The 115,343-nt window shown below is 48.2% G+C and carries 102 protein-coding genes and 4 pseudogenes (2 of these 106 cut by a window edge); 68 read left to right on the top strand and 38 right to left on the bottom strand.

Annotated elements, in window-relative coordinates; genetic code table 11:
• Together AC50X8_RS02035 and AC50X8_RS02030 are read left to right on the top strand one after the other, a co-directional pair.
• A protein-coding gene (locus AC50X8_RS02035; protein ID WP_494878348.1) for an AraC family transcriptional regulator crosses the window boundary here: on the top strand, positions 1–904 show its end. It extends 1,055 nt beyond the left edge of the window; 904 of the gene's 1,959 nt are visible here — the last part of the coding sequence; its start codon lies beyond the left edge, outside the window; it ends in the stop codon at positions 902–904.
• A 146-nt stretch (positions 905–1,050) separates the two neighbouring features.
• On the top strand, positions 1,051–3,117 hold the full coding sequence (locus AC50X8_RS02030) for an AraC family transcriptional regulator (protein WP_494878346.1): 2,067 nt from the start codon (positions 1,051–1,053) through the stop codon (positions 3,115–3,117).
• A gap of 115 nt (positions 3,118–3,232) precedes the next feature.
• Here the strand turns inward: AC50X8_RS02030 and AC50X8_RS02025 are convergent, their stop codons facing one another.
• The gene (locus AC50X8_RS02025; protein ID WP_056030032.1) at positions 3,233–3,898 is read right to left on the bottom strand and encodes a TetR/AcrR family transcriptional regulator; all 666 of its coding nucleotides are present in this window, start codon (positions 3,896–3,898) and stop codon (positions 3,233–3,235) included.
• Positions 3,899–4,252: 354 nt separating this feature from the next.
• Between AC50X8_RS02025 and AC50X8_RS02020 the strand changes: the two genes are divergently transcribed.
• The 3 genes from AC50X8_RS02020 to AC50X8_RS02010 all read left to right on the top strand — a co-directional run bounded on the left by AC50X8_RS02020 (position 4,253) and on the right by AC50X8_RS02010 (position 7,468).
• On the top strand, positions 4,253–5,032 hold the full coding sequence (locus AC50X8_RS02020) for an SDR family NAD(P)-dependent oxidoreductase (RefSeq protein WP_056030029.1): 780 nt from the start codon (positions 4,253–4,255) through the stop codon (positions 5,030–5,032).
• A gap of 42 nt (positions 5,033–5,074) precedes the next feature.
• A complete protein-coding gene (locus tag AC50X8_RS02015) occupies positions 5,075–6,211 on the top strand; it encodes an SMP-30/gluconolactonase/LRE family protein (RefSeq protein ID WP_494878343.1) in 1,137 nt (378 codons plus the stop codon).
• A 192-nt stretch (positions 6,212–6,403) separates the two neighbouring features.
• A complete protein-coding gene (locus AC50X8_RS02010) occupies positions 6,404–7,468 on the top strand; it encodes an LLM class flavin-dependent oxidoreductase (protein WP_056030024.1) in 1,065 nt (354 codons plus the stop codon).
• Positions 7,469–7,584: 116 nt separating this feature from the next.
• Here the strand turns inward: AC50X8_RS02010 and AC50X8_RS02005 are convergent, their stop codons facing one another.
• Positions 7,585–8,658, bottom strand: coding sequence for a GntR family transcriptional regulator (locus tag AC50X8_RS02005; protein ID WP_056030022.1), 1,074 nt, complete (start codon positions 8,656–8,658; stop codon positions 7,585–7,587).
• A gap of 189 nt (positions 8,659–8,847) precedes the next feature.
• On the opposite strand from AC50X8_RS02005, the gene AC50X8_RS02000 reads away from it, so the two are divergent.
• The 12 genes from AC50X8_RS02000 (at position 8,848) to AC50X8_RS01945 (ending at position 22,042) form a co-directional block, all read left to right on the top strand.
• Entirely contained in the window at positions 8,848–10,194 is a 1,347-nt protein-coding gene (locus tag AC50X8_RS02000) for an ABC transporter substrate-binding protein (RefSeq protein ID WP_494858047.1), read from the top strand.
• A gap of 81 nt (positions 10,195–10,275) precedes the next feature.
• A complete protein-coding gene (locus AC50X8_RS01995; protein WP_494878341.1) occupies positions 10,276–11,133 on the top strand; it encodes a carbohydrate ABC transporter permease in 858 nt (285 codons plus the stop codon).
• Positions 11,130–11,975, top strand: coding sequence for a carbohydrate ABC transporter permease (locus tag AC50X8_RS01990; RefSeq protein ID WP_056030015.1), 846 nt, complete (start codon positions 11,130–11,132; stop codon positions 11,973–11,975). Before AC50X8_RS01995 ends, AC50X8_RS01990 begins: the two co-directional genes overlap by 4 nt.
• A gap of 7 nt (positions 11,976–11,982) precedes the next feature.
• Positions 11,983–12,981, top strand: a complete 999-nt coding sequence (locus AC50X8_RS01985; protein ID WP_494878338.1) for a glycoside hydrolase family 43 protein — start codon at positions 11,983–11,985, stop codon at positions 12,979–12,981.
• Positions 12,982–13,353: 372 nt separating this feature from the next.
• Entirely contained in the window at positions 13,354–13,914 is a 561-nt protein-coding gene (locus tag AC50X8_RS01980; protein ID WP_494878336.1) for a nitroreductase family protein, read from the top strand.
• 99 nt (positions 13,915–14,013) lie between these two features.
• Positions 14,014–14,520, top strand: coding sequence for a MarR family transcriptional regulator (locus AC50X8_RS01975; RefSeq protein WP_056030006.1), 507 nt, complete (start codon positions 14,014–14,016; stop codon positions 14,518–14,520).
• Positions 14,521–14,550: 30 nt separating this feature from the next.
• A complete protein-coding gene (locus tag AC50X8_RS01970; protein WP_494858057.1) occupies positions 14,551–16,047 on the top strand; it encodes a monooxygenase in 1,497 nt (498 codons plus the stop codon).
• 216 nt (positions 16,048–16,263) lie between these two features.
• Entirely contained in the window at positions 16,264–17,949 is a 1,686-nt protein-coding gene (locus AC50X8_RS01965) for a peptide ABC transporter substrate-binding protein (protein ID WP_494878334.1), read from the top strand.
• Between the two features lie 132 nt (positions 17,950–18,081).
• On the top strand, positions 18,082–19,023 hold the full coding sequence (locus AC50X8_RS01960) for an ABC transporter permease (protein ID WP_494878689.1): 942 nt from the start codon (positions 18,082–18,084) through the stop codon (positions 19,021–19,023).
• A complete protein-coding gene (gene opp3C, locus AC50X8_RS01955; protein WP_494878332.1) occupies positions 19,016–20,035 on the top strand; it encodes an oligopeptide ABC transporter permease in 1,020 nt (339 codons plus the stop codon). Before AC50X8_RS01960 ends, opp3C begins: the two co-directional genes overlap by 8 nt.
• A 13-nt stretch (positions 20,036–20,048) precedes the next feature.
• On the top strand, positions 20,049–21,152 hold the full coding sequence (locus AC50X8_RS01950) for an ABC transporter ATP-binding protein (protein ID WP_494878330.1): 1,104 nt from the start codon (positions 20,049–20,051) through the stop codon (positions 21,150–21,152).
• On the top strand, positions 21,116–22,042 hold the full coding sequence (locus AC50X8_RS01945; protein ID WP_494878328.1) for an ABC transporter ATP-binding protein: 927 nt from the start codon (positions 21,116–21,118) through the stop codon (positions 22,040–22,042). Before AC50X8_RS01950 ends, AC50X8_RS01945 begins: the two co-directional genes overlap by 37 nt.
• 391 nt (positions 22,043–22,433) lie before the next feature.
• Here AC50X8_RS01945 and AC50X8_RS01940 read toward each other — a convergent pair whose 3' ends face one another.
• The 4 genes and pseudogenes from AC50X8_RS01940 to AC50X8_RS01925 all read right to left on the bottom strand — a co-directional run.
• On the bottom strand, positions 22,434–22,985 hold the full coding sequence (locus AC50X8_RS01940) for an IucA/IucC family C-terminal-domain containing protein (protein ID WP_494878326.1): 552 nt from the start codon (positions 22,983–22,985) through the stop codon (positions 22,434–22,436).
• Positions 22,975–23,736 carry an IucA/IucC family protein gene (locus AC50X8_RS01935; RefSeq protein ID WP_056029984.1) on the bottom strand — a complete coding sequence of 254 codons (762 nt, stop codon included), beginning with the start codon at positions 23,734–23,736 and terminating at the stop codon, positions 22,975–22,977. The genes AC50X8_RS01940 and AC50X8_RS01935 overlap by 11 nt, the downstream gene beginning before the upstream one ends.
• Positions 23,709–24,002 carry a hypothetical protein gene (locus tag AC50X8_RS01930; RefSeq protein WP_494878324.1) on the bottom strand — a complete coding sequence of 98 codons (294 nt, stop codon included), beginning with the start codon at positions 24,000–24,002 and terminating at the stop codon, positions 23,709–23,711. Before AC50X8_RS01930 ends, AC50X8_RS01935 begins: the two co-directional genes overlap by 28 nt.
• 28 nt (positions 24,003–24,030) lie before the next feature.
• Positions 24,031–24,369: pseudogene (locus tag AC50X8_RS01925) on the bottom strand (MFS transporter); the annotation flags it as partial.
• A gap of 133 nt (positions 24,370–24,502) precedes the next feature.
• On the opposite strand from AC50X8_RS01925, the gene AC50X8_RS01920 reads away from it, so the two are divergent.
• Both AC50X8_RS01920 and AC50X8_RS01915 read left to right on the top strand, forming a co-directional pair.
• Positions 24,503–25,360 carry a helix-turn-helix transcriptional regulator gene (locus AC50X8_RS01920; RefSeq protein WP_494878323.1) on the top strand — a complete coding sequence of 286 codons (858 nt, stop codon included), beginning with the start codon at positions 24,503–24,505 and terminating at the stop codon, positions 25,358–25,360.
• Complete coding sequence (locus AC50X8_RS01915; RefSeq protein ID WP_494878318.1) at positions 25,339–26,019, top strand: ABC transporter substrate-binding protein; 681 nt, start codon at positions 25,339–25,341, stop codon at positions 26,017–26,019. Before AC50X8_RS01920 ends, AC50X8_RS01915 begins: the two co-directional genes overlap by 22 nt.
• Positions 26,020–26,049: 30 nt before the next feature.
• Here the strand turns inward: AC50X8_RS01915 and cntE are convergent, their stop codons facing one another.
• Entirely contained in the window at positions 26,050–27,246 is a 1,197-nt protein-coding gene (gene cntE / locus AC50X8_RS01910; RefSeq protein WP_494878312.1) for a staphylopine family metallophore export MFS transporter CntE, read from the bottom strand.
• Between the two features lies 1 nt (position 27,247).
• Entirely contained in the window at positions 27,248–28,885 is a 1,638-nt protein-coding gene (gene nikA, locus AC50X8_RS01905) for a nickel ABC transporter substrate-binding protein (protein WP_494878310.1), read from the bottom strand.
• A 194-nt stretch (positions 28,886–29,079) separates the two neighbouring features.
• On the opposite strand from nikA, the gene AC50X8_RS01900 reads away from it, so the two are divergent.
• Together AC50X8_RS01900 and AC50X8_RS01895 are read left to right on the top strand one after the other, a co-directional pair.
• Entirely contained in the window at positions 29,080–30,741 is a 1,662-nt protein-coding gene (locus tag AC50X8_RS01900; protein WP_494878308.1) for a helix-turn-helix domain-containing protein, read from the top strand.
• Positions 30,742–30,784: 43 nt separating this feature from the next.
• Entirely contained in the window at positions 30,785–31,177 is a 393-nt protein-coding gene (locus AC50X8_RS01895; RefSeq protein ID WP_056029960.1) for a DoxX family protein, read from the top strand.
• 59 nt (positions 31,178–31,236) lie between these two features.
• On the opposite strand, the gene AC50X8_RS01890 is transcribed toward AC50X8_RS01895, so the two are convergent.
• From AC50X8_RS01890 to AC50X8_RS01865, 6 genes are all read right to left on the bottom strand, one after another.
• A complete protein-coding gene (locus AC50X8_RS01890; protein ID WP_494878306.1) occupies positions 31,237–32,412 on the bottom strand; it encodes an HNH endonuclease in 1,176 nt (391 codons plus the stop codon).
• A 4-nt stretch (positions 32,413–32,416) separates the two neighbouring features.
• The gene (locus AC50X8_RS01885) at positions 32,417–34,054 is read right to left on the bottom strand and encodes an AAA family ATPase (RefSeq protein ID WP_494878304.1); all 1,638 of its coding nucleotides are present in this window, start codon (positions 34,052–34,054) and stop codon (positions 32,417–32,419) included.
• A complete protein-coding gene (locus tag AC50X8_RS01880; RefSeq protein ID WP_494878302.1) occupies positions 34,051–36,054 on the bottom strand; it encodes an N-6 DNA methylase in 2,004 nt (667 codons plus the stop codon). Before AC50X8_RS01880 ends, AC50X8_RS01885 begins: the two co-directional genes overlap by 4 nt.
• Positions 36,055–36,125: 71 nt before the next feature.
• The gene (locus tag AC50X8_RS01875) at positions 36,126–36,407 is read right to left on the bottom strand and encodes a PucR family transcriptional regulator (RefSeq protein WP_494878300.1); all 282 of its coding nucleotides are present in this window, start codon (positions 36,405–36,407) and stop codon (positions 36,126–36,128) included.
• A gap of 94 nt (positions 36,408–36,501) precedes the next feature.
• The gene (locus AC50X8_RS01870; protein ID WP_494878298.1) at positions 36,502–36,774 is read right to left on the bottom strand and encodes a hypothetical protein; all 273 of its coding nucleotides are present in this window, start codon (positions 36,772–36,774) and stop codon (positions 36,502–36,504) included.
• A gap of 143 nt (positions 36,775–36,917) precedes the next feature.
• Positions 36,918–37,385 (bottom strand): hypothetical protein, encoded by a 468-nt coding sequence (locus tag AC50X8_RS01865; RefSeq protein WP_494878296.1) that lies wholly within the window; start codon positions 37,383–37,385, stop codon positions 36,918–36,920.
• A gap of 315 nt (positions 37,386–37,700) precedes the next feature.
• On the opposite strand from AC50X8_RS01865, the gene AC50X8_RS01860 reads away from it, so the two are divergent.
• Positions 37,701–38,720, top strand: coding sequence for a Leu/Phe/Val dehydrogenase (locus AC50X8_RS01860; protein WP_494878687.1), 1,020 nt, complete (start codon positions 37,701–37,703; stop codon positions 38,718–38,720).
• A 504-nt stretch (positions 38,721–39,224) separates the two neighbouring features.
• On the opposite strand, the pseudogene AC50X8_RS01855 reads toward AC50X8_RS01860, so the two are convergent.
• Positions 39,225–39,830 (bottom strand): annotated as a pseudogene (locus tag AC50X8_RS01855) (MFS transporter); the annotation flags it as partial.
• Positions 39,831–40,064: 234 nt separating this feature from the next.
• On the opposite strand from AC50X8_RS01855, the pseudogene AC50X8_RS01850 reads away from it, so the two are divergent.
• The 14 genes and pseudogenes from AC50X8_RS01850 to AC50X8_RS01785 form a co-directional block, all read left to right on the top strand.
• A pseudogene (locus AC50X8_RS01850) lies at positions 40,065–40,316 on the top strand (TetR family transcriptional regulator C-terminal domain-containing protein); the annotation flags it as partial.
• Positions 40,317–40,339: 23 nt separating this feature from the next.
• Complete coding sequence (locus AC50X8_RS01845) at positions 40,340–40,762, top strand: ester cyclase (protein ID WP_494878294.1); 423 nt, start codon at positions 40,340–40,342, stop codon at positions 40,760–40,762.
• Between the two features lie 246 nt (positions 40,763–41,008).
• Positions 41,009–41,335: an urease subunit gamma gene (locus AC50X8_RS01840; protein ID WP_056029948.1), complete on the top strand. Its 327-nt coding sequence runs from the start codon at positions 41,009–41,011 to the stop codon at positions 41,333–41,335.
• Positions 41,332–43,380, top strand: coding sequence for an urease subunit alpha (ureC, locus tag AC50X8_RS01835; RefSeq protein WP_081418600.1), 2,049 nt, complete (start codon positions 41,332–41,334; stop codon positions 43,378–43,380). The genes AC50X8_RS01840 and ureC overlap by 4 nt, the downstream gene beginning before the upstream one ends.
• 27 nt (positions 43,381–43,407) lie before the next feature.
• The gene (locus AC50X8_RS01830; protein ID WP_494878292.1) at positions 43,408–44,142 is read left to right on the top strand and encodes an urease accessory protein UreF; all 735 of its coding nucleotides are present in this window, start codon (positions 43,408–43,410) and stop codon (positions 44,140–44,142) included.
• Between the two features lie 59 nt (positions 44,143–44,201).
• A complete protein-coding gene (ureG, locus tag AC50X8_RS01825) occupies positions 44,202–44,918 on the top strand; it encodes an urease accessory protein UreG (RefSeq protein WP_099519519.1) in 717 nt (238 codons plus the stop codon).
• Positions 44,911–45,750, top strand: a complete 840-nt coding sequence (locus AC50X8_RS01820; RefSeq protein WP_494878290.1) for an urease accessory protein UreD — start codon at positions 44,911–44,913, stop codon at positions 45,748–45,750. The genes ureG and AC50X8_RS01820 overlap by 8 nt, the downstream gene beginning before the upstream one ends.
• 33 nt (positions 45,751–45,783) lie before the next feature.
• The gene (locus AC50X8_RS01815; RefSeq protein ID WP_056029939.1) at positions 45,784–46,440 is read left to right on the top strand and encodes an urease accessory protein UreH; all 657 of its coding nucleotides are present in this window, start codon (positions 45,784–45,786) and stop codon (positions 46,438–46,440) included.
• Positions 46,441–46,817: 377 nt separating this feature from the next.
• Positions 46,818–49,088, top strand: a complete 2,271-nt coding sequence (locus AC50X8_RS01810; protein ID WP_494878288.1) for a helix-turn-helix transcriptional regulator — start codon at positions 46,818–46,820, stop codon at positions 49,086–49,088.
• A gap of 286 nt (positions 49,089–49,374) precedes the next feature.
• Positions 49,375–50,973, top strand: a complete 1,599-nt coding sequence (locus AC50X8_RS01805) for an extracellular solute-binding protein (protein WP_494878286.1) — start codon at positions 49,375–49,377, stop codon at positions 50,971–50,973.
• A gap of 166 nt (positions 50,974–51,139) precedes the next feature.
• Entirely contained in the window at positions 51,140–52,042 is a 903-nt protein-coding gene (locus AC50X8_RS01800; RefSeq protein WP_056029930.1) for an ABC transporter permease, read from the top strand.
• A gap of 26 nt (positions 52,043–52,068) precedes the next feature.
• Positions 52,069–52,944, top strand: a complete 876-nt coding sequence (locus AC50X8_RS01795) for a carbohydrate ABC transporter permease (RefSeq protein WP_056029927.1) — start codon at positions 52,069–52,071, stop codon at positions 52,942–52,944.
• Positions 52,945–52,955: 11 nt separating this feature from the next.
• Positions 52,956–54,119, top strand: coding sequence for an MFS transporter (locus tag AC50X8_RS01790; protein WP_494878284.1), 1,164 nt, complete (start codon positions 52,956–52,958; stop codon positions 54,117–54,119).
• 54 nt (positions 54,120–54,173) lie between these two features.
• On the top strand, positions 54,174–55,868 hold the full coding sequence (locus AC50X8_RS01785) for a DUF8769 domain-containing protein (RefSeq protein WP_494878282.1): 1,695 nt from the start codon (positions 54,174–54,176) through the stop codon (positions 55,866–55,868).
• 60 nt (positions 55,869–55,928) lie between these two features.
• On the opposite strand, the gene AC50X8_RS01780 is transcribed toward AC50X8_RS01785, so the two are convergent.
• The 3 genes from AC50X8_RS01780 to AC50X8_RS01770 all read right to left on the bottom strand — a co-directional run bounded on the left by AC50X8_RS01780 (position 55,929) and on the right by AC50X8_RS01770 (position 59,705).
• Entirely contained in the window at positions 55,929–57,083 is a 1,155-nt protein-coding gene (locus AC50X8_RS01780; RefSeq protein ID WP_494878280.1) for a PQQ-dependent sugar dehydrogenase, read from the bottom strand.
• Between the two features lie 170 nt (positions 57,084–57,253).
• Positions 57,254–58,060 carry an alpha/beta fold hydrolase gene (locus AC50X8_RS01775; protein WP_494878278.1) on the bottom strand — a complete coding sequence of 269 codons (807 nt, stop codon included), beginning with the start codon at positions 58,058–58,060 and terminating at the stop codon, positions 57,254–57,256.
• A 244-nt stretch (positions 58,061–58,304) separates the two neighbouring features.
• Positions 58,305–59,705 carry a discoidin domain-containing protein gene (locus AC50X8_RS01770; RefSeq protein WP_494878276.1) on the bottom strand — a complete coding sequence of 467 codons (1,401 nt, stop codon included), beginning with the start codon at positions 59,703–59,705 and terminating at the stop codon, positions 58,305–58,307.
• Between the two features lie 776 nt (positions 59,706–60,481).
• On the opposite strand from AC50X8_RS01770, the gene AC50X8_RS01765 reads away from it, so the two are divergent.
• Together AC50X8_RS01765 and AC50X8_RS01760 are read left to right on the top strand one after the other, a co-directional pair.
• A complete protein-coding gene (locus AC50X8_RS01765; protein ID WP_268795400.1) occupies positions 60,482–60,607 on the top strand; it encodes a hypothetical protein in 126 nt (41 codons plus the stop codon).
• A gap of 143 nt (positions 60,608–60,750) precedes the next feature.
• Positions 60,751–61,041 (top strand): hypothetical protein, encoded by a 291-nt coding sequence (locus AC50X8_RS01760; RefSeq protein WP_056029910.1) that lies wholly within the window; start codon positions 60,751–60,753, stop codon positions 61,039–61,041.
• A 120-nt stretch (positions 61,042–61,161) separates the two neighbouring features.
• On the opposite strand, the gene AC50X8_RS01755 is transcribed toward AC50X8_RS01760, so the two are convergent.
• The 5 genes from AC50X8_RS01755 to AC50X8_RS01735 are packed head-to-tail and all read right to left on the bottom strand — an operon-like array spanning position 61,162 to position 65,808.
• Positions 61,162–62,295, bottom strand: coding sequence for a hypothetical protein (locus AC50X8_RS01755; RefSeq protein WP_494878273.1), 1,134 nt, complete (start codon positions 62,293–62,295; stop codon positions 61,162–61,164).
• Positions 62,296–62,330: 35 nt separating this feature from the next.
• Positions 62,331–63,620 carry a hypothetical protein gene (locus tag AC50X8_RS01750; protein ID WP_056029904.1) on the bottom strand — a complete coding sequence of 430 codons (1,290 nt, stop codon included), beginning with the start codon at positions 63,618–63,620 and terminating at the stop codon, positions 62,331–62,333.
• On the bottom strand, positions 63,617–64,498 hold the full coding sequence (locus tag AC50X8_RS01745; RefSeq protein ID WP_056029902.1) for an ABC transporter ATP-binding protein: 882 nt from the start codon (positions 64,496–64,498) through the stop codon (positions 63,617–63,619). The genes AC50X8_RS01750 and AC50X8_RS01745 overlap by 4 nt, the downstream gene beginning before the upstream one ends.
• Position 64,499: 1 nt before the next feature.
• Complete coding sequence (locus tag AC50X8_RS01740; protein WP_494878270.1) at positions 64,500–65,264, bottom strand: hypothetical protein; 765 nt, start codon at positions 65,262–65,264, stop codon at positions 64,500–64,502.
• The gene (locus tag AC50X8_RS01735; protein ID WP_056029898.1) at positions 65,251–65,808 is read right to left on the bottom strand and encodes an RNA polymerase sigma factor; all 558 of its coding nucleotides are present in this window, start codon (positions 65,806–65,808) and stop codon (positions 65,251–65,253) included. Before AC50X8_RS01735 ends, AC50X8_RS01740 begins: the two co-directional genes overlap by 14 nt.
• A 250-nt stretch (positions 65,809–66,058) precedes the next feature.
• Here AC50X8_RS01735 and AC50X8_RS01730 point away from each other — a divergent pair, with 250 nt between their 5' ends.
• The 3 genes from AC50X8_RS01730 to glpK all read left to right on the top strand — a co-directional run bounded on the left by AC50X8_RS01730 (position 66,059) and on the right by glpK (position 69,002).
• The gene (locus tag AC50X8_RS01730) at positions 66,059–66,706 is read left to right on the top strand and encodes a hypothetical protein (protein ID WP_494858111.1); all 648 of its coding nucleotides are present in this window, start codon (positions 66,059–66,061) and stop codon (positions 66,704–66,706) included.
• A 242-nt stretch (positions 66,707–66,948) separates the two neighbouring features.
• Complete coding sequence (locus tag AC50X8_RS01725; RefSeq protein WP_056029893.1) at positions 66,949–67,491, top strand: glycerol-3-phosphate responsive antiterminator; 543 nt, start codon at positions 66,949–66,951, stop codon at positions 67,489–67,491.
• 20 nt (positions 67,492–67,511) lie between these two features.
• Positions 67,512–69,002: a glycerol kinase GlpK gene (gene glpK, locus AC50X8_RS01720; protein ID WP_494858771.1), complete on the top strand. Its 1,491-nt coding sequence runs from the start codon at positions 67,512–67,514 to the stop codon at positions 69,000–69,002.
• A 101-nt stretch (positions 69,003–69,103) separates the two neighbouring features.
• On the opposite strand, the gene AC50X8_RS01715 is transcribed toward glpK, so the two are convergent.
• Genes AC50X8_RS01715 through AC50X8_RS01690 form a run of 6 tightly spaced genes read right to left on the bottom strand, consistent with a single transcriptional unit; the run spans position 69,104 to position 72,637 of the window.
• Complete coding sequence (locus AC50X8_RS01715) at positions 69,104–70,042, bottom strand: DUF2705 family protein (protein ID WP_494858115.1); 939 nt, start codon at positions 70,040–70,042, stop codon at positions 69,104–69,106.
• Positions 70,011–70,958: an ABC transporter ATP-binding protein gene (locus AC50X8_RS01710; protein ID WP_056029885.1), complete on the bottom strand. Its 948-nt coding sequence runs from the start codon at positions 70,956–70,958 to the stop codon at positions 70,011–70,013. Before AC50X8_RS01710 ends, AC50X8_RS01715 begins: the two co-directional genes overlap by 32 nt.
• The gene (locus tag AC50X8_RS01705; RefSeq protein WP_056029882.1) at positions 70,955–71,305 is read right to left on the bottom strand and encodes a LytTR family DNA-binding domain-containing protein; all 351 of its coding nucleotides are present in this window, start codon (positions 71,303–71,305) and stop codon (positions 70,955–70,957) included. The genes AC50X8_RS01710 and AC50X8_RS01705 overlap by 4 nt, the downstream gene beginning before the upstream one ends.
• A 16-nt stretch (positions 71,306–71,321) precedes the next feature.
• Positions 71,322–71,846 (bottom strand): tubby C-terminal domain-like protein, encoded by a 525-nt coding sequence (locus tag AC50X8_RS01700; protein WP_494858119.1) that lies wholly within the window; start codon positions 71,844–71,846, stop codon positions 71,322–71,324.
• Between the two features lie 12 nt (positions 71,847–71,858).
• Positions 71,859–72,377, bottom strand: a complete 519-nt coding sequence (locus tag AC50X8_RS01695; protein ID WP_056029876.1) for a hypothetical protein — start codon at positions 72,375–72,377, stop codon at positions 71,859–71,861.
• Between the two features lie 38 nt (positions 72,378–72,415).
• Positions 72,416–72,637 carry a TM2 domain-containing protein gene (locus tag AC50X8_RS01690; protein ID WP_056029873.1) on the bottom strand — a complete coding sequence of 74 codons (222 nt, stop codon included), beginning with the start codon at positions 72,635–72,637 and terminating at the stop codon, positions 72,416–72,418.
• Between the two features lie 217 nt (positions 72,638–72,854).
• Here AC50X8_RS01690 and AC50X8_RS01685 point away from each other — a divergent pair, with 217 nt between their 5' ends.
• The 6 genes from AC50X8_RS01685 (at position 72,855) to AC50X8_RS01660 (ending at position 77,848) form a co-directional block, all read left to right on the top strand.
• The gene (locus tag AC50X8_RS01685; RefSeq protein WP_063892464.1) at positions 72,855–73,139 is read left to right on the top strand and encodes a hypothetical protein; all 285 of its coding nucleotides are present in this window, start codon (positions 72,855–72,857) and stop codon (positions 73,137–73,139) included.
• 272 nt (positions 73,140–73,411) lie between these two features.
• The gene (locus tag AC50X8_RS01680; RefSeq protein ID WP_494878685.1) at positions 73,412–73,783 is read left to right on the top strand and encodes an ArsR/SmtB family transcription factor; all 372 of its coding nucleotides are present in this window, start codon (positions 73,412–73,414) and stop codon (positions 73,781–73,783) included.
• Positions 73,776–74,273 carry an SRPBCC family protein gene (locus tag AC50X8_RS01675; RefSeq protein ID WP_494878267.1) on the top strand — a complete coding sequence of 166 codons (498 nt, stop codon included), beginning with the start codon at positions 73,776–73,778 and terminating at the stop codon, positions 74,271–74,273. The genes AC50X8_RS01680 and AC50X8_RS01675 overlap by 8 nt, the downstream gene beginning before the upstream one ends.
• A gap of 282 nt (positions 74,274–74,555) precedes the next feature.
• Positions 74,556–75,554, top strand: a complete 999-nt coding sequence (bioB, locus tag AC50X8_RS01670) for a biotin synthase BioB (protein WP_494878680.1) — start codon at positions 74,556–74,558, stop codon at positions 75,552–75,554.
• 142 nt (positions 75,555–75,696) lie between these two features.
• Entirely contained in the window at positions 75,697–77,097 is a 1,401-nt protein-coding gene (locus AC50X8_RS01665; protein WP_494858124.1) for a hypothetical protein, read from the top strand.
• Positions 77,098–77,110: 13 nt separating this feature from the next.
• A complete protein-coding gene (locus tag AC50X8_RS01660) occupies positions 77,111–77,848 on the top strand; it encodes a spermidine synthase (protein WP_056032794.1) in 738 nt (245 codons plus the stop codon).
• 133 nt (positions 77,849–77,981) lie between these two features.
• Here the strand turns inward: AC50X8_RS01660 and AC50X8_RS01655 are convergent, their stop codons facing one another.
• Positions 77,982–79,814 carry a UbiD family decarboxylase gene (locus AC50X8_RS01655; RefSeq protein ID WP_494858128.1) on the bottom strand — a complete coding sequence of 611 codons (1,833 nt, stop codon included), beginning with the start codon at positions 79,812–79,814 and terminating at the stop codon, positions 77,982–77,984.
• Positions 79,815–80,218: 404 nt separating this feature from the next.
• Here AC50X8_RS01655 and AC50X8_RS01650 point away from each other — a divergent pair, with 404 nt between their 5' ends.
• From AC50X8_RS01650 to AC50X8_RS01625, 6 genes are all read left to right on the top strand, one after another.
• Complete coding sequence (locus tag AC50X8_RS01650) at positions 80,219–81,376, top strand: glycosyltransferase family 2 protein (RefSeq protein WP_099519552.1); 1,158 nt, start codon at positions 80,219–80,221, stop codon at positions 81,374–81,376.
• Positions 81,377–81,400: 24 nt separating this feature from the next.
• A complete protein-coding gene (locus AC50X8_RS01645; protein ID WP_494858131.1) occupies positions 81,401–82,672 on the top strand; it encodes an aminotransferase class III-fold pyridoxal phosphate-dependent enzyme in 1,272 nt (423 codons plus the stop codon).
• A 35-nt stretch (positions 82,673–82,707) separates the two neighbouring features.
• The gene (locus AC50X8_RS01640; protein ID WP_494858133.1) at positions 82,708–83,739 is read left to right on the top strand and encodes a zinc-dependent alcohol dehydrogenase; all 1,032 of its coding nucleotides are present in this window, start codon (positions 82,708–82,710) and stop codon (positions 83,737–83,739) included.
• Between the two features lie 96 nt (positions 83,740–83,835).
• Positions 83,836–85,080, top strand: coding sequence for an MFS transporter (locus AC50X8_RS01635; protein WP_056029847.1), 1,245 nt, complete (start codon positions 83,836–83,838; stop codon positions 85,078–85,080).
• Between the two features lie 280 nt (positions 85,081–85,360).
• The gene (locus AC50X8_RS01630) at positions 85,361–85,954 is read left to right on the top strand and encodes a DUF1349 domain-containing protein (RefSeq protein ID WP_494858135.1); all 594 of its coding nucleotides are present in this window, start codon (positions 85,361–85,363) and stop codon (positions 85,952–85,954) included.
• A 67-nt stretch (positions 85,955–86,021) separates the two neighbouring features.
• Entirely contained in the window at positions 86,022–86,666 is a 645-nt protein-coding gene (locus tag AC50X8_RS01625; protein WP_056029835.1) for an HAD family hydrolase, read from the top strand.
• Here AC50X8_RS01625 and AC50X8_RS01620 read toward each other — a convergent pair.
• Positions 86,621–87,469: a helix-turn-helix transcriptional regulator gene (locus AC50X8_RS01620; protein WP_494858775.1), complete on the bottom strand. Its 849-nt coding sequence runs from the start codon at positions 87,467–87,469 to the stop codon at positions 86,621–86,623. The two genes, AC50X8_RS01625 and AC50X8_RS01620, sit on opposite strands and share 46 nt — an antisense overlap.
• A 342-nt stretch (positions 87,470–87,811) precedes the next feature.
• On the opposite strand from AC50X8_RS01620, the gene AC50X8_RS01615 reads away from it, so the two are divergent.
• Both AC50X8_RS01615 and AC50X8_RS01610 read left to right on the top strand, forming a co-directional pair.
• Positions 87,812–88,633 (top strand): uroporphyrinogen-III synthase, encoded by an 822-nt coding sequence (locus AC50X8_RS01615; protein ID WP_494858137.1) that lies wholly within the window; start codon positions 87,812–87,814, stop codon positions 88,631–88,633.
• Between the two features lie 101 nt (positions 88,634–88,734).
• The gene (locus tag AC50X8_RS01610; RefSeq protein WP_494878265.1) at positions 88,735–89,694 is read left to right on the top strand and encodes a hypothetical protein; all 960 of its coding nucleotides are present in this window, start codon (positions 88,735–88,737) and stop codon (positions 89,692–89,694) included.
• A 50-nt stretch (positions 89,695–89,744) separates the two neighbouring features.
• On the opposite strand, the gene nagZ is transcribed toward AC50X8_RS01610, so the two are convergent.
• Positions 89,745–91,052 (bottom strand): beta-N-acetylhexosaminidase, encoded by a 1,308-nt coding sequence (nagZ, locus tag AC50X8_RS01605; protein WP_056029823.1) that lies wholly within the window; start codon positions 91,050–91,052, stop codon positions 89,745–89,747.
• 253 nt (positions 91,053–91,305) lie between these two features.
• Between nagZ and AC50X8_RS01600 the strand changes: the two genes are divergently transcribed.
• A complete protein-coding gene (locus AC50X8_RS01600) occupies positions 91,306–91,899 on the top strand; it encodes a GntR family transcriptional regulator (RefSeq protein ID WP_494878263.1) in 594 nt (197 codons plus the stop codon).
• A gap of 63 nt (positions 91,900–91,962) precedes the next feature.
• The gene (locus AC50X8_RS01595; RefSeq protein WP_494878261.1) at positions 91,963–93,132 is read left to right on the top strand and encodes a helix-turn-helix domain-containing protein; all 1,170 of its coding nucleotides are present in this window, start codon (positions 91,963–91,965) and stop codon (positions 93,130–93,132) included.
• 129 nt (positions 93,133–93,261) lie between these two features.
• Here the strand turns inward: AC50X8_RS01595 and AC50X8_RS01590 are convergent.
• Positions 93,262–93,860: pseudogene (locus AC50X8_RS01590) on the bottom strand (Rpn family recombination-promoting nuclease/putative transposase); the annotation flags it as partial.
• A gap of 433 nt (positions 93,861–94,293) precedes the next feature.
• Positions 94,294–95,199 carry an RraA family protein gene (locus AC50X8_RS01585; RefSeq protein WP_494827446.1) on the bottom strand — a complete coding sequence of 302 codons (906 nt, stop codon included), beginning with the start codon at positions 95,197–95,199 and terminating at the stop codon, positions 94,294–94,296.
• A gap of 261 nt (positions 95,200–95,460) precedes the next feature.
• Here AC50X8_RS01585 and AC50X8_RS01580 point away from each other — a divergent pair, with 261 nt between their 5' ends.
• From AC50X8_RS01580 to AC50X8_RS01565, 4 genes are all read left to right on the top strand, one after another.
• Entirely contained in the window at positions 95,461–96,363 is a 903-nt protein-coding gene (locus tag AC50X8_RS01580; RefSeq protein WP_056029814.1) for a carbohydrate ABC transporter permease, read from the top strand.
• Positions 96,360–97,190: a carbohydrate ABC transporter permease gene (locus AC50X8_RS01575; protein WP_056029811.1), complete on the top strand. Its 831-nt coding sequence runs from the start codon at positions 96,360–96,362 to the stop codon at positions 97,188–97,190. Before AC50X8_RS01580 ends, AC50X8_RS01575 begins: the two co-directional genes overlap by 4 nt.
• Before the next feature lie 61 nt (positions 97,191–97,251).
• Complete coding sequence (locus AC50X8_RS01570; protein ID WP_494858146.1) at positions 97,252–98,598, top strand: ABC transporter substrate-binding protein; 1,347 nt, start codon at positions 97,252–97,254, stop codon at positions 98,596–98,598.
• Positions 98,599–98,647: 49 nt separating this feature from the next.
• Positions 98,648–99,655 (top strand): mannonate dehydratase, encoded by a 1,008-nt coding sequence (locus AC50X8_RS01565; RefSeq protein ID WP_494878259.1) that lies wholly within the window; start codon positions 98,648–98,650, stop codon positions 99,653–99,655.
• Between the two features lie 144 nt (positions 99,656–99,799).
• On the opposite strand, the gene AC50X8_RS01560 is transcribed toward AC50X8_RS01565, so the two are convergent.
• Positions 99,800–100,675, bottom strand: coding sequence for an aldose epimerase family protein (locus tag AC50X8_RS01560; protein WP_494878257.1), 876 nt, complete (start codon positions 100,673–100,675; stop codon positions 99,800–99,802).
• A 216-nt stretch (positions 100,676–100,891) separates the two neighbouring features.
• On the opposite strand from AC50X8_RS01560, the gene AC50X8_RS01555 reads away from it, so the two are divergent.
• Positions 100,892–102,007 (top strand): phosphodiester glycosidase family protein, encoded by a 1,116-nt coding sequence (locus AC50X8_RS01555; RefSeq protein WP_494878255.1) that lies wholly within the window; start codon positions 100,892–100,894, stop codon positions 102,005–102,007.
• A 136-nt stretch (positions 102,008–102,143) separates the two neighbouring features.
• Here the strand turns inward: AC50X8_RS01555 and AC50X8_RS01550 are convergent, their stop codons facing one another.
• From AC50X8_RS01550 to AC50X8_RS01540, 3 genes are read right to left on the bottom strand one after another with little or no spacing between them, the layout of a single operon-like run.
• Positions 102,144–103,532, bottom strand: a complete 1,389-nt coding sequence (locus tag AC50X8_RS01550) for a mandelate racemase/muconate lactonizing enzyme family protein (protein ID WP_494878253.1) — start codon at positions 103,530–103,532, stop codon at positions 102,144–102,146.
• Positions 103,533–103,577: 45 nt separating this feature from the next.
• Positions 103,578–104,393: an SDR family NAD(P)-dependent oxidoreductase gene (locus AC50X8_RS01545; protein WP_494878251.1), complete on the bottom strand. Its 816-nt coding sequence runs from the start codon at positions 104,391–104,393 to the stop codon at positions 103,578–103,580.
• A gap of 2 nt (positions 104,394–104,395) precedes the next feature.
• Positions 104,396–105,214: an SDR family NAD(P)-dependent oxidoreductase gene (locus tag AC50X8_RS01540; protein WP_494878249.1), complete on the bottom strand. Its 819-nt coding sequence runs from the start codon at positions 105,212–105,214 to the stop codon at positions 104,396–104,398.
• A gap of 296 nt (positions 105,215–105,510) precedes the next feature.
• Here AC50X8_RS01540 and AC50X8_RS01535 point away from each other — a divergent pair, with 296 nt between their 5' ends.
• From AC50X8_RS01535 to AC50X8_RS01510, 6 genes are all read left to right on the top strand, one after another.
• Complete coding sequence (locus AC50X8_RS01535) at positions 105,511–106,539, top strand: AI-2E family transporter (RefSeq protein WP_056029790.1); 1,029 nt, start codon at positions 105,511–105,513, stop codon at positions 106,537–106,539.
• A 164-nt stretch (positions 106,540–106,703) separates the two neighbouring features.
• Positions 106,704–107,738 carry an ABC transporter substrate-binding protein gene (locus AC50X8_RS01530; protein WP_494878247.1) on the top strand — a complete coding sequence of 345 codons (1,035 nt, stop codon included), beginning with the start codon at positions 106,704–106,706 and terminating at the stop codon, positions 107,736–107,738.
• A gap of 136 nt (positions 107,739–107,874) precedes the next feature.
• Entirely contained in the window at positions 107,875–109,497 is a 1,623-nt protein-coding gene (locus AC50X8_RS01525) for a helix-turn-helix domain-containing protein (RefSeq protein WP_494878245.1), read from the top strand.
• Between the two features lie 135 nt (positions 109,498–109,632).
• Positions 109,633–110,286: a stalk domain-containing protein gene (locus tag AC50X8_RS01520; protein ID WP_494878243.1), complete on the top strand. Its 654-nt coding sequence runs from the start codon at positions 109,633–109,635 to the stop codon at positions 110,284–110,286.
• Between the two features lie 475 nt (positions 110,287–110,761).
• A complete protein-coding gene (locus AC50X8_RS01515; protein ID WP_494878241.1) occupies positions 110,762–112,516 on the top strand; it encodes a methyl-accepting chemotaxis protein in 1,755 nt (584 codons plus the stop codon).
• 81 nt (positions 112,517–112,597) lie between these two features.
• Positions 112,598–115,343, top strand: the 5' portion of a protein-coding gene (locus tag AC50X8_RS01510) for a non-ribosomal peptide synthetase family protein (RefSeq protein WP_494878239.1). It continues 935 nt past the right edge of the window; the window shows 2,746 of its 3,681 coding nt (coding positions 1–2,746); its start codon is at positions 112,598–112,600; its stop codon lies off the right edge, out of view.

Raw genomic sequence — 115,343 nt, 5'->3', positions numbered from 1 at the left:
AAACACATCCCAGACTACGACGAACGTAACAGCAACTTCTGCGGCCAATGCCGATACGGCTGGTGAAGCGAGTACAAGGACCATTTCCACTGTAAAAGGAGATGTTGTTGTGCCAGCGGAGCCGAAACGGATCGTTGTGCTGTATATGCTTGGTGATGCGGTTGCTCTTGGCATTAAGCCAATCGGTATTTCTGAGGTTTATGATGGAGCAGCCTTCTCTGAGCAATTGGAAGGTGTGGAATCGCTGGGCCACTGGAATGAAGCGAACCCGGAGGCGGTTATGGCGCTTGATCCGGATCTGATTATTGCCAATTCCGAGGATAATTATAGGATGCTCAAGGATATTGCGCCGACCGTGCTTATTCCAGCTGATCAAATCTCGACAGAGGAGCGGATTAAGAAGCTTGGCGAAGTATTCGGCAAGGAGAAGGAAGCGCAGGCGCTGCTGGACAGCTTCCAGAGCAAAGTAGAAGAAAGCAAAGAAAAGCTTCGCACAGCGGGCTTGCTGGACAAGACGATTACGATTGTCGAAGGCGGCAATAAAGAAATGCTGGTCATTGAAAGCAAGGAGTACGGACGGGGCTCGCAAATCGTCTATGATTATTTAGGCATGAAAGCGCCGGAGATTATTCAGCAGAAGATCGATAAGACGAAAACGGTAGAAAGCGAAATGGTATCCATGGAAGTGCTGCCACAATTTATGGGTGATTACGTGCTGCGCTCCTCATGGGAGGGGATGGACGACCTGTCTGAGCATGCCGTTTGGAGCAGCTTGCCTGCGGTGAAGGCTGGAAAAGTCATCGAAGCTGATTTTGGCTTATTTTATTACACCGATCTTTATTCCTTGAATACGCAGCTGGATGTCATTACGAACGCTTTGCTGGCGACCACAGCGAGCAAGTGACCGTAAGGCGGCTATGTTGAAAATAAAACGTTCTGCTCTTATCATTCAGAGCAGAGCGTTTTTTATTGTGGCAGGTCGCCGCCTGCATACCATTTTTTATACTGGACACTGCTTATTAAATCATCCTGAATTGGTTGCCGCTAAGAATGATTATCAATTATAATGGGGTTAAATATAATCGTTCGGATGGGCTTGCAATAGAGGAGTGGAGCGGCAGTATGCAATTAAATGAACATATACGATTATGGAACCATGTTTTCATTAAAATAATTGATATTCGCTATTCGGCAATGGACAAAGGGGAAGAGCTGTCCTCTTATCGGCTGCCAGCTAGTGTGTTTATGTATACGGTGCGCGGAAGCGCGAAAATCTGGCTGGACCGCCAAATGCATTTGGCCAAGCGATTTCATATTTTTCATGGCGGCAAAGGCATGAATCTGGCTATTTTAGCAGAGGACGAGCTGGAATATTATATGATTTTGTACAAGCCGACACTTGCGCTGCCAAGCGCACAGGATTTGGCGAAGCGGATAGAGAAGGATAACCCTTTCCATTATCAATATGCGTTTGAGCCCAGTGCTCCGCTTGCTTTATTCGATAAAGTCGAGCGTCTGTATGAGGAGTGGAGGCAGGAGACGGGGCTTGGCAGGCTGCAGGTGAAGGCGGGCTTTTACCAGTTCGTGTATGAGCTGCTCTGGCAATGGCATCAGCAGGAAATAGACCCGATTCGGCCGGACTTGGCAGCAATGGCCGTTCGCTATATTCATGAACATTACAATAATCCGCTCACGCTGGAAACGATCGCTGCGGCATTGGAATGCAGTGAAGGGCATCTATCGAGATTGTTCAAAAATAAAACAGGCAGCAGCCCTATGCATTACTTAGGCCTGATTCGCACCCAGCGAACGACGCAGCTGCTGCTGCGGACGGATGCCACCTTGCAGGAAATTGCCGAAAATGTAGGCTTCCCGGATGCCCATTCTTTAAGCCGCAGCTTCAAAAAATATAAGGGGATTTCTCCAGCTCGATATAGAGAGAAGGTTGGCATGGAAGGGAAAGGTCGGGATTTGCCCTTATCGATGCAAGGAATTGTCGTTCTGCAGCCTCCGTTTTATCCTTATAATGATATTGAAAATCATTTTCATTATCGGACAGGGAGAGAATTATTGATGCAAAGAAGAACGAAAATAGCAGTTATGGCTTTAGTGATGTGTTTTACCTTGCTCGTAAGTGCATGCGGGGGAGCAGCAAATACAAGTGTCAGCCCTTCGGGTTCTGCGCCTAACCAGTCGGCTGGTGCTGCAAATGCGGAGACATCGCCTGCGGCTCAGCAAGCGGAGCCACAAGCCGCGACCCGAATCGTAGCTACGCCTAAAGGAGACGTAGAGGTGCCTGCCAATCCGCAGCGAGTTGCCGCTGATCAATATATGGGCCATCTGCTGAAGCTGGGCATTATTCCAGTTGGGGTCAGAAGTTTTATGTTGAATGAGGCCTGGCTTGGGGATTCCGGCATTTCGCAGGATGTACTGGATGGCATAGAGGATTTGGGCGGTTTTCCAATGAATTTGGAGAAGCTGACTTATTTGGAGCCGGATCTCATTATTGGCTCTATTGATGAAAATATTGAGCAATACGAGAAGGTAGGCACGACGGTGTTTCTGCCTTATTGGGAAGAACTGAAGACAGCAGGACCGCTGGAGAAATTCCGGAACGTCAGCAAAATATTCGGGAAGGAGAAGGAAGCCGAACAGTGGATCACAGAGTATGCTACAAAGGTTGAAGAGGCCAAAGCGAAAATAGCCGGAATCGTCAAGGAAGGCGAAACGGTCTCCATCGTTCAATTCGGATACAAAGCCTTGTATGTCATCGCGGCTGAGGGCGGCAATTATGGCAGCTCGACCATTTATCAAATGCTGGAGCTGCCGCCAACCCAGCAGGCGAAAGATATGAAGGATGGTTTTGCAAGTATTTCATTGGAGGTTTTGTCTCAATATACGGGCGATCATATCTTCTTATACGGGGCAGAGGACGAAGGAAGCGCGGAAATATTGAACAGCGAGCTGTGGAAGCAGTTGCCTGCCGTGCAAAAGGGCCAAGTATATAAATACGGCACCTTTGGCGAAAACGGCGATGAGTTCGTTATGGAAGATCCGTATTCTCTGGAGCTTCAACTGGAGAAAGTCGTCAGCGTCATGACGGCGAATCAAAAATAATCGGTAGAAAGCCGCCAGTCCTGTTTAGAGGATTGGCGGCTTTTTCACGCTGGGATAAGGACGTCGGATTAATCATCTAGCAGTTTGACTAACAGCTAAGTGGCAGGGTGCGATTTTAACCTTCCTGTTTAACGAACAAGGTGCTCGCTAATAGGGAGATCGTTTGCTGATAAGTGGCGTGGGCGGAGGGAACATCGCCAAAATGCCCGCCCATTTGCAGATGGATGACACCGTGGAGGGCGCCCCAGACGAGGCGGACAATTTCTATCGTATCCGTCGGTGCCGCCGCTGATAAGAGACCCTGCTGCTGGGCGCTGCCGATGACATGGATTAATTGCCGCATAGCCGTCACGGTGCCCTGCATGCTTTCCTCATCCGGCTTGAAATCGCCGAATGCTCCGCCAAACATCAGCTTGTAGTAGCTGGTGTAGCGCTGTGCAAACTGCCAGTAGGTTTCGCCTAAAGCGAGCAAATGCGCTCTCGGGTCGGCTAGTGCAGGCGTTGCTTCAAACTCGCGAGCCATTATTTTGCAGCCATCGAGGTACAGCTGCTGGGCTAGACCCTCTTTATTCACAAACAAGCTGTAAATGATTTTGGTGGAGCAGCCCATTTTCTGTGAAACTTTACGAACGGTAACCGCCTCAGGGCCTTCCTCCTGCAAAATAGTAGCCGCAGCATCTACGACGAGCTTGCGGAGATTTTCGGTATTTTGCAGCCGTGCTTCCTGGTAGGTTTTCAGCTCGCGTTTATTCGTATTAAGGGAACGATCCTGTTCACTCATTTTTATCACCTTCGTCTCGGTCAATCTGTTTTTAATCAGAAACAGAGTTTCCAAATTGCTTACCCAAATTCTATACAGACGGGGAGGGCTTGTCAATGCGAATAAACAGCAGGCTGGAAGCGGAGTATGGTGGAAGGTCGGCCGAGCAGCTTAGAAACCGGCTGTAGAGGAATTTTATTTATTGATAAAAAAGCATTGACAGTATGTACAGACTGAATTACTATGGTTCTATAAAGAAACACTGTTACCAAACAAAAACTCACTTGGCTAACCCACGGTAATGGTGCTTATTTTTAAAGGTTTGGTAACAGTGTTTCTTTAAAAATACATTGTATATTAATAGGAGGACGTTATATGAATATTCAGGGGAAATGGACACTTGTTACGGGGGCATCATCAGGTATAGGAGAGCAGTTCGCCAGACAATTGGCGGAGAAAGGCAGTCACTTGGTGCTTGTAGCGCGGTCGGAGAGCAAGCTGAAAAGTCTGGCCACCGAGCTTAGCAAGAAGCACGGCATACAAGCAAAGGTCATTGCGCTGGATCTGTCCAAGGAGGGTGCGCCGAGCGAGCTGTATCAGCAATGCCAGCAGCTGAAGCTGGATATTGAGCTGCTTATTAATAATGCAGGCTTTGCTACACATGGTTTGTTCGAGCAAGTATCGGGCGAGCGCCAGCATGAGGAGATTATGCTCAATGTTGCAGCGGTAGTGAACCTGACCCATCTATTTTTGCCGGGCATGCTGCGCAGAAGCTCAGGAACCGTCATTAATGTAGCATCCACCGCTGGCTTTCAGCCGCTTCCTTATATGGCCGTCTACGGGGCGACGAAAGCTTTCGTCTTATCGTTCACGGATGCTCTATCGTGGGAAAATCGCAACCGCGGCGTGAAATTTTTTGCCTTCTGTCCCGGCTCGACCGATACGGATTTCTTTAAGGTCGTAGGTACGGAATCCGCTTCCGTCGGGAAAAAAGATACACCGGAAAGAATCGTCAAGGAGGCGCTGCGCAAGCTGGCGCAAGGCAAGTCGTATTTTGTACCTGGCATGCAAAATTATCTCGGTGCGCAGCTGTCGCGCTTCGTCACCCGCAGGCAGTCGCTTCGTATCGTAGGCGGCATGCTGAAGCCGCGCTAACCATCCCATTCGCAATTACATCAACTTAGAGGAGTTATTTAAATGACAACTACAGTGAAAAAACCGAAAGCTTCCGCCAAAAGAAAAATCATCAGCCGGATGGCCTTATCCCTAGTAGGGCTGCTCGTGGCAGGTGCGCTGGTGTTTGTTGCAATACCATCCCCAGTCGACCCGGTAAAATGGATCGCGCCAACCGCGCCTGATTTCGAGGCGGAAGGGCCTTGGCAGCAGAACGACAAGCTCAGCTCCGCCCAACTGGTTACGGATGCCCCGCATTTTCCAGAGTTTATTACCTTTGATAAGGAGGGACAGCTCTATACAGGCGATTCCGACGGTAAAATCTATAAGGTTCCGTTCGATGCGCAGGGCAATCCTGGGCAGGCAGAAGTATTTGCAGATACGCAAGGAACACCCAATGGCATGATGTTTGATGCTGACGGGAATCTTATTGTGACCGATGTACAGAAAGGCCTGCTGAAGGTATCTCCAGCAGGGGAGGTAGAGCTGCTTGCCGATTCGGTCGATGGCGAGCCGATTTATTTAGCCAATGAGCTCGATATCGCGAAGGATGGCACGGTTTATTTTTCAGATACATCGAATTATGGCAAGGTGAGCTTTAAGGAGATGGCGGAAAACAAGCCGCATGGACGGCTGCTGAAATATGATCCGGCGACGAAGCAAACCTCGGTGCTGCTGGACGGTCTTTATTTTGCCAATGGAATTGCGCTGTCTGCTGATGAGGATTATGTACTGGTGGCGGAGTCGTATCACTATCAGATGACCCGTTATTGGCTTGCGGGCGAGAAGCAGGGGACGGCGGATATTTTTGCTGAAAATATGGCGGGCTTCCCGGACAATGTAACGCGCGATGCACAAGGGAACTTCTGGGTCGGCATTTTCACGACCCGCTTGGCGTTTGCCGATCAAATGCACAGCAGCCCGTGGCTGGCTGGACTGATGGCTAAAGTGCCGCAAGCGCTGCTTAATGGTGCCAGCGCCCCGGTGAAGCATGGGCTTGTCGCCAAATACAGCCCGCAAGGGGAGCTGCTTGAGAGCTGGCATGACCCGGAGGGCACGCTTTATGGCATAACGACAGCGGTCAATCATAACGGTTATTTATATATCGGGACTGCGCCAGGCGGCAGTGAAGGCGTGTATCGCGTGCCTTTGTCCCAGTAACTATCCAAAGAGCCCCGACTTTTCCGCGAGCCCAGTGCCATTCGTTTTCGTATTCATTATTTAAATTGGAAAATCAATAATCTCTATTAGACGGCAGCAGGAAACAGGTGATAAGGTGAATTTAACTTAATTCATATTATAATCATGTGAATAGTGGTATATTGACTTTTTATCCTGAAAGGAGCCACAAGCATGAAATTTGCTTTATTCAGCTTGCTGATGAATATTCCCAATGCCGTCACTGGAGAGGCGCTCACCACGCAGCAAAAATTTCAAAATGTGCTAAATCAGGCGGTGCTGGCAGAAAAGCTTGGCTTTGACGCTTATGGGGTGGGGGAGCGGCATGGCGCGCCGTTTTTGTCCTCGTCGCCTCCGGTCATTCTCACGGCGATTGCCGCCAGAACGTCGCGCATTCGTCTGCTTACGACAGTTACCGTATTGAGCGTGCTTGACCCGGTGCGCGTAGCCGAGGATTATGCAACGCTGGACCATCTGTCCGGCGGGCGGCTGGAGCTCATTATTGGCAAGGGCAATGATCCGCGGCATTATCCGCTGTTTGGCATTACGGAAGAGGAGCAGTGGGAATCGATGGCGGAGCGGTATGCCCTGCTTAATCGGCTATGGACCGAGGAAGAGGTAAGCTGGGAAGGCCGCTACCGCACTCCGCTCGACAAGGTGACGACGCAGCCGCGCCCCTTCCAAGCGCGCATTCCAATCTGGCATGGGAGCGCATCGAGCCCGCTATCGACGGAGCTGGCGGCTAAATACGGAGAGCCGATTTTTTCCTCCAACAGCTTTCATCCACAGGCGAAATATAAGGCGCTGATTGATCATTACCGTGAGCGCTGGGCGTTTTACGGGCATGATCCGAAGGATGCGGTCGTTGGCTCGGGAGCCGGCAGCTTATATTTGGCGGACACGAATGAAGAAGCGATTAGGCGCTACCGCCCCTATTATAACGCTTTTCAGTCAACGGATTCTGCGAAGCATAATCAATCGCCGTTCAAGGATTTGGAGGATAATATTGCGAATGGTCCCGCCCTTGTCGGCAGTGCGGAGCATGTGATTGAGAAGATTTTGGATTATCAACAAGCGTTTGGGCACGAGGTGCTGAGCATAAGCGTGGATGGGCTGACGGAGGCGGAGCAGCGCGAGCAGATGGAGCGTTTTGCCGCTGATGTCATTCCGGTATTGAAGCGGGAAATTCCGAGCAAGGTTTGGGAAGGCAAACCGTTATTCTCGTACCAGAAGGTCTGATAGTCAGGCAATACTGCAACGTTTTGCCGTCAAGCCGAGTAAAGCCAGGAGGAATTTCCTCTTGGCTTTACTTGGTTTGAAACGGTTTTTTTCTCATTCTATGGCAGCTGGTGCAGCTAGTCAAATAAGATCAGCTCTACTTCAATGACGGTTTGCTGCGGCAAATATTCTCCCTCCATTTGCGATTTAAGCAAGGTGACAGCTGCTTGGGCAAGCCGATTTTCGTTTTGGCTGACATAGGAAATGCCCGGAAGGTCGGGATTATCGAAGGAGACGATTTCGGTTTCCCGGCGGTCAAGCTTCCCAAGCGATTGATAGGCAATTTGAGCCGTTTCGGCGGATAAAGCGTAGATGGCGCTCACCTCGGGATGAAGGCTAAGGAAGGCCGTGACGTATGGCTCGGCTTGGTCTGTACGTAAAATATCGAGCGGAACATGGCACCACAGTGTTTTGTCAATGGAGATACGTTTATCGATATATGCCTTCTCAAAGCCCAGCGTGCGGTCTTCAATCGCTGTATTCGTATTGTCGGGCGAGATTAAAGCAATATTTTGATGCCCTTTGCTTAATAAATAATTGATCGTCTCGTAGGACCCGGCTGCGTTATCTGAAATAATTTGATAAGTATCAATGTTTCGCAGGTAACGGTCAATAAATACAAAGGGAAACTTATCGAGCGATAATCGCAGCAGCGATTCGTTGTATTTCTCGTCCTCGGTTGGGAAAACGATAATTCCCTTTACCCCGATTTCGGTCAATTTGTTAATCGCTTTTGACTCTTCCACAGAGGACTCCCTCGTAATATGCAAAATCGTCTGGTACCCGGCTTCCTTCGCATGAAGCTCTACGTAATCGACCAGCTTTTGAATGACCTTCGTCTTCAGAGTAGGAATAATAAACCCAATAATGTCATTCAAACCTTCGGCAGGCGGACGGCTTGGCAGCTCTGTTTTTACGCTGAGGGCCTCATCGTTCACTTGAGCGACGAAGGTGCCCTTTCCTTGTATACGGGTGATCAGTCCTTCTTCCGCCAGCGAGATCAAGGCATTTTTCACCGTAATTTTGCTGACCCGGAATTCCTCCATAATTTCTTGCTCGGAAGGAACTCTGTCCTTGTAGCGCAATTCGCCTGTTAAAATCCGCTCTCTGTAATAGCTTTGTATTTGTTTGTATAAAGGCAATTTGCCCATTGGCGCCACCTCAAAAGGAAAGATAATTATACTATATCATCAAAATAGAGGGAGTTAAAAGAAAAATATAATTAAGTGATTTTTATAACCAATTGGATATATAATATCGCTATTTTTTATTCTATAATCCAAATAGAAAGCGGTTACAATTCGAAATGCCCATCCATAACTAAAGCGGAGGTCAACAAAATGAGAAAAGCGAAAGCGTTATCAATGGCAAGCACCTTGTTTTTGGCAGTAACGATGTTATCTGGTTGCGGAAGTGCAAGCAATGGCAATGAGGATTCCTCCAAGACAGGTGCATCTCCATCGGAGCAGGCGTCCGCTCCTGCTAAAACAGACGCAGGTGAGAAAGTTACGCTGAGCGTCGTTCACTACATGGTTGAGAAGCCGAAGGTAGATACCTTCAAGAAGCTGACAGACAAATTCACTGAGCTGAATCCAAACGTAAGCTTCGATATCTCGGTTATGCCGGTAGATAAATACAACGATAACATTAAGTTGAAAGTCAGCGCAGGAGATACGCCTGACATTATATTTGGACGCCCTGCAGGCATGGTTGACATGACGAAGGCTGGAGCCTTCCTGGACGTCACGAATGAGACTTTTGTTAAAAGGGTCGACCCAGCCTATATTCCAAATGTCACTTATGAAGGCAAGGTATACGGTTTGCCGATTGACTTGATGACGAATGCCGTCATTTACAACAAGGATTTATTTAAAGAGGCAGGCGTTGAGGTGCCGAAAACCTATTCGGAGCTGCTGAAGGCTGCGGAGACGCTGCAATCCAAAGGGATTACGCCATTTGCAGCCTCATGGAAGGATGGAGCTTCCTACATGAGCTTTATGTGGCCGGACATGTGGGGGACGCTGCTCGTGAACAACCCAGATTATGCGAGCAAAATTATAGCTGGCGAAAAAAGCTTCTCGGACGTTGCTGGCTATAAAGACTTCCTGCAGCGCGTAAACCAGCTTAGCGCCTATGCGAACAGCGACGCGAAAGATATTGATTATGACCGTTCCCTGCAATATTTTGCACAAGGCAAAGCAGCGATGGATATTATGGGCAGCTTTGCGATTGGCAGCATTCGCAGTTACAATCCAAGTGGCAATTTCGGAGTGTTTATGTACCCGGCGACTGATAATCCAGAAGACAACTACATGACGTATTCCACGGATGACACATGGATGATCGGGGCCAAGTCGGCGAATGTCGAGCTGGCGAAAAAATTCTTTGATTTTATGGCCTCCGATGAGGGAGCGCAAATTTGGGCGGATGGCGTACAGACCATCAGTACGATATCCAAAGATATTAAACCAGCGCAGCAGGACCCGATCTCGGCTGAGTTCCAAGCCGTTTTCCAATCCGGAAAAATTGTCAACAATCAGGTGAAGCCGCTTTGGTACGGCCAATATGACGATACATGGCAAAAAGTGATGACCTTCTTCCTCGTTACCGACCCTGCCGAGCGCAATGTGGATGAGACGATTAAGAAGCTGGATGATGGCTTTGCAAAAATCAATAAAATGAATTAACAGCTCTAGCTTTTCGGCGCTTGAATCGTATAGGGGCGCCGAAAAGCTCTACATTCTTATTAAAGATTTGGCGGTGAGTGGATGAAGAGACTATACAAAAACAACCTCGTAACCTTTACGTTCCTGATTCCGGCTCTTTTATTTTTTTCTTTAGTTGTCATTTTCCCCTTTTTCCGCGGGCTGAACATTGCGTTTACCAATTGGGATGGCATCAGCCCAACCTATGACTATGTTGGCTTGCGCAACCTCAAGCTGCTGTTCAGCGACACCGATGCTATCGAGCCGATTAAAAATACGTTGTTTTTCGCTTTTTCAACGACAATTCTCGTGAACGTATTGGGTCTTTTGCTAGCCGTGGCGCTCAATACCAAATTCAAAGGGGTCAACCTGTTAAAGACGTTTATTTTTATGCCGATGGTCATCAGCCTTGTGTTGGCCTCCATTATTTGGCGCTATATTTACAGTGATATTTATCCGATTTTATTCCACACCGATAGCGGTCTGCTTGGCAATCCTTCAACTGCCATGCTGGGCATTGTCATCATTGCTGTTTGGAAAGAGGTAGGTCTTGCGATGGTCATCTATTATGCGGGCCTGCAAACCATTCCCAAAGACATGTATGAATCGGCCCGCATTGATGGCGCTGGCATCGTACAGCAGTTCCGCAGCATTACAATCCCATTGCTGATGCCTGCCTTTACGTATTGCATTCCTTTGTGGCTCGGTACGGGGTTGAGGCAATTTGATTATTCGATGGTTGCGACAAAAGGCGGTCCAGGAACGTCTTCCCAGACGATGGCTATGTATGTCTACAATTACGAATTCCCTTATTTCAAGGCAGGCTACGGGCAGATGTCCGCCATTGTGCTTTTCGCGTTCATTCTCTTTATTACCGTTCTCGTTACCGGCTATTTCCGCAGAAGGGAGGTGGAATATTGAACACATCGCGAGCAACCAAGCGCTCTAAGTGGGTGGAACGAATTCGCATTGCTATCCTTTATGCAATCGGCCTGCTGTTCTTGTTCCCCTTCTATATCGCAATCGTCTATTCCATTAAGACGCCGATGGAGACGGCCGAAAGTCCGCTCAGCTTTCCCAAGCACATTTCATGGAGCAATTATGCGGATGCTATTGAAGCCTCCAACTTTTTCCTTGCGCTGCGCAACAGTGTGGTGACAACGTCGGCGACGGTTGCTCTGACGATTCTCGTCTGTTCCATGGGAGCTTACGTCATTGCCCGAAACAATAACCGCTTTTATACGTTTTTCTATTATTTATTTATGTCGAGCATTATGCTGCCGTTTCAGGTGCTGATGTTTCCGCTATACAAAACCTGGGCGGACCTTCATATTTTGAATACGCTGCCGGGGCTCATCACCTCGTTGACGGGCGTGCAAATCGGTTATTTTTGCTTCCTTTATGTCGGCTTTATCAAGACGGTTCCGAGGGAGCTGGAAGAGTCGGCTTTGCTGGACGGAGCTTCACGGTATCGGACGTTTTTTAGTATTATTTTTCCGCTGCTGAAGCCTATTAACATGACGATCATCGTACTTAGCGCCCTGGGGGCGTGGAACGATTTTGTTGTTTCTATGGTGCTTGTGCAGAAAAAAGCGGTTTCCACGCTGCCGCTCGTGCAATTCCAGTTTTTCGGCGAATATACGTCTCAGGTGAATATGGCATTCGCAGCTATTATCCTGTCCATGATTCCTATTATGATCTTCTACGGATTCGCTCAGCGCTATATTATTGGCGGCGTAACGGCGGGCGCGGTAAAAGGCTAACGACGAAATGAGGCTCACAACGATGAAAGATGCAGCTAATCCAGTAAATAAACAGCTTTTTCCTAATCCCTTTATCGAACAAAGAGCGGACCCGTGGATTTACCGGCATTCGGACGGATATTATTATTTTACAGCATCCGTGCCTGAATTCGACCGAATTGAGCTGCGCAGGGCAAAGGGGCTGACGGAGCTTGCCGAAAGTACGCCAGTCGTTGTATGGACGAAGCCAGGCATTGGGCTAATGAGCGCTTTAATCTGGGCACCGGAAATTCATTTTATTGAAGAAAAATGGTATATCTATTTTGCGGCGGCGCCTTCCGAGGAAATCGTTGACGGCTTATTCAACCATCGCATGTTTGTCCTTGAAAATGCTTCGTCCAATCCGCTGGAAGGCAATTGGACGGAGAAGGGAAAAATCCATACCGCCTGGGACACGTTCGCGCTTGATGCGACCAGCTTCTCTCATAAGGGCAAGCAGTATCTGGTATGGGCGCAGAAAGCGCCGCATATTGCAGGCAATTCCAATTTGTATATTTCAGAGCTGGAAAATCCTTGGACGCTGCGCGGCGAGCAGGTGCTTCTGACGAAGCCGGAGCTTTCATGGGAAATGATAGGCTTCAAGGTGAACGAAGGGCCAGCCGTGCTAGCGCGAAACGGCAAGCTGTTTATCACCTATTCCGCAAGCGCAACGGATCATCATTATTGCATGGGACTTCTGACAGCAAATGCGGACTGTGATCCGCTTGATGCGGCTGCTTGGAGCAAATCGCCACAGCCGGTGTTTCAGACGAGCGAGCAGACAGGGCAATACGGACCTGGACATAGCTGCTTCACGGTTGCGGAGGACGGGCTGGAGAATGTACTTGTCTATCATGCGCGGAGCTATAAGGAGATTGTGGGCAATCCACTGTATGACCCCAATCGCCATGCCAGAATAAAAAAAATCGACTGGGATGAGGATGGGAATCCGGTATTCGGTGAACCGGAAGCTGACGATCCTTCCTAATGCCTCTGTCATGATCAAAAAATGAAGTTAGCTAGGGAGTGTCTTCAAACAGGGCGATTCACAAACGATGATAGGGCAAAAGCGGCTTATCCGTCTAGAACGGCTGGAATCACGCTATCAATCCCTCGTTTAGTGGTTTAGCGGTTTGAAGACACTTCTTGTTTTTTTTGATTGCGGAATGGAGCGATAGGTTTTGGCGCGGCGACCAGTTTCAACCCTTTATTGACGAATGGCAGATAGTTGTGATTAAATTGTTTCAAGGGAAACAATTTACACGAGGTTTCGGAATTTAATTCTCTTTCTATAGTTGGATTGTTTCCTTCGAAACAAAATTTCTGGATCGAAAAATAAAAGGAAAGGAGGGGCATGTCAATGAGCATTGCAGTTACGATTCGTGAAAGGCGGAGCATTCGGCAGTTTAACGATAAACCGATTGCGACGGAGCTGCTTCTCCAATTGTTAAATGATGCCGTGTGGGCACCTAATCATGGATTGCGGGAGCCTTGGCGCTTTATTGTAGCCCAGCGTATGGAGGCCAAAGCCAGGATGGTCGATCTCATGATGGAATCGATGTCCCATCTGAAGCGCCTTAAGCTGATGCCAGGAAAGATGAAGCAAATGATGTCGCAGCATTACAGCAAAACCCCGGCCTTTTTAATTGTTGTGATGAAAGCAGACAAAGATGCCCATAAGCAGGAGGAGGATTTTGCGGCTGTCAGCTGCCTTATCCAAAATTTTCAACTGCTCGCTTGGGAGCAAGGGATTGGGATGGTTTGGTCGACGCTTGAATGTATCCATTCTCCGTTGTTTTGTGAAGGCATCGGCGTCAAGCCGGGAGAGCGAATAGTCGGTATACTGCATATGGGCTATTATGATAAAATTCCGAAAGCGAAGACCCGGACACCTGCTGAAAAGAAACTAACCGTTCTGTAATCTGCTGCTGCGGGACATTTTTTATTGGTCAAATTGTTTCCTTTGAAACAATTTATGCGTTATACTGAAAGGAGTGAAGCTAAAAAGGATGGGTTACGCGTGGAAAAACATCAAATGAACAAGCAATATGTTTATGAAATGCTGATAAAGCTGCTGCATCAGCAAGAGCAGTTTGAGCAGGAGGAAGGTAGCTTGTTTTTACAGGAGCTGCGCAAAAGCATTGAATTCGATACGCCGCTTAATATGACGGAGATTCATGTGGTAGCCTGCATCGGGCAGCATGAGCCGCTTAATTTGACGGCAATTGCTGATAAAATGGCACTGAGCAAAGGAAATATCTCCAAGGTGACGAATCGCCTTCTCAAAAACGGCTGGGTACGTAGGACACAATTAAACGACAACAAAAAGGAAGTTTTTTTTCGTCTGACCTCGCCGGGCAAGCAGCTGTATGCCATTCATGAAGAGATACATGATAAGGCGCAAGCGCAATTTATGGGGATTTTGCATGCCTATAGCGAGGCCGAGCTTGAAGTGGTCAAGCGGTTTCTGCTGGATTTGATCGGTTTTTATGAGCAAAGCATTGCAAAGATAACGGAGCAAACCTGATGAATAATCGATGGAAAGGTGTGATGAAAGATGCATTATGGCGTAATTGTGGTAGGAGGTGGACCGGTCGGCTTGATGGTAGCCTCTGAACTGGCATTAGCTAATGTAAAAGTGTGCTTGCTGGAGCGGTTGAAGGAAACAACGCCTTATTCCCGGGCATTAACCATTCATCCTCGCACATTGGAAATTTTAGATATGCGAGGCATGACGCCGGAACTGCTGGAGAGGGGGAGGCCGATTCCAAGAGGGCATTTTGCTGGCCTCCCAACGCCGTTGGATTTTTCGATTTTGGATTCAGCCTCGAACTATACATTATTTCTGGCGCAAAGTGAAACCGAGAAGCTGCTGGAGGAACGGGCAAAAGTGCTAGGGGTAGCTATTTTCCGGGAAACGGAAGTGAAATCGATCCGCCAGCACGACGAAGGTGTTGAAGTGACGGCGATAGGAGCGGAAGGGGAATATAGGCTGACTTCTGAATACGCTGTGGGCGCTGATGGCGGGGGGAGCCTTGTCCGCAAACAACTGGGGATCGCATTTCTAGGAACGGATGCTACTTTTACCTGTATGCTTGGAGACGTCAAACTGCCCGATCTTGAGCCAGGCAAAACCGTATCCCAATTTACGGAGCAGGGCGGCATCATGATTGTACCTGTGACTAAGCACATTTACCGGGTTATTGTGTTTGATACCGAGCGGATGGCGATTCCTAAAGATGAACCAGTAACACTGGATGAACTGAAGTCCAGCATGCTGCGTGTTTATGGACAAGATTTTGGTATTCGAGAAGCGCAGTGGCTCTCGCGATTCGGCAATGCAACTCGCCAGGCTGAGCATTTTAGCAAAAACCGGGTTTTCCTGGCCGGAGATGCGGCGCATATTCATCTCCCAGCAGGAGGGCAGGGGATGAATGTCGGTTTGCAGGAGGCTGTGAATTTGGGCTGGAAGCTGGCTGCCAAGCTGAATGGCTGGGCCCCGGACTGGCTTTTGGATAGCTATCATGAGGAACGTTACCCTGTCAGCACGGCGCTGCTCCGCAATACCGAAGCGCAGGCTCTATTGATTAGACAGCTTCCGGGCGTAATGGATTTAAGAAAGCTAATGTCATCCCTTCTGCAAATTCCCGAAGCCAATGCGTTGCTGTCTGACCAAATTTCAGCCTTTAATGTGGGCTATGCGCCCGACCCGCACTCTCCGCCGCATGCCCTGAATGGACGCCGATTCTCGGAGCTTACGTTGAGGCTGGAGAGCGGCTCTCTTCTGAAATCTTATAAGCTCATGCATGCTGGCTCCTATGTATTGCTACACCTTGCGGGTGATCCCCAATTTGGCGAGCTAGTCGACTGGGAGAAATATGGACATGTGGAAGGCGTGCAAGCTTCTATAGCAGAAGCGGCTACCGATTGGGAAAATGTCCATACGGCATTGATTCGCCCAGATGGCTATATTGCGTGGGCGATTGACCGTACAGAAACGGCGCCGCTGGAGGCGGTCAATGCAGGACTTGCCCGCTGGTGTGAGCCTGGTTAAGTAATCATTGAATGGCTTGTCTAATTCCCCTGTCTCGCTGCCGAGATAGGGGTTATTTGATTTTTCTATCGTTATATCAATTAATTTTATAATTCCGATAAGATTAGTTGACTTTAAAAAAATCGACTTGTATAATGCATAAAAAGGTTGAAACATCCTGAATTTTACATGGAATGAGATTCCTTTTTATTTCTAGCATTTGGGGAGGAAACCTTGTTGAAAAAAGTAAAGATAACAATCGCCCTATTTTCGGTCCTTTTATTATTAGCAGGCTGCACAAGCGCAAAGCAGAGCTCGGGTACGACGCCCGCTTCAGCTGAAAGCTCTAGTGCCCCTTCAGAGAGCCTGGCGCCAGAAGCAAGTCCTTCACCACTGAAGGTGCTTAATTTGGGGAAAGATGTGGAGCTTGCGTCGATGGATTCCGCCATTGCGACAGACGGGCTGTCCTTCGAAGTGATTGCCGCTACAACAGAAGGCTTGTATACGATTGATGAGGATCGCGTGCCCCAACTGGCTTTAGCTGCAAAGGTAGATTTGAGCGAGGACGGCCTCCATTATACGTTTACGCTGCGAGATGCGAAGTGGTCCAATGGCACTCCGGTTACAGCGCATGATTTTGAATATGCATGGAAGCGCCTTGTTAATCCAGAAACGGCTAGTGAATACAGCTTCATCGCAGGAGTAGCCGGTTTGAAAAATGCCGATGCCATCATTGCCGGCGAGAAAAGCTTCGACGAGCTTGGCGTAAAGGCTGTTGATGACAAGACGCTGACGGTGGAGCTTGAACGCCCCATTCCTTTCTTTAACTCTATAATCGCCTTTCCTTCTTTCTTTCCTGTAAATGAAGCCTTCTTGAAGGAGAAAGGCACGGAATATGCATTGACTCCAGAAGCGCTGCTGGCCAATGGCCCGTTCAAGCTGAAGACATGGGAGGTCGGCGGAACAACCTTTTATTTGGAAAAAAATAACGAATACTATGATGCAGCCAGTGTAAAGCTGGATGGCCTGAACTATAAAATTATTAAAGATACACAGCAATCTGTCCTTGCCTACGAAAATGGAGACATCGATTACGTCGCCCTCTCTGGCGAACAAATTGCAAACTATCAGCAAAGTTCGGAATACCATAGCGTGCTGACAGGCTTCTTATGGTATTTGTCACCGAATCAGAAGGTTCCCGGTCTTGAAAATGTCAATTTGCGCAAGGCGCTCTCGCTTGCTTATGACAAAACAGCGGTCGTGGATGAAATATTGAAGGATGGCTCCATCGTAGCTGATTTTGCCGTTCCGCAGTTTTTGGCGACCGGGCCGGATGGGAAGGACTTCCGGGAAACGGCAGGCAGCTATCCATCAGGCAATAAAGAAGAAGCACTGAAATATTGGGAAAAAGCGAAAGCCGAGCTTGGCATTGATGCCATTGAGCTGGAGCTGCTGTTTGAGGATACGGAATCCGCGACGCTGGTGTCGCAGTTCATTCAGTCAGAAATTGAGACAGCGCTGCCTGGCGTAACCTTCGCGCTCAAGTCCCAGCCGAAGAAAAATCGCGTCGAGCTGATGTACAACGGCGAATATGAAGTGGGCCTGACCAGATGGGGGCCAGATTATAACGATCCGATGACCTATTTGGCGATGTGGACGACGGACAATCCGAACAATTTTGGCAAATGGAGCGAGAAAGCCTATGATGAGCTCGCGGATCGGGTGAGCAGAGGCGATCTGGCCAGCAAGCCTGAGGAACGGTGGGAAGCGTTAAAGCAGCTGGAAGCGAAAGTGCTGGAGGAAGCGGTTATTTTCCCTGTGTATCAGAAGGGCAACGCCATTTTAATTAAACCGGAGGTAACCGGTATTAATCTTGGCGCTATAGGTGGCAGTATTTCTTACAAATTAGCTGACAAACAATAACGGGCTGTTTCCTTGAAGGGCCGGATCGCAGAAGCGGAAGTTCAAGCAGCTGTGATCCGGCATTTCATCGCGAAACGATAGCTTTGCCGCCAGAGGACGGCGACAGCCGTTTACGCTTGAGAGGTGAAACGATTGAGAAACTATGTGTTAAAAAGATTAGGCTTAGCCGTTGTGACTTTGCTCGTTATTTTGCTGATGCTCTTCCTTATGCTGGAGCTTATGCCGGGCTCGCCGTTTAACGATGAGAAAATCACCCAGGCGCAGCGGGCCGTGCTGGATGCCAAATATGGCCTGGATCAGCCCGTGTTTAATCGCTTTGTCCATTATATTAAAGCGATGCTGAGCGGTGATTTCGGAGTTTCCTATGTCATTCAGAAAAATATGCCGATTTCCGCCATGCTGGAGGCGCGCCTGCCTGTATCCATACAAATCGGGTTTCAGGCCGTGCTGCTGGGAACGGCGATTGGATTGCTTCTCGGCATTGTAGCCGCTCTTAAGCACAATAGCTTTGCCGACAGCCTGACGACTTTTGTTTCGGTCATTGGTGTCAGCTTTCCCTCTTATGTATTTGCCCTTGCCTTGTCGTATTTTTTGGGATGGAAGCTCAAGTGGTTTCCGCTCTTATATAGCTCTGCATCGCCGTTTGTGTCTACCGTGCTGCCAACGATTGCCCTTTCGATGTTTACGATTGCGACCGTTGCCCGTTTTACTCGCTCTGAAATGATTGAAGTGCTTAGCTCAGAATACATACGGCTATCGGAGAGCAAGGGAGTGGGAAGCGTGAGGCTGATTATTGTTCATGCGCTGCGTAATGCGCTCATTCCCATTATTACGGTGCTGGCGCCGCTCGTTGTCGCTTTAATGACCGGCAGTCTCGTTATTGAGCAGATTTTCGCCATTCCCGGCATCGGCAGTTTGCTCGTGACGGCGATTCAAATCAATGACTACAACGTCATCATCGCCGTATCCTTCCTTTACAGCATGATGTTTATTGCGATTATGCTGGCTGTAGATGTTTTATATGGCGTCATCGATCCGCGCATTCGTTTGGCGAAGGGGGAGAAGCATGGGTAATCCGGTTCAATCTTATACAGGTACAGGTGGCGACTTCGAGCTTGCTGGCAATAGCGAGCGCGCGCAAATCGATCATACCTATACGAGCCAGTCGTATGGGAGGGATGCCTTCCTGCGGTTTAAGGCGAATAAAGGCGCGGTTTTTGGCCTAGTCATTATTATTATCATTTCTTTTTTCGCCGCCTTCGGGCCGATGATGAATGAGCATACGTATAAATCAATCCATATTAAGCATAAAAGCTTGCCTCCGCGCATCGAGGGCTTGGAGCATTTTTTTATTTTTAACGGGGTAGCCAATGGGGTTAATACGTACGAACAGAAAGGGCTGACCGATGTCTATTATATTTTCGGCACCGATACACTGGGGCGCGATTTATGGACCCGTACCTGGGAGGGGACGCGCATTTCCTTGTACATCGCGGTAATTGCCGTTGCAGTAGATATGATGATCGGCATGTGTTATGGCCTTGTTTCCGGTTATTTCGGCCGTTCGGTTGACAATGTCATGCAGCGATTTATTGAAATTTTAAGTGGCATCCCGAATTTGGTCATTGTGACGCTGCTCATTGTCGTGCTAAAGCCGGGGTTTGTAACGATAACGCTCGCCTTAATGATTACAGGCTGGATTGGGATGAGCCGGGTAGCACGGGCGCAAATTTTAAAGCTGAAGGAACAGGAGTTTGTGCTCGCGTCCCGAACGCTCGGGGCGGGTCATTTCCGTATTATTTTCAAAGATATTTTACCGAATATTTTCGGGCAAATCATTATTATGTCGATGTTTTCAGTTCCTAGCGCGATCTTTACCGAAGCTTTTCTGGCGTTTATCGGTCTGGGCATTCCTCAGCCCATGGCGTCATTAGGCTCGCTCATTAGCGAAAGCTTCAAGTCGATGACGATTTATCCGTATATGATTGTCGCCCCGGTCGTTGTACTGGCGCTGCTGATGCTGAGCTTCAATCTGCTCGCAGACGGGCTGCGCGATGCGCTTGATCCGAAAATGAAAGAAAGCTAGGAGGGGGAAGCAGATGAGCGAAACGGTGCTTTCAATCCGTAATTTATCGATCTCGTTTCAAACGGCGAGTGGGCTCGTAAATGCCATACGCGGAGTGGATCTTGAATTGCGCAAAGGGGAAACGGTCGCGATTGTCGGGGAATCTGGCAGCGGAAAGTCCGTTACGGTAAAGGCAATCATGCGAATCTTGAGCAGCAATGGGCAAATTAATGCCGGCTCTATCCTATTTCACTATGAGGATAATGGCAAGCGTGTGACCCAGGATCTGCTTAAGCTGTCACAAAAGGAAATGCGCTCGCAAATCAATGGCAGGCGAATCGCCATGGTGTTTCAAGATCCGATGACGTCGCTGAATCCGACGATGACCGTCGGCAACCAAATTATGGAAAGCATAATCATCCATTTGAAAAAAAACCGCTCCGAAGCGCGCAAGCGGGCGCTGGAACTGCTGCATCTCGTTGGTATAAGCGATCCTGAGAAGCGGATGAAATGCTACCCGCATCAGCTGTCCGGCGGCATGCGTCAGCGTGTCGTCATAGCGATTATGCTCGCCTGCGACCCGGAGGTGCTCATTTGCGATGAGCCAACGACGGCGCTTGATGTGACGATTCAGGCTAAAATTTTAGAGCTGATCAAAACGATTCAAGCGAAAACGGGCATTTCGGTCATCTATATCACGCATGATTTAGGCGTCGTTGCGAAGGTAGCCGACTATGTGACGGTCATGTACGCGGGAAAAATGATTGAGCGGGGGACGGTGGAAGAAATTTTTTACGATCCTCGCCACCCATATACATGGGGGCTGCTTTCCTCAATGCCGGACATGGGCTCGCCGAATGAAAAGCTGTACACGATTCCCGGCAGTCCGCCGAATTTGCTTCATCCCATTACTGGGGATGCGTTCGCACCGCGAAATGTCCATGCGCTAAACATTGATTTTAAGCTGGAGCCGCCCATGTTTAAAGTTACGGACACGCATTATGCGGCGACCTGGCTGCTGCATGAGAATGCGCCGAAGATCGAAATGTCAGAGACGCTGAAAGCAAGATTGGGCAAGGTGGCGAAGGAGGTGGGGAGCGAGTGGGAAGAGAAACCATCTTACGAGTTGCTGATCTGAAGCAGCATTTTAGAGTAAGCAAGCATTATACAGTGAAGGCGGTAAATGGGGTTTCCTTTGACATCCATAAAGGGGAAACCTATGGGCTCGTAGGAGAGTCAGGCAGCGGCAAGTCGACGATTGGGCGAACGATTATTCGGCTGTATGAGCCAACGGCGGGCGCGATTGCTTTTCAAGGTGCGGATATTTCCGGGACGCTGAGGGAGAAGGAGCAGACGCTGCTGCGCACCAAGATGCAGATGATTTTTCAAGATCCGATGGCCTCGCTTAATCCGCGGAAAAAAGTAATCGACATTATTGCGCAGGGGCTGGACATTCATAAGCTGTACCGAACGAAGCAGGAGCGCCAAGAGAAGGTAGAGCGCATACTCGAAAAAGTAGGGCTGTCGCGCGAGCATGCAAACCGTTATCCGCACCAGTTTTCGGGCGGACAGCGGCAGCGCATAGGCATAGCCCGGGCACTTATTATGGAGCCGGGGCTTATTATCGCCGATGAGGCGATCAGCGCCCTCGATGTGTCGATTCAGGCGCAGGTTGTGAATTTGCTTAAGAGCATTCAAGAGGAAACAAACACAGCCTTTTTGTTCATTTCCCATGATTTATCGATGGTCAGATATATTTCTGATCGAATCGGTGTGCTGCATTTAGGCTATTTAGTCGAGACGGGAACGACGGAGGATATTTTCGAGCGCCCCGTACATCCGTATACGAAGTCGCTGTTGTCGGCGATTCCCCATGCCAATCCGTTGAAGGAAAAAACGAGAGTCACCCTCTCCTACGACTATGCAAGCAGCGGGATCGATTATGCGAGAGGGACGGAGCAGGCCGTTTCTGCGACTCACAGCGTGCTTGCTACCGAGGAGGATTTTTCATTGTGGATCGGCAGATAAATGAATGCAAGCGGCATGCGATAAAAGGGGCTGGCAGCATAGTTAGCAATGAGCTGTTTGTTGTTTTTATGGTTTGCTAATGGTTGTATGTTTTTTGTGCTCAATCGGTTAGCGTTTGCTAATTCTCGGTTGCTTACAGCTGTTATCCCCTTAGCTCAGAAGAGCCGCATGTGCAGGTTAACACGTCTTACCCCTCGTAATTAACCTCTTCTTTGTTCATTTTTGTTGTTGGGAGGCAGGCTGTTGGTATCTCCAGCCGCAGCCTTCAAGCTTTCTGAGCTAAGGGGATAATGGCCCAAAGCGCCGCGAAGCATGTATCTATGCTGGAAGGGAGAAAGGGAGTTGTCTATTAAACAACTCCCACATTTAATTACAATTGAAAAGGCGAATTTTATGTTTCATCTATGCGCATTGGATTCGGTATTTCCACGTATAAGGGCGTTTCGCCGCGCTGGTGAAAACGGCTGAGCAGATTTGCCTTTGCCGGGAGCGTAGCGCTGGTTAATAAATCTTGAATAAGATTGTGCAAAAGCGCATGGGAGGATGCTTGCTTGATTTCTTGCAGCACGTCGCTTGCGATCGCCCAGTACACCTGCTCTTCCTGACCGCTATAATACGAAATTCGTGCAATTAGATGGGAGAGATGGTTAACGAAAAAATAATATTTTAAGCGATGGCGCGCCTGCTCCTCGGAATAGAGGACAGGGCTGTCTTCCCGCAGCAAGGTGTTAATCCAGCCCCGCTGCTTGGCCAATTCAACGTTAATGCTAATGCCCTCAAGATCTCTAACATAAAAAGTGCTGGGCATGCCTTGGTGCAAGCGGAGCATCGCATTTTGCACATGCGCTTCCAGGCTTATGCCCGTTTCCGCGTATAAATGCAGCAGCGGCTTCATCGACAAGTGCAAATATTGGCGCAGCCAATTTGTCCAGTCAGGCTGCAAATGACTCCGTCGTATACTCCTCTCGAATAGCATCAATCGCCCTTGAGGCGTCAAGCGTTCGCAGCAGCTGCTCGGGCGTATTCTCACGAATGAAATTCGTAATCCGAATGTGCAGCGACAGCTTGTAAAAGCAAGCTTGCTCCGGGTTCCATACCGTTCGCACAGATGAGGTCGGGTATACGAGTGGCCCGGTATCCCCTAAATCTACAAGCATTCCTTGCTCCAGCAATTTTTGCACAGGCGCAAGGCTGCGTACATATTCTGCCTGCCAAGGATGGCAAGGCAGAAGCCTATAATCGCCGCTCGCCGCGCCAAGCTTCGCTTCGGCTGCCGCTTTCATCGCAGGCGGAATCCACGCGAAGTGCTTCTCATTCGATTGTTCGCCAAGCCAATCCTCTGCAATATATTCAGCTGCCGCAGCAAAGCAGTGAAGCGTGAAGGCGGCGCCGAATTCTGGCGAATAAGCCTGTGAATCGTTATCGGTGAAGCCTTGCAGGCTTTTTGGAGTCGGATGAAAGGGATGTCCGCAAAGTAGCGCCTGCTCCAAATAGCGGAAATCAAGGAGCCGCTCCCCTTGTTCGCGCTCCTGCTCAGCGGCATAAGCCAAATAGTGATTTAAACGCTGCTGGCTGTTATGAATAAGGGCTTTCAGCTCCGCCCGTTTTTGCGATTTAGACGCTGAGTCTGCCTGGGCGAAGCAAATTTCATCCAGCACAAGCTGAATCACTTCGGCGAACGAGTTTTTTTCCACTGCTGTGCTTCTTTTGTATAAAAGTGCTCCCCAAACACATGGTGGCCGCCCGCAGACAAATGCAGAACAGTTCCATAGATTCCAAGCTTCGTGTGCGGGAGCCAAATGACTTTCGTTATTTCAGGATGAAAAAAGGAAACATCGCTAGGCTCGAATTGCCCCGATTCGCGAAGATAGGCATTTAACAAGCGGCTGATGCTTTCTTTTTCCGAGAGCTGAACGGATGGGCTAGATAAAGTAACTTGGTTTATTTGAGCTTGCGGCATGTTGGATTAGTTCCTTTCAAACGCTGATTTATTGGGCGGAAAAATGTTTTTGCTGCCGAATATGGGCAGCGGGAAACCAGACAAGCATAGAGGCGAGCAGCATGAAGCCTCCCATCACCAAAAAGACAGAGGACAGGCCTAGCTGAGCGCCAATAAAGACACCGATGGTTGGCCCGGAAATTTGTCCTGCCATGAGGAGGCTGTTTGTTGCCCCGATTTTAACGCCTCTGTCATGGTCGGATGAGGTTTTGAGGACAGAAAGCATGACGGTTTGCAATAATGCACTGTAAAAAAAGCCTTGCAGAAAACGGACAATAAAAAGCCAGATCAAGCCAAAAGGCAGCGTCTGGGCGATGATGCAAAGGGCGCATAGTAGCCCGGCTGCGGTGAAATTGCGTGCGGGCCGATAGAAGAAATTGTCATGGTTTTACGAAAGGTCGGTGCTAAACCGAATGCCGTTGCGTTCTTCGAAGACGAATCAGCTCTATTTATTTTCATCCTTGCGGAAACGGAAGTTTCCCGTTCATCAAGGAGCAGGCAGCCATCGGATAGGCGTGCATGTGCTGTGTTTTATTTTAGAAGGCGAAGCAAGCCTCTTAATAGATGGCGTATTGTGCAGAATTCGCCCCTTCGAGCTGTATTTATTAGTGCCGGGAATGATCATTGATGTTCCGGACCGCTGCAGCCTGATTACGTATTACGGCCTTTTTTTCCAGCCTGTGATGCTCGTGAAGGAAGGCAAAAAGTTTGAAGGGGTAAAAGCATTATCGCTGTCTGGCGCTTTTTTGCCGGGCCATATTGCTATTCGCCAGCCGCAGCAGGTGCTTCAACGATTGCTGCATAGAGGGGCAGCGAGGGCGGATGCTTTTTCCTTGCGGCTGCTGTTAGAAGAATTTATTAGCTTTATTATTACAAATGCACCAGAGCAGCGTGAAGCGAGCGATGAGCGAATTGAGCGCAGCATTATTTATATGAAAGAAAACTATACGGGAAAAATAAGCATTGACCATTTGGCTGAGGCTGCCGAAATGACGACAACCGCTTACTCCCGCCTTTTTCGCAAAATGAAGGTCGCAAGCCCTATTGAATATTTAAATCAAATCCGGATGGATAAGGCGAAGCAAATACTCGATCAGGAAGATCGGCGCGTGAAGGAAGTGGCTGATTTCGTCGGCTTTCGCAGTGAGTTTTATTTTAGCCGCATGTTTCAGCGTTTAGTCGGCGTATCGCCAACCGTTTATATGAAGCGCGGAACGATGAAAATCGCGGTCGCTTCTTCACTTGGCTTTCACGAGCATTTGCAACCATCGGCATCGAGCCTGTATGCGTCGTCGATTTGTTTCAATATCCAGGGATAGGGGAACAGGCGTATAGCAAACAGTTGATTGAGCAGCATAGCGAGCTAAAGCGTTCCAAGTGCGATTTAATTATTGCAGATCATTACCATTTGCATTTTAAAGACAGCTTTAAGCAAATCGCAACACCGTATTTTCTCGATTTTTCCGTGTGGGATTGGAAACGAAACTTTGTAAAAATTGCCGAGCTTGTAAACCGGGAGCGTGAAGCCGAAGCGGTGCTGACCCGTCTGGATTTAAGCATTGAAGATGCCAAGCGGCTGCTGCACCATTCGATGGGCGAGCAACGGATTACGGTTATGCAGGTCAGTCACCGGGCGGTTGGCATTCAAGGGAAAACAGCCCATCCACTCAATGAACTCATATATAAAGAGCTTGCTCTAAAGCCGGGTGGACAAGTGCCTGAAGAGATGTGGAGGCTGGAAATTCCGCCGGAAGCGTTGCCAGTACTGGACACCGAGCATTTGTTTATTCAGAAGCATCATGTGCTGGCAGGCAGCGAGGAAATATTCAAGCGGATGACACAAACAGCCGCGTGGCAGGAGACAGGTGCCATTCAAGAAGGAAATATACATGCGATTCCTAACTGGTTCGTGATGAGCTGGACACCGTTAGGAAGGCAGCATATTATAAAAAAGCTCATTGATTTGCTGGCTAAATAGCCGATCAATGAGCTTTTTTTCGTGTATATATTAGTGGGAATCCGATTTCAAGCGGCGGCCGCTTATGCTTACAACCGCAGCAGCGGCAAGCAATAATAAGGCGCACATGCTGTACATAACGGAGTAGGATAAATGATCGGCGACTGGCCCCATCGCCATGTTGCCGAGCACAACGCCGAGGTCGGACATGGCAATAAATAAGCCAATGAGCGTATTTCGGGAGGCGGCTGGCAGCACAAAGGTCAAATAGGTCATTAAGGTTGGATAAAGCAGAGCCATGCCAAGCCCGATTAATCCGGCTGCCACATACATATAGGCGGCTCCCCAATGGATGGACAAGGCTAGCAGCTCGGTACCTATCGTCATACACAACAGCAAACTAATCGTTAAGCCCGCAGGCCACTTGCCATCGGAGGGCAGCTTTGTCCGCAGTGCAAAGCGGGAAATGACGATGATGCCAGCCTGAATCATGAGATAAATGCCGGCATCGCCGACCCCACTTTGCTTCGTATACAGGGCAATAAAGGTTACGACAGCACCGAAGCCAATAGAAGCAATGAGCATGGCCGAGCTGCACACGAGAAAAGCCCGATTGCTCCATAATTGGTTAAGCTGCGCCAGTGTAGAGCTTGTCTTCACACCAGTGCTAGAACTGCCCAAGCGGGAAGGAAGGGGGGAACTATACCCCACAAAGCCTGCTGTAACGCCAATAATAAGCAGGACAGCTGCGAAAGAGTACAGTTCGCCCCAATTCCATAAATAAAGGGCAGCCATAGGCAGGACAACGGTTGGCAGCATGCCAGCTAACAAATACAGCGACAGTCCTTGCGAACGCTCCTTTTCAGGCAGCGTATCGACAATACCCATTTGCAGCGCCAAGGAAAAAAAGGCGGTCGTCACGCCCTGCAGCGCACGCAGCAGAAAATACCATTCCAGACCGAGAAGCGCGTACAATGCCAAAATAATAAAGTTTGCGAGCAATAATAAACGCAGCACAAACTGTGGGCCAAAGCGGGCGACCACATTGCCGGCCCAAGGCCGAAGCAGCATGCTGGTAAGCATATAAGCGCCCATCATCATGCCAATTTCGGCATTGCTTGCTCCTTCGGCTTTCCCGCGCAGCGGAACAACGATATTAATAATCGGATTCGCGCTGAAAAATAAAAAGGTAACAATATAAAGCCGCATAAAAGGCGGGGATACGGATACAGCTATGCTTTTGCCCATTTTACGGATTCAGTTCGAGCCCTTCGAAAGGATGATCCCAACGGCTGGCTGGAAATTTGAAGTTTTTCAAGTTTTTCTGGTAAACGACGGTTTGTTTAATATATGAGATTGGCAAAATAACCGACTGTTCATTCAACGTTTTTAAAATGGACGTATACAACTGCTGGCGTTCGGCTTCGTCTGTAGAAGCGAGTGCTGTGACAATTTGCTGATCCAGTTCCGCCTTCATAGGGAGGCTGCTATGTGCTTCCGATATACCGAAGCCCGGCTCCCTGACCGAATTAATAAGCGTATGCGGATCATAAGGCACGCCATAATTGAACCAGAAATGGATGTCGAAGGTGCCTTCCCGCAAGCGCTGAGGAATCATCGCGAGTTCAACAGCATTGAGGTTCAGCTTGACTCCAATTTCGGCCCACCCGGATTGAATCGTTTCGGCCATCGCTTTCTGAATCAGATCGCCCTTATCGTACATTAACTCAAGCTCGAGCTGCTGGCCGTCTTTTTCCCTTACCGTTTTACCAGCTTCGAGCTTCCACCCAGCTTCATCCAAATAGGCATTTGCTTTCGCCACATCGTAACCGATAGGCTCAAAGTCGATATTGGAATAAGGATAGTTTTTGGATAAAATGTTGTTGGCAGCTTCCTCAACGCCACCCGTTACGCCATCTACCATGGTTGCTTTGTCAAAGCCTTGCTGAAGCGCAAGGCGCACCCGGTGGTCAGCCAGCTTGTCGTTTAGCGTATTGAGCAGCAGGCTTCTTGTGCCAACAGGCTCGGATAGCCCAGTCTCATATTTGCCTGAATCCTTTAATTGCTGGAAAGCGTCCATACTGATTGCGCCCTCGCCAAAAATCAGATCCAGCTCACCTTTCTCGAAAGCGAGAACCCGTGTTTCACCATCCGGTATAATTTTGACTGTTATTTTATCAAGCTTCGGCATTTCTCCCCAGTAATTCGGATTTCTGGTGAAAACCGCATATTCATCTTTCTTATAATCAGCGAGCTGCCAAGGCCCGGTGCCGATCGGCTGCTTGATATCTTTCGTCGTATCTCCGTCATCCGGGAACCCAGCTTCAGCAAGAAAACGGAAAGGCCGCACAATCGCCAAATCCTGCAAGGTTGGATAGTAGGGAGCGGTCAGCGTTATTTTAAACGTAAATTCGTCGACAGCTTCCGTTTTTTCAAGCACTTTGACAAGTCCAATCCAGCTGTGGACGCTTTTGTTAAGCATGATCGCATCAAAGTTCTTCTGGACAATGGCTGCGTTAAACGGCGTTCCATCCGCGAATTTGACATCTTGGCGGAGCTTGAACGTATATTCCTTGCCATCGGTTGAAATGATCCATGACTCAGCGAGCAGCGGTTTAAGCTCTCCGCCTTCGTTGTAGCTGACCAATGGCTCATAGAGCATGGACTGGGCAAAGAGTTGCGATGGATAGTAGACATGAGGATTAAGCGGACCTATATCTCTTAGCCAAGCAACGGTAATCGCTTGCTCCTGCGGGGCGGCTGTGCTTGTTCCCGCCTCGTTGCCCGTAGAGGCCGCCTCTTGCTGCGAGCATCCTATTGCGAGCATGACTAATACGAACAGAGCGGAAATCGTCTGCAGGGTGGTATTTCTTTTTATTCTGGACATCTTAGCAGGTACTCCTTTTCATCTATTGAGAATGATTATTACGTTCAATAATACTAAGGATTCTTCACTTGGCTAGCAATAGAGAAATGTCTGTTTTTTTATTGGACAAAATGAAGAACGGGCGCGGATGTTTCTTGATAGCCCAAATATATTCCGATATACTAATACAATTATGATGAGAAGGGGACTCGCCAATGGATGACCATCCCTTGTTAAAACCTGGTGAAACATCAGCTGCCCTATCGCTGCCTTACTTGTATATTCTTACGTCGGTTAACATAGTAGATTATGCGTTTGATCGCTCATTTCATACATTAGAGAGCGAAGGACATCGCATCGTTGCTTTTGCACAAAGCGGGGGCAAGCTCCATCTGGAGGGCCATTCTATTTATGCCGAAAAAGGGGCGTGCTTTCTTCTTGCTCCTGGGGCAAAGGCGCAAGTGGAAGGAAGTGAGCCAGGCGATCATCGGGGAGCGGTATATGTGATTGCTTTCGATGCTTATCGAGTAGGAGAACGGGAACCAGCGCAAGAAATAGGCTTAACCTTGCCCTATGAGACGAGAATTGATGTGACTGCAATGGCGCGGCTCGTTGATTTGCTGGAGCAAGCTGCTGAGGGAGCTGCAAATCATCAAAGCTGCAAGCAAGTGGACCAATTCAAGCAGCAGATTAGGCTGCAGGAGCTTCTTGTGTTGCTGATGGAGCATGTGGCAGCTTCACGTTCTTCATCGGATGCTAAGCTGGCCGTTCAGGAAAGCATCGCTTATATGGTAGAGCATTACCGTGAGGAGATAACCGTGGAGCAGCTGTCGAAAATGTCCGGTGTAGCCCGCTGGCAATATAGCGCATTGTTCCAAACGTTAACTGGCAAAAAGCCGCTCGATTATTTGACGGAGCTTCGTTTGAATCGGGCGAAGGAACTGCTGCTGCTGACCAATGATCCTTTACGTGAAATTGCCCGCCAGGCAGGGTTCAAGGATGAATATTATTTTGCCCGCAGGTTCCGGCATGCCATGGGGCTGACTCCGAAGCAATATGCCAAAACTCGCGGCGTCAGCCATCCGACGATTAAGCAGGACGTTAGCCCTTTTTCACGAATCGTTGTAGTTGGTTATGTACTTGGCGATTTGCTTTCTCTGGGCATTAGGCCAGTAGGAGCAGACATGACGGTTATTGGCCGAAAGGTCGTTTATCGCAATGAGCTGAAAAATATTTCAGATATTGGCTTGCTGGGGGAGCTCGGCAAGGTGAAGGCGCTATGCCCGGATTTGATTCTCTACAGCAGCTTCCGGCAGGATCGAATGGAGGAGCTGTCCAAAATAGCATCTACCGTATCGATTGATCGCTTGCAGCCAACCTATGACCGGCTCATGCAGGTGGCGGAGCTGTTCGGGAAGGAAGAGCAGGCCAAGCAATGGATTGAACATTATGAGCGCAAAGCCGGGGAGATGTGGCGGCATTTGGCTTTATATACGAAGGAAAGGGAAACGGCTGCTATTTTTGTCCTAGTAGATGGTGATTTGTATGTCATGGGCATGAGGGGCATCGCCTTGACGCTTTACCATCCGATGGCATTTGAACCAGCAGACAAAGTAAGGCAATTAATTGAAGCGGGAATTCTTTTCCAAGCGATTGCTCTGGAGCAAATGAGTGAATATCATGCTGACCGCCTATTCTTATTAGTAGGGGAGAGCGAGCGATCTAGAACCGAGGCGGCGCGCATTACAAAAAGCGCGTATTGGCAGTCGTTGGACAGCAGCCGGGTTTATGTAACGGAAGCCAAATGGAATTTCGATGATCCCATTACAAGGGACAGGCTTTTACCCGCGCTGCCGCGAATTTTCCGCTTGCCGTAGCAGATGTGGTACAATATTTTCATAAACGTAGGGGGAACTATCGATGTATGCTCGCACTTCAAAAGGACGGCTTTGGACATCATGGATCATGAGCGGTTTGGTTATTTTGTTTATGCTGTTTGATGGCATTATGAAGCTGATTAAGCCTGCGGTTGTAGTGGAATCAACACTCGAGCTCGGGTTTCAGGAGCATCATATTGTCATTTTGGGCGTGCTTGCGCTCATTTCCACGATTTTATATGCGCTGCCGCGTACGTCGTTCCTCGGCGTTGTGCTGCTGACCGGTTATTTCGGCGGGGTTATCGCGACGCATCTGCGTTTGGATGCCCCATTGCTGAGCAACACATTATTTCCAGTATATCTTGCTGTGCTTGCTTGGGGTGGCATTTGGCTGCGGAACGAGCAGGTGCGTAAATTAATTCCTTTTCAAAAATAAAAGAGGAATAGGATGTAGTCGCTTGTCTAAACAGCCTTATTTGCTCGCGCCCAGAACGATTACGGTTCTGGGTCGCCGAGAAAATAAGGCTGTTTTTGTTTGCGGTTTAGTTTTTTTTCCTCTTCGAGCCTTGTTTGCAACTCATCAATAAGGGTGGTCCATGCATTGGGTTCTCCTAATATCCAAACAGTATAATTAGCCAATACAAAATAATTTTCAATTTTTGAAGACTTATACTCTGCTCCCTGAATGATGGAGTGCTGTAGAAAGTGAGCAATTGCAGCAGAATCAAGCTTCCCATCGGTTTCGAAGGTATGCCGGAAAGCGTCTACCAGTCGGTGAATAAGGGTAGTGTTGGCATTATGTAGGCGGCTTGTCCATACCCTATTCAAATCATATGTTTCTGCGTGGTTAAGCAGGGGCGTTCTATCCGCAGCTTTCATCGTTGTTAGCTGCGCTATTCTTTTGCCTGGAGTTCCACTCACTAGCATCTTTACCCGCCCTAAGCCATAGGACTCATAGGGTAGATACGCATCCTCCAGACACCCGATACGGTTCGCTTGAGTAGCAACTGCTGGATTGGTCGGAATTTTATCTCCTTTGCCGCCGCCAGTTGTAGAATTACAGGAAATACATAATGGAATAAGATTATTTGGATGGATTACAAGCGCAAGATGCGTCGATTTAGGAAAATAATGGTCAAGTTGTGCTTTATCTAAGTTCAGTTCGCCTAGGCACGCGGGACATAAATAAAAATTGTCAGGGTTTTCTAGCTTATATTCTTCTTTAAATTGTCGTCGCAGATTAGTGCCATTTTCCTCATAATTAAAGAAATCGTTATAAAATCGAGTAAATAATTTTTTCAATAAGTCTAAGCTTGGCTGAGTTAAATTTAGTTGGCAGGACTGGAAGGCGAAAGCGGCTATCTGAGTCTGACCTTTGGGGCCCATCATAAAAAAGTTATCGACACATAAGGCCAAGATAACCATCTTCCGTTCTTTTTTAGCTTTGCATGCATCCCAAAAATCATTAATGCGATTTTTAAAAGTAGTGGATGTTCTATTGGCAAAAACGCAAGCTTTCAGTTCAGGATAATCAATGAGAAATTGTTTTTTGCTAAACTGTTTTGGTTTAATGCCCTTTACATCGCAGTAGTCTAGCAATCGAATCATAAAGGAAGAGGCCAATTGCAAGCGGATACCCAACTGTTTAGGAGGATTAATTTTTAGTAGCATAATATTATTCGTCCCTTCTGGCCGATTCTGAATGTCTCAAGGAAACGACCTTATCACGAAGCTGAAAGCGATTATATCCTGGGCCCAATTGGCTAAGCAACTCTTTCAATTGTTGAGGCGTTCCTGATTGTATCATTTGTTTCACATAAGATTCGGCAAATTTTTCTTCCTCGACATTTAATTTATATAAATTTCCATAAAGTTCACTGCGGTCAGCGGCAAATGTGGATATAAAATGCTCTCCAGCAATTTGAACATCATTTTTAGTAATCAGGTATACCTGATGCGGTAGAGCATCAGTTAGCATTAAAGTCGAATGGGTGGACACGACAATTTCATGACTGTACCTTGGAACAGGTTCAAAAGCTAATCCTACTCTATTGTCGCCAATAGTTGTGAAATCATCAATCCATTTGACAAAATGGGAAATCCATTCTTCATTAAGATGCACATCCGGTTCATCCAGCAGAAAAAGAACATTCGGCAGCACGCTGTCGCGGGCAAGCAATAAAAGTCCCATCCGGGCGAGCCACAGAAATTCACCATCACTTAAAGCTGTTTCATAAAGTAAACCATCTACTTCATCCAGATGAAAACCTAGATGGGCAGAGCTCAACCAGCCATTACGCCAAGCAGCCGTTAAAGCTGCAAACAGGGTGAATGGGGAACAGATATCTTTTAGCTTGGGAGCACAGCACGAGTTTTCGTCCGAAGCTTCAAATAAATAATAAAACGTTCGGTTAATAGATGGGAAAAGCTCCTCCTCTTGGTAAGCAGCTGTTCGTTGGCAAGCATCATATAAATCGCCTACTGGATCCTCCATTTCGGAAGTCATGCAGCCTATCAATTGGCAAAATATTCGTAGTGCCTCTTCCGTCGGTTTCAACTCTCCCTGTTCAAGCTTCTGTATAATAACTTCATTCACCGTTAATGTAAACCAAACGGGTTGAAATCCTTTTACAATTTGAAGTAAAGAATTACGCTTGTTAATGTAGGCTCCTTGTTCGCTTTGTTCCTGCGGAAGAATTGCGCAAAGAGCAATCAAGACAAAGGGGGCCGTTTGCGGGCCCATAAATAAAAATTTCGGATCCTGATGATGCTGGCGGATGTTAGTCCTCAACCGCTCAAGCTCCTCTGCATTCGTCGTGGCATTAGAGCGTCTTGAAAGATCATAAATATCACTGATCAGGCTGGACAGGGGGGAGCGAATCAAGGCCTCCTCCATTTGTTGTGCCGGTCCGGAAGAACTAGCGATAATTTTTGAGGGATGATAGTCCGTTAACCTGCTGAATGGCTGCTTTTCTTCTTTGGCGTCAAGCAGGCGCTCTTCGCTATTCGCAATTTGGACACTGAGCCGATACGTTCTGATGGGGGCCTCATTTGGCGTAACACGAATAATCCGTTCTTCTTTACCAATCTGTACAGCGTACTGCAACTCGAAATCAAAGCCGGGGGTTTCGTCATGCATAATCCGAGTGAAAATAAGCGCCAGCGCTTCCAGAACCGTTGACTTCCCTGAACCATTTTTACCAATTAAAAATCGAACGAAAGGGGCATCCAGAAGTTCATTTTGTTTTGAGAAGCGAATTTCAAAATCATGAAGCTGCTTATATCTCGCTATTTTTAAAAAGATGAGTCTCATGTATGCTTGCTCCTTCTTGGGATTTGATAAAGTTCAATTAAATAGGAGTCGGCCACTGTGCTGTCACGACCAACTGTTTCGGATTGGGAAATCGACGCATTCAGTCGCTGGATTAGACCGAATGCCAGTAGAAGCTCCACGGTTTGTTTTGCTAACTGTACATCGATCTTTTTGTCTGACTCAGTGGTATCCGACAGAGAAGACTCAGTTTGATGTTTAGCAGCGATATGAATAGCTTGTGGTGGAACCCTGTCTCTATAATTTTTATACAATCGGTACTGCTCTTCTGAAAGCTCCTTTTTGATGTTCTTCTCCAGCACAGAATCAAGTGGATAAGGCTCGGTATTTTCACTCAAACGGTATGCTGATTCATTCAAGCCTTCAAGCGATAAAAAGACAGTTCCTTCAGACAAAAGCTCCATTAAAGCGGTATGGGCCAGTTTGGAGCGCAGTCGGGCGTGGACCTTATCTTGTGTTCGCCACTTTCCATTCGTTTCTATTTGTCGCAAAATTTCCTGCTTGAATTCCTTAATTTGTGCGGATTCTGTAGCATCAGGTCCAGATTTTAAAAGAGGTTTATATGTTTCTAGTCTTAATGAATAGTTTTGTTTTTTCAATTGATCATAGGAAGCGAACCAGAAGGCACGATGTTGCCACTTAGTTGGAATTTGTAAGTTGTAATCATTAGTTACTTCCCGTTCTTTGTTGACAAGCATCGACCAACTTTTCCAGAAATCGTTTCTCTTTCTCCATTTATTCACAAGATTTTGATGTTCATTGTATTGATTAAGTTGGTAGAATAAGGTCCTTTTATCGATTTGTCGCGAAGCACTACTTGTTCTAGGTTTATGTAATAATAGAAGAGATGATTTTGGCATAAAATCATTTTCGAAAGGCAATGACACGACAGCTTCAAGAATCAGTTTGGTGATAAGCTCTTTGCGACAAGCGACGGATTCAGAATCGTTTGAAAAAAGAAAAGTATCAGGTACGATAACGGCGGCCCGTCCGTCAGCGGCGAGCAATGAAAAAACACGGTACATAAACATAACCGTAGGGTTATTATAATTTTTGAAAGAGTTAGATAGAGTTGCTGTATTAATTTTATGGTGAATTGGTAAATGAGCAATAATTACAGGGAATTTTTGTCTAATAGGGAAACGACCCTCGAATTGCTCAGACAGTACATCATCTTGAAAAATTTCAAAATAAGATAATTCAAAGGCTGTGTTGGTATTTCCATATAATTCAAATTGCATTAAATGGACATTGGCAATTCTTATTCGCAAACTGTCTAAATCATATCCAGTGAAGACCATCCCATCCAAATTTGTTGAGTATGTATGTTGCTTGTTGAAGAATGTATAGGTGTCTGCCAGAAAATTGCCGTTACCGCAACAGAGGTTAAGAATTTGATTTTTAGAATCTGGCTGCAGCATTTCTATAATTGAGTGAGTCATTCTGCGCGGCAGAGCAGTATATTGCTCGTCATTATCATCAAGCTGCTGTACGATATAATTAAATAGCTCCCCCCTCAAAAAACGGGAAGGCATGAGTGCTTGTGAAATTATATTTGAATTCATTTGTTCATTGAACATACCCATTAAAAGCTGCTCAAGCGTCTCAATGTGATTAAACGCCTGCTTAGTCAGCGAAGGAGGGGCCTGAAAATAACGGAAGGTCCCCATTGCTGTTGTTAACGAATCACTACCGGTGACTGGCCGAACACTTTTTAGAGATGGTATTACCGCATCATTGATTCGCTCAACGATGCTACTGCCCTCCAATCGTGTTAGTGAACTCCAGCGCAGAGGGGAATCCTTCGGCCAATTTATCGGATGGGTTTCATTCTCAAGATGTGCATTAAGACTCATAACATCAAGACTGTGCAGAAAAAATAAAAAAGCGATATGATCGAGAGCGGCATCTGTCTTGAAGCCGCGTTTGGTGAAAAGTCTGCAAAGGCGCAGCGCTTCTTTTTTTAGTTCATCTGATAGCATGTGTACTCTCCTTGTGCAAAAAATGTGAAAAGAACAGTTAATTTCTATTTTATAACAAAATGTATGATCTGTTAATAAACTTCGCTCAAATGGCAGGCGAGATATACTTTCATCCAATCTTCGGAATCGCCTAAATTGAGCTGGAGCAGCTCTTCGATTTTGCGAATAAGGACGTAGTGCGTATTCGTGTGGATATGCAGCCGCTCAGCAGTGGCGGCGACGGAACGATTTTCAGCCATAAACGTTCGCAAGGTTTGCTCAAGCTCAGCTGCCTGATGCTTATAGGTGCGAAGCGGCTGCAAAATTGCGGTAATATAAACCTCGATTTCCCGTGGCTCATGGTTAAGGAACAACCGATTAATGCCAATTTCCTCATATTGAGTACTGCCGCCCGCTGCCGCCGCAGCAGAAAAGCGAGCGAACGAGCAGCCTCCTCATTGCTTTTTGCTACATGCTCCAAGCCCGAAAACAGCCCGCCAATGCACCATAGAGTGGGGGGAAGCCTGCTGTAATCCATTTGCTTGCAGCCTCCTTCAGTTTGTGAAACAGCTGGTTTTTCGTTCTTACGCCAGCGACAGCAGCGAGAATGGTCACTTTATCGTGGGATCCAAACAGCGGGTAGATGGCAGGCAGCAGCTCCTTCTCAATGAGAGCAATGAGCTTGCGCATATAGGCTTCCCGTGCCTTCAAATCATGGTTGTCATCGGCAAGCTGGAGCAACTTGACGAATAGTGACGTAAGAGCGGTGAGCTCAAATCGTTGGAGTCGGGAGGCTAGGCTCGCAGGTTCCCGGTATTACACCAAGTCATCAAAGAAATCGTGGCTTCTTCGATGTACCATTTCGGTCATCGAATACGTATTCATCATTTGCAGCATGACGACGGCTCCGCCCTGTTCCAAAATAACATAGTCAAGCTGGGCCAGCGGCTGACGAAGCAGCCTACGAGCAGGGAGGCATTTTGGATCGAATAAATATTAAAGGAAGTATCGTTTGAAGCATCGGTAAATGTTACAGGACTCATCGGAAACCCGAGCGCTTGATCCAGATCGATATCGGTAAATAAGACGGAGCACGGCATATGTGGATACCAATCATTTTTAGCAAAATCAATAAAATAAGCGGGTAGCTCCAGTATCGTTGCGACCGTCTCCAGCATATCCCCAAGCGTCACATTTTCAATGGACAGCTGCGTAAAGCGATTGTGAACTTCATCGCGGTTCACGAGGTATGCATTGGCGTCAACCAGTTCGGAGTACATGGAGGCATTGGATATGGCAATTGCCGCCTTATCGGCGAAGCCTTGCAGTTGGCTTGTGTCGTATTCATTCAAACGTTTGTTATTTTCCAGCTGATAGACGAGCATGATGCCGTATTTCTTTTATTTTATTAGATTTAAAGAGTAAAAACGTTACAGGCGCAGCATGCTGGCATCGAATGCCAACCATCTGCTAAAACTTGCATCGTGGTCTAGGCAAGCTGCTGAGTCAAATCATAGCTTTAAAGAATAGATTATCGAGAGGGATATTCTAAAACGATTAAAGCCTTTATGAACCTCATGGATGATTATAGTGTTATTATATCTGACATTATTTGAATGGAGATAGGAGTGGGTGTTTTGTATTTTGAGCGGTTGGAGCAATATGGGATGGAGCAGCTCGTTTTTGGTTATGATCACAAATCGGGCTTAAAGGCGATTATCGCTATTCATGATACGACGCTTGGACCAGCGCTTGGCGGTACTCGCATGCATCCCTATGCAACGGAGGAGGCCGCCGTCCACGATGTCGTCCGGCTTGCGCGAGGCATGACCTATAAATCGTCCGTTGCAGGGCTTAATCTGGGAGGGGGCAAGGCGGTCATTATCGGCAACCCCATGACGGATAAAAGCGAGGAGCTGTTTCATGCGTTTGGACGATTCATTGGGACATTGAACGGCCGATACATCACGGCGGAGGATGTAGGGACGACTGTGGCGGATATGGATTTTATTCGTGAGAAGACGAAATTCGTTACGGGAGTATCGCCAAAGTTTGGAAGTGGAGGTAATCCTTCGCCTTTTACGGCACTAGGTGTATTTCATGGTATTCGAGCTGCTGCCCTTGAAGCTTTTGGGACAACTGAACTAAAGGGAAAAACGATTGCGGTACAGGGTGTAGGCAGCGTTGCCTATCATTTATGCCGCTATTTGCATGAAGCGGGCGCAAAGCTGATTGTGACCGATGTCGTGCAAGCAAATGCAGAGCGCGTTGTGCTTGAGTTTGGGGCAATAATGGTCGGCGTGGATGATATTTATGGCGTCGAATGCGATATTTTTGCTCCATGCGCGATGGGTGGAATTATTAATGATGATACGCTTCCGCTGCTTAAGGCGAAGGTGGTTGCTGGTGCTGCCAATAATCAGCTGAAGGAAGAAAAGCATGGCGATCAGCTCGCGGCCCAAGGCATATTATATGCTCCAGACTACGTCGTCAACTCCGGCGGCTTAATGAATGTCGCTGACGAATTGTATGGCTATAACAGGGAGCGAGTGCTGAGCAAGGTAGAGGGAATTTACAGCCAGCTCCAGCGTATTTTTGAAATATCGAAAGAGCAGCAAATCCCTTCTTTCCGTGCAGCGGATCATCTGGCGGAGATTCGGATAAATAAACATCGGGTCTCTGTTTAGTGGTGAAATTCCGCGAACGCAATGGATAGAGTTGCAACCGTCCCGGTGTGCCTGCCCAGTTTGCACCAATCGTAACGCAGCCCCTATGTGGCTCATATGCTGCTGATTATTCCAGGAGTGGTTGCGTTCATGATGACCCGGGTGAGAATTTGAAGTTAATCACTGGGAAAACTGAGTTTTTCAAGATGTTTAAAGGCACTCGCAAGCTTCTTACGATAGCCGTAATATTTTCCTTTATTTCCTGGGGAATTATTAGCTTGTGCACATCAGCTATTCCTATGTATTTAGAATTCATACTGATTTCGTTGTGCGTCTTTCCGTCGCAATTGTATCATTCATGCGAAACGCTGATGTTTTTTTGCGCTTTGCTAAGTTATCCCCTCAGCTCAGAAGCGTTGTGCCAAATGGTGCGCCGATATTTTTTTCTGAGCTAAGGGGATAACGGCCTAAAGCAATGGAAACCCCAATACAATTGGCGGAAACGTCGTTGAAAAAAAGGGAGAGCTAAGCAGCAGATTTCGGCAACCGGGTTGCCGCCCAAAAAAGGAGTGCTATGGCGCTAACGCCTGCCCCTAGCCAGCATACACCGCCCCAGCCTGCATAAGCGTATATGCTAGTAGAAGTAATAGAGCCGGCTGCGCTGCATATGGAATAAAATACCATATAACCGGCAGTTAGTCTGCTTCGCGCCTCCGGTCGAATGCTGGGGATCATGCTCTGATTGGTGACATGTACGGCCTGTACGGCTAAATCCAGCAAGATAATACCTATTATTAATGGAAAAAGAGATTGGTCGCCATAACGAATGGCCAGCCAGGAAATAAGCAGCAGCGCAAGCGCGATGCCTGTTGTTCGTTGGCCAAAGCCGCGGTCAGCAAGCCGTCCTGCTCTCGCTGCGGCTAAAGCTCCGGCCGCGCCGGCTAGACCGAAGGCGCCAATAGCGGTGTGCGAAAGTGAGAAGGGCGGAGCGCTAAGCGGCAGTACCAAAGACGTCCACAATATGCTGAAGGCGGCAAAAATGAGCAGCGCTAGCACGGCACGGACGCGAAGCACCCGTTCTTCCGCAAATAAGGTGAGTACAGAGCGCAGCAGCTGCCAGTACGATAGGCTGTCACAGACGGTGTTCTTTTTTTCATCATCAAAAATAATTCCTTCATGCATTCAGTTTTGTAAGGGTTTTTCCTTGCCTAATATAAAATACTGATCAGTACATAATTATGCTTGATTACTATAATTTTAAATCCATACACTTGTCAAGGTTTGAATGCTTATACATTGACAATATGCCTATTCGATTTTAATATAATAGTATACCGATCGTTATTAAATTGGAGGTTGCTATGGCCCGAGTGTGGGTGCTTTTGCCTCAATACGACGGTGGAGCTGTCCCCTCATGATGAGAAATTCGAAATTTTGACGAGAGAGCATCAGATGTATCTCTCTGTTATTTTTGAGGAGACGATTGAACGAGGCGTTAGTACGGGCGAGCTTGATTCCAATATCAACGCCAAGGGATTGGCCCAAACGCTGGTTGTGTCTGATCGTTCTTTTGTTGACAATAGCATGAATATGATATTGAGCTTGCTAGATTCATAGCCAGTAGGGGAAGAGGGATGAGGATGTCGGCTGCGCAGGTTGTACGTGAATTTTTTGAAAAGGTCCGTTCAGGCAAGGAGCTTGAAGCGGTACATGGAGTAATGGCGGAACGCGTATTGGCCCATCAGGTTCAATCGGAAAAGGAAGTGACGGTAGAGCGGTCGCCAGCGGATTATGCAGCTCATGTCCGTGAAATGATGCATATATATGGGGAGTTTACATTAACCGTTGAACAATTTTTAGTACAGGATGACCAGGTTTACGTGCGCTGGAAGCAGGTGGGCACCCATTTGGGCGAGATAGACGGTTTTGTGCCGACAGGAAAACCGATTGTTGAAATCGCAAGTGCGGTTTATCGGGTTGAAGCTGGAAAAATCGTTGAATATTGGATTCAAATCGATCGTGAAGGCATTCGTGTCCAATTGGAGCAAAATGCTAAACTTTAAGTTAAATGTTAACAGCAGTACGGTGGCCTTCACTGAGGTGAATTAGATGGCGCATAAGAAGCTTTCAGAACCACGGATCTCGTGGGACTGGAGGCTTTTTTTATATGAGGCTGGCTGGCGTTCGGACGCAATATTTATTTTTTTGTTCAAAATATCCAAAAATAAGGGTTTTCATGTTAGTATATATGACAAGAGTTATATAGTTTATACAACATGGGAAGATGACGCTATTAAAGGAGTGTAGCTATGTATTTGCTGGAGAGAGAGAAGGAAAAGCTGTTTATCGTGCTGGCAGCCGATTTGGCACGGAGAAGGCAAGCTCGCGGCCTGCGTCTTAATTATCCCGAAGCCGTTGCCATTATTACTTATGAGATTATGGAAGGGGCAAGGGACGGGAAGACGGTAGCTGAGCTTATGAGTTACGGGCGTACCATTCTTGCTGAGGAAGATGTGATGGAGGGTATCTCGTCGATGGTTCATGAGGTGCAGGTCGAGGCCACTTTTCCAGATGGAACGAAGCTAGTTACGATTCATGACCCCATTGTTCCGCGAAGGAAGGGGAGTGAACAATGATTCCCGGCGAGGTAGTTCCGAAGCAGAATGTCGTTTGGCAAAATACAGGTCGCATAGTAAGAGACGTACTAGTAATGAATCGTGGTGATCGGCCGATTCAAGTAGGGTCGCATTTTCCATTTGCACAAGTAAATCCTAAGCTGGATTTTGACCGTGCCGCAGCAGAAGGCTTCCGCCTCAATATTCCATCTGGAACGGCTGTGCGCTTCGAGCCAGGCGAGGAAAAGCCGGTTCAGCTCGTAGCTTATGGCGGAGCGGCCTCGCCGTTAAGTACTGAGGGTGAGGATAAACAGGTGGGCTTGCCGATTTCTAGAGAAGCCTATATCAGCATGTTTGGGCCGACGATAGGCGATCGAGTGAGGCTCGCTGATACAGAGCTGTTTATAGAAATTGAACGCGATTATGCCCATTATGGTGATGAATGCAAGTTCGGCGGAGGCAAGGTGCTGCGGGATGGCATGGGGCAGTCAGCCTTTCGTACTCGGGATGAGAATGTGCTCGATACGGTCATTACCAATGCCGTCATTATTGATTACGTCGGTATTGTGAAGGGTGATATTGGCATTAAGGATGGGAAAATCATCGCTATTGGTAAGGCGGGCAACCCAGATACGATGGAGGGCGTTCATCCTGAGCTCATCGTAGGCGCTTCCACAGAGGTCATTGCCGGAGAAGGGAAGCTTATTACTGCGGGTGGAATCGATACGCATATTCATTTTATTTGCCCGCAGCAAATCGAAACGGCGCTGTCTTCAGGTGTAACGACGATGATTGGCGGAGGAACGGGGCCTGCAGAGGGAACGAAAGCAACGACCTGTACACCGGGCAGCTGGCATATTCATCGCATGCTGGAGGCGGCTGAGGAATACCCGATGAATATCGGTTTTCTTGGCAAAGGCAACTCATCCGGCCTGGAGACGCTGCGCGAGCAAGTAGCGGCAGGGGCGATTGGCCTTAAAATTCATGAGGATTGGGGCTCAACGCCAGCTGTTATCGACGCGGCGCTCACGGTCGCGGATGAAATGGACGTCCAGGTAGCGATTCATACCGATACGCTGAATGAAGCGGGCTTTGTGGAAGAGACGATTAAAGCCATTAATGGACGGACGATTCATACGTACCATACCGAAGGGGCGGGTGGCGGCCATGCGCCGGATATTATTACACTCGCAGGGCATTCGAACGTCATTCCGTCTTCAACGAATCCAACAAAGCCTTTTACGATTAATACAATAGAAGAGCATTTGGATATGCTGATGGTTTGCCATCATCTTGATCGCAACATCCCCGAGGATGTCGCTTTCGCTGACTCACGCATACGTCCTGAAACGATTGCAGCGGAAGATATTTTGCATGATTTGGGGGCGCTTAGCATTATTAGCTCTGATTCACAGGCGATGGGCCGAGTGGGAGAGGTCATTTCCCGTACATGGCAGACGGCCGATAAAATGAAACGCCAGCGCGGCCCATTGGCTGGAGATGGTGGGGCTGGCGAGGATGGCAAAGCGGGAGAGGCGAGTGCCAACGACAACAGCAGGGTAAAGCGTTTTGTAGCTAAATATACGATAAATCCAGCCGTTGCCCATGGCATTTCGAAATATGTAGGCTCGGTAGAAGCGGGAAAATGGGCGGATCTCGTCTTGTGGAAGCCGGCATTTTTCGGGACGAAGCCTGAGCTGGTGCTGAAGGGCGGCATGCCTGCCTTCGCAATCATGGGTGATCCTAATGCCTCGATTCCAACGCCGGAGCCCAAAATCGGTCGGCTCATGTTCGGAGCGCATGGCAAGGCGAAATACAGCAGCTGTATTACCTTCGTATCGAAAGCAGCAGCTGAAGCTGGAATTAAGCAGCAGTTGGGCCTTGGGAAGCAGGTGCTGCCGGTATCGGGCTGCCGCACGATTGGCAAGCGCGACATGCTGCTTAATAACTTAACGCCGGAAATTACCGTTAATCCAGATACGTACGAGGTGCTGGTCGATGGCGAGCAGGCGATCTGTGAGCCGCTGAGCGTGCTTCCGATGGCGCAGCGGTACTACTTATTTTAGAAGCTCGCTTGGAGGGAGAAGCCAAGGATGATGTCTTTTTTGCAAGTGGCACAATTAGTAGACTCAGCTTTTCCGACAGGGGCATTTTCCCATTCCTTCGGCCTAGAAACGTATGTGCAGGAGGAGCGAATTCGAACTATTCCCGATTTTTTAACATGGATGGAAGGTTATATTCAAGGCACCGTTGCCCCTATTGAAGGCGCTGGCGTGTATTGGAGCGCCATTTGGGTGCCGGCCTACTTGCAGCAGTCCAGGCAGCAGTCTGAGAAGCAGGAGCAGGAAAAGATAAAGTCGAAGCTGCTGGATTTATCGCGCAGGATGACGGGCACGCGCCTGGCGCGGGAGTCCAGAGAAGGGGCAAGCAAAATCGGAAAACGGTATTTGCATACCGTGCAGGCGGTATACCCCGAATCGCTGCTGGGCGATTATGCGTCTTGGATCAAGAATGAGCGCGGGGACGCAAACGCGGCGATTGTTCATGGCTGGATTTGCGCGTTTTTGCAGCTGACGCCTCATATGGCGGTGCTCAGCTTTTTATATCAGACGGTTAACAGCATGCTGCAAAATTTAATTCGGATGTGGAGCCTTGGTCAGACAGATGGCCAAAAAATAATGACCGCCTTGTTTCCGCTTCTGGAGCGCGAGGCGGCGGCGATAACAGCGGAGCCGCTTTTGCCAAGCCAGATGTATACCGCGAACGTCATGCAGGAAATTGCAGCTATGCGCCATGAAAGCCTGTATTCCCGCTTGTTTATGTCTTAATGGTGGATGAAGCTAACCGTCGCGTTAGCAATTAAAAAAGTTGAAGGAGAGATGAGCATATGTGTGGAGGAGCAAATCATAGCCATGCCCATGACAGCTGGAATAGCACGCCGTTTCAAGGAGGAAGAGCACTTCGTATCGGAGTAGGCGGCCCTGTCGGCTCGGGGAAAACAGCACTGCTGGAGAAAATCAGCGAAATCATGTATCCGGACTACAGCATCGGGATTATTACTAATGATATTTATACGAAAGAGGATGCGGTCATTTTGACCAAAACAGGCGTTTTGCCGCAGGAGCGCATCATTGGAGTAGAAACAGGAGGTTGCCCGCATACCGCAGTACGCGAGGATGTATCGATGAATATGGAGGCGGTCGAGGATCTGGAGGAGCGTTTTAGCGACCTGGATCTGCTGTTCATTGAAAGCGGCGGCGACAATTTGGCGGCAGCATTCAGCCCAGAGCTGGTTGATATGTTTATCTACATCATTGATGTTGCCCAAGGCGAAAAAATTCCGCGCAAAGGCGGGCCGGGCATTACCCGCTCCGATCTGCTCGTCATTAATAAAATCGATCTCGCCCCTTATGTCGGAGCAAGCCTTGAGGTGATGAGCGAGGATTCCAAGCGGATGCGTGGGGACCGTCCATTTGTAATGACCAATCTCAAAAGCGAAGAAAGTGCAGCTAAAGTCGTGGAATGGATTATCGCAGCTTGCCCAGCCCTAAAGCATAGCCATACTCATCACCACCATCACGAGCATCATCACGATCATGCATAGCCGATGGCAGGGTGAAATTGATTTTATTAATGGAAAAAATGTTTTAAGCTATTCGGCTCATCAAGCACCGCTGAAAATTACCCGCCCGTTCAAAGGGCCATCCGGCGAGATGATTATTTATTTAATGGAATCATCTCCCGGCCTGTTCGGCGGAGATGTTCAGGAGCTGGATTGTATAGTAGGGGAAAACGCACATCTGCTGCTTACGACACAGTCGTCATGCAAGCTGCATCCGGGAATGGGCGAGGCGACGAGCGGACAGAACAATCTTTTTCGAGTCGGGAAAGATGCTGTGCTGGAGTATTTTCCAGGGCCACTCGTTCCTTATAAGGATGTCCGTTATAAGGGGAATACGGTAGTTCGTCTGCAGCGGGGGGCACAGCTTTTGATGAGTGAGATCATTACGCCTGGCCGTGCGGGTTACGGAGAAACGTTTGAATACGAGATGCTGCACAGCGAGATGGCGGTGTATTGGGAGGATCGGCTTGTCGTATGGGACCCATTAAGGCTGGAGCCTCCGAAGTTTCCGCCCCAATCGGTGCTTGGGGGTTATTCTCATTTTGGGAATTTTTGGTTTTTGTCTGAAAAGATTACAGCAGAGCATGTGGATGCGGTGCGGCGTATACTGGACAGTTATTCGAATGTGAAGCCGTCAAATAGTAGTAGATTAGGGCAGGAGATATACGGCGGGGTGTCGCTCTTGGAGGCGAATGGCCTAGTCGTGCGCTGCCTTGGCAATAGCGGAGCAGAGCTTGAGGCGCTGTTCCATGTCATTTGGAGCGAGCTGCGCCCGCTGCTGTTAGGTAAGGATGCTTTTCAGCTGCGCAAGTAGTGGAATAAAAATTAAAAAACAGGGGGTTATGAAATGGATGCAGGTATACTCTCTGTACTGGCTATCGGGTTTCTGCTGGGCATCAAGCATGCGCTTGAGCCGGATCATGTCATTGCGGTATCCACAATTGCGATTAAAAGCAAGCATATTGTTAAGTCCGCCTTTTCCGGCGTGTTTTGGGGAATCGGGCATTCGCTGACGCTGTTTATTGTCGGGTTTATCCTCATGGCCATGAGAAGCGAGATGACGGAAAAATGGGCGATGTCGCTAGAATTTCTTGTTGGTGTCATGATCGTTGTGCTGGGCGTAAATACGATGATTTCGCTTAGAAACAGGCGTGCGATTGCGGGTGCGAAGGATAGTCAGCATTTTCACGGCTCCTATCGTAAATCTTTGCTGATTGGCTTCATTCATGGCCTCGCTGGCAGCGGAGCGATGGTCGTTTTGACGATGAGCACCGTAAATAGTATTAGCGAAGGGCTGATCTATATCGTCGTATTTGGCGTTGGTACGGTAATCGGCATGTTATGCTTTACTACCTTCATTAGCATTCCGTTTATTCTTTCTTCCAGCCGCTTTAAGCTGAATCGCGTTCTAATCGGGGCAACCGGCGTCGTTAGCGCTGTATTTGGTTTGTATTATATGTACAACCTAGGCGTGAATGAAGGATTGTTTGGATTATGGGTGTAGGTAGTACAAGGTATGGCGTATTTGCGATGTGAAAAGTATTGATTCAATTAAAAGAGCAGCCATCCATGCAAAAAAATCACCACATTTTTATGGTTTAATGACAACGCTGAAGAGGCTATTGCGTTTTATATAGTAAGCGGTACGACTACAAGGGAATGTGAGGGGCTGACCGATGCTCCGAGGCATTCCCTTTTTTCTTTGTCCATTTATATAGCCCTTACATTGCAAATGTAAGGGTTTTCCTGCCATCTTTTTTTGAATTAAGCTTTGTTTTCTTGATATATCTGATACAATGTTAGAAAAGCTGTCATTAACAGGGCGTTTGTATGGAATAATCGCATGGCAATTTCGATGCTGTCAGATTTGGAGTGAGGCATATGTCAAAAAATTGGTATCGCAGATTGCTATTTTCGTATTTTCCGATTTTTATTTTAACGATATCTATCGTCATTTTTCTCTCCTTCCTTATTGTGAATGAGATTTCACGGAATGAAACCGAGAAGGCGGGCCGCATTTCCACTTCCTATGTCGTCGATAGTCTGGACAGAGCGCTCAATCAAGTAGAGATGGAAATTTTGCGCCAAATGGAAAATGATCCGATTTACGGACAATTTCTTGCGGGCGATGTGGAGAAGGGCAGTCCTGAATTTATAGAGCTCGCCAAAAAGCTATGGGTCATGGAAAGCAACAATGAGCTGCTGGATTCCATGTATATATACCGTCTGTCCGATCAGCGAATCGTTAGTAAATATGGGTTTACGACGCAAGAGGTGTTTGCTGATCGCGCTTATTTGGAGCAGGCGCTGGATGAACCAGCTTTTCAGGGCTGGTCGCAAATTCGCTCCTTTAAGCTGCTGGAATCCGACAAGCCGGAGGAAGTAATCAGCATGCATAAGCGATTGCCGCTTCCGTTCGGCGAGGAGGGGGTTTTGGTCATTAATTTGGGTGCTTATCCGATAGGCCGGATGATTGATGATATGACGCGCAGCAACGTTTCCTTTTTTCATGTGACGGGCAAGCAGGGCCAAACTATTTTTCCGAAAGGCAATTTAGGAACGGGAAGTATCGACGAGAAGGGTACGGTGTTAACGACGCTAGTATCTCCAAAGCTGGGCTGGACGTTCAGCAGCGGCTTGCGCGCGGGGCAGCTGTTTGCATGGGTATCCGTCATTTCTTATGTATGGATTATTATTGGCCTGGCTACCTTATTGCTAGCCGTCCTCTATATCATTTATATTACGCGCAAAAACTATAAGCCCATTCAGGTGATGATGAGCCGTATTCAGGCGCTTCCCGCGCGCTCCGCAGATGTCACGACCAGGGACGAGCTGGCGTTAATTGACCACGCGCTGGAGCAGCTTATTCAGCAGACCGCAGATTATGAGATGCAGCATCATGAGAATCTGCTTATACGCAGGCGGCAGTTTTTTATCGATTTAATCGAAGGCAATGCTCAAGGGGATAGGGTTGAAAAATGCCGCTCCTTAGCCGTGCTGCAAGCGTCGGAGCATGCGGTGCATGCTGCAGTCGTCATTGCGGAAATGCATGATTTTGATGCCTCATACGGCGATTTCTCCCATCAGGATCAGCAAACGTTCCGTTTGACGCTCATGAACCTTTTTCAGGAGCTGGCACGGGAAAGGGAGCTGGACAGCTGGGCGGAATGGATAAGCAGCAGCCAGCTGGGCATTATTTTTACAAGTGGTGCCGCAGAGGAAGCAGAAGATGATGATGAAGCTTTCAAAGACAGGCTGCGATTAGCCGTCAGGAGCTCTCACCAGTGGGCCGCGAGCCAATTCGAGCTGACGATGAAGTTCGGCATCGGCATTGTGGCGAATTTGGACAGCAGCTTAAGCTTAAAGGAATCCTACCAATCCGCCGGATCGGCGCTGCAATATGTATTGTCACTGGGTGAAAATGAAATGGTGTTTGGCTCGGATGTGCCGCTGCAGCCGCATATGGAGTCTTATAAATATTTCCCGATCATGGCTGGCATTGTGAAAATGTTTCGCTTGACCAATCAGGAATGGCGGGAGCAGGTGCATACGCTGTTTCAAATGGTCGGCTCTGAGCTGCTTGCGGATCATGACATTCGCATGCTCATCCATTGGCTGCGCCAAATGCTGGGCAGAGAGCTGATGGACCTCTCTGACAATCTGAAAGATTATTTCGTCGGACAGCAGGCGCAGCTGTGGCGGGCAGAGCTGGATAAAACGAAACGGCTGCCCGAGATGGAAGCTTTGCTGCTGGAAATGATGAATGAGGTTTACCGAGTATATGTGTCGACTAATGAAAATAAAAGCTATCGGGCGATGATTAGTGAGATGAAAGCTTACATTGAAGAGCATTACACGAATCCCGATCTGTCCCTCACCATATTGAGCGATCGGTTTCAAGTGTCGGCGAAATATGCGAGCCATTTGTTCAAGGAAGAGTTTCATACAAAATTCGTTGATTTTTTGGCGCAGCTGCGCATTGTGCATGCCCAAAATTTGCTGAGCCAAACCGATGAGGTGATCCAGCAAATCGCCTTGCAGGTCGGCTACGCGAATGCCGTTACCTTCGGCCGTGTGTTTAAAAGAATAGTCGGTGTGACGCCGGGAGACTATAGAAAATACGAAATGAAGCCAGAACAAGTGAATGAATAAGCATTAGCTGCTAGGATGGCTCCCGAACAAATTCGGGGGCCTTTTTTGATGGCCAATTCAAGCGAATCGGAAAAAGGTATGTTTACAGGAATAGCGTCACATCAGCGGAAATACGGGGCTTGCGACGATTTTCCACCTATTTTTTGAGGTGGAATTCTGTTTATTGTCAGATTTCCTGTCATAATGTCATACTTGGCTCATCTCCACAAGCGGCATCGTCAACGAGAGGTTAGGAAATCTAACCTCTACAGGCGGGGCAAACCAAACAAAAAGGGGCTGTGAACAAATGAAGCGTAGCAAAAGTAAAATGGCGGTCAGAAAATGGATGGCGGGTACGTTCGCATTAACTGTATTGGTTACGGGCTGTTCGAACGGAGGCGGTGAATCATCTGGCGCAAGCGCAAGCTCAAATACAGGCGGCGGCGCAGCTTCTTCATTAAAAGTAGAAATTTTTGACCGCGGCAATACGCCGCAGGGCTATACGATTACAGACAGCTACTTAACTCGTTACGTGAAGGACAACTTCAGCAAAACGAGCAACATTGATGTTCAATTCGTGCCGATTCCCCGTTCAGAGGAAATTGCCAAGCTGAATGTGCTGATGGCAAGCGGCGATGATGTGCCGGATATCGTATTTACGTATGATCAAGCGACATTCGAACGGTATGCCGAGCAAGGCGGTCTCACTGATTTGACGGACTTATTAAATGAGCATGGACAAAACCTTAAGACGTTTCTAGGCGACGATACGCTGGAGTATGGACAAGTAGAAGGCAAACAATTTGCCATTCCGGGCAAAAGAACGATAACGGCTAGATATTCCTCATGGATTCGCCAAGATTGGCTGGATGCGCTGGGCATGCCGATGCCGGCGACGACAGACGAGCTTTACGAAACGCTTAAAGCGTTTAAAGAGAAGGACCCGGGCCAAACGGGAGGCAGCGTCATTCCGCTCGGCATGACCATTGAGCCTGGGCAGTTGGAGCCATTGCTGTGGTCATTCGTACAGCCGCAAAACAGCCTGACAACGGATGAGCAGCTCGCTAACCGCGATTATTTGCCGGTGCTCCCAGGCTTCAAGGAAGGCTTGCGCTTTATGAACAAGCTGTATAACGAAGGGCTGATGAGCAAGGATTTTGGGCTGGATCAAGATAAGAAGCAGCTCACACAGGATATTCAAAGCGGCAAAATCGGCATGTTCAGCGATGACTACGACAACATTTATTATAACGATGCGGCGTATGAGAACCTGCAGGCGAACAACCCGAAAGCAGTTCTCGCTCCAATTGATCCGTATACGAATGCGGAAGGACTGCATGCAAAGCCGGAATATGCTTCCAATGGCCTGTACATCATGATTCCTAAGTCAAGCAAGCATGCTGCTGAAGCGGTTAAATATTTGGATTGGATGTCTTCGACCAATGTTCTAATCAATATGCAAAACGGCGTTGTAGGCGAAAACTACGAGCTGAAGGATGGCATTCCAGTGGTGCTTGAAAATGCGTCGCAGGAAGCGAAAGACCGAATTTATAACCTCGGCGATATCGTCATCGTAGCTAATGGCAGAATCGCAGGCGATGACGAGAAAAATAAAGAAGCCTTTATTTACGGGATGCCAACGAAATATCAAGAAGGCGTCCGCCAATCGATGGAATTTGCCGATACGGATACGATCGCGCCGGTCAAATTTGCCCGCCCGATTGAGAGCAAAACGAAATACGGCACTTCGCTTGAAAGCAAGCTTGATGAATTGATCGTAAAAACAACGATGGCTTCTCCAGATAAATTCGACAGCACCTTTGATACGGCATTGGAAGATTATATGTCCCGTGGCGGCAAGGAAGTGATGGACGAGCGTACGAAAGCTTACACAGAAGCGAAGTAAAGCAGCGTACGTTTGAGTTGATAGGCTAGGCAGGCAAGCTACTAGCTAGTTAGCAAACTAGCAAGCAAGTAAAAGACAGGAGGACAGTGGGGAGCCGAACTGAACCGATATAGGCGGGGCTCCCTCTGCGCCAACTGTAAATGAAAGAAAGAAGGGGCGAACAACATTGAGCACAAACATTTATTTTCGCAGGTATTGGCAGCTTTACGCGCTGATTTCACTTCCGCTCCTTTATTTTCTAGTGTTCAAATATGGACCGATGTGGGGCGTGCAAATCGCATTCAAGGATTTCAACCTGTTTCAAGGCATTTCGGGCAGTGAATGGATTGGATTTGATGCTTTTGTAGAAGTTTTCAAAATGAAGGATTTTTATTTGACGCTTCGCAATACGTTAATGCTGAATATTTTGGATTTAATCGTCTCCTTCCCGGCTCCATTAATTTTAGCAATCATGCTATATGAAGCAAAATGGGTTTGGTTCAAAAAAATATCGCAAACGATTTTGTATATTCCCCATTTCATCTCATGGGTCATTATAGGCGGCATTGTTTATCAAGTATTTGGCACGCAATCCGGCATGATTAACAATTTATTAAGCTCGCTTGGCTTTGATGCGATTCCGTTTCTGACGGATAAAAAGGATTGGCTTGTGACGTATTTGGCAACTGGCGTGTGGCAAAGCGCAGGCTGGGGCACGATTTTATATTTAGCCGCTTTGACGGGCATTAACCGCGAGCTGTTTGAGGCGGCGGAGGTTGATGGAGCAGGGCGCTTCAAACGGATTTGGCATATTACCCTTCCGGGCCTCAAAACGACAATCGTCACGCTGCTCATTATCAATCTAGGCAATATGATTACGATAGGCTTTGAACGGCCGTATATTATAGGCAATTTGGCCGTTCGCGAATATTCGGATGTGCTCAGCACCTTCGTTTACCGCGTCGGTATCCAGTCTGGCGAATATACGCTGGCGACCGTCGTCGGTTTATTCCAGGCGGTAGTGGGACTCATCTTCGTCCTTGGCGCCAATTATGCATCTAAAAAACTAACAGATGAGAGCATATTATAGCTCTTGCAGAAAGGTGCGGAGGCTCCATGAATGAACGTACGGCAAACCGCGTATTCGATACGGTAAATATTGTTTTGCTTGCCTTAGCAGTTGTAGTTTGTATATTGCCGTTTCTGCATATTATTGCGGTATCGCTCAGCTCCAACTTAGCGATTACGTCGGGCAAGGTAACCCTTTTCCCCGTCGGGTTCAACTGGGATGCGTATGGCAAGGTTTTTTCGGATATGACGATGATTCGGTCGTTAGGGTTTACTGTATTTCTTACGGCGCTGTGCGCTGCGCTATGTATGGCAATGACGATTGTTGCCGCCTATCCGTTAACGAAATCGCAGCTTAAAGGACGCAAGCTGTTCATGATTTTAATCGTCATCACGATGTTTTTCACAGGCGGCATCATTCCGGAATATATCCTCGTGCGTGACCTGAATTTGCTCAATACGGTGTGGGCGCTCGTGCTGCCGGGTCTGATTAGCCCATTTTATCTGATTATTCTGATTTCTTTCTTTAATGGCATTCCGCAAAGCTTGGAGGAAGCGGCTGAAATCGACGGCAGCTCGCATTTTGGAACGCTGATGCGCATCATATTGCCGCTTTCCCTGCCCGTTATGGCGACGCTGTGCCTCTTTTACGCCGTTGGGCGCTGGAATGGCTTTCAGGATACGCTCATGTACATTTCCAAGCCGGAGCTGTATCCGATTCAGCTCAAGCTGTATCAAATGATTCAGAACAATATGGTGTCCGAGCTGTCCAGCCTTGAAGGCAACAGCGGCGGGCCGAAGATTACGCCGGAAAGCTTGAAATCAGCGAGTGTTATTTTTGCTACTGTTCCGATTTTGCTCGTATACCCATGGCTTCAGCGTTATTTTGTCAGTGGCGTAATGCTTGGAGCAGTGAAAGGATAATCAACCTCATCATGAATGACGCGAAAAAAATGCTGCTAAAGCTGCGAGCCTTGTACTTGTTTACAGGGCTTGCTGGCGGTTTGTTCAACCCTTATTTAACGACGCTGCTCGTTCATCAAGGCATGTCGGCGGGTCAGGTAGGCATGATGATGTCGCTGGGCACGCTGCTGTCTATCATCGTTCAACCATTCTGGGGCTACATGGTGGACCGTTACCGCCAGACGAAGCTAGTGCTTGTATGCAGCATCGGCATGCCTGCTGTACTTGCTTACTTTTACAATGTCCACATATTCGCGCTGCTTGTCATCGTGTACACAACGTCGATTATTTTCAGCGTGACGCAAAGCCCAATCGCCGATTCCTATGCCGTTACCGCTGCCCGCGAAGGGCGCACCTCCTATGGGACGATTCGCAGCCTGGGGAGTTTAGGCACGGCGCTTGGCGGTTATGCCGGCGGCTTGTACTTATCTTATTTTCACATTAGCCAGCTGTGGCTGCCGTTTTTTATATTCAGTGCGGCTGGAGTGGCAATGGTGCTGACGCTGTCGAATAAATCGGATAGCTACCGAACGACGGTGAGCTTAACCGAAGGGTTCAAAAAAATGCTCGGCAACCGCAATTTTCTATGGTTTCTTGTAGCCTGCTTTTTTGTCAATCAGACGCTGACCGCCTACAATTCCTTTTTTGTGCTGTCCTTTCAGGAGGCAGGGGGAAGCTTCTCCATGGTCGGCTTTGCGCTGCTGCTCGCTTCGATGACTAATGTGCCCTCCATGCTGCTGGCCGCTAAAATTATTGCCAAGCTCGGCAGGGAACGGACGCTCGTCATTGCCGCTTTCGCCTATGCGCTGCGCTGGGCTGTGCAATGGCTGTTTCCGTACCCGCCTGTCATGATAGGTATCCAAGCGATGCATGGCTTGTCGTTCGGACTCTTTTATGTCGCAGCGGTCGAGTATGTAGCAAACGTATCGGGCAAGGACATGCAGGCGACCGGGCAAAGTGTATTTAATATGGTTTTTGTCGGTCTGGGCGGCATTATTGGCAACCTGCTTAATGGCTTTTTGTACAATGCGGGTGGCGCACAATTGATGTATCTGGCATGCACGGTCAGTGCTATAATGGGCTTGTTGCTGTTACATGGCGTTAATAAAAGAAGCCGTTCTTTGCAAGGGCATTAATTTAGGGATGAAAACCGGGCGGATAATGGCGGAACTTCTAGGGGGAGAAAGGGCATGGCATGGAAAGAATGGAGCCAGTTGTCGGAGGAGCGCCGTTATTTAGTCGATCAAGCGCTGGCTTATATGGATGCAAAGTATGATGAGAAGGCGAAGCTGATTGGCGACAGCGAGGAGCATGGCAAGCACGGCACGAGGGGCAGTGGACATTACGCACTCGGACTGCTGCTGCGCAGCGAGCCGGGCGACATAGAGCGGGCTTGCGAGGTGCTCCATAAAATTATTGATTTGCAATTCGATGCGCCAGATGAAATTTACCATGGCACCTTTAAGAGCACACTTGAGTCAGTCGACCCGCCAGCGGGCAACTACCCTTGGAAAAGCTTAGGGCAGGGCCATGCTTATTTTCTAGCGCAAACCGTTGAAAAAATAACCGAGCGTTTGGTCAGCGGAATAGAAGGCGAGCAAGTGAAAAAGGAATGGGCTGACCGGCTTGTGACGGCGGTAGATGAAGTGCTGCCTCCAGTTTGGAAAAGCTACGATCCGAATTGGCGCGAGTTCATTAGCTGCATTTTTGCTGTCATTTTGGAGCATTTTGCAGGCAAGCTGCCGCAGCAGCTGCTCGGACGTATGGAGCAATCGATGATCAAGGCGGTTACCGGCTCCATAGAACGCCGCTTGTCGGATGTCGTTCCGATGAATTCCAATATTGAGCTGATGCATACGTTTATTACTCATTATTATGGCACGCGCCTGCATCGCAGCGATTGGCTGGAGCATGCCGACCGCGAGGCGGAGAAGCTTCACGCCCGTTATGCGGAGTTTGGCTCCTTATCCGAATTCAATACGACAACCTATTATGGCGTCGATTTGACGGTGCTTGGTTTATGGCGGCAATACGGAAAGACGGCTGCCTTTAAGCAGCTTGGGCATGCGATGGAGAAGGGGCTTTGGGCCAACATCGCCGATTTTTATAATCCGTATATCGAAAATCTTTCCGGGCCGTTTGCCCGTGCCTATGAAATGGAAATGACCGCCCACAGCTCGCTGGGTGTCATGCTGTATTTGGCGCTCGGCAAAGGCTATGAGCATTTTACCGCAATAAACTGTGAGACGGAGCATGATATTATGATCGCGCTTGTCGGTGTAGATGTACCGGAGGAGTTGCTTCCGCAGCTTGCCGAGCATCAGGGCGACCGGCTTGTGGAGCAGTCGTTCCGGGAGCTGTGTGAGCGGGATCAGCCGGGTGCAAATACAAATTTATGTACAGCGCGGGCTTGGATCGAGAAAGAGCTGATGATGGGTGCCATGTCAGGCAGCAAAAACACGAACGGCCAGCTTCACCCCGCCACGATTCATTGGAAAACGGCGGATGGACATAAATACGATCTCCGTCTCATTCGGCGCGAAGTCGGCAAGCATTGGAACACCCATCTGCGAGGTGTCTATTATGAAGCGGCAGTGAATGAACGCGAGCTTGAGGTAGAGGTTCAGTGCGGCGCCGCCGTCGATATTGAATTTTATTTTGAAATTACGGGGCAAGGGGTGGACGCGCGCGGCATTGCGGCCAATCGCTGGACGCTGCCAGGGCTGACGCTTGAAGTTGAGGCGGAGGCTCCAGCTCCTGTTGTGCAAGCTTTTGACAATCGTCTGGAAATCATTTATTTGGTACAAGCGAAAAAATCATTAGAGACACCTGCCGCCCCCAATACAATGAAATTTTTGCTCAGCAGAGTGCAGGGGAAGGTTTAGCACAGTGCCCCCGTTTCCGTTAGAAATGGGGGCACTGCTTCGTTCAAGCGGCGGCATGTTTTACTTCAACTCGTTCACGATCAGCAGCCGATCATCCGTCTCTGCCGGGTTTCCTCTGCCATCGGTGTTATTAGTGATGACATATACACGGCCATCCTTTATTTTCACATCGCGCAGCCGCCCTTCTCCATCAAACACGACCGACATTTCCTTTGTTGCAGGGTCATAGCGATACAAGGCACTGCCCACTAGCGTAGCGATCAGCATCCGATTCTGATCGTCAATGGCTGCACCGGAAGGCGCGATAGCCGGCTCGCCAGTATGATAGACGGGCGAGTTCATCCCACTGCCAGTTTGATCGCCATATACGGTGGGCCAGCCATAGTTGCCGCCAGGCTCGATAACGTTAATCTCATCATGACCGCCAGGCGAGTCCGATGGACCATGCTCCGTCACAAGCATGACACCTGTATCTGTCCAGGCCAGTCCCTGTGGATTGCGGTGCCCATAGGAATAAACGTACGAATCCGGGAATGGATTGTCTGCTGGTACCTCGCCATCGAGCGTCATGCGCAATATTTTGCCTGCCAGACTGTCTTTATCCTGTGATAGCTCAGGCTGCTGGGCATCTCCTGTTGTCATATACAGCAGCTTGTCCGGTCCATAGGCCATTCTGCCGCCATCATGATTAAAAGCACCGGGTATTCCCTCCAGCATAACACGTATCTCATCCCAGCTCTCGCCGGTATACTTCAGCTGCACGACGCGGTTGAGCATTTCGCCATTTTCCTCATACGTGTGGTAAGCATACGCCTGCTGCGACTGTTCAAAATCCGGCGCCAGCAAAAAGCCCAGAAATCCGCCCTCGCCGCCGCCATGAACCGATTTAGACAGGTTAACGTTTTGCCTCGTCGATTGATCGCCCTCGATTCGGACAATATGGCCTTCCCGCTCACTAACGTATATAATGTCACCGGCAAACGCAATGACCCAAGGAGCTCGCAGTTTTTCTGCGACAACCTCATAGGGTTCAGTCGATTCGGTCGATGGTTCCGTTGCATCGGATGCAACTGGCACAGCTGTATCCGATGTTGATGCTGGCGATGCCTCAGCGGAGCGCTTAGCTGCCGCCGGATCTTCATTTTGTCCACAAGCGGCCAAAACCCCTAACCATAGGCTCAATATAAGTACAGCTGATACTCGTGTCCATTTCAAGATTCATCCTCTCCTTCTTGTTCTTCTATCACCTATTATTACGCTTCGGGCGCTTCGCCGAAACAGAAAAATGAATAGGGAAAGCTTCAGCCAAGCGATACGTCGAAAGCAAGCCAAAACAGGCGCTGGCTCCAGCACCCGTTTCTTTGGCAGAAGGAATAACATGCCCGTCAGGATACAGACATGATGAAACGCTCCAATATGCAATTAAACGACTCCGGCGCGTCGAGCTGGGCGCAGTGGCCGGCACCGGGCAGCAGCACAAGCTGCGACAGCGTTTCTGCCTTGTGCCAGCTGTGCGCGTGATCCACAAGCACCTTCAAATCTTGATCTCCGTATACGAGCAGCATTTGGTAGGGGACGGGCGTATCTTTTTTTGTGAAAAAATCGCCAAGCCCCGACATGGCTGCAAAAGAGCGCCGATTAAACAGCTTCGCGCCTCGGGCAAATACATCCCGGCCATAGCTGCTGGCGCAGGAAATGGTAGTCACATAACGGCGAAACCGCCCCATGGAAAATAAAAAATAAAACAGCCACCGCAGTCCCTCGCGCTTCTGTTCCTTCCAAATTTCCGCATTTTCGCGATGAATGGAATAACCTCCGACAATCGTAACGGATAGCACCCGCTCGTTAAAACGTTCAGCGAAAGCTTGAGCTGCGAGCGAGCCAAGGGAAACGCCGACCACATGGCAGGCGGCAATGTTGTGCTTATCTAAAACCGCGGCCACAATGTGCGGCATATCTTTTAACGTCACTTTGGTGCCTTGAACTTGGCTGCGGCCATGCCCTGGCATATCAAGGGCTATCACCTGATAGCTGCTCTTGAAATAGCTCGTCTGCTTGCGAAATACCCGATGATCTGCGAACGCCGGGTGGAGAAACAATAGCGTTTGTTTTCCGGGGTTAGGCATGAATTGATAAGCTATGCTGCTATTGCGATACGACAGGTGCTGAGCAGTTGCTAGAAGCTCGTTCATAGGAATAGGCCTCCACATTAGGATGCTTATCATTATATTCGAGCTGGCGGGCCGTCATGCCATAAGCATGGATGATGAATAGGGGATAGACTTGCTCGGCGACTGTCTATGCTTCTACTAATTGTAATTGGTAAAAAAAGAACGCCGAAAGGGGATAGTCTCCTTTGACGTTCCTTTTATGCTTTTGCTGCTTTGCTTTACGCGCAGCCTAGCTTATTGTTCGCTAAACTTCCAGGCTCCAATGCTAGCTGGATGCTTTAACCTTCCACTCCAAAATGCCAGTGGATGCCGGGTTTTTCGACACCATTTCGATTCTCAGCGATGTCGTTGCGACAGGATTGAATGTTGTTGTGTTGTATTGGTTAATGCTCGTTCCGAGACCGACGGCGTTTTGGACATCTACCCAAGCGCTGCCGTTCCAATATTTGATTTTATACGAGCTCGGCACATCGATACCGCCATTGTCCTTGAACCAGTACACATCCGTTTGTGTAACGGTGTAGCTCTTATCAAACGTATATTGAACCCATTGCGTACCGGTTTCCGGCCAGTTTCCATAAACCGCATGATTGCGGTCGTTGGAATGAATCGGATCAAAGCCGTCATTGAGTGCGCTAATGCTTTCCCAAGGGGATACATAAGAGGACGTAACGGAAGCGTTAAGCGCAATGTTGCTCAAATTCGTATTCCCATTATCAGTTATGCCCGGGAATCGAGTAGCATCCTTCTTCACTTGGCTCCATGTATAACGCAGCATCCAGATGTCCCAGTTCGTAATCGTTGGGGAATTTCCTGCCCACATAATGGTAGGCACTGGGAAGCCGCCCGGAGGACGCTCGTTCGCCTCATAAAAGTCTGGCAAACCAAAGCCATGGCCAATTTCATGCTCTGTAATTTGAATTTCATTGGAATTGACGGTGCTCAAAATGTAATCGTCGGACATGCGCTGGCCCCAATCGCCGCCTGCTCCGCCGCCAAAGCCTGATGTTGCCCACAAATACATGTCAAAGCGCTTGTCGAGTCCGCCCGGATAAACATAGTTGGGGTTCGTAAAATGGTCAAAGCGCGACAAAGCGCTCGGCGCTACAGGCAGCTTCGATGGGATAGCGGGATTAGAGGTGCTCAGTTGGTCAGTTATATAGTCTGTATAGATGATTTCATCTGCTTGCTTGTCTAAAATTTGCGCGGAGTTGGCTACGGCCCAGCCCACGATTTTCACTTGAATGTCTCCGTAAGGCCAGCCGTCATAATCTTTCAAATGCTTCGTCCAGTTATTCATTTGGCGCTGCAGCATGGCGGCAAGATCCTTGCGCTGCTGAAGCGTCAAGTTTTTGCCCGATTGCCAGCGCACGACGTAATTTAAAGTGCCTTTTCCAGCAACGATTTGATCAAAAATCAAGTTTTTGCGAACCGTCGAGCCTTCCGTTACCATGCGATTAGTCCATACCCACTCAATGGAGTTTTTCAGGTTCGCAGGCATGTCTGCAAGCGTAATGCTGCTGACCGCGGCGGCTGAAGCCTGATAAGCGACTGCTGGAGTAATCGTTGGCACCGCCGGAGCTGCCGACGCAACGGTAAGGCTGCTTGCAAGCAGGGAGCCCGAGAGCAAGAATGAAGTCAAGGTGAGGCTGGTTTTCTTTAACATTTGTGTTCCTCCATTTTCTGAGATTGGATTTTTTTAAAACGGCTAGCTGACCCTCATCCCCACATGTACTTTGATTTTGAATTTTTGGATACATCTAGCAAACTATCAATTCGTCTATCATTTTACAATAGATGAAAAAAATAGGAAAGTATTATTTTGTAAATTGTTGCTGAAATTTGTGGATAACTGTCGAATCATGCAGCCGCCGAGCGAAAAATAACGTTGTGGAGAGGGAAACGCGGCGCTGGCCGATTGGACTAAAAATAAATAGAAAGGCAAAAAAAAGACGTTCCCCATTCAGCTTTCATGAATTGGAGGGAACGTCTTTTTTTATCTACTGAGGGTGTAGGCCGTTTAAGCTTCTCTAATGCCAAGTGCCTTGCGAATAAAATAAATCAAATCAGTCAAATAGTTGGCTGCATCCCCTTGAATCTTAGTCCACAATCGTCTTAGTGAAAAATCATGAAATTAAGGGACGCAGACACTCGAGTCCACAAATCTAAGATCAAGCCCAAAATTTACCCAACCAATTCCTGGCCCGACCCAGCGCCAACCAGCTATTGAATTTGGGCCAACAAAAGTAATAAACATCCAGTAGGAAGCGCCGTTACTTTGCCATATATAGGTAAATTTATTTCGACAACTTACGATTGCACCTGGATCAATTAAAGCTGACACTCCTTGTGGCAATTGTGGTGGTCTGGGTGGAATGGTAGAAGGAGGAGCGAAAGCAGGAGGGCCTCCTTGAGTAGGTGTTTGAACGGGAGGCTGCGTGCTTGGGAATGGCTGCATCCCAGGTTGAGGGAAAAAAGGGGGAGCAATTGGTGGTGGCATTGAAGGGCCTGGAATTCCAAACGGTCCAAATGCGCGATAATAACAATCAGGAGAATAAGACCACATGATGAATAACTCCTTTTACGTTTCTTTGTTCAAAACATTTTGAAAACTTATATGGCAATGTATGATACACATTAGCCTAATGATACTGGGTCATGTGCCCAATTGTTGAAATCGTGTTACGATATGTGAAGGGAGGAGATATTTTGTGAGTGAATCTATTGAAATCATCATATCTCAATTTGGAAAGTTAGCGGAGAAAGAACAAAAACAGATCATAACGGGGCTAACAAGACATTTGGGCGAGCCAATTCAATTTTCAAAAAGTGGTTTGTCTATTTATAATGAAGATGAACTAGAGATAATTAGTAATACATTAAAAGGTCTAATTCTCACAATAGAAAATGTCCCAGATATACTTGATGCGTATGAACGGCTAGAAGGTAAAGATTTGCCTCGGAAAATCTCCTTTGGCAACCTAAAGAACAGTGGAAAATAAGCTTTATCATGTACATCTATTTATTGAGCAAACATCGGCAGTCTAGGACCGGCTGCTTAAACAGCCGAAGCCATCAAGCGAGGCCTGTGGGTAGGCTGATGCTTGATGGCAAAGCAAGTTTTATAGAAGCAAATCTCCTTTTCGTTCCCGATGCCACCTGTATGCAAGCGAACTAGCGACGATCGCGATAAACAACCCGTATGCGAGAGGCTGTGCGTACTTCGGTTTGTACAACATAATGAGTTCCTCAATCAGCACACGGGAAAGCGGCTGTGTAATGAGATAAATATAAGGAATTTGCAGCGCAACGAGCGCCATATAATTCGCAGAGATGCTGGAGAAGAAAGCTGCCGCCAGAGCGGTAATCAAGCCAAGCACATAAAGGACGGCAACCGTCAGCATGATAAACTGGGCAAACGTAAGATCATACCAGAAGTAGGGAAAATTAAAGGCAGAGTTGATGGGTGCTTCGTAAAATAATTCAATGCCCGGCTGCTGACTGTACAATAGAAAGATGCAGCCGAGCTGTATAGAAATAATGAGTACAGCAGACAGCAGTGCAGCAATCAGCTTGCTGCGGAACAGGCTGCGCCCGATACGCGAGGCGTGCTGGAGATGAACGACCCGGTTGCGCCTGTCGCGCAAAAAAATCGGCGATACGATTAGCAAAATGCTGATTATGCTTATGGCATACACATAAAACATCACATTTTTAAAATTATCATAAATCATCGATGGAAAAATCGTATTCAGCGTGCCAGACGCCACCATTTCATCCATTCGCTGCAGGGCCGCCGCATCCTCATTTGAAAGATTTGCATAAGGCCGCTCCAGCCTGCGTTCATATTGCTCGATTAAATACTCTCTGCCTTGCAGCTCCCAGAACAAATCAATGCCGGGGTTGAACATCGCGTAGCGGTCTAATTCATTCCATTCCTTATTGTCGCTGAACACATCCATTGCACGAAAAGCCTCATAAGTAGAAATGCCGGCCTTCTTAAACTGCGGGTCATCATGCATAAGCTGCTCAGCTTCCTGAACCCTTTCGTGATAGCTCAGCTTGAACTGTTCGAATTCCGCTTCATCAAGCTCCAGCCCATATTGCTGCTGCATCTCGATGACAACCTTATACGCATCTTTATCGGGCCTGCCATTCGGAAAATATTCAAAATAAAACTGGATGAACATCAAATAAAAAAGGACGTTCAGTACAGCGACTAAAACGATCATTTTCAGGCTAAAAAGCTTTTTCATTTCGTGAAGGACGATCCCCACAGCTGCACCTCCGATTAATGAATATTTTGGCGTTTAAATTGCTTTAGACACACGTAACAGAGAGCAGCCAGCACAATGGCCCAGCCGCCTGCGGTTATCCATTCCCAATCCCGGATCATATTGAACGCCCCGCCTGCAGTGAACCATATATGCGGATTAAGTATGAGTTGAAAGGGAGTAAAACCGGAATAAAATAGCAGCTCCGAGCTCAACGGTATGACTCTTCCTAGCAGCAGCAGGCTGCCAAACAGCACGGCAAAACTGCCATATACAAGGTAGCTGCTGCGGATAAAAAAGCCGAGTACAAAGGCCAAGGCAGCGAAAATCAGCTGAAGCCCGTACATAAGTACTACAGCACAGCCCAAATACTTGCCGAACGATAGAACGTGCCAAGTGAGGAATGGAAAGGCCATGCCTGGCTCCCAGGTGAAAAAGCTGCTGATCGGCACCTGCCACAGTCCCTTGTAGCTAAATGTGAGAAAGTAGGCGGAAAGGGTAATGCCAGCCAGTATAGTTGTCAGTGCAGCGGTAGCAGCAAGCGCGGCAAGCAGCTTGTCCGTTTGCAGCTTTCGCCCATGCTTGGCTGAATAAAACAATAAATGCGTATGCTGTTCAAATTCATTTTTGCTTAAAAAGACAGAAAGGAGCACAGCTAAAATCATTAGCTCGAACAGCAGCATCCTGAGCAGGCTTTTAAACAGCATCGAGTGCGTTCCATACAGCTTGCCATCGAAAAATAAATGCTTATATTCTCCGCTTGCCTCAAGCTGCTGAAGCCGTGTGTCCAGCCCGGCATAACGCTCTTTCAAGGCCGTTGCAGCTTGCCCGCTAAGGCCGTACAATTGGATTTGTCCTTCAGCCATTTGGCTCGTATCCAGCTTGGCATAGACTTCATCGATACTCTGCATTCTCGCAGCATAATGCTGCAAAATGCTCAGCCGATGAAAGCTGGCGATTTCAGATTCCAGAAATAGGCCCGGTTGCTGATAAACAACTTCACCCAAATTATCATAAGTGAAAAAATCATCCGCCTGCGCATATACTTTCCCTGCACGTTCTTTCGTCAGCGCGTTCATTTCCGCCAACTGCTGCTGATTATATTGCTCAATCTCAGCCAGCATCTGATCGTTAATTCGCAGACCGAATTGTCCAGCCATTGTGTTCAGTACCGCCATATCCTGGCGCTTATACGACTGCTGCATAATGTACAGCAGATTGAACGCGAGGAAGAGGGCGAGCAGTGCTAAAATAACCGGAGACAGCAGCGCTTTTCTCAGCTCATAGCGCCAGATAATCCCCCTCATGGCGTTTCATCCGCCTGCGCCTCATCCTGGTAAATATAAATGAACACATCCTCCAAATTAGGAATAGCTATCGTCCAATCCGGCTGCGGCTCGCCTCGGCCAATAAAACGGAATTTTAGCCTTCCTTGCTCCTGCCGCTCCGAGATGGACAAATGCTTGCCCCGAAAGTGATCAGCTTCCTCATAATCGACGGTCGTTTCGTATACCATTCCCTCAAGCAGGCGGCAAATGTCCGCGATGGGGCGTTTGTGCAGCACCCGCTTGTCCTTGATCATAATAATTTCATCGGCAATCGATTCCACATCAGAGACGATATGGGTTGATAAAATGACGATGCGATTGCGGGCAAGCTGCGCCAGCATATTGCGAAAGCGAACGCGTTCCTTCGGATCAAGCCCTGCGGTTGGCTCGTCAAGGATGAGAATGCGCGGATCATTCAGCATCGCCTGCGCAATGCCGACACGCTGGATCATGCCGCCGGAAAACTTGCGCATCTTTTTATCCATGACATCCTCCAGCGCAACGAGCTTCAGCAGCTCGGCAATTCGCGGCTTGGCGTCGGCTGCGCGCATGCCTTTCAGGGCGGCGATGTACAGCAAATATTTGCGCGGGCTGTAATGCTTATAATAACCAAATTGCTGCGGAAGATAGCCGAGCTGCTCGCGATAGCGCTCATCTGCTTTTATAATATTTTCACCGTTGTATAAAATTTCGCCTTCGCTTGGAAACAGCAGCGTGACGAGCATTTTAATAAGCGTTGTTTTGCCAGCGCCATTTGGGGCAAGCAGCCCATATACGCCATTTGTAAATTCAAGATTAATGTCCTCCAGCGCGCTAAAGCTGCCGAAGCGTTTGGAAACCTGCTGTACAGTCAGCATCTTAAATCGCTCCTTCCGGATTTTGTAGTTTTCGCAATTGGTTTAGGTTTTTGATATATAACGCCCCGCAGACAGCTGTTAAAAGCAAATAAACGGAGACAGGAATCGTTTGAAGCAGCTGTATATACTCTGTGCTAAACAAAGCCTTCAAACCGATATTGCCGGCAAACCAGAGCGAGATCAGGGCGTATTTCGTTATGTCCGAGCGAATGCGTAGTATGATATACAGAAAAACAACGGAAAACAGAAACAGTGACGAAGCTGACAGCGCCAGCGCAAACAGCAGGTGAATGTGCTGAAACATAGCGGAAGCAGCAAGCACGAGTGCTACATTCAGCGCCAAACAGATGAGGCTAAAAGCCAGCATCCGCAGCGAAGCAAGCTGATACACATTGTATTTGCACACCATTTCCGTTTCATACGTATCGCTATGCTTGCGGCGAACGAAGAAGAGGGTGGATACAAGGAGGTAGATGACGGGCGACCCGATAAAGATAGCGGCATAAATATCCTCCTCTATGACCTGCGAATGGCTTGATTCTAAAAATAGGGCGAATAGCATAAGCAGAGAGCCGGAAGCAAGCGCAAAGGCAATTTCCGTCCAGTCATGAAACATATAACGAAAGCCAAGACGGGTATACATTAAGCGCAAGTAGGCTGAAAAGGTTTGCTTCGGCACAAGCCCCCGTGCCACAATTAGATTGATTTGCTGCTCGATTTCCAGCTCGCTTGGCAGCTCAATCGTCTCCGTTTTATCGGTTTTCATCGTAATCGTCTCCCAATCTGTTTTTCAGCTTTCTGAGCATCGTATAATATTTCGTTTTGACGGTCGATTCCGGCATATGCAGCAGCGGCGCAATGTCGGCAAACGTATATTCGGCGAAAAATTTGAGCCGGAAAATATGCTGAGCGGCAGCATCCATCTCGTTTACAAGCTGCAAAACAGCTTCGACCTGTTCTTTTTGCTCAATTTCCAGCGTGAAATCCTCCTCCTCGGCAATTTCTTCATCCATCGCTGTCGTTCGTTGATCGTAGCGATAGTACCGCGAGCGGTAATAGTCAACGATCCGGTTCGTCGCAAGCTTGTACAGCCATGCCCGGAACGAACCCTTGCCTCCGTCATAACGCCCAATCGCCTGCAGCATATGGATGAAGATGTCCTGTGTGAGATCCATGGACAGCTGTTTATTCGTCGTCTGTCTAAACACATAGCTGTACATTTCTTTGTAATAATGGCGGACCAGCGCGTTCGCTGCTGCCTCGCTTGATTGTTTTTGGATTTGCTTAATCCATGCTGCTTCCGTCTCCATGCGCCCTCTCTTTTCCTAAAACGTTATGCTGCTCGACAATTTATGCCGCTTATTTATATATTCGTAGTGTAGCGTAAAATAGTTTGGCTGAAATAAATCTTTTCCAGCCACTTGAAAAAACGCTGCAGGCTTTCGCGTATGAAATCAGGCGGAACTTCCAATGCTTTTGTTGTATAATGGGAAATATATGAAGACTCTTTTAAAGGAAAGCAGCGCATAAATTGGCTAATGGGGAAAGAGGCAGATACGAATGAAGATATGGGATATGCCGAAGTTGCCGGCACCGGAGCGGCTGGAGAAGCAGATGCGCATACTCGCTGCGCTGGATTTGATGATGTGCGAGGAAGAATGGCTTCGCGTTCACCGTTATGATTCCTCATGGTCGGATGATGAAACGATGGGCAGCTTGAACAATGGAGCGGGCGATGTTGTATTTGTCGTTTTTGCACCGGAAGGAGCCATTATCAAAGGCTTCGACCATGAATCACCCTACAGTCCGCATGCGCAGGAGGAATACGGCACTTGGCCGGGTATTTATGATGAGGTGCCGGAAGCGCTGCTGCATCGTATACAGGATGTGGCTTTCACCTATGAGGATGTTACCTTCTGCATATGGTGGGAAAATGGAAATTCCGTGTGGCACAGCAGCGAATATGAGCAGCCGGGTGGTTGGGAAGATGGAGCGGATTTTCTCCTAGGCTATTTGTGCGATTCCCCGGAAAGCTATCAGGAGTGGGCGCAAGGCTACTTTGAGGAGGAGCTGGATTTGGCAGCCGTGCGCGCGGTTTTTGAAGGTGCCGAAATAACAAAAGAACTCATCGCCAGCCTGAATCCGGAGCGAGACGCTGAGGAAGCACTTGAGGAACTGGAAGCGCTTGGCCTTCTGGCACTTTCATAAGGAATGAGTGGGTTTACAGCTTGATCGGAGTATATTATAATCGTCACTGACAAGTAAATAAAACTCGCTGTGAGACTAATGAGAACAGCCGCTGGATTGAGTATATAAATTCCAAATATGGGGTGTATACATTCTTTCTGTCGGCTTTTTTTAATTTATAGCCGTTGAAATCGTTTACAGCTTGACAGCCTTCACAGTAATCCGGGCAGCCGTGAATGATTGCGAGTAGGGAGGGAACAGGCATGCAGCCGAATACGGTCATTCCGGCCATTCGGAATTTCAAGGAACTAGAGCAGGCGCTTGCCTCGCCGCAGCCCATCTTATTTTTGCTAGAGGGTGAGCTAATCCAATTGCAAGGCATTGCGGATGCGGTGCGAAGCGCGGGGAAAAAGCTGTTCTTGCATCTGGATATGGTCAAAGGCATTAAGGACGATGAGGCATCTATTCATTATTTAGCCAAGGCGATCAAGATTGATGGCGTCATCAGCACGAGAACGTCCAGCCTTCTGCTTGCTAAGAAACATCGGCTGGCCGCTATTCAACGCGGATTTCTCATTGACTCGCATTCGGTCAAGACGATTATTAATACGGCTGCGCATGTGAAGCCCGATTACATCGAGTTGCTGCCAAGCTTCGCCCACTCTATGGTCGGCAAAATCAGGCAGGAGACGAATACGGAAATTATTTTGGGCGGCTTTGTGCATACACGTGAGGATTTGCCCGCTTTGTTCGGTTCTGGTGCTATTGCGGTTTCATCCAGCAATGCGGCGCTGTGGAACGTGTAAATCAGGAGGTTATTGAATTGATGGAAAAATATATATTGGCGCTCGATCAAGGCACGACAAGCTCGCGAGCTATTTTATTTAATAAAAAAGGGGAAAAGGTTCATACGGCCCAGCAGGAGTTTAAGCAATATTTTCCAAAATCAGGTTGGGTCGAGCATAACGCCAATGAAATTTGGGGCTCTATACTGGCTGTCATTGCCGCCTGTTTGTCTGAATCAGGCATTAAAACGCAGCAGATTGCTGGAATCGGCATTACAAACCAGCGTGAAACGGCGATTGTATGGGATCGCGAGACGGGAATTCCGATTTACAATGCCGTCGTCTGGCAATCGCGCCAAACGGCAGAGATTTGCGAGCAGCTTAAGGCTGATGGCCACGAGCCGTTGTTCCGCAGCAAGACGGGCTTGCTTATTGATGCTTATTTCTCAGGCACCAAGGTGAAATGGATTCTTGACCATGTGGAGGGCGCGCGTGAGAAGGCTGAGCGCGGCGAGCTGATGTTCGGAACGGTCGATACGTGGCTGATCTGGCGCCTGTCCGGGCGCAAAGTCCATGTGACGGATTATTCCAATGCTTCGCGCACACTGATGTATAACATTAACGAGTTAAAATGGGATGAAGAGCTGCTGGAGCTGCTATCGGTACCAGCTAATATGCTTCCAGAAGTACGTCCTTCCTCTGAGGTCTACGGCTATACCGACGAATATCATTTTTTCGGCTGCAAAATTCCAATCTCCGGCATCGCAGGCGACCAGCAAGCGGCCTTGTTCGGTCAAGCCTGCTACCAGGAAGGCATGGCAAAAAACACTTACGGCACAGGCTGCTTCATGCTGATGAACACGGGTGAAAAAGCAGTGGTGTCCGAGCATGGCTTGCTGACCACAATCGCGTGGGGGATAGACGGAAAGGTTGAATATGCACTGGAGGGCAGTATTTTTGTAGCGGGCTCTGCTATTCAATGGCTGCGGGATGGCCTGCGCATGCTGCAAAATGCGACGGACAGCGAGCAGTACGCCGCGCGCGTCGATTCAACGGAAGGCGTTTATGTCGTTCCGGCGTTTGTTGGACTAGGCACGCCTTATTGGGATAGCGACGTGCGCGGGGCGGTATTCGGGCTGACACGCGGCACGACCAAGGAGCATTTTATTAGAGCAACGCTTGAGGCGCTCGCTTACCAGGCGCGCGATGTGCTTGCGGCTATGGAGGCTGATTCTGGGCTAACGCTGAAAACGCTGCGCGTCGATGGCGGAGCCGTGAAAAATGACTTCCTCATGCAGTTCCAGAGCGATATTCTCGGCGTTCCGGTCGAGCGTCCGGTCAATGCAGAGACGACGGCACTAGGCGCTGCCTATTTAGCGGGACTGGCGGTAGGCTTCTGGACCAGCCGCGAGGAAATTATGGAGCAATGGCACAAGGAGCGGGCATTCCAGCCCGCCATGGAGGAAGAGCGTAAAGAAAAGCTCTATACCGGCTGGAAAAAAGCAGTGAACGCCGCGAGGGCGTTTAAATAATAGAACGGCCCCCTGGTTGCCGGGGCAGTCATAAATAGGGGCAATTCCTGCTGTCATGCAAGATGACTTTAGGAATTGCCCTATTTGTTTATACGCGAGTATTAGCCCATTTCCCTTCTAGTGAATACGGCCCAGCCGGCGGCGTAAAAGCATAGCATATAACCGGACAGAATGATCAATGAAAATGGAAGGGTAACACCTTCTACTATTGGGGTGCCTGTAAAATAAGCCTCAAGATTCAAATGAGAAAATAAAAAATATTTTGCGAATTCCGGTTGAATTCGACTTAAGAAGGCAGAGATCATATTGCCGCCAAACAAGATAAACACAGAGAATGCAATGGCGAGAGAATTGCTTCGAAACAGTATAGAGATGACAAATGCCATAGTGACAATAACGCAAAGGGTAATCATTTTTAATCCATATGATAGGAACACATGCATAACCATAGGGATGTGTTCATAATTTTGTTTATCCTTTGAAAATATGAATGGCTCTGAAGCACCATCGACCCCAAATAAAAGGGAACCAATAATCCAAGATGAAAGAAAAATCATACAGATAAGCAAGGCTGAGAACATAAGGACGGAACAATATTTCGCTAACAATATTTTATAGCGGCGAACTGGACGGATGAGCAGCAGCTTCATGGTGTCCCATTTAAATTCACTAGCTACGATATCACTGGCAACTATAAGCGTAAATAACGTGACGAATGGAAGAAAATTGGAGACCAGGCTTAAAAATTTCCAAGATGTCATGCGATCCGGAGACACTCCATTTTCCAAGGCATACTCGTTACGTTGAATTTGTGAATTTAAATAGGGAAGAACATCCTCTGGAGCTTCCTTCATTTGTTCTTTTAACAATTGGTTTTCTTCGTTTATAACGGTTTTCCAATCGTCTGTTTGAGAATCGTTCCTTTTATCGATATTAAACAGTGCCGTCATAATAACAATGATTACAAAAATGATAGCCATGGCCCATACCATAGGACGGCTGTATATTTTAATTTGCTCTGCTCTTATAAGCCTTATCAATGGAAGCCTCCTCTGTCAAGCTCATGAACTTGTCTTCCAGGCTCAACTGTTTGCTTTGAACAGCATATACATGGATCTGATGATGAATAAGGAGATAAAGCATTTCCGAAATTTCTTCGCGTAGCAACAGGAAAACCAATTCGGATTCCTCCACCTTGAGCAAGTTCGACGTTCGTTCATGCTTATGAAGTAATGGTAACGCTCGATCGGTTGAGTCTATCTCTATTGTAACGACTTGCCTAACGTTTTCTGTTTTTTGCATGGATTCAATCGATTTGACTTCACCATCCACTATAAACGCCACACGATCACAAATCATTTCCATTTCATTTAACAAATGGCTTGAAATAATGACGGTTTTGTTCTGCTCCTTGGTCAAATGATGGAGATAATCTCGGAACTCCTTCATACCGACAGGGTCCATGCCATTGGTTGGCTCATCAAGCAAAATAAGGTCGGGATTATGGAGCAGCGCCTGTGCTAGTCCGAGCCTTTGTTTCATCCCTAGCGAGAAGGTTTTCACTTTTTTTCTTGCAGCTTCTTGCAGGCCGACGACTTTTAAAATTTCCAAAATGCTGTTTTTATCTGGTTCCTGTTGGCTGTAGAGAGAAAAATGAACTAGATTTTGATAGGCAGTTAAAAAAGGGTACATATGCGGTGTTTCAATGATAGCCCCGATATGTTTCGCGGCGAGTACATGATTTTGATTAGCATTTATTCCATTAATATATATGGAGCCTTGTGTTGGAAATATCAGGTTGGCAATTAGGCGAAATAGCGTTGTTTTACCTGCTCCATTGGGCCCGAGCAATCCGAAAATTTCGCCTCTTCTTACCTCAAGTGAAATATTTTGCAATATGCTTTTTCCCCGAATGGTCTTGCTCAAATTTTCGATTTGTAATGGATGAATGGTCACTGGGTTCCCACCTGGTTCAATGTAATAGATTGTCGTATTACACGTTTACTTACTAAAGCGGTTTTACGGTTTTTATAGTAAGCTTCATATGTATTACGGTTGAAAAAATTGAGCTCTTTTAAATTGAAGACATTTACTATAAAAGACTTATGCGATCTTACAAACATATCGGGCAATATGCCCATTAAATCTTTCAAAGAGACATACACATAAATTTCTTGTGTATCCGTGTGAATCAAGGTTTTTTGTCCAATACGCTCAATAAAAATAATTTCAGACAGGTCTAGGTAAACAATCTGATCTCTTTTCGCAATAATCAGTCGATTATGCACCAATTGAATATTCATAATTAACTCCTAAATATTAGCTATTTTTTAGAGAAAAAACATAATATAAAGACGCAATTTCATGAACTTCAAATCGAGAGTCGAATATTTTGAATGTAATATGATTGGATTTCGGCGGTATTAGCCCGTCTGGTACAGCTTCAGCAATGATCTGTCCATTTAAAGTAAAGCGGACAGCTTTATCAGCAAAATCTTTTTTGATCCAAATCTCTTCATTATACTTTTTATATAAAAATTGAGGATTGGTTTTGATTTTTGTTTTTTTCTCGCAAACGAACTGATCTTGACCAATATGCACATGCCATTTTTCTGTTACAAGCGTTTTTATTGTGTTTATTTCTTTAATATCAACGAGTAGATTGTTATCTTCATCGTAGGCATGTACATTATTCACCATATTATCGAATAAATAATTCATGAGCTTCTGTTTCTTATTTGAGTAATAACGCTGCATGCTCCCAACAGGGCTGCCGTTCTCATCTTCTAGTATTGCCGATGAGGTACTCAGCCTTAGAAAAGGTAAAGTCGTTTTATAAATCATAGGACACCCTTCTTATTGAACTAGAATGAGCAACAGCCTATTAGATACATATACCTCAAAAAAAGCTGCGGCGAAAAGTATGAAAAGGGCCGTTGGAATCGTTTTCTTTACAGTCACCCAATAAAAGCTTTTCAATTGTTCATAAGAGATTTTTTTCCTGAAATATGAAGTTAAATGATAAAGATGATCGATTGTAAAAAGAAAGACGATAAGACAGGCGATCCATTCCAAAACCCCATGTGAAAATGAAGTGCTGTAATAGAGTAAAGGAGAGATAGACAACGCATGCCAGCCTGTGCCCATGCCGAAAATCGCTTTTAATATAAGCAATGGGGACAAGCCCGTCAAAGAAAGCATGAACCAGATTAATAGATTGATACTATTGAAAATAAAGATAAATAGAGCATCATTGAAGCCTAGTTGACTTATTTCATGATGTTCAGATTGTCCTGGCGAAAAAAAGCCGATTAGAAAAAAAATAAAGGACAACATGCAGAAAAATAAAATCAATTTTTTTCGAAAATTCATCATTTGAATTACCCTTCAATGGATATGGAAGCATGGCCGAACTATGAAGCCGCTTGCGATTTTGTGGATAATTGATAAGCGTTAATAATACTGTATATCCAGATAATAGGGTATAAGAAAATTCCGACAACGACTGAAATAAGTAGAATAGAAATAAATTCAACAACAAGCAAAATAATTCCCTTTTTTACATATCCTAAATATAAATGCCCAAGACCCGGATAAATAAAAGAAAGTAATATAGCTAACCATGGTTTTTTCAACCCATTCACCCCCTTTCATCTTGAAATTAATAATAACAAAAATGCCCAAACTAATCAATATTGATTATTTAGAATAGATTTTTTACCATTACGTATTGGTAAATGATTGTTTTAAGTATCAAACTTACTAGTTCGAATAGATTCGAAAAAAAATAGTAATAATCAGGTTACGATGTGTTTGTAGTCAAAAACATATTTTTTAGGAGGAAATTGGATTATGTTATACAATGCTTTTACTGGTACGTCGAGTCTTGCTGATGCAGCTTGGTCTATTGCGCAATTGATTTTCAGAAAGCTTAATGTTGCGGGGGATGCTGTTTCACTTTATAACTCCTTGCTATGGAAGTTCCGCGCTATTTACAATTCATTTGGGGGCAATTTCTCTTGGGCAGATCTGGGCGGCGTCATTCTTGATCTAGGAGAATTCATTTTGAGCTTAACGCCTGCAGGGAAAATAGCAGACATTATCTCGGTTCTGTGGGGAAGCGCTAATATTCTTTAGTCTTCTACTAGAAGAATGTTAGTTTAAATAAATTTTGTCCTATTAGTAGATTAATCAGGATAATATTGGGCAAACAAGTCGGTCGTTCGCGGTATTTTTCCGTGGACGGCCGTTTCTTTTGTTTATTTTCCTTCTGCTGTGGTACAAATCGGCTCGGCTTGTTATGATGAAGAGAATACCTGCAAAACATTTTGAATTAAATATGCATTTACAGGAATATTCCTTTTGGAGTATACTTTAATGGATAACAAGTCTGGAGTAGATTTATGATGATGAAAGCGATGACCTTCAGCGCTTTAGCCGAGCCGAACCGCCTGAGTATCGTGGAGCTTCTGCGTGACGGGCCGCTGCCCGTAGGAGCTATTGCCGAGCAGCTGGAGCTGAACCAGCCCCAGACGTCGAAGCATCTTCGCGTACTCAGCGACGCGGGCCTGGTTGAGGTGCAGCCGGCTGCCAATAAGCGAATTTACAAGCTGCGGCCACAATCTTTACAGCAATTGAATGAATGGTCGGAGACGTTCCGCAGCATGTGGGAGCAGCGCTTTGACAATTTGGAGGCTTATTTGAAGGAGCTTCAGAAGCAAAAGGCAGCACAAGCCCAGCAATCGATTACTAAGCTAAAGACGGAGGATGAACATGGCTGATCAATTAGAAATTACAAGAGAACTGGATGCGCCGCGCGAGCTCGTATTTAAAGTATGGTCTGAGGTCGAGCATTTGAAAAAATGGTGGGGACCGACTGGACTGGAAATTAGCTATGCCAAGCTGGATTTTAGACCAGGCGGCATGTTCCATTACAAGATGACGGCACCGGATGGTGCTGAAATGTGGGGCAGATTTGTTTTTGGAGAAATCGTGGAGCCGGAAAAAATCGTTTTCGTTAACTCTTTTTCGGACAAGGATGGCAATGCCGTACGTGCTCCTTTCAGCGAAACATTCCCGATTGAAATTTCCAATACGTTAACGTTTACCGAGCAGGATGGCAAAACTATTCTTACCTTGCTTGGAGGGCCGATTAATGCGACGGAGGCAGAACGCCAATTTTTCATGGACATGTTCGATTCCATGAGACAAGGCTTTGGCGGCACGTTCGACCAGCTCGAAGCTTATTTGAAAGGCGTTCAAGCAGGCTAAGCCTTTTTAATCGAGTAATTATGCAGGTTTTAAGCAATACCGAAGGCTGTTTCTTTCGCAGTGCAAGCTGCAAGGGGACAGTCTTTTTGTTATGCCGTGCTCAGGAAAGAAATGAAGGCGATCTTTACAGAGGAGGCATGTTTTGCTAAAATAACAAAGATTAATTGTTAACCAAATTTTATTTATTTAGGTTAACAATTTTATCGGATTTAAAATAATAGATACATGTCCGAATAAAAGTGGTGCAGCTTTTTATTTGGTGGGAAGGAAGGTCGTATGATGATGGAGCAACAGCTTAATGGGAGCAAGTGGGAGGCGATGGCGCAAAAAGCGCTTGCTGGACAATGTTTAACGTTAGCGGAGGGACGGTCTATTCTTGGGGCGCAGCAGGAGGAGCTGCTTCCGCTTTTGCAGGCAGCATTTTCAGTGAGGCAGCATTTTTTTGCCAGAAAGGTAAAGCTAAATATGCTGATTAATGCGAAAAGCGGCAACTGTCCAGAGGACTGCGGCTACTGCTCCCAATCGATTGTGTCGACCGCCCCTATCCCCAAATATACCATGCTTGATAAAACGACACTGCTAGCTGGCGCACACGAAGCATTGGCTCGCAAAGCGGGAACCTACTGCATAGTTGCAGCAGGCAGGGGACCTACAGATAAGGAGCTCAGCCAAGTGGTAGAAGCGGTTGAGGAAATTCGCGCGACGATGCCGCTGAAAATTTGTGCCTGTCTGGGGCTGCTGAAAGAGGAGCAGGCGAAGCGTTTAGCTGATGCGGGCGTTCATCGATACAATCATAATTTGAATACGAGCGAGAAGCACTACTCTTCCATTACTACGACACATACATATGAGCAGCGTGTCCACACGGTGCAAACCGCTAAAGCCCACGGTCTATCGCCGTGCTCGGGCGTCATTATCGGAATGGGGGAAACAGACGAGGAGATCGTTGAAATGGCCTTTGCTTTACGCGAGCTTGAAGCGGATTCGATTCCAATTAACTTTCTTCATGCGATACAAGGCACGCCGCTTGCAGCTGCGGGCTGCGTGCCGCCACTGCAAGCTTTAAAGGTGCTGGCCCTGTTTCGATTAATCTGCCCGTCGCGGGAAATTCGCGTTGCTGGCGGACGGGAGCACAGTCTGCGATCGCTCCAGCCTTTAGCATTATATGCGGCAAATTCGCTGTTCGTCGGCGATTATTTGACGACAGAGGGCCAGGACATTTCGATTGACCATCAAATGATTCAAGACCTGGGCTTTGAAATTGAGCGGAATGCGCTCTAATCGGACGATTGCTTAATCCGCTCTGCTGCTTCATCTGGATCGTATTATCTCCAATTTAAGGAAGGAGCTATGAAAATCATGTCGAATTTTAAGAGTAGGGCTTTAGAAAATAAGAAAATGATAAGTAAACATGGGGGAAATAATGAGCAAGAAATTCAAGTTCGTCATGGCAGCAGGAATGCTGACCATCATTATCGCATTGGCAGGATGTTCATCCAATAAAGCAGAGGACGATTTGTCCGCATCCGTTCAAACAGAAGCCGTTCCGGAAGTATCGACAACTACATCGCCAATTGGCAGCAGTGAAGAAGCAGGAAATGTCACGCAAAATAATTCATTTCAACCGACCAATCAGGAAACACAATTCGTAGATACGGCTGATTTAGAGGAGGAGAATGAAGATGAGCAGCAGTCGTATGTTGGAAAAACACTTGCTCAACTGCAAGACGAAGGGCTAATCATTATTGAGGAGCAATCCTTTGAGGCGGAGCTTCAGGACTGGGGCGCGGTGCATTTTGTAAGCGGGTATTCTAATGCTAATCATAAAGGGGAGCAGCGATTTTATCTAATCAATAAGGATGGCAAAGCGGAATATCGGCTCCCTCGCAACAGCGCATCCCGTTATGAGCTGGAGGATATTCTTGCAGTTAGCTTTAAAGATATCAATCATGACGGTGAAAAGGATATTATCATTATCGGAAACTATAAGGATGCCAGAGCGGGAGCCAACGGCGGGTCCCTGACATGGGCCTCGGTGTATTTTAGTGACCATCAGTATTTTGTCCCGCTGCTCTGGCTTGATGACCTGCTAAATCGTACCGATGGCAGCAAAAGTATTGCAGGAGTTACGGGGGAGGCCGCATTGATTTATAACGAGATCGCCAACCTGGATGATGATGAAATAAAAATCGAGCATTTGGCAGCACTCATCTGCAGCAGCAAGATGTTAGAAAAGAACAGCTTGAAATATGTAAACACCTACGATTCCACTGCGATTTTTATGGATTATTCAACCTATCTCCATAAAAGCTTAATGTATCTTCTAGGGCAATGCTTCGACCAAGATATTGTTCACATGTTGGCTGGTCATGACGAGCTTGCAGAGAAGGTTAAGATATATGACGAACTTTTGGGAGATATCCTTAGTGAAGTGATAGATTATAATTACGTAAAGAGTGGAAAAGGCACCATGTGGCAAGAATTTGCGGCTAATTATAATCTTGAGTATAGGGCAGTGATTCACAGTTATGTTGTAGGCAATATTGAAAAAAAGATGAACAGTCGTTATGCTGACGTTGATGAGCTTCAAAAAGTCTGGGAACAGGTGCGCAGCCTTATGCTGGCTTTCTCGAAAACGGTAATGGATGAAAACGATGATGGCAGTATGATTTCGCAAGAAGAACTTGATGAAATGGCTGGTAATGCCGATCGGATAGACCGCAAAGTTACGGAGTTTATCGGACTGGCGAAAGATGATACTAAAGCTGGGGGATTAATTGATTTTATGATTGAAGCGATGGATATGACGTTTAGTGATTTTTGATGCGGATAAACAAGTGAAACTATGGTTTGAGGAGCGAACCGCTCATCACGAAATTGCCGTCTACGACACGACAGAGCTGGATGGGGAAAAAGGGCGCTTTCGCGTCCTGCAATTTTCTGGAGATGCGACGCAGGGCGCGCTTGATCTGGAACGCCCCGGACGTATATTGTTCGAATATCCACGAGCGATCATTCATCTGATGGAAAGCAATCAAGCGGCTTTTGAAAAAGTTTTTCTCATCGGTCATGGCATCGGCACGATCGCCCGTTATTTTGAAGATAAAACGTTCAAGGTAGCCGAGCTTGATGAGACAGTCGTAGAGCTGAGCCGGTTGTATTTTGGCTATAATCAGGATAATGTCGTCATTGGAGATGGGCGTGCTTTGCTGGAAGGAGAAGCGGAACATGCTTACGATTATGTCATTGTTGATGCTTTCACCAGACAGGGAACGCCAAAGCAGCTTGTGTCACTGGAGTTTTTTCATTTAATTCGAAGCAAGCTCAGCGAAGGTGGCGCTGTCCTTTTGAATCTCATGGGCAGGGGGGAGCGGGACAGGCTCATTCATGCCATTCAAACGACGCTTGGGGAGGTTTTTGCTTATACGAAAGCGTTCATTTTGCCAGCAGATGGATCAGCTGATTTGCAAAATATCATCCTCATGGGCAGCGATCGGCCTGTCGCCTTTCAAGCTCGCCACATGGCTGGATTCGTGGAGCTTGAGCCCGGTCAAGGCTATATTATTCGAGATTAAAGTTATTTTGTACAATCGCATTGTCAACTATAAAGCGAATGAATCAACGCATGATGAGCAAAACAAAGGAGTACAGGACATGAGCCTGTACTCCTTTGTTTGTCTATTTATAATGCGGCGGCATTTAATCAGCCTACAGCTTAAGCCCGCCGAGGCTCGCACCGGCTGCGAACAAACGCTCAATCCGTTTCTCCACAGCTGGATCGGCGATGAGCGGCGGCGCTTGATGCGGCTTCGTGCGCGCATCAATAATGACGTTATCACAGGCCCAGTGCTTGTGCTCGTAGCCGCTATTTACCCCGTAAATATCATGGGAAGGGTTGCTGCGCGTAAACGTAGCCCACAGGAAGTTATCCACCTTCGCGCTTAAAAACGTGCTGTCGTCGCATAAAACAATCATCGGGCAGGAAGGCAGAGGTCCCTTCTCAGCAATTGCTTCGCTCAAGCTCTGCAATTGCGCCTTCGCATCGGCGTAGCTCGTGAATGCTGGACCTTGAATGGCTACGACGCCGGGCATAACGAGACGCGCGTTTTCAAATCCGCGCAGCTCCTTCAGCACGTCAGGCGTTTCGCGGCACAGCTCGCGAATCTTCTCTCCATAGGCGGCAAAAACGACCTTGCTGCCTTCATTAAGCCCCGTACCCGAATAGTCCAGCGTATCGATCGTCGTATTTGTATAAAAATGAATATCCCGGCGCAGCTCCAGCCGCTCCAGCACATAGGCGAGAAATTCCGCCTCATGATGCGTCGTTACAGGCTGCTTGTCCTCCGCCGTAATAAATAAATATTTGGCCAGGCTGAGCTGCCCTGTGCCCAAAATCCGGTTCGCCAGCGTCAAAATTTCCGTTGGCCGCTTGACCTGCTGATACGGCGTATACCGCTCGCTTCCAATAGCGAACAGCAGCGGATGCACGCCTGCTGCATCGACGGCGTGGACTTCCTTCACGCCGGGAATTTCCTGCTTGATCGCATCTCCCGTAAGCTCATGGATAAGTGCTCCGAAGGCGGTATCCTCCTGCGGAGGTCTTCCGACAACCGTAAACGGCCAGATCGCATTGGGCTTTGCATACACTTTATGCACCTTCATGAGCGGAAACGGATGCGTCAGGCTGTAATAGCCCAAGTGATCGCCAAATGGGCCTTCCGGCTTCGTCTCTCCAGGATGAATTTCCCCAGTAATGACGAAATCTGCGTCATTGCTAAGCACAAATCCATCTCGGTAGCTATAGCGGAAACGGCGTCCTGCGAGCAAGCCGGCAAAGGTCATTTCGCTTAAGCCTTCCGGCAGCGGCATAACAGCTGCAAGCGTATGGGCTGGCGGACCGCCAACGAAGATGCTCACCTTCAGCGGCCTGCCCAGCTTATTCGCCATATCCTGATGAATGCCAATGCCGCGGTGAATTTGGTAATGGACGCCGATTTCCTTATTCAGCTCGTAATCATTGCCGCTAAGCTGAACGCGGTACATGCCGAGATTCGCATTCATCAGTCCCGGCTTGCCCGGCTGCTCGGTAAACACCTGCGGCAGCGTTACGAAAGCGCCGCCATCGTCTGGCCAATGCTTAATAAGCGGCAGGTCGGAAATTTGAATTTCCTGCGCCGCTACTGGCACGCTGCCTGAGCTTTGCTTCGGCAGCGCTTTCCATGCTGCAAGGCCCGTTCCAATATGCCCAAACGGGTTTTTCATTGCTTTCATGGGGGCGCCGCGCAAATCGATGACGCGCTGGGTGGACTCCCATGTATGGCGGAACATGAATTTGCTCCGCTCAACCGTTCCAAACAAATTAGAGACGGCACGAAATTTGGAGCCTTTTACATTTTCGAACAATAGGGCGGGACCGCCAGCTTCAAATACCTTCATATGAATCGCCGCCATTTCCAAATGGGGGTCGACCTCTTCCTTTATTCGAACGAGATGTCCGTTTTGTTCCAAATCGAGTACACATTGTTCCAAGTGGCGATACATGTTGAAATAGCTCCGATCTATATGAATTTTGCGAAATGATTCTCAGCCAAGGTGGAAAGGCTTTCGCCGTCCTTTGGCGGCGCGGCGCGTTTCAATCCGAGAAATATAAGAATTTATAAGTGTGAAGCTTATAAATTCTTATATTAAAAAAACCAGTTATCTCTAGTTAAAACGAATTAAAACCCCTTGTCAAATTTACCGACCAATCGACAGAAAAGGTTCAAAATTTAATAGAGTTCAGATATTGAGATTTACACAGCAAGGTGCATAAACATACACTGTAACCAGATTCTATTCCAGTCACACGTCATAAATTCCAAAATTAGATAGAGTCGAGTCGAAATAAAGGGAGGGCAGCTGGCGTCGAACGATGTTGAAACTATAAATCACGTGGAGGAGATTACATGCTACACACAGTTATTGTGCCAGTAAACCAGGATTATAACATTTTGAACTTATTTACGGATTCATTGCTGCGGACAGTAAGCCCATCCACCCAGATTATCTTCATCAATGACGGTTCCGGCACAGCAGTCAGACAGCATTTGGATAAGCTTCAGTCAGAGTGCAAGGAAGGCGTGACGGTGGAGATTTTGCAGCACGACTATCCGCTTGGATGCGCCGTTTCTATTAATAGCGCGCTAAAAATTGCACAGGGGCAATATATTTATTTTCTCGATTCCGACACGATTCTGAATCACAATTGGCAGCAGCTCATGAGCGAAACGCTGGACAGCAGCGATGAAATCGGCATGGCAGGCGGCGTGCTGCTGTATCCGCAAACAGGCGGCGTCCAGCATTGCGGCATTGCATTTGCGGATACGATTGGCCGTCATCTATTTCTAAACGCGTCGCCAATGGATATTCCGAAGCAGACGTTTTCCGTGCAGCTCGTCATTTTCGCAATGTTTGGCATGAAGCGCGAAGTGTATGAGAAGGTGGGGCTGCTTGATGAAAAGTTCTTCAACGGCTACGAGGATTTCGATTACCAGATGAGAGCGCGTGCAGCCGGCTATGACATCGTTATTAATCCGGAAGTTTTGGCCTATCACTGGGAGCGCAGCAGCGGCATCCACCGCAGCTTCAATCGCAAAAACAACCTGGCCCGCTTCTGGAAAAAATGGGGCAGCGACATCAAGGCCGATATTTGGCCGTTCATGTTTGACCATCTGAAGTCGCATCTGGAGCAGCAGGATGCAGCAGCGGCATCGCTGCCGATGATTGGCGTCGATTTGGCAGAAGTGCGCAGCGATGCGGATATGTTCTGGAGCCAGCTTCGCGAGGCAGAATTCGCTACGCTGACCGAGGTGTACGACTATTCGAACCGCTTCAACTCGAATGGGGCGATTTGGCTGCCGCAGGTGCTGGGCAAGGAGCTTATTCAGAGCCGCAGCCGTCTGCTGTTCCTCGTAGACAACTTCACGCGTCTGCTGGAAAACCGCTACTGGATTGAAATGCGCCACGCCCACCGGGCACAGGATTTGATCATTGACCTCTATGGCAATGTCATCTCCATCGACCGGATTTATGAAAGCTGCTGGCCAGGAACTAAGGTGCGCTAGTACGCGCTAAATGGAGGAGAAACCATGAAGACGAGAGAGGAGCAGGCGGTATTTACTCAAAGCCTGCAATGGTTGGAGCGCGTGCAGCAATTGATTCCGAGCGGATGCAGCACGCTGGCAAAGACGCCAGAGCGCTTATTCCCCGGCGAAACGGCCATCTGCTGCGTAGAAGCCAGACAATCCAGATTTATCGATATCGACGGCAATGAGTGGCTCGATTGCGAGATGGCGATGGGCACCGCCTCATGGGGACATGCCCGTGAGGAAGTGCAAGCGGCGATTGTAAAGCAGCTCGCCAAAGGGACAAGCTTCTCGGTGCCCGCTGATGTAGAGCTGACGGCAGCGGAGCTTATACTCGCCCGCTTTGAGCAGCGTTATGCAGCACTGCGCTTCTGCAAAGGCGGAGCCGATGCAGTTAGCGGCGCAGTCCGGCTGGCAAGAGCTTACACCCGCAGGCCAAAGGTGATGTCGACGGCTTACCATGGCTGGAGCGATTGGTCAGCCTATGGCTATTACGGCGGAGACGCGGAAGCGATGGGGATTCCGGCGGAAATCCGCAGCAGTACCGTTTGGGTGCCGCATGCAAGTCTGCGGCGGATCGAAGACGAGGTGCGCCGGCATGGCGACCAGCTGGCCTGCATCGTGTTATGTCCGAACGAGTGGCAGCGCGAGGAGCTGGCCAAGGTGATGGAGCTGGCCGCACGCCACAGCATTCTAATCATATTTGACGAGGTAACATCTGGCGCAAGAATGGGCAAGCAGGCGACCGCAGGCGAATACGGGCTGTGGCCGGATATTCTTTGCTTGTCGAAGGGGCTGGCCAATGGCCTGCCGCTGGGCGTCGTACTAGGCTCAGAGCCGATTATGCGGCTATGTGGGCAGGTCAAGTTCAGCAGCGCCCATTCGAGCGAGACGATTGCACTGGCAGCGCTTATTGCCTGCGAGAAGCTGATGCAGGCGGCACCGAGCTGGCCAAGCTGGCGCGGCGGTACGCAGAAGCTGATGACAGAGCTGCAGGCGCAGCTGGATGTGCTGGGACTGACAGAGGAGCTGGCCCTGCACGGCACCTATGCGAGCTTCTGCCTGAGGTCGCGGGCGGAGCAGGACTTTTACCGTGATCCCTTCCGCGCTTATATGATGAAGCGGCTCGCTCAGCAGGGGATTTTTACGAAGGGATTTTTCGTCTTCTCGGATGCTCATTCGGAGGCGGAGCTGTTGCTTGTACAAGAGTCGCTTAAGGAAGTTTTGCTGGAGTGGAGCAAACAAGAACATAGATCCAGCAAGTCGGCTGTTTAGACGATTATTCACAAATCGAAAGAGGAGGCAAGTTAATGAAAGCATTAGTATATCAGGATTATCGCAAGGTGGAACTTCTGGAGATGGAGGAGCCAACCATCGTATCGCCGACAGGCGTCAAGGTTAAAATTTTTGGCTCGGGCATTTGCGGAACGGACCTTAACATTGTAAAAGGAAAAATTCCGGCCAATTCCGGCACGATTATCGGTCATGAAGGCGTTGGCACCGTCGTTGAAGTCGGCCCTAAAGTAAGAAGTGTTAAAGTGGGCGACCGTGTGCTCATTGACCCAACCCAATCTTGCGGCATTTGTTCTTACTGCCGTGAAGGGCTGCACTGCTACTGCGAAAATTTCGAGGATCATCAGGTTGGCATGACCATCCACGGCACTTTCGCGGAATATTACGCAGGCGAGGAAAGATACGTGTTCAAAATTCCTGACACGATGAGCTGGGAAGCGGCCATGATGGTCGAGCCGCTGGGCTGCGTGCTCAACAGCTTTTTGAAAGCTCGCGTTAAACCAAGCGATTCGGTGCTTGTGCTTGGCTCTGGCGCGATTGGCTCCTTGTGCCAGCTTGTTGGCAAGCGGCTTGGCCGCCTGACCGTTGGCACAGAAGTGGATGAATACCGTAAAAGCTTCGCTGCAAACATCGCTGATTATGTGTTCCATCCTCAGGAGCTGACGCTGGGAAAAGTGCTCGAAATTAATAATGGCCATAAATTCGATATTATTATTGATGCGGTCGGCAATCAGCTGCATGTTGCTCTTGAGCTGATCGGCAAAGGCGGCAGAATTATTCCTATGGGCTATGACGACAGCTATGAAGTATCGTTTAAGCCGACGGATTTTATTAACAACGGTGTCAATGTCATTGGCGATGTAGCGGTTCATCAAATGATCAGTACGGCGCTCAAGTTTGCTCAAAGCTTGCCGGAGCTCGAAAACATGGTCACTTCAACCAAAAAGCTGCAGGACTACGAAGGCGCTTTTAATGAAACGATTGGTTATGACATGAGCACAGGCGCGCCAAGAGCGATGACCTCCGTTAAGACAGCACTTATTTCATAAGGTAGGGCAAGGCAAGGGCGTTTTGGCTGCGCGGCGAAAGGCTTACGGGGCGCCGCGCAGCAATGACGCATGAAGAAGAGGGGATGAGCCTTAAAGATGAAGCTGCTTGCCGATTTGCCAAAAAATCCGCGGTATTCGATTTTTCTGGAGCCGCTCTGGGCGATTCCTGGAACGATCGTTTTGTTTTATGCGCCGCTCTATATGAAGGATGCGGGACTGAGCGATATTGAAATTGGGTTGATCAATTCCATAAACCTGTATTTTGCTTTTGTGTTTCAGTTGTTTGCCGGGTCGATTACGAATAAGCTGGGACGCAAGCGCACCTCGCTCATTTTTGATATTGTAGCCTGGAGCGTTCCGATGTTTATTTGGGCGTTCTCGCAAAGCTTCTGGCTGTTTATGATTGCCTACTTATTAAATGCGACGTCCAAGTTCGTCACCGTGTCGTTCAATTTGCTCATTATTGAAGATGTCGAGGAGCGAAAGCGACCGAAAGTTTTTGGCATCATGAATATGATTATTACCGCAGCAGGAGTGCTTACACCGCTAGCGGGCTTTGTCATCGCCGATTTTGGTATCGGGAAGACGCTTGCCGTCATTTATTTTGCCGGAGGCGTAATGATGACGATTATGTTTATTGTAAGAAACCGGCTGACAGAGGAGACGGAGGCGGGCAAAGAGCTCATTGAGGTACATAGCCAGACCAAGGTGCTGAAAAGCTTGGGAGCCAGCCTGCGACTATTTGGCAAAGCGTTTTATACCCGCCGGTTGTTCCCGATTATTATCATAACGGTACTGTCGAATTTTATTTTGCAGCTGAATTTTTTTCAGGTCGTGTTTTTCAAGGAGGAGCTGCATTTCGGCGATTGGACAATTTCCTACATTCCAGTCGTCACTGCGGTAACGGTCATGGTGTTATACTTGGTCGTCATTCCCCGGCTGAAACAACGCTCGGATGAAAAATATGTCAGTCTGTCGATTGCCTTATGCACCGCCGGCTCCTTGCTGCTGCTCTTTATTCCTTCCGGCAATGTGCCGCTGCTCATGCTGACGATTATTATATTGGCGGCAGGAACGTTTATTTTGCAAACGTACCGGGATGCGCTGCTGATGAATCGCCTTGGCACGCATGAGAAAGCCGATATGTTTTCGGCCGTACAGACGGTCATGACGCTTATTGCCATTCCCTCCGGTTATTTGACGGGACTCCTCTATAATTACAGTCCGAAGCTGCTGTTCGCCGTCATTGTTGCGCTGTATATGGTGCTCATGGCTGTCGTGTTTTTCCTCCCGGTTCCTTCCAGGCAGCAGCAGGTGATGAAAGCGAACCATCACGTCTAATAACCATTTGCAAGCAAAAACGATTTCGTCGTCCTTCCAGGACGCGCGAAGAGCTTTGTCGGAGAAATATAAGCCTATTTGAAGTGCAAAACTTATAAATTCTTTTATTTCAAGGTGAAACGGCCGAAAGCCGTCCTCCGGCGGTGCTGCACGTTTCAGTCCGAGAAATATAAGCCCATTTATAAGGGGAAACTTATAAATTCTTATATTTTGGCAAAAGAAGGTTTTAAGCTAATTAGGTCGAATGGTTATACAGAAAATGGCTACGGAGGGATAATTAATGATTAATGTATTGAATCATGAAACACGCGATACACTGGCTTGGATGAACGAGCCATCGCAGTGGCAGTTCACAGAGCAGGGCGGCGTGATCATTGAGGCGCCACCGGAGGCGGATTTTTTCTGCGATCCATCAGGCAAGCATTTTGCCAGCTCAGCTCCTTTTTTGTATGCTCCAGTCAAGCGCTCCTTCGAATTAACGGCGCGACTTACGGTGGAGATGAAGCAGCAGTATGACTCTGGGTGCCTTATGCTGTACGTCGATAGCGACAATTGGTGCAAATTATGCTTTGAATTCAATGGTCGGGCAGCCTCGATCGTCTCGGTCGTCACCAAGGACGGCTGGTCAGATGATTGCAACTCGGAAGAGATTCAGTCGGACAATCCGTATTTGAGAATCAATAAAGTAGAAGACTGCGTGTCCTTCTATTATTCGCCTGATGGCGAGGATTGGAGGCTGATCCGTTATTTCGGCATGCGCACACCTGATGAAGTAAAGGCCGGTGTCGTCGCGCAATGTCCGAAGGGCAGCGGCAGCAGGGCCGAGTTCAGCTTTGTCCATCTCACCGAGCCGAACGTGGAAAGCCGATTTTAGCAGCTGCAAGCTGAAAGTCGCTGGCGGTAAGCTGCAAGTAAAAGCAGGAAGGTAGCTGATAGTAGCGATGAGTCTGAAAGCGATCATTTTTGATTTCGACGGCTTGATTATGGATACCGAGACACCTTGGTATTATGCTTTCCGCGACATTTATCAGGAGCATGGCGTAGAGCTGTCGCTGGGCCTGTGGTCCCGCAATGTGGGCACAAATTTCGACGAATTCAATCCTTTTCATTATTTGGAGGAAGCGCTGCAAACGCCAATTGACCATGACCATATTAAAGAGCTCTCTGAGCAAAAATATGCCGTATATATTGGCGAAACCGGGCTATTGCCTGGGGTTGCGGAGCTGCTGGCGAGCGTGAAGCAGCGAAATCTGCACCTTGCGGTTGCGTCCAGCTCTACGCGTGACTGGGTTCATAGCTATTTGAAGAAGCTTGGCATCTTTGAAGCTTTTGATGTGATTCATACCTCTGAAGATGTGCAGCGGGTGAAACCTGACCCGGAGCTGTATGAGCTTACGCTGGCACGGCTTGGCATTGATGCCTCAGAAGCCATCGTCTTTGAAGATTCGCCAAATGGTTTGAAAGCTGCGAAGGCGGCTGGCATCCGCTGTATCGTGGTGCCGAATGAAGTGACACGGGATTTGGAATTTTTGAATTATGATCAGCGGCTTGCCTCAATCGCCGAATTTGATTTCGAAGCTTTGTAGCTTTTGCGCAGCACCATTGGCGAGCAGCCTTCATGCTTTTTGAAAACGGAGCCAAAATAACTCGCGCTATTAAAACCGACCGCCTTGGCAATGTCATTAGCTGTCATGGCATCCTCATGAATGAGCATTTCTTTTGCCTTGAGCAGTCGGTAGCGGGTTAAAAAATCGAGCGGGGTCATCGCATATTCTTTTTTGAACATGCGATTCAAATGCTGCTCGGTTATGTAGAGCTGCCCGGCCAGCATGGATAGGGAAATGTCGAGATGATAGTTTTGCTTAATATAGGTCAGGATGCTGGACAGCTTCGGTGTATGCTCCTTGCGTTCAGGGACGAGGTAAAGGTCCTTGGAGAGCTTCAGCTTGATAAGCAGCATATACAAGAGTGCTGATCCTGTGAAAATACGCTCCTGCCGGGTGGATTGCTGGCTTAAAATAATCTCGTCAATGAGCATTTGCGGAGCGGGATCAAGCTGAAATACGGAAAGGTTAGCGATATGTAAGGCTTGCAAAAATGCTGGCAGCAAATAACCGGTGAAGGTTAAATATTTGATGCTTAGCGTTTCACTAATTTCGCACGAAATAGAAGCGGTGTGGGAAAAATAAAGAATGGCAACGCCTTCCTGCAGCTGAATTTCCCGTTCTTGAAAAACAAGGCGGCCTGTACCTCCTACGCAGTTTACGATTTTGTAATCAGGGCTGCCTCCAGGGCAACGGTCGGGCTCAGTGACGGTAACGCTTCCAGATCCGGTAATCAATAGGGGGAGCTCGTTGTAGGTGCTGCCTGTGTCTATTGCTTCCTGCATCAAATTCCTCTTTTCTCCTAAAAGTGGAATAAAAGTGAGACTCAAACTGCGAATACCTGAATTTCAATTGGAATTATAACATAGATAAAGAAATATATGTTATATCTAGTTTTCGATGTTTTTCTCTGTTTTTCGCTATCTTTCGTTAATGTCGAATATTTGTAATGATGTAAAGAAACCGCCGTTCTTGACTTTGAGAACGGTTTTTTTTCATGTCAGCAACAAGTAAAAAAATGTAAAACAAGTTTTGCCTGCCTTGAAATGGCGACAGTTTTTTATGCTTATGTTAAAATATATGACAAACACAATAGAAGAAAGCATGGTGACGGGGTAAGCATGGGAATGGAAGCATTGAAGGGGAAACGACTGGTCATAGCAGGATCTCGAAAAACAGAGGAAATGAGCGCCATCATTGAAAAGCAGGGCGGGACAGCGCTCGTGCGGTCGCTTCAGGGTTTGACACTGCTGGATGAGGAAACGCTGGAAGCACCGCTGCGGCGGTTTGCGGCGGAGGGGGCGGACTGGGTCGTCTTAACGACGGGCATTGGCTCGGAGACGCTTGCCAGCAACGCGGAAAAGCTGGATATAAAGGAAGCGTTCTTGGAGCAGCTGACGCAAGCATCGATTGCTTCCAGAGGCTACAAGACGACGGCTTATCTTAAGCGTACCGGCTTGAAAGCGGTTGTTGCAGATGATGATGGCACGGTGCAAAATCTAATCGAAAAGCTGGCGGAGCATGATTTTGCCGGCCAGCGTATCGTCATTCAGCTGCATGGCGAGCCGTCGCCTGAGCTGGAGCATTTTTTTGCTGCTAAAAAAGCGGGTGAGGTTATTTCGCTGCTGCCCTACAAACATGTTCCGCCCGAAGTAAGCGTACTTACTCAGCTCATGGAAGAGCTCGCTGCAGGCGAGGTTGACGCGATCTGCTTTACAACAGCTGTTCAAGTCCAGTATTTATTCCGCTATGCGCGAAAAATAGGTCTTGAGCAGCAGCTCCTGGAACTATTCGCTGGTCAGGTGCTGGCAGCAGCTGTGGGCAAAGTAACTGCCGAGGCGCTGCAATTAAATGGCGTACAACGATATATCGTGCCGGATATTGAACGAATGGGTGCGATGATTATTGAAGTGGCGCATTATTATGAAGCGCAAGGCTTAACCCAATAAACGAATGGCTCATTCGAGTACGTTTGGGCTGCACCCTTTTGAATGGCTGCTTCGTCTTAAGCTTGTAGTCGTTGCATCATTTGTTTAAAGGGGGAGATATAATGGGAAAAAACAGCTTGTTCATATTGTTGCTCATATTGACTATATGTTTAGGTGCATGCTCCTCGGAGGTTAAGCCATCTGGAGAAGCTTCGGCTGCCGCAAGCGGGACAGCGGAGACTCCAACTGTTTCTAATACGCCAGCGGATGACGGAACCAATGCTGGAGCCGCGACGACGGAGCCCATCGCGGAGCCGACAGCAGCGCCGCTGCTGGATACTGCTGTGCTTGGCAAAGGTGCATTTGGCTTTGCCGATGAAGCGGGCAAACAGCTGCTAGTCAGCTCGGCTGAAGGGGGCAGCGAGCAGTGGGCCAGCTTCAACCTCGCGGTTGGTCACAATGGGCAGCTGCTCAAAATTAAATACAAAAATGAGCAAAAGGCGACCGAAGCCGATAACGGTAGGCAAACGGCGCAAAATTTTGCAAACCAGCAAGGCCAGCTGTTTGAGGTCGTGGAGGGCAAGGCGGAGCCGAATGAAACGTATTTTCTAACCGATGATCAGTCGGTAAAACCGGAAATGCTGCTGTCCATAGCTGATACAAGAAGCGGGCAGGCAGCAGATGATGTGAAGGCGGCCATTGCCAAGAGCAAAAATCGCAGCGTAGAGAAGCTATGGCCGCTTGAGGAAATAGGCGCTGAAGGAAATACCTTGTATTTGGTGCAGTTTGAGCGTCAGGGCAAGGACATGCTGGCGAGTCTGGCACTGCAAACCGCAGACGGCTTTATTTTTCAAGACTATCCAGCCGAGTTCGATGAAAGCTCGACGTGGCGGGTAGACGATGGTGGTGAGGTTATGCCGGAAATGTTTTCCTTCCTATTCGCTGCGAAGACAGCTGAAGGTATCGTTCTCGGAGTTAAATGGATGGGGGCGGAAGGGGAAAACGTATCGTTCCTTTCGGAGCAGGATGGCAAGCTATCCGAGCTTGACATCAGCTATGGCCGTTATATGTCGCCGGTGTAAAGCAATACTAGAAATTTAACCGATTAAAGAAGAAAAAGCGCCGAATGCTTCTATTTAGAAGCGTTCAGCGCTTTTTTAATTTGACGGTTGACCGCATCAACGTTAGTACGGCTGATAAGCTCATCTTTTAGCGTAAAGGCGCTTTTGAGGCGGATGATCCGATAGACGCTGTCATCGAGTGTTTGCATGGAGATATCGCCGGTTTTGACCGCTTTTTTTAGCGCCTTCAGCACAGCGATCTGCTGCTTCGCATCATGTCCGACAAGAAGAATATCGTTGCCCGCTTGAACCGCTTTGACCGCCGCATCCGAAATGCCAAAATGCTTCGTAATGCCGCCCATCGTCATGTCATCCGTGATGACAACACCGGTAAACCCGAGCTTATCCCGTAATAAATCGGTAATGATCGCCTTGGATAGGGAAGCGGGATATTGCTTGTCCATTGCTGGAATAAGCAGGTGGCCGATCATGACAGCAGGGGCTTGCTGCTTTATCGCTTCTTTAAAGGGCAGCAGCTCGAATTGCTCCAATTGCTTCAAGCTTTTGTCCACTACCGGCAAGTCCAGATGCGAATCGACTGACGTATCGCCATGACCGGGAAAATGCTTGACAACGGGTACGACATGTCCCGCTTGTATGCCCCTCATCGTCTCGATGCCGCTGGCAATGACGCTTTCCGCTGTGGAGCCAAACGCCCGGTTGCCAATGACCGGATTGTCCGGGTTGCTGTTAATATCGAGCACAGGGGCAAAATCCATATTAAACCCAAGGGCATACAGCTCGGCGCCGATAGCTTCACCTATTCCATAGGCGTACTTAGGTTTATTTTTGCTGCCAATAGACTGGGCGGATGGAATTTTCACGAAATCCTGGGGCATCCGGCTCACGGTTCCCCCTTCCTGGTCGATGCTGAGCCACAGCGGGACGGGATTTTTCTTGTTTTGTTTTTTAAGCTCATTGAGCAGGGCTAGCGTCTGCGAAGCGTCGGTAATGTTTCTTTTGTACAAAATAAAGCCGCCTACATGATACGTATTTATCATTTCGATGGCATCTTCTTGAAGGGTTGTACCTTCCAGGCCAACAAGCACGAGCTGTCCGATTTTCTCATCGACCGACATGCCGGCGATTTCTTGTTTGATTAGGTCAGGCGCTTCCGTCACAGTTGGCGTAGGCGATACAGCTGGAGTTGCTGCTGCCGACTCTGCGGGGGAAGGGCTTGGCGCCTCGGCAGTGGCTGGTTGATTAGAGCCGGAGTTGCTGCCGTTGCTGCTATTGGCAGGATCGCTCGCGCTGCCGCAGGAACTCGCACATATAACGAGAAATGAAGCAAGAAGTATTGAGGTCATTTTTTTAAGCATGTGGGAAAGTTCCTCCTTTTCTTGCAATATCTCCTTTAGGCCAGCTTCTCATACTTTATGCAAAGTTAGAAGCAAAAGCTGTCGCTAGGGCTGTTGCGGCATCATTTCCAAAATTGGGTTGTTAAGCAGGAAATGAGCCGATATAATGGAAGTAGATAAATTAACGATAATCGATAATTTGGAATAGGGACGTGTTCATGTGCCAGAAAATCCAGCAATCGTACCAATTCATTCTATTAGTACACATGTGTATATGAAGCTCAAGAAAGAGATTTTGGCTGGCGAGCTTCAGCCGGGTGCCCGCCTTATTGTACTTGAAATCGCCGGCCAATTCCAGATTAGCCAGGCTCCTGTAAGGGAGGCGCTTGAACGGCTCAAGCAGGAAGGGCTCATTATTGGCGTTCCGAACAAAGGCTCGGTGGTCTCCAACATAACGGCGAAGGAAATCAAGGACTTGTTCGTGCTGCGTGAAATGATTGAAGGCTTCGCGGTTAGGCAGGCGATGCCGCTGCTGACGGAGCAGGATTTTTCCGAGCTGGCGGACATTATTGAGCAAATGGATCAAGCTGTTAAGCAAAACGATATACTGAGCATTTTGGAGCTGGACATGGATTTTCACGGTTTTTTCTATCGTAAATGCGACAACGGGGCCATATTAACGTTATGGAAGGATATGAAGACGAAGCTTATGCGGTTTATGGCAATTTCCAATCGGCATTACACGACACTAGGGCTGGCAGATTACCATACTGTACTTATTGACGTACTGCGCAAAGGGGATGTTGCAGCGGCCGAGCAGGCGTTTATCGAGCATATGCACGCTTACAAAATCATTCATCTGGATTAGGCCGCGACGAAAGTCGAGGGGCAACTTGCTTGTTAACCTTTCAATTTAAAGGGGAAATGGAGCATGCTGAAAGAAGAGAAATGGCTGAAAGACGATTATATGCTGACTTGGATGAGGGATCGTTTGCTGCAGGAGCTAATGTCGGAAAGAGGCGGCGGCCGAACGAATATGAAGGAGCAGCTGGCGAAGCTGAATATAAACCCTTATTTTACGTATCCGGCTGTAGCTTTGCTTGCGCCAGCGGCCTATTTTCATCATGAGCATGATCGGGTCGGTTATATGGAGAAAATAAGAGAATATTTGCAGCCGCGCATTCCGGCGGGAAGTGTTCTTTTTTTAGATGAGGAGCATCGGCTCGTGCTGCTGTTTTCCTGGGTGTCGAAGAAGATGCTCGATAATGTGCAGGCGATGCTGGGTGAGCAATTTTCCGATCCGATTACGATTGGCGTAGGGAAGCCCTGTGGCTATTTGCATGAAGTGAAGCATTCTTATGAACAGGCAGGGCAGGCGCTTCAGCATCAATTTTATCAGGGCATTGGCGAAATTATTTATTATAGTGAGCTTCGTGCTTATGTGCCGCTTCAGGACTATCCGGAGCATAAGGAGAAGGAGCTGTACGATGCTTGCCAGGGGGCGACGTCGGAAGGGCAGCTCGAAGAAGCGGTAAAAGTGTTTTATCGCAGTGTGATGCGCGGCGGGCCGATTGCTATTTCACACATGTATGAGCTGACGCTGCGTTTGCTCGTGGGAATGGAACGAAGAGTGCTAGCTGATACGGATGCCGCTGTAGCTAATAAACCTTATGAGATTTTATCCATTCTAAAAATGAAAACGCTTCATGAGCTGGTTCGCTGCGTCAGCGAATTTGTAACAAGCTTGTGGAAGGCGGTGTCGCCTTATCAGGGCGAGAGCCATCGCAGCATCATTAAGAAAACGATGTATTATATGGAGCAGGAATGCCAGCATGTTTCGCTGCAAAGCGTGGCGGAGAAGGTGTATATGACGCCGACCTATTTGAGTTTGCTGTTCAAGACGAATACCGGTAAAACGTTCATCGAGCATTTGACCGATATCCGCATCGACAAGGCGAAAGCCATGCTCAAGACGACGCATTTTAAAAACTACGAGGTGGCGGAAAAGGTAGGCTATCAGGATTCACGCTATTTTAGCCAAATTTTCAAAAAACGGGTTGGCTTGTCTCCAAGCGAGTACCGGGAGTCAGCGGGGCATTAGATTGGGAAGCATAAAGGAAGAGGGAGCCCGCGTAGTGGCGGACTCCCTCTCTGTTATAGATAGTCTGAATGCGTAATTATTTACAGAAATGGTATCCAGTTATAATGCTCTTACCTCTGCTTCATTATGAGGCAGCATTTGGTCGCTTAGCTTGGAAAGCTCCATAAAGTGAACTTCAATATCATCCGTTAAGGCGAGGCCGGAATGGTCTTCCCGCAAATGGAACACGTTATGATAACGGTCATTAGCCAGGAAGTAATAATTCAATATATTAATGGTCACACATTTTTTGAAAATATAGAAAAGGATATGATTTTTTCATCCTTTCTCTCTATTTCTCGGAATGAAACGCGCTGTGCCGCCAAAGGATGGCGAAAACCGTTTCACCTTGGTTCTTTATACGTATTTCCTTCCTGCAATTGACTGGAGTACCGTTTGCTCCAATAAAACAGAGTACGTTTCTCTATATCGTATTTGTTGAATAACTGCATTTCAATATTAATCAGCTTACCCTCAGATGTTTTGGCCCAAATGTCAAAAATGGACTGTTTGTCCAACGGAGCATCCTTATCCGTATAGGGGTTTAAAAATACAATTTCAGTTAGCGGAGGTTCGTTTGACTCGGCAAAAGTGCGATTTAAAAAGGCGAGCAATACATCTTTATTTTCTTCACTGCCAAAAATGCGCTTAAAGACGAAATCATTACGAGGATCAAGCAATTCGTTCATCCCAAATTAGCTCCATTCAACATGATTATACCATGCAAAATAAGAAACCGGAATTTACTAAACGAAAGTTGATCAATTTGTGGAGTGAGGGATTACAGGGAGAGAACATGTTGGCACAAATACAGTTGAAAGCATGGTATGGTTTAATCGAACTAATGGTTATCCAGTGAAAATAGAAAATTGATAAAAATGTAGATAATTGTCAGTATTTGTTTATGACAAAATATTATATTGCATACAAGAGTGAGCGATTTGGCGAAGCGATGTCAAAGGAAGAGGCTATTAAAAAGTACTTCGAATTGAAGGGAGAATTCAAAGATTTATGCATTCTGGTCTACGACAGCAATGATAGACTGATTAAACGGATTCCTAAAAAGGGTTAATTGAAAAATGCGAAAAGGTCAGGAAAATTTTCCTAACCTCCTTTTGCGTTCTATAGACGCACATCGCTCCGCGGCCCATCATGCTCTCTCTTCTTCGCATCCTCAAGCTCATCGTCCCAGCTCAAATGCCGATATTCCGCTGCGGCATCATCGTTGTTAAACCAGTCGATGAAGTCCTGCCAAAGGGCTGTATTCCACGCAGCGTCTATTTGCGCCGTTGAATACACCTGCTGCTTAAGGCGAATGAAGCCGAATACGTCGCGCACCTGCGACTTCTCCGCCTGTACAACGGTCAGCTCAGCCAAATGCGGCGGAATAAAAATAACCCCCGCAGGCGTGCCCAGCACGACGTCCCCTGGCATGCATATCGCCTTGCCGATACGTGTTGGCACGTTCATTCCGACCATCGTCACATCGGCAATCGCTGTCGGATCGCTGCCCCGATAATAGACATTAATGCCGCCGATTTCCTTCACCTGCTGATTATCGCGAATACCGCCCCAGATTACAGCGCCGCCGCGCTTCGTGCGTGTGGCAATCGCCGTAGATAAATTGCCGCCAACGTAAGTGCCGCTATGAATTTTATCGAACATGTCCACGACGACGACATCATCCTCCACGAGCGAATCAATGACCCATTGGTTGAAAAAGCCGTGGCGATCCTCCTGTTCATGCCCGTAATCAAGCAGCGTTTCATGCAGGTCGGGGCGCTTGGGCACCATGACCGCAGTAACTGCACGCCCGACCATCACCTGCTCGGGATGCATGATTTTGAACTCTCCTTCGAATTGAAACGTATAGCCGCGATTCCACAGCGGACCCCATGCTTCCTCCAGCGTTATTTTTCGCATACGGCGCAATATATCTTCATCTACTTTAGGGCGGCCATTCTCAAAGCGCTCACCCTCCCAAAGCGGGGTCAATTGCCTTATATCTTCCGGATTATCGAACTTCATCTTGCAGCACCTCTTTTCGCTACTGTAATTGGTTCAAGGGTAGAACTGTTCAAGCTATAGTTTTATTGTTGCAGGCAGCGACAAATTTGTCGATGCGACTTTTTTACGGTAATCAGCAGCGGACTATAAAAAAATCCAACCATATCATAAAATTGTCTCCTTCATTTATGAAAGCGTTTTCGTATAAAGTAAGGCTAGACAAAAAGCAACTGACTCAGGCAAGCATTTGACTCGAATAATCAAAGGGAGGGGAGAAATGGGGTGAAGCGTAAAGATAACCGGATTACCCATTTGGCTGGTTACGTATTTATTTCACCATGGCTGCTAGGATTTTTACTGCTGACGTTGTGGCCGATTGCCCAGTCATTTTATTTATCCTTTACAGAGTATTCGCTGCTCGAAGCGCCGCAGTGGACCGGGATGGACAACTACGTCAACATTTTTACGAATGATTCCACATTCACTACGTCGCTCAAGGTTACGTTCATGTTCGTGCTGTTCTCCGTGCCGCTGAAGCTGTTTTTCTCGCTAATGGTGGCGATGGCGCTGAATAAAAGCTTGCGCGGCATGAATATTTACCGCACTGCGATTTATTTTCCGTCGCTCATCGGCGGCAGCATTGCAGTAGCGGCGCTGTGGCGCAATATGTTCAGCCTGGACGGGTATGTGAATCAGGTGCTTGGCTGGTTTGGCATTCAAGGCGTCGCCTGGATATCCAATCCCGATACGTCGCTGGCTACGCTGATCCTGCTTAATACGTGGCAGTTCGGCTCCACCATGGTTATTTTTCTCGCGGGGCTTAAGCAAATTCCGCAGGAGCTGTACGAATCCGCATCGGTGGACGGAGCGGGCAAGACGCGAAAATTTTTCAGCATTACACTCCCCATGCTCTCTCCCGTTATGTTTTTCAACCTGGTGCTTGGCATTATCGGTTCCTTTCAAACGTTTACGTCCGCCTACATTATTACGAAGGGCGGGCCCATTAACTCAACCTACATGTACGCCATGTTCCTCTATGAAAAAGCGTTTAAGCATTACCAGATGGGCTATGCCTCCGCACTGGCCTGGATCCTGCTCGTCATTGTAGCGCTGCTGACGATCATTAACTTTGCCGCTTCCCGTTATTGGGTATTTTACGAGTCGGATGGAGGGAAAGCGAAATGAGCAGGCTGCGGGCAAAAAGCTTCGATCATGTATTTCTGGCGGTGTTCTCCTTCATTATGATTTACCCCGTCATTTGGTGGGTGGGCGCTTCGCTCAAAAAAACGTCCGAGCTAAGACTGCCGACCATTTGGCCCTCCATTCCGATGTGGGAAAATTACAGCAAGGGCTGGCATTTCTCCGGAGATTATACGTTTGCCCACTTTTTCGGCAATACGCTGCTGATGGAGCTGGGCAATGTAGCAGGCGGCGTCTTGACAGCGGCCATTGTAGCTTATGGCTTCGGCCGCTTGTATTTCGGGCTTAAAGGCTTCTGGTTTTCGATTTTGCTGCTGACGATGATGCTGCCTGGCCAGGTGACGGTCGTTCCGCAGTACATTTTGTTCAACAAGCTGGGGATGGTCGACAGCTATGTTCCGCTTGTGCTGCCGCATTTTTTCGGTGGCGGCGCCTTCTTTATTTTTCTGCTGGTGCAGTTTATTCGCGGCATCCCGCGTGATCTCGATGAGGCGGCCAAAATCGACGGTGCTTCCGTCTACGGCATTTTTCTGCGGATTATTTTTCCGCTCATCAAGCCGGCGCTTGTGACAGTGGGGATTTTCACCTTTATTTGGAGCTGGGATGATTTTTTTGCGCAGGTGCTGTATTTAAGCTCGGTTGAGAAGTTTACGGTCGGCCTTGCGCTGCGCATGTTCATTGACCAGTTCGATATTCAGTGGGGGCAGCTGCTTGCGATGTCGTTGCTGTCGATTATGCCTTCCGTTGTCATCTTTTTTCTGGCCCAAAAGCACTTTGTAGAAGGTATTGCTACAACAGGACTCAAAGGGTAACGGCTTTTTATGAAAAGCGCTTCTAGAAAAAGGTATTTCATTTGAAGGGGATGAACGGATAATGGGAAAAAGGTGGCTGAAAAGCAAAGGCTGGGCAATGCTGACGCTCGCTGTAGTGCTTACAATGACCGCATGCAGCAGCAATAGCGGGAGCGGGGGCAATCAGGGTATGGAGCCAAGCTCGGCAACGGAGACGGCGGCGGCTGGGGGAGCAAGCGAGGCAGCGACGACGCTCAGCATTATGTGGTGGGGATCAGACGTCCGTCATGAAGCGACGAAAAAAGCGCTGGACATTTATTCTCAGCAGTTTTCAAATGTGAAATTCAAGCCGGAATTTATGGCCTGGGATGCTTATTGGCAGAAGCTTCCGACACTGGCAGCCTCCAAGTCGATTACCGATGTACTGCAAATGGATGCGGCTTACATTCAGGAATACGTATCCAGAGGCCAGCTGGAGGATTTATCCGACATTGACTTGACCGGCATTGTGGACCCGAATGTGCTGAAAAATTTGCAAATAAACGGCAAGCTGTATGGCATTCCGCTCAGCCAGAACGCGCAGGGCTTCGCTTACAACAAGACAGAGCTGGAGCAGCTCGGCATCCCGCTACCGCATAAAGATTGGACGTATGATGAATTTTTTCAATGGGCGAGAGATGCCCGTGCCAAGCTGCCTGAGGGCAAATATCCGATTGGTGATACATCGACATGGGATGGCTTCAACTATTACCAGACGGCGATGGGCAAACCGCCTATTATGTCGGACGGAGGCAAGACGTTCACGCTCGATAAGGAGCTGTTCATGAAGTTTTATGGCATTTATGATGATTTCCGCAAAAATAAAATCGTTCCACCAGCCGAGCTAGCCGCATCTTTCTTGGAAAATGACCCGCAAGCTGACCCTATGGCTTCCGGTGTGGTGATGACCCGAGGTGCGACGACCGGCTCCGTAAGCGCACTGGAGCAACTGATGCCAGGCAAGCTGGGCGTTGTCAATTTGCAGACGGGACCGGCTGGCGGCGGCTGGGCGCAGTCGACGATTTTCCTCAGCGTAAGCGCCAATTCGAAAAACAAAGAGGAAGCGAAGAAGTTTGTGAAATGGTTTATAACGGATCAAGAGGCGGGCAAGGCACTTGGCTTGACGCGCGGCTTGCCCATTAATCCGGAAATATTCAAGCAGCTTGAGCCGACGCTTGAAGCCAAGGATTTGCTAGGCAAGGAGATTTACGATATGTCGGTGGATAAGGCACTGCCGTTTTATTCGCCGGCTGCCGGATTTTCAGAATGGGTGGATACGTACAAAAAAGAAATGGATGCCGTCTCCTTCGGCCAGCAATCGATTGAAGACGCATTCAATAAAATCGACAAGCTGGGCAAGGAACTAGCCGCCAAAGCGGGGAAATCTTAATTCAAGCAATCGTTGCATCGCTTGTAATACGAAATAGGAGGAATTAGTAATGCAGCTGGCAGAATTTTTCTCGTCGCGGCCTGACCGTCTATGGCAGCTCGCGAAGCAAATGGATATCAATTATGCGGTGAGCGGTCTGGCATGGGACGAAAAAAGCGAAAAACCTTGGGATCTTATGCCTCTTATTCGCATGAAGCAGCGTTTTGCGGACAGCGGCATTGAACTGGCCGTTATTGAATCAATGCCGCCAAGCAATGAGATTAAGCTTGGAACCGCAGGGCGCGATGCGGAAATTGAAACCTTTCAGCAGTTTATTGTCAATATGGGAAGGGCCGGTATTCCTGTGCTTTGCTACAATTTTATGGCTCAGTTCAATTGGTTCCGCACCTCCACGACGACACGTACACGGGGAGGTGCGCTCGTCTCCAGCTACGATCACAGCTTAATGCGGGATGCCCCGCTTACCGAAGCAGGCATCGTATCCGAGCAGCAGCTGTGGGAAAATCTGCATTATTTTATGGAGCAGATTGTGCCTGTGGCGGAGGAAGCGAAGGTGAAGCTGGCGCTGCATCCCGATGATCCGCCGATTACGCCGATTCGCGGCGTATCGCGTATACTGCGCAGTGCAGATGCTTTGCAGCGCGCCATTGATCTTGTGCCAAGCGCTTATAATGGCATTACGCTATGCCAAGGCACGCTGGCGACGGCGGGGGAGCATATCCCCAGCGTCATTCGCCATTTTGCCGGGCAGGATAAAATGTTTTTTGTTCATTTTAGAGATGTGCGCGGCACAGCGGAGAAATTTGAGGAAACGTTCCACGATGATGGCATTACCGACATGCTGGAGGCGATGTACACCTACTATGATGTCGGCTTCACTGGGCCGGCAAGGCCCGATCATGTGCCGACGATGGAAGGCGAAACGAATGATAATCCCGGCTATGAGCTGCTGGGACGTTTGTTCGGGGTAGGCTACATTAAAGGGTTGATGGAGGCAGCGTCCAGACGGCAAGAGGAAAGCGCGCAAACTAGCACAAATGCAGCAGCAGCACTATAAATAGCGGTAGAATAAGCTATAGTCAAAATAAAGGTACTGCCCTCGGCTGGCATGTTCACATGCTGGTCAAGAGCAGTACCTTTTTTAAAACGCGCTGCGCCGCCAAAAGGACGGCGACAGCCGTTTCACCTTGTTGCAGCTAAATTAAGCCTTCAGTTCAATCGTGAAGCTGGCTTCCAAAGCTTGGCCCGGCTGCACCATGACAAGTCCTTTTTTGTGGTTTAATGCTTCATTCGGGGCAGTCCATGGCTCGACGCATATAAAAGGCTTGCCTTCTACCGACCAAATGACGGTTGTTCCGAATACTTCGCTGTAGCTCAACTTAATTTGCTGATCTCCGAAGGGAAAGGAAATTTCCGGTGTAGTAGCATCCAGCAAAGCGACCGATTCAACGAGACCGTTCAAATCCAGCGGGCCTGCAAACGGCTTGACCTGATTGTCGTTGTAATCCAGCGCTTGCTGCGCGTCAGAGCGATAAGTCAGATTTTTTTCGGCAATTGCAAAATAAGGATGGAAGCCGGCATGTACAGGCATGCTGGTCTCGGACAAATTGCTGTATGCTTGCTCAATGCTCAGCTTGCCATCCTTCAAGCGGTAAGTGAAAGTCAGCTTGAAGTTGAAGGGATAGGCCGCCTGCGTCTGTGCGCTGCTTTCCAAAGAAAGCGTAAGCGAGGCTCCATTGTCGGTAGACTGCCCTTCAACGTCCCATGATGCTTGGCGGGCTACGCCATGATTACGCATATTATATCTTACGCCATCCCATTCATAGGCACCATTTTGCAATTGGCCGCAAATCGGAAACAAGACGGGAATGCCGCCGCGAATATTGGCATCTGGATCAATAAAGGTATCGCGATCAAGGTACAGCAGCTCTTGGCCTTGCAGCTGGCAGCCGATTACGATGCCGCCGCGCTCAGGGCAGATAAGGACGCGGGAATGAGTCGCATCTTCTTTAAGCTCATAGATCTGATACGTATCTGTAAAGCTGGTTACTTCATAGCCTGCTTGGTTTGCAGTCATTTCTCTACCTCCAATAGGTGCACTCCTGTTTTTGTAATGCCTTTAACACTTCCCGTCCATTATAACAATTTCAGCGGCAATAAAGGAATGATTTGTGAAAAGCAGCCCGCTTGCAACAACTTGCCTCCTACACCCGTCTGTTCATTGATCAAATTTATGGATTAGGGAGTGGGCACCATTTCAAATTTACCGCATGCACCACATTCTGCCCCGTCGATGGGAAGCCGTACTTCTGCAAGGAAGAACAGTTCTCCTGTGAACAAACGCAAACGCAAGAAGCCTGGCTTTTGGCGGGTAGTGGCAGCGTTATTCGCTGCCATCCTGATATCATCCCTGCTTTTCCTGAGCTGGTTTTTCTTTACCGCTTCAGGAACGAGCTTTCGCTATAAGCTGGCGGATGCGTTAATTACAACCCAGCACCGCTTTCTGGCAAAATATTTAATCGGCGAGCAGGGACTTGCCGATCGTGTAGCCGATTATGCCAAGCAGTTTCAGGAGATGGGCGAGGAGCTGGACACCCATCAAATTACGCTGCCGACTGGTGCAGGCGACCATGCTGCAGAGTCACTGACCAGCGTAGAGGAAGTCGATGGCAAAGGTTATCACGGTTTTCTCATGACGGTGAAGGACCCGACGAAAATCCGGCTCGTTGTACCGGAGAAAGCGGGCCGAGGCGAGAAGGTAGGAAGCATGGTCAAGCGGACAGGTGCCATTGCTGGCGTCAATGCCGGAGGGTTTGCCGATCCAGAGTGGCAGGGCAATGGCTTTCAACCGATTGGGCTTGTCATTACGCAGGGGGAAATTTATTATAACGGCCTTGGCAAGGATGCAAGCGCGCAAATTGTCGGGCTGGACAAGCAAGGTAAAATGCTGGCAGGCCGCTATTCGATCAAGGAGCTTATGAAGCTGGGCATATCTGAGGCGGTCAGCTTCGAGCCGCGAATGATTGTGAACGGCAAAGGCTTGATCAAAAATCACGCCGATGGCTGGGGCGTCGCGCCACGGACGGTGATGGGGCAGAAGGAGGACGGCTCGATTTTGTTCCTCGTCATTGATGGCAGGCAGATCGGCTACAGCATTGGCGCCGATCTGTATGACTGCCAGCAAATTATGCTGGAGCATGGCGCAGTCATTGCAGCCAATCTGGATGGCGGCTCCTCTTCCGTGCTGATTAAGGAGGGTGGCGACCTCATTAATAAGCCCTCCTCTAAAAGCGAAGGCGGGCGATATCTGCCAACCGCGTTTCTCGTATTTGACGACCCGTCTGCGGTGAACGTACCGAACGTATGGGCAGGACTTAACCCCGGGGACATTGATCCTTCCAAGTGGTAAAAATCTGAAATAAATAGCAAAAAAGCAAAAACAAACAAGCTGCTTCACTAATCCCCTTAGGGCATGTGAAGCAGCTTGCTTCTTATGAACACTTATTTATTTTAGAATAATGTTGCTTTCGTATCCTTCCTGTTGACTAACTCCACAAACGGTCGTTCGACAGCAGCTTGTTCCACGAGTCAGTGGACTCCCAGATGCCAGGAACATCGGGATGCAGATGCTCGGCAAGCACCTCGTCATTCAAATCATCAATGCCTAGTCCAGGCGCATCGCTGACAGTTATGAAGCCATTCTGCACCAGCTTGTTTGGCAGCTTGCTGCTAATCATAATATCATCCCACCAAGGCACCTCGCAGGAATGGTATTCGAGGGCGAGGAAATTTTCCGTTGCTGCTGCGACGTGAGCCGCCGCGAGGCAGGCAATCGGGCTTTCTGCCATATGGATGGCCATTGCTGCGCCGTAGTCCTGCGCCATATCGCCGATTTTTTTCGTCTCTAAAATACCCCCGGTCGTGAGCACATCCGGATGAATGACGGATACGCCGCCCGCTTCCAGCAAAGGCTTGAAGTTTTCCTTCAAATAGATGTCCTCGCCCGTACAGATCGGTGTTGCCACTGCTCGTGCAAGCTTAGCATATTGCTCGGTATACTGCCACGGCAGCATATCCTCCATCCAAGCGAGGTTAAACTTCTCGACGCGGCGGCCAAGCTTGATGCAGCTTTCCAGCCCGATATGTCCAAAGTGGTCAATGGCGAGCGGTACCTGATAGCCGATGACGGAACGGACATCTGCCACATATTGCTCAAGCAGATCAAGCCCTTTTTCAGTCACCTGAATGGCGGTAAACGGGTGAGCAATATTATAAATATCATAATGGCGGTTCGTTATTTCGCGAAGCTGATCATCTGTCATGCCATCAAAATTTTGATTGTAGCGGTTGCGCGATTTTTCCCGCATTTCCTCAAGAAAGCCGAGCGGGGCGCTTAGAGTGCCCGGTTCATGGATGATCTGGCCAATGCCGAGATCCATTTTTAGAAAAGTAAAGCCTTCGTCCATGCGTTTCTTGAGCGCCTCGCCCATAGCCTTGCCGGTGTCTTTGCCTACGACTTCCGTATCGCAGTACATGCGGATGCGGTCGCGAAAGCGTCCGCCCAGCATTTGATAGACAGGAACGCCATACGCTTTTCCCGCCAAATCCCATAACGCAATTTCAATGCCGCTTACACCGCCGCCTTGACGGGCATGGCCGCCGAACTGCTTGATGCGGCGGAACAGCTTATCAACATGGCAGGGATTTTCGCCCAGCAGCCGTGCCTTCAGCATTTGTGCATACACTTTATCGGCTCCGTCACGCACTTCGCCAAATCCGACCAGCCCCTGATTCGTATATACTTTAATGAGGCTGCTATGGAAAGGGCCTCCTACAATGTCAGTGAACCGGATATCAGTAATGCGCAGCTCTGTCGGACTCGAGCTTGTTCGCACATGGGCTAGCGTTTCCTCGTACGTTTCTTTATTAATCATAACCGTCACTCCTCTATTATCGTTATAATTTGGCTTACTCGGCTGCTACAACAGCATGCTGCCCCCGTCCAAACGGATGGCGGAGCCGGTCATAAATTCGCTTTCTTCGGATGCGATAAAGCAGACGAGCCGGGCGACATCAAGCGGCTTGCCGACACGTCCGAGCGGAAACTTTTTGCGGATATCCCGCTTTGGGCGTACGGGCTTTACTGCGTCAGGGTTTGAGTCAGCCGGGCCAATGGGCCGAGAATCCCTTGCAGACTGTACGCCAACGTCAATTTGCCCAGGCTCTATGGTATTGACGGTGATGCCATACTTAGCCAGCTCGATTGCAGCTTCCCGCCCGAGCATGCGAATGCCGCCCTTGGTCATGGAATAAACAGCGTCAAAATCAGTTGGCCGCTTGCTGTGAACCGAGGAGATGAGAATGATACGGCCCCCGGCAGGATTGTTTTTCATAAAAGGAATAACGGCTTGCATACACTGCCAATAACCCTTCAAATTAATGTTCATCATGCGGTCAAAGGACGTTTCGTCATGGTCAAATAGCCCATAATTAAGCTGCAACGCAGCATTGTTGACTAATATATCGATTGTTCCGTCACCCTCCGCTGCAGGAAAGGCATGTGCGGCTTGCTTCATTAATCGTTCAATTTCCGCTTTGCTGGCAACATCGGCTTGCACTAGCACGGCCTCGCCGCCGGCTGCCTGAATTTGCGCTAGCGTTTCTTTCGCTCCGGCATCGCTGCGATTATAATGAATGACGACCTTTGCGCCACATTGTGCGAGCTGAATGGCGACACCTTGGCCGATGCCTGTTCCTGCGCCTGTTACGAGAGCTACCTTGCCTGTCAGGTCCATGCTCATCCTCCTTGATCGCTCAGCTCTGGGGGACGCTTCATATTGAAATCCATATAATGCTGCAAAAATCCGCCATCTAGCCGAATGTCTGCGCCATTGATATATCGCGCCTCACCAGAGGATAAGAATAGGGCAAGCTGCGCCAAATCATCATAGCTGCCGAGTACTGCATTTGGCACTTTGTAAGCGTAATCCTCATACAGCGTGGATAGCTCGCTCGCGAACCGCTTATCATCGCCTTCTATTGGGCCCAGCTCAATCGTATTGACAGTTATGCCGCTGCGTCCGAGTACGAGAGCTGCTTCTTTCGCCAGCATGCTGACTGCGCCTTTGGACGCGCTGTAGGCGAAGGAGGAGCCGGTCGGCTTCTGCGCATGAATCGAGGAGACGTAGATGATCGACCCTGACCCGGCATCAGCCATATGCTGGCCAACTATCTTCGTGCATATAAAAGCGGATTTAGCGTTCGTATGCAGCAGATCTCGAAACAAAGCCTCCTCGCCATATTCAATAGAGATAGGTTTCATGAGATCATTATTATGAATGAGCACATCTACATTTGCTCGGCCAAGTTTGGTCGCTGCTTGCTCCAGCATCGCTTGCAGCCCACTGCTGCTGCAAAGATCTGCAGCGCTCACGAAGACCTGGAGTCCTAAGGCGCTAGCTCGCTTGAGCTCCTCGTTAATCTGGGCGCCGCCCGACATGCTATTTAAAATAAAATGCGCGCCCTGCTCGGCAAAAAGGCGGAAAAGCGCTCTTCCAGAGCCGCTGTCCGCATCGGTAATAAAGACGACTTTATCTTTTAGCATCATCGTAGTCATAGATCCCCTCCAACGAACGGATTGCTTATAATCAGCTAATGTTCAATCCTCCTTTATCTTAAAGGTTTGACCCAGCTAGTTGCGATGCCGTAAATTTATGATTTTGTTTGATTTTTATATGAAGGATAAAAGCGCGGTGACTGCTTGTGTCTCGCTTAGGTATCAGGTACTATTAGTGATGAACATATTGCTTTAATCGGCAGCCTTCTACAAAAAAAGTGAAACATGTACAGGCTTGCGCCGTATAAGGTGAAAGGGTTCAAAGAGACGAGACTAGATAAAAATGAGGGAAGTCTATGGAAGCGTTGCGCACATTTTTTGCCCATCCGGTTGTAAGGAGAATATTGTTTATTATGTTGGTTGTACTGTTGTTCTACAGCCTTCACAATATGCTCAATTTACTGCTGCTCCTCTTTCTTGTAACGTTCGTTATGGGACGGCTTGAAGGATTTATTACGAAAAAGCTCAGCAAGCTGTTTCCGATATCGCCAATTTTGGTGACGGTTGTGTTATACGTATTGCTTGTGACCGGATTAGTATTCGGGATATCTAATTATTTGCCTAAAATGATCAATCAAGTTGTGGATATGATTAATAATATTACGAGGTTTTTAGACACCTCTCAAGACAACCAGATTGTCGGAGTACTGGTCGATGCTTTAGAGAAGGTGGACTACCAGAAGTATTTGGGCAGTGCCGTTGATTATATTATGAAGCTGGGAAAATGGCTGGAAATTATTTTGTTCGTAATTTTGCTCAGCTTTTTCTACCTTTTGCAAAAAAACAAGGTCGATCAGTTTACCGAGAAATTCCGCTATAGCAAAATTTCCTGGGCATACCGGGAGTTTCATTATTTCGGCAGCAAATTTGCTTCCTCCTTCGGCAAGGTGATAGAGGTACAACTGCTGATAGCCCTGTTTAATACAGCGCTGACGATGATTGGGCTCTGGATACTCGGTTTCCCCTATTTGATCGCGCTGACGATTATGGTATTCCTGCTCAGTCTGATTCCGGTGGCAGGCGTTATCATTTCGTTCATCCCGATTGGTATTATCGGCTACCAGATTGGCGGGCTGCCGATGGTGCTGTGGGCGATCGGCATTATTTTGTTCATTCACGCGGTGGAGACGTATTTCCTGAATCCAAGGCTGTATGCGCACAAAACAAAGCTTCCGATGTTCTACACATTTATCATCCTCATCTTCTCCCAGCATTATATGGGCATATGGGGACTCATCATCGGTATTCCCATCTTCATGTTCCTCATGGATGTGCTGGATGTAGAGAAGCCGGAAAAGGCAGAGCTTGACAAAAAACCACTGTAACCCAGTGGTTTTTTTTATTGTTGGCAGCCGTTTAATTCAGGTTGGGACGCCGCAAAATTCGTCTATGCAAAACTGCGAAAAAGTCCATTGAAGGAAGCAAAAGGGCAGAGTAGAATAAAGAAGCTATCATTGAGAATTATTATCATATAAAAGGGAGAGGTCTTATGTTTGTTTCGTTGTTTTCTGTTTCAAAACGATTGATTTTTGTGAGCGCGGCAGCTTTGCTCATGCTGCTGCTTGCAGCCTGCGGCTCGAATGCAGGCCATTCAGCGGAGGGTGCGGGCTCGACGCCTGCCGCAGCAGCAACTGAGTCTGCATCTGCACAGCCAGCAGCGACGGAAGAGCAGGCTGCAGCCCGCATTTATAAGGATGTAATGGGCAGAGAGGTAGAGCTGCCAAGCAATCCGCAGCGAATTGTTGCGCATTATTATGCTTCCGAGATGATGGCGCTTGGTTTTCCAATGGTAGGTACGAACTTCCTGAATGCCAAAGCGGTTCTTGGTGAGGAGAAGCTGCAAGGTATCGCAGACGTTAGCGGTGAGGGCGTATCGACGAATTTGGAGAAGGTGCTGGCGCTGGAGCCTGATCTTATTATCGTGCCAAATTTCCTGGATGCGGCGGAGTTCGAGGAATTGTCCAAAATCGCCCCAACGGTGGTCATTGATTACAGCGGCGACATTTTTAGCCGTCTGCGCTCCTTGAGCGAAATTGTCGGCAAGCCGGAGCAAGCTGAAGATTGGATTAAAAAATATGAGGCGAAAAGCGAAGAGAAGCGTGAGCTGCTGAAGCCAGTTGTTGCAGCGGGTGGAACAGCTTCCGCGTTCGTCGTGCATGTAGACGGCAAGCTGTACATTTATGGGCCGCAGCGTTTGGGGCCAACGATGTATGATGCACTCGGATTTAAAGCGCCGGACAAAGTAGGCGAGCTGTTCAAGGACGGCAAGGACTTGTGGAAGGAAATATCGCTAGAGGCGCTGCCGGATTTTGCTGGCGACCATATATTCCTGATTTTGCAGGATGACAACGAGGATGCCAAGAAGGGCACGGAAGAAATAATTAACGGCGCTGTGTGGAAAAACATCCCTGCGGTGAAAAATGGCCATGCCTACATCGTGGGCAAACGCTGGTCGTTCAACGATCCGCTTACACTTGATTGGCTGCTGGATGAAATGACGAATGAGCTGCTAGCGAAGCAATAAGCGGCTAAGAGCAAGCCATATACGAGTATAATCGTAATAATATGAAGCCTTAGCTATGAGCCGTTTACGCCTCTCCCGGAATCTTTTATAATGGGAGCATATATTGATAACGGTTATCACTAGCGGGAGGTAAAGGATGGCATATCAGCATGATGGACAAGCGGCTGCGCTTCCTCCAGCACTTTTGTTCTCGGGGCTGGAGTATCGGCTCTATGACTGCCGGAAAGATGAAGAGCAGGGTAAAGGGCGGGCCTTCGTCTGGCTGACCGCCTATACGTTGCTGGCCGTCACGCAGGGGCAGGGCACCATTACGATTAACGGGGTGAGCCATCCCGCTGCATACGGCAAATGCTTTTTGCTGGCGCCCAACACAGCGATCGGCGTCGAAAGCGAAGCTTTTCAGCCGATTCGATTATACGAGCTCTCTTTCGAGATCGGTGCACAGGATGAGGAGCTGCTTGCGGATGGCGGCGAAATAGTTTTTGAACCATTTGCATTATTGGAAGATATGCTGCTGTCGCTTCGCGGCAAGCCGCCCCTTGGAAAGCTGGAGGCGCTCCAGCGCCATATTCAGTTTCAGCAGCTCATGCTGGAAGTACTGAAGCGCCAGCACAAAGAAGAGGACGAGCCGGATGCCAGAGGGGCAGTGGAGCGGACGATTTCTTATATGCAGCATTCGTACAAAGAGGAAATTTCGATTGGGCGTCTGGCACAGGAAGTGAATATGAGCCGCTGGCAATATGGGGAAAAGTTCAAAGCATTAACGGGCAGCACGCCAACTGCTTATTTGACTGCACTGCGGATCGAGCGGGCAAAGCAGCTGCTGCTCAGCCAAACGGCCCGCGTTCGCGAAATTGCCGGGCGGGTCGGCTTCGGGGATGAATATTATTTCAGCCGGCGCTTCAAGCAGACGACCGGACTTACACCGACGCAATATATGCAGGAATTCGGTCGCGCTCCGCGTATATTTTCGATTCAATACATTGGCGAGCTGCTGGCGCTTGGCATTCGCCCGATAGCGGTGAACAGCGCGATGTTTCCTGTTTTTGAGGAGGAGGCGCTGCGCGGCGTTCATGGCATTGAGGAGCCGATTGATGCGGAGCAAATTATGCAGCTCAATCCCGATTTAATTTTGTACCCCAGCTTTATAAAGGCAGCGCTCATCGATCAATTGGTAAAAATTGCTCCTATGGCGCATGTGAGCTGGAACGATGATGTGTATGGACGGCTGCGTGCGGTGGGCGAGCTGCTGGGCAGACAAAAGGAGGCGGAGGAGTGGATCGCGGGCTATATGGAAAAGGCGGTGCTGGCGCGCGAGCGGCTAGGCTGTTGTATCCGTCCGGGCGAGACGGCTTCGGCGTTCGTTTATGTGGATCAGACGCTGTATATGTATGGGACGCATCATTTTGGGCATACGCTCTATGAGGGGATCGGCTTTAAGCTGCCTGAGCGTTTGAAAGCATTGACGGAGCGGAACAAGCAGCTGAAATGGATGCCGATACGGCTTGAGGAGCTGCCGGTTTACGCGGGTGACCGGGTGTTTTTTTCGCTTGCCCCTACCGGGGTGGATGAACAGCAAGGACGGGCGATTTTGAATCATCCGATATGGAACAGTTTGCCCGCCGTCCGCAGCGGCAGCGCCTATATCGTCGACCCAATATGGGGGAATTACAATCCGATTACGCTAGATAAGCATTTGGAGGAAGTCGTAAGGCTGCTTGAAGAAACGCGCATGTACAGCCCTGCTGCTGGTTCCTGAGTCGTAGGCTTCAAGATAGCTGCTGAAGCGCGGCAAGGAAATTAGAACTATTTTTGCAGAAAATGGTTTTAGGAGCATCCAGAGGAGGTAAGGATTGGGGGGAATATTATTTTCAATAGACAGGGGTAGATAGATGTGAAAAGCAAAAAAATGGTCATTTCCGCAGCGGTGTTCGGCATGGTGCTTACCGGCTCGGCAGGCGTATATGCAGGAAGCAACTTGGAGCAAATTAAAGCTTATTTGAATAATGGCTTAAAAATCGAGCTTAATGGCAGCGCGTACACGCTAGTTGATGGCAATGGCGCCAAGCAGGCTCCAATTACTTATAAAGGGTCGACCTACTTGCCGGTGCGTTCGATTGCAGATGCTTTGAATGTGCCCGTTACTTACGATGCAGGAAGCAATAAGGTAACCATCGGCAGCAGCTCCTCCACCGGAGGCGGCGGAACCGATAGCAATGTGTACACAGGCCAGCGTCCGAAATATTTGCCGGCAGATTTCCCGATTCCGAAAGATGCGAAAATAAAAGAGACGGTGGAAAACAATCGCGACAACAAAAAATCGGTGTACTTCGTCTATGAGACGAAAAATGGATTAGACTCGCTTGGCGTATCCTATAAAGCTTATTTTCAGACGAAAGAGCTGACGGATACGTCAGAGGATGTAAGCAGCAATTCATTAACGATGGTAGGCAAAAAGGGTGATGATTTAGCTGTAACGATTACGGGTGCTCCAGACCGGGACAAAGATGGCTATTACGAAATTACAGTGGTATGGTCAGGCAAGTGATATAGTCGTTGAAGCAAGCTGTTATACTCGGTTTGAGGGCAAGCGGACACAGGGATTTCCTGTCGTTCGCTTGTTTTCGTTTTAACTGTTGTATAAATTTTTACATAAGATAAATAACAATTTAGCAAAATCTATTACTATTCGTATTGAATAGGTCGATAGTATTAGTAGTATCTGTTGAATAATGTATTGAACTAGTTTGAGGGGAAACTTTCGACAGATCATATAGAGAGATATAGAGTAGAAAAGCGAGGGAGTGGTTAATGTTTAGAATTTTCTGATAAACAAACCGGTATAAGGCTAAAGTGCGAATCGGGACATAACAAGTTTTGACAATAGAACTTTAGTCACAGTCATGGGTGGGAAGCAAATAGAATGCAGCCTACTGCAACAGCCGGATGACCGAGCCGTGAACGAACCGTCACAATCATTTTTGAAAGTAGCATTACATCATACATATAGGAGCGTTGACAGAATGCAATTCATAAAAAGAATGTCCTTTTTTTCTAAAAATTTGCTGCTTGCCTTCTTTAACATCGTATTGATTGGATCCATTTTAATTGCATCAGGCTACATCATTCAGAAGGATATTTTGATTAAGCAGCTTCGTGGACAAATTAGCGCCATTACACAGGAATGGGCACAGGAAATGGAACCTGCGAAAATCCAGCAAGCCATTGCCGAGAAAAGCTACGAAGGCGCCACCCAATTGGAATTGAAAGCAACGCTGGATCTGATACATAAATATAACCCGAATATCGCACAGGCTTATGTATTCGGAACGGAGCTGACGAATGGCAATCAAACGTCAATTATTGCTATGCCTACAAGTCTCGTAGAAGCCTTCTCCGCTGAAAACATGGGTGTTGGCACGATGTATGAGCAGCCAGCAGCAATGTCGACCGCTGTAGAGGAAATGTTGAAAACCGGAGTGCCTACATTCACCAGCTTTTACACTGATGATTTTGGCATTTGGACGACAATTCTTTATCCAATCAAAGACAGCGGTGGCAACGTATTTGCTTTCTTCGCGGCGGATGTAGATGCGAGCGCTGTGCCTAACGGTCTGCACACGCTGCTGGTCAGCGGCATTTCGATCATGCTCATTTTCCTTGTGCTTATTTTCTTGCTCCAGTTCTTCATTTCGCGTATGACGATGAAGCCAATTAAAGAGCTGATTAAAGGCATTGAAGAAGTAAGCGGCGGCAACTTAAATGTCGAGCTGAAATCGGGCGTCGACGATCTCGGTGTCGTCAATCACAAGTTCAACATCATGATTCGCCGGATCAACGACATGATGGTCAAAGTGCGTCAAACGTCGAATGCTGTAACGGATTCGGCTAAATCTTTGTATGAGTTTTCCGAAAAGAACAGCAAAACGGTAGAGGAAATTACCGAAAACATGCGGGAAATCAACATCGAAATTGCCAACCAGGAGTTGTCCTCCGGGGAAGCAGCCAAAGCAATGAACGAAATGTCGACCGTTATTCAAAACATTGCTCACAGCTCGTCGAGCGTAGCAGAAGAAGCTGGCGATATGGAGCACAAATCGAAGGAAGGCAATAAAGTCGTAGGCCAGGTTGTTGAGCAGATGGAACAGATTGAAAAGTTTGTGGTCGAATCCTCCAGTGCCATTCAATCACTCGCCAGCCGTTCACAGGAAATTGAAAATATCGTTTCGCTCATTATGGGCGTTGCGACACAGACCAATCTTCTGGCGCTTAACGCAGCGATTGAAGCGGCAAGAGTCGGCGAACATGGCAAAGGTTTTGCAGTCGTAGCAGGCGAGGTTCGCAAGCTGGCGGAGCAGTCCAATAGCTCGGCAACGCAAATTTCCGGATTGATTAAAGAAATCCAGCAGGAAATTACGACAGCTGTCCATGCACTGAATCAGGGAACAGGCCAAGTTCGTACGGGCTTGCAAATTTCCAGCGAGACGGGTTCGCTTCTGGACGATATTTTGTCCGCTACCCGCAGTGTAACGCTGCAAATTCAAGAAGTATCGAGCTCCACAGAGCAAATTTCAGCTGGTACGGAAGAATTGACGGCTACGGCTGAAAATCTGTCGGCTTCCGCAGGCATTACAGCAGCAAACAGTGCGAAAATTTCCAAATCGATTGCCGAGCAAAAAGAATCGATGAATGCCATTGTGGAATCGTCGACTCAATTGACGCAAATGTCGGAAGAGCTGCAGGAGCTCATCAACCATTTCCAGGTCCGTACTTCTTAATCCCGGTATAACTATCATAAAGGGAGCCCTGCGGCTGCGTGGCGGCTGCGGGGCAAATCCCCCACAGGAGGTTTTACAATTATGACGGAAAATAAACACACTACAACTAACCAGATTGCTTTCAGCGATTTTGTCTTATTAATTCCACTAGATTTTTCGCGTCATAACCGCACGTATTCTTATGCAACGGAAGAATACGCGCTGGGCGAACAGGTAAGCCAACTGATAGAAACGAGAGAAGAAAAGGATTTAGAAGCAGAGGCCGCTGCGGCGTATGCAGCGCTCTTATACCGACTTTCAAGCGAGAAGCAGCTGCTCATCGGTGTGCAGGATAGCCAGGGCAACGATAAGCCATGGTTAGTCCAGATCGAAGAAACGCCTACATTTGATAGCCTAAAAACCTCGTTAGTGCAAGCTGTAAAGGATGGATCAACCTCGGAACAAGCCCATTATGACACTCGCTTCTCGCATCGACACCCGGTACAGCCTACTTCGGAAATTATCAGCCTTCAACTTCTGAAACACAATGGAAAGTGGCAGCTCAGCATGCAATATGACCGATCGTTGCTGGAGAAAGCAACCGTCGACCGCTATGCCGCTTATTATCAGACGCTGTTTACAGCCGCTTTAACTGATCCCGCCGCGCATGTGGCAGCCATTGATCTATTAACCGCTGAGGACCGGCTCGTCTATGAGAAAATGAATGCGACAGCTGGCGCTTATGATCGCCAGCAGACGATTCATGGCATGATTGAGCTTGCTGCGGCGCAGCATGGCGAGAGAACGGCAGTATCATCTATTCACGGGGAGCTTACATACCGCGAGCTCAATGAGCAGGCGAACCAAATGGCGAACCTGTTGATCAGCAAAGGCGTGAGCAAAGGCGATTTCGTCACCATTTACATGGAGCGGAGCTTGGAGCTCATTGTCAGCCTGCTTGGCATTTTGAAGGCGGGAGCCGCCTATGTGCCGCTCGATCCCGAGCATCCAGAGGAGCGCAACCGCTACATTTTGCAAGATACCCGGTCGGTATTCGTGCTGACCAAAGCGAAATACGAAGAGCAGGCGCAGCATCAGTCCGAAGGGCTTGAGCAGTTGAAGGAAATTATCGTAGTGGAGCATATTGCTTATGACAGGGTAGAGGCTTCGAACCCGAACGTTCAGGTAGCGCCGGATGATTTGGCTTATATTATTTATACGTCTGGCTCTACGGGAAGGCCGAAGGGAGCTCTCATTGCGCATGAAGGAGTCGTCAATCTCGGCGACACGGTGCGGCAGGATTGTGAAATTGGGCATGAGGATATACTGACGCAGTTCGCGACCTACAGCTTTGACGCATCGGTATGGGATACGATTGGAGCGCTGTTCTATGGTGCGCATTTGTATTTATTGTCTCCAGAGGAGCGCGTGTCCGTAGAGGAATTTGCTTCAGCGATCGAACGGACGAAAACGACGATTATTACGATTTTGCCAACCGTCTTTTTTAACCAGCTATCGGCTTATTTGTCGGAGGAGGGTTACAAAAAGCTTACAGGCGTAAAGCTGATCACTGTAGCAGGAGAGGCGCTTTATGGCGAGCAGGTGCGGGCGTTCCAGCGGAAGTTCCAGGACAATATTGCTATCGTTAATGTATATGGTCCTACGGAATGCACCGTGTGCACCACAACCCATAAAATCAGCGGCTATATTTCCGATGATTTATCCAACGTGCCAATCGGCAAGCCGATCCAAAACTACAAAGTGTATATCGTCAACGAGCTGAACCAGCTTTGCCCAGTGCATGTGCACGGCGAGGTGCTGATTGAGACGATCGGCCTGGCGAAAGGGTATTTAAATCAGCCGGAGAAAACGGCGGATGCCTTTGTCGCCAATCCATTTGGCGACGGTCAAATTTATAAGTCAGGCGATATTGCGAAGCTGCTGCCGGACGGCACAATTGAATATGTAGGACGCCGGGATTCGCAAATAAAAATTCGCGGACATCGCATTGAGATTGGGGAAATCGAAGACAGCTTTTCGAAAATCGCCAATGTGCAAAACGTAGCAGTCATCTGCAAAAAAGATGCACAGGAGCAAAATATGCTCGTTGGCTTCTTTACTTCAAAGGACGGTAAACCGCTCACTACCGTTACCATTAAGCAAGAGCTGGGCGATAAGCTGCCCTCTTATTTTGTACCGAAATGGATCGTCCAGCTGGACGAAATGCCGATTTCGCCAACCGGGAAAATCGACCGGAAAAAGCTGCACAGCTATTCCTACCAAGAGGAGCAGATCAGCGTCGACTACGTTGCCCCTCAAAATGGCATCCAACGAATGATTGCGGGCGCATGGGCCGAGGCACTCAGCCTCGTTCATATCGGCATTCATGATGATTTCTTTACGATTGGCGGCGACTCGCTCGGAATTATTCATATTTTGGCCAGTCTCAAGCCGTATTACCCGGAATTGAAAATTAATGATTTATTTCAATATAGAACGATCGAAGCGATTGCCGCTCGCATCGAGCAGCTTGCTGCCGAAGCGCCAGAGCAGCAGGAGACAGCCCGTCATGTTGGGCCAGCTATGCCACTGGAAGAGCTGCCAGCTATGCGTTATAAGCCTGAACCGTCTGTCAGCTTTGAGCTGCAGCCGAAGGCCTTGCTGTTAACTGGAGCTACCGGATATCTAGGCGGTTATTTGCTTTATGAATTGCTGATGCAAAGCGACGCGACCATTTATTGCCTCGTACGGCCAGGAACAGAGCCGGGTGAAGCGAGACTGCGGAGCCATCTTGCCTATTATTTTGGAGATGCGGCTATTCCATTAATGGAAGGGCGCGTTGTAGCGG

Source organism: Paenibacillus sp. JT22N15, from assembly GCF_059383755.1.
Note: the sequence above shows the minus strand (reverse complement) of the source record. Positions and strands in the feature narration are given on the sequence as shown.

What these genes read in the sequence shown, in the direction of transcription:
- AC50X8_RS01615 (WP_494858137.1), top strand. Translation starts at nt 87,812, where the DNA reads ATGGAAGCATTGAAGGGGAAACGACTGGTCATAGCAGGATCTCGAAAA.
- AC50X8_RS01785 (WP_494878282.1), top strand. Translation starts at nt 54,174, where the DNA reads ATGGCATGGAAAGAATGGAGCCAGTTGTCGGAGGAGCGCCGTTATTTA.
- AC50X8_RS01795 (WP_056029927.1), top strand. Translation starts at nt 52,069, where the DNA reads ATGAATGAACGTACGGCAAACCGCGTATTCGATACGGTAAATATTGTT.
- AC50X8_RS01880 (WP_494878302.1), bottom strand. Translation starts at nt 36,054, where the DNA reads ATGCTATCAGATGAACTAAAAAAAGAAGCGCTGCGCCTTTGCAGACTT.
- AC50X8_RS01725 (WP_056029893.1), top strand. Translation starts at nt 66,949, where the DNA reads ATGCAGCCGAATACGGTCATTCCGGCCATTCGGAATTTCAAGGAACTA.
- glpK (WP_494858771.1), top strand. Translation starts at nt 67,512, where the DNA reads ATGGAAAAATATATATTGGCGCTCGATCAAGGCACGACAAGCTCGCGA.
- AC50X8_RS02000 (WP_494858047.1), top strand. Translation starts at nt 8,848, where the DNA reads ATGAGAAAAGCGAAAGCGTTATCAATGGCAAGCACCTTGTTTTTGGCA.
- AC50X8_RS01845 (WP_494878294.1), top strand. Translation starts at nt 40,340, where the DNA reads ATGTCGGCTGCGCAGGTTGTACGTGAATTTTTTGAAAAGGTCCGTTCA.
- AC50X8_RS01685 (WP_063892464.1), top strand. Translation starts at nt 72,855, where the DNA reads ATGTTATACAATGCTTTTACTGGTACGTCGAGTCTTGCTGATGCAGCT.
- AC50X8_RS01650 (WP_099519552.1), top strand. Translation starts at nt 80,219, where the DNA reads ATGCTACACACAGTTATTGTGCCAGTAAACCAGGATTATAACATTTTG.
- AC50X8_RS01600 (WP_494878263.1), top strand. Translation starts at nt 91,306, where the DNA reads ATGAAGCTCAAGAAAGAGATTTTGGCTGGCGAGCTTCAGCCGGGTGCC.
- opp3C (WP_494878332.1), top strand. Translation starts at nt 19,016, where the DNA reads ATGGGTAATCCGGTTCAATCTTATACAGGTACAGGTGGCGACTTCGAG.
- AC50X8_RS01610 (WP_494878265.1), top strand. Translation starts at nt 88,735, where the DNA reads ATGGGAAAAAACAGCTTGTTCATATTGTTGCTCATATTGACTATATGT.
- AC50X8_RS01680 (WP_494878685.1), top strand. Translation starts at nt 73,412, where the DNA reads ATGAAAGCGATGACCTTCAGCGCTTTAGCCGAGCCGAACCGCCTGAGT.
- AC50X8_RS01530 (WP_494878247.1), top strand. Translation starts at nt 106,704, where the DNA reads ATGTTTGTTTCGTTGTTTTCTGTTTCAAAACGATTGATTTTTGTGAGC.
- AC50X8_RS01635 (WP_056029847.1), top strand. Translation starts at nt 83,836, where the DNA reads ATGAAGCTGCTTGCCGATTTGCCAAAAAATCCGCGGTATTCGATTTTT.
- AC50X8_RS01655 (WP_494858128.1), bottom strand. Translation starts at nt 79,814, where the DNA reads ATGTATCGCCACTTGGAACAATGTGTACTCGATTTGGAACAAAACGGA.
- AC50X8_RS01775 (WP_494878278.1), bottom strand. Translation starts at nt 58,060, where the DNA reads ATGAACGAGCTTCTAGCAACTGCTCAGCACCTGTCGTATCGCAATAGC.
- AC50X8_RS01595 (WP_494878261.1), top strand. Translation starts at nt 91,963, where the DNA reads ATGCTGAAAGAAGAGAAATGGCTGAAAGACGATTATATGCTGACTTGG.
- AC50X8_RS01540 (WP_494878249.1), bottom strand. Translation starts at nt 105,214, where the DNA reads ATGACTACGATGATGCTAAAAGATAAAGTCGTCTTTATTACCGATGCG.
- AC50X8_RS01770 (WP_494878276.1), bottom strand. Translation starts at nt 59,705, where the DNA reads ATGTTAAAGAAAACCAGCCTCACCTTGACTTCATTCTTGCTCTCGGGC.
- AC50X8_RS01860 (WP_494878687.1), top strand. Translation starts at nt 37,701, where the DNA reads ATGGAGCAGCTCGTTTTTGGTTATGATCACAAATCGGGCTTAAAGGCG.
- AC50X8_RS02005 (WP_056030022.1), bottom strand. Translation starts at nt 8,658, where the DNA reads ATGGGCAAATTGCCTTTATACAAACAAATACAAAGCTATTACAGAGAG.
- AC50X8_RS01570 (WP_494858146.1), top strand. Translation starts at nt 97,252, where the DNA reads ATGGGAAAAAGGTGGCTGAAAAGCAAAGGCTGGGCAATGCTGACGCTC.
- AC50X8_RS01885 (WP_494878304.1), bottom strand. Translation starts at nt 34,054, where the DNA reads ATGAGACTCATCTTTTTAAAAATAGCGAGATATAAGCAGCTTCATGAT.
- AC50X8_RS01950 (WP_494878330.1), top strand. Translation starts at nt 20,049, where the DNA reads ATGAGCGAAACGGTGCTTTCAATCCGTAATTTATCGATCTCGTTTCAA.
- AC50X8_RS02020 (WP_056030029.1), top strand. Translation starts at nt 4,253, where the DNA reads ATGAATATTCAGGGGAAATGGACACTTGTTACGGGGGCATCATCAGGT.
- AC50X8_RS01515 (WP_494878241.1), top strand. Translation starts at nt 110,762, where the DNA reads ATGCAATTCATAAAAAGAATGTCCTTTTTTTCTAAAAATTTGCTGCTT.
- AC50X8_RS01740 (WP_494878270.1), bottom strand. Translation starts at nt 65,264, where the DNA reads ATGAAAACCGATAAAACGGAGACGATTGAGCTGCCAAGCGAGCTGGAA.
- AC50X8_RS01560 (WP_494878257.1), bottom strand. Translation starts at nt 100,675, where the DNA reads ATGACTGCAAACCAAGCAGGCTATGAAGTAACCAGCTTTACAGATACG.
- cntE (WP_494878312.1), bottom strand. Translation starts at nt 27,246, where the DNA reads ATGGGCAAAAGCATAGCTGTATCCGTATCCCCGCCTTTTATGCGGCTT.
- AC50X8_RS01555 (WP_494878255.1), top strand. Translation starts at nt 100,892, where the DNA reads ATGGGAAGCCGTACTTCTGCAAGGAAGAACAGTTCTCCTGTGAACAAA.
- nagZ (WP_056029823.1), bottom strand. Translation starts at nt 91,052, where the DNA reads ATGCTTAAAAAAATGACCTCAATACTTCTTGCTTCATTTCTCGTTATA.
- AC50X8_RS01985 (WP_494878338.1), top strand. Translation starts at nt 11,983, where the DNA reads ATGAGGCTCACAACGATGAAAGATGCAGCTAATCCAGTAAATAAACAG.
- AC50X8_RS01805 (WP_494878286.1), top strand. Translation starts at nt 49,375, where the DNA reads ATGAAGCGTAGCAAAAGTAAAATGGCGGTCAGAAAATGGATGGCGGGT.
- AC50X8_RS01695 (WP_056029876.1), bottom strand. Translation starts at nt 72,377, where the DNA reads ATGATGAATTTTCGAAAAAAATTGATTTTATTTTTCTGCATGTTGTCC.
- ureG (WP_099519519.1), top strand. Translation starts at nt 44,202, where the DNA reads ATGTGTGGAGGAGCAAATCATAGCCATGCCCATGACAGCTGGAATAGC.
- AC50X8_RS01895 (WP_056029960.1), top strand. Translation starts at nt 30,785, where the DNA reads ATGTATGCTCGCACTTCAAAAGGACGGCTTTGGACATCATGGATCATG.
- AC50X8_RS01820 (WP_494878290.1), top strand. Translation starts at nt 44,911, where the DNA reads ATGCATAGCCGATGGCAGGGTGAAATTGATTTTATTAATGGAAAAAAT.
- AC50X8_RS01645 (WP_494858131.1), top strand. Translation starts at nt 81,401, where the DNA reads ATGAAGACGAGAGAGGAGCAGGCGGTATTTACTCAAAGCCTGCAATGG.
- AC50X8_RS01930 (WP_494878324.1), bottom strand. Translation starts at nt 24,002, where the DNA reads ATGCCGCAAGCTCAAATAAACCAAGTTACTTTATCTAGCCCATCCGTT.
- AC50X8_RS01625 (WP_056029835.1), top strand. Translation starts at nt 86,022, where the DNA reads ATGAGTCTGAAAGCGATCATTTTTGATTTCGACGGCTTGATTATGGAT.
- AC50X8_RS01550 (WP_494878253.1), bottom strand. Translation starts at nt 103,532, where the DNA reads ATGATTAATAAAGAAACGTACGAGGAAACGCTAGCCCATGTGCGAACA.
- AC50X8_RS02030 (WP_494878346.1), top strand. Translation starts at nt 1,051, where the DNA reads ATGATTATCAATTATAATGGGGTTAAATATAATCGTTCGGATGGGCTT.
- AC50X8_RS01815 (WP_056029939.1), top strand. Translation starts at nt 45,784, where the DNA reads ATGGATGCAGGTATACTCTCTGTACTGGCTATCGGGTTTCTGCTGGGC.
- AC50X8_RS02025 (WP_056030032.1), bottom strand. Translation starts at nt 3,898, where the DNA reads ATGAGTGAACAGGATCGTTCCCTTAATACGAATAAACGCGAGCTGAAA.
- AC50X8_RS01640 (WP_494858133.1), top strand. Translation starts at nt 82,708, where the DNA reads ATGAAAGCATTAGTATATCAGGATTATCGCAAGGTGGAACTTCTGGAG.
- AC50X8_RS01830 (WP_494878292.1), top strand. Translation starts at nt 43,408, where the DNA reads ATGATGTCTTTTTTGCAAGTGGCACAATTAGTAGACTCAGCTTTTCCG.
- AC50X8_RS01700 (WP_494858119.1), bottom strand. Translation starts at nt 71,846, where the DNA reads ATGATTTATAAAACGACTTTACCTTTTCTAAGGCTGAGTACCTCATCG.
- AC50X8_RS01525 (WP_494878245.1), top strand. Translation starts at nt 107,875, where the DNA reads ATGGCATATCAGCATGATGGACAAGCGGCTGCGCTTCCTCCAGCACTT.
- AC50X8_RS02015 (WP_494878343.1), top strand. Translation starts at nt 5,075, where the DNA reads ATGACAACTACAGTGAAAAAACCGAAAGCTTCCGCCAAAAGAAAAATC.
- AC50X8_RS01730 (WP_494858111.1), top strand. Translation starts at nt 66,059, where the DNA reads ATGAAGATATGGGATATGCCGAAGTTGCCGGCACCGGAGCGGCTGGAG.
- AC50X8_RS01900 (WP_494878308.1), top strand. Translation starts at nt 29,080, where the DNA reads ATGGATGACCATCCCTTGTTAAAACCTGGTGAAACATCAGCTGCCCTA.
- AC50X8_RS01735 (WP_056029898.1), bottom strand. Translation starts at nt 65,808, where the DNA reads ATGGAGACGGAAGCAGCATGGATTAAGCAAATCCAAAAACAATCAAGC.
- AC50X8_RS01890 (WP_494878306.1), bottom strand. Translation starts at nt 32,412, where the DNA reads ATGCTACTAAAAATTAATCCTCCTAAACAGTTGGGTATCCGCTTGCAA.
- AC50X8_RS01665 (WP_494858124.1), top strand. Translation starts at nt 75,697, where the DNA reads ATGAGCAAGAAATTCAAGTTCGTCATGGCAGCAGGAATGCTGACCATC.
- AC50X8_RS01620 (WP_494858775.1), bottom strand. Translation starts at nt 87,469, where the DNA reads ATGCAGGAAGCAATAGACACAGGCAGCACCTACAACGAGCTCCCCCTA.
- AC50X8_RS01585 (WP_494827446.1), bottom strand. Translation starts at nt 95,199, where the DNA reads ATGAAGTTCGATAATCCGGAAGATATAAGGCAATTGACCCCGCTTTGG.
- AC50X8_RS01565 (WP_494878259.1), top strand. Translation starts at nt 98,648, where the DNA reads ATGCAGCTGGCAGAATTTTTCTCGTCGCGGCCTGACCGTCTATGGCAG.
- AC50X8_RS01575 (WP_056029811.1), top strand. Translation starts at nt 96,360, where the DNA reads ATGAGCAGGCTGCGGGCAAAAAGCTTCGATCATGTATTTCTGGCGGTG.
- AC50X8_RS01790 (WP_494878284.1), top strand. Translation starts at nt 52,956, where the DNA reads ATGAATGACGCGAAAAAAATGCTGCTAAAGCTGCGAGCCTTGTACTTG.
- AC50X8_RS01750 (WP_056029904.1), bottom strand. Translation starts at nt 63,620, where the DNA reads ATGAGGGGGATTATCTGGCGCTATGAGCTGAGAAAAGCGCTGCTGTCT.
- AC50X8_RS01545 (WP_494878251.1), bottom strand. Translation starts at nt 104,393, where the DNA reads ATGGACCTGACAGGCAAGGTAGCTCTCGTAACAGGCGCAGGAACAGGC.
- AC50X8_RS01755 (WP_494878273.1), bottom strand. Translation starts at nt 62,295, where the DNA reads ATGAAAAAGCTTTTTAGCCTGAAAATGATCGTTTTAGTCGCTGTACTG.
- bioB (WP_494878680.1), top strand. Translation starts at nt 74,556, where the DNA reads ATGGAGCAACAGCTTAATGGGAGCAAGTGGGAGGCGATGGCGCAAAAA.
- AC50X8_RS01970 (WP_494858057.1), top strand. Translation starts at nt 14,551, where the DNA reads ATGCATTATGGCGTAATTGTGGTAGGAGGTGGACCGGTCGGCTTGATG.
- AC50X8_RS01535 (WP_056029790.1), top strand. Translation starts at nt 105,511, where the DNA reads ATGGAAGCGTTGCGCACATTTTTTGCCCATCCGGTTGTAAGGAGAATA.
- ureC (WP_081418600.1), top strand. Translation starts at nt 41,332, where the DNA reads ATGATTCCCGGCGAGGTAGTTCCGAAGCAGAATGTCGTTTGGCAAAAT.
- AC50X8_RS01745 (WP_056029902.1), bottom strand. Translation starts at nt 64,498, where the DNA reads ATGCTGACTGTACAGCAGGTTTCCAAACGCTTCGGCAGCTTTAGCGCG.
- AC50X8_RS02010 (WP_056030024.1), top strand. Translation starts at nt 6,404, where the DNA reads ATGAAATTTGCTTTATTCAGCTTGCTGATGAATATTCCCAATGCCGTC.
- AC50X8_RS01980 (WP_494878336.1), top strand. Translation starts at nt 13,354, where the DNA reads ATGAGCATTGCAGTTACGATTCGTGAAAGGCGGAGCATTCGGCAGTTT.
- AC50X8_RS01840 (WP_056029948.1), top strand. Translation starts at nt 41,009, where the DNA reads ATGTATTTGCTGGAGAGAGAGAAGGAAAAGCTGTTTATCGTGCTGGCA.
- AC50X8_RS01675 (WP_494878267.1), top strand. Translation starts at nt 73,776, where the DNA reads ATGGCTGATCAATTAGAAATTACAAGAGAACTGGATGCGCCGCGCGAG.
- AC50X8_RS01995 (WP_494878341.1), top strand. Translation starts at nt 10,276, where the DNA reads ATGAAGAGACTATACAAAAACAACCTCGTAACCTTTACGTTCCTGATT.
- AC50X8_RS01630 (WP_494858135.1), top strand. Translation starts at nt 85,361, where the DNA reads ATGATTAATGTATTGAATCATGAAACACGCGATACACTGGCTTGGATG.
- AC50X8_RS01705 (WP_056029882.1), bottom strand. Translation starts at nt 71,305, where the DNA reads ATGAATATTCAATTGGTGCATAATCGACTGATTATTGCGAAAAGAGAT.
- AC50X8_RS01810 (WP_494878288.1), top strand. Translation starts at nt 46,818, where the DNA reads ATGTCAAAAAATTGGTATCGCAGATTGCTATTTTCGTATTTTCCGATT.
- nikA (WP_494878310.1), bottom strand. Translation starts at nt 28,885, where the DNA reads ATGTCCAGAATAAAAAGAAATACCACCCTGCAGACGATTTCCGCTCTG.